The sequence below is a fragment of the Bacteroides faecalis genome (genome assembly GCF_003865075.1).
Taxonomy (GTDB): domain Bacteria; phylum Bacteroidota; class Bacteroidia; order Bacteroidales; family Bacteroidaceae; genus Bacteroides; species Bacteroides faecalis.
This window is the reverse complement of the sequence record NZ_BHWB01000001.1, coordinates 1-115,343: the sequence shown is the minus strand read 5'-3', so window position 1 is coordinate 115,343 and position 115,343 is coordinate 1. Positions and strand designations below refer to the sequence as shown.

General features: G+C 37.9%; 95 protein-coding genes, 1 tRNA gene and 7 pseudogenes (1 of these 103 running past the window's edge). 47 read left to right on the top strand and 56 right to left on the bottom strand.

All coding sequences use genetic code 11. From position 1 onward, the window contains the following. On the bottom strand, positions 1–780 hold the 5' portion of the coding sequence (locus EJF25_RS00500) for a Cof-type HAD-IIB family hydrolase (RefSeq protein ID WP_125039575.1). Its footprint begins 27 nt before the window's first position; the window shows 780 of its 807 coding nt (coding positions 1–780); the start codon lies at positions 778–780; the stop codon falls past the left edge of the window. A gap of 87 nt (positions 781–867) precedes the next feature. Next, positions 868–3,902, bottom strand: a pseudogene (locus tag EJF25_RS26285) (DEAD/DEAH box helicase). Positions 3,903–3,954: 52 nt separating this feature from the next. Here EJF25_RS26285 and mnmA point away from each other — a divergent pair. Beyond that, positions 3,955–5,070: a tRNA 2-thiouridine(34) synthase MnmA gene (gene mnmA, locus EJF25_RS00490; protein WP_125039574.1), complete on the top strand. Its 1,116-nt coding sequence runs from the start codon at positions 3,955–3,957 to the stop codon at positions 5,068–5,070. Between the two features lie 554 nt (positions 5,071–5,624). Here the strand turns inward: mnmA and EJF25_RS00485 are convergent. Beyond that, positions 5,625–7,136: a GH3 auxin-responsive promoter family protein gene (locus tag EJF25_RS00485; RefSeq protein WP_125039573.1), complete on the bottom strand. Its 1,512-nt coding sequence runs from the start codon at positions 7,134–7,136 to the stop codon at positions 5,625–5,627. Positions 7,137–7,271: 135 nt separating this feature from the next. Between EJF25_RS00485 and EJF25_RS00480 the strand changes: the two genes are divergently transcribed. Continuing rightward, the gene (locus tag EJF25_RS00480) at positions 7,272–8,282 is read left to right on the top strand and encodes an ATP-dependent 6-phosphofructokinase (protein WP_125039572.1); all 1,011 of its coding nucleotides are present in this window, start codon (positions 7,272–7,274) and stop codon (positions 8,280–8,282) included. Here EJF25_RS00480 and rnc read toward each other — a convergent pair. The 3 genes from rnc to EJF25_RS00465 are packed head-to-tail and all read right to left on the bottom strand — an operon-like array spanning position 8,224 to position 10,725. Then, positions 8,224–9,204: a ribonuclease III gene (gene rnc / locus EJF25_RS00475; RefSeq protein WP_200832843.1), complete on the bottom strand. Its 981-nt coding sequence runs from the start codon at positions 9,202–9,204 to the stop codon at positions 8,224–8,226. The genes EJF25_RS00480 and rnc overlap by 59 nt on opposite strands. A 3-nt stretch (positions 9,205–9,207) precedes the next feature. Beyond that, entirely contained in the window at positions 9,208–10,470 is a 1,263-nt protein-coding gene (fabF, locus tag EJF25_RS00470; RefSeq protein WP_025074669.1) for a beta-ketoacyl-ACP synthase II, read from the bottom strand. A gap of 18 nt (positions 10,471–10,488) precedes the next feature. Continuing rightward, the gene (locus EJF25_RS00465; protein WP_025074670.1) at positions 10,489–10,725 is read right to left on the bottom strand and encodes an acyl carrier protein; all 237 of its coding nucleotides are present in this window, start codon (positions 10,723–10,725) and stop codon (positions 10,489–10,491) included. A gap of 149 nt (positions 10,726–10,874) precedes the next feature. Between EJF25_RS00465 and purN the strand changes: the two genes are divergently transcribed. Further along, positions 10,875–11,462 (top strand): phosphoribosylglycinamide formyltransferase, encoded by a 588-nt coding sequence (purN, locus tag EJF25_RS00460; RefSeq protein WP_125039570.1) that lies wholly within the window; start codon positions 10,875–10,877, stop codon positions 11,460–11,462. A 121-nt stretch (positions 11,463–11,583) separates the two neighbouring features. Here the strand turns inward: purN and pdxB are convergent, their stop codons facing one another. Beyond that, positions 11,584–12,630, bottom strand: a complete 1,047-nt coding sequence (pdxB, locus tag EJF25_RS00455) for a 4-phosphoerythronate dehydrogenase PdxB (protein WP_125039569.1) — start codon at positions 12,628–12,630, stop codon at positions 11,584–11,586. A 117-nt stretch (positions 12,631–12,747) separates the two neighbouring features. Here pdxB and EJF25_RS00450 point away from each other — a divergent pair, with 117 nt between their 5' ends. The 4 genes from EJF25_RS00450 to EJF25_RS00435 are packed head-to-tail and all read left to right on the top strand — an operon-like array spanning position 12,748 to position 16,353. Continuing rightward, positions 12,748–13,353, top strand: a complete 606-nt coding sequence (locus EJF25_RS00450; RefSeq protein WP_125039568.1) for a DUF4254 domain-containing protein — start codon at positions 12,748–12,750, stop codon at positions 13,351–13,353. A 3-nt stretch (positions 13,354–13,356) separates the two neighbouring features. Next, on the top strand, positions 13,357–14,388 hold the full coding sequence (locus EJF25_RS00445; RefSeq protein ID WP_125039567.1) for a glycosyltransferase family 9 protein: 1,032 nt from the start codon (positions 13,357–13,359) through the stop codon (positions 14,386–14,388). A 28-nt stretch (positions 14,389–14,416) separates the two neighbouring features. After that, complete coding sequence (locus tag EJF25_RS00440) at positions 14,417–15,397, top strand: glycosyl transferase family 90 (protein WP_125039566.1); 981 nt, start codon at positions 14,417–14,419, stop codon at positions 15,395–15,397. Between the two features lie 44 nt (positions 15,398–15,441). Then, complete coding sequence (locus tag EJF25_RS00435; protein ID WP_125039565.1) at positions 15,442–16,353, top strand: lipopolysaccharide kinase InaA family protein; 912 nt, start codon at positions 15,442–15,444, stop codon at positions 16,351–16,353. Positions 16,354–16,362: 9 nt separating this feature from the next. Here the strand turns inward: EJF25_RS00435 and EJF25_RS00430 are convergent, their stop codons facing one another. The 6 genes and pseudogenes from EJF25_RS00430 to EJF25_RS00405 all read right to left on the bottom strand — a co-directional run bounded on the left by EJF25_RS00430 (position 16,363) and on the right by EJF25_RS00405 (position 21,702). Beyond that, positions 16,363–17,106 carry a glycosyltransferase family 25 protein gene (locus EJF25_RS00430; protein WP_125039564.1) on the bottom strand — a complete coding sequence of 248 codons (744 nt, stop codon included), beginning with the start codon at positions 17,104–17,106 and terminating at the stop codon, positions 16,363–16,365. Further along, positions 17,103–18,239: a glycosyltransferase family 4 protein gene (locus EJF25_RS00425; protein ID WP_125039563.1), complete on the bottom strand. Its 1,137-nt coding sequence runs from the start codon at positions 18,237–18,239 to the stop codon at positions 17,103–17,105. The genes EJF25_RS00430 and EJF25_RS00425 overlap by 4 nt, the downstream gene beginning before the upstream one ends. Positions 18,240–18,280: 41 nt before the next feature. Then, a complete protein-coding gene (locus tag EJF25_RS00420; protein ID WP_125039562.1) occupies positions 18,281–19,093 on the bottom strand; it encodes a LicD family protein in 813 nt (270 codons plus the stop codon). 20 nt (positions 19,094–19,113) lie between these two features. Next, positions 19,114–19,845 (bottom strand): phosphocholine cytidylyltransferase family protein, encoded by a 732-nt coding sequence (locus EJF25_RS00415; RefSeq protein ID WP_125039561.1) that lies wholly within the window; start codon positions 19,843–19,845, stop codon positions 19,114–19,116. Next, positions 19,842–20,891, bottom strand: coding sequence for a pyridoxal phosphate-dependent aminotransferase (locus EJF25_RS00410; protein WP_125039560.1), 1,050 nt, complete (start codon positions 20,889–20,891; stop codon positions 19,842–19,844). The genes EJF25_RS00415 and EJF25_RS00410 overlap by 4 nt, the downstream gene beginning before the upstream one ends. A 2-nt stretch (positions 20,892–20,893) precedes the next feature. After that, positions 20,894–21,702, bottom strand: a pseudogene (locus EJF25_RS00405) (glycosyltransferase family 2 protein). Positions 21,703–21,896: 194 nt separating this feature from the next. Here EJF25_RS00405 and EJF25_RS00400 point away from each other — a divergent pair. Beyond that, complete coding sequence (locus EJF25_RS00400; RefSeq protein ID WP_125039559.1) at positions 21,897–22,880, top strand: glycosyltransferase; 984 nt, start codon at positions 21,897–21,899, stop codon at positions 22,878–22,880. Here the strand turns inward: EJF25_RS00400 and EJF25_RS00395 are convergent. Further along, positions 22,875–23,687 (bottom strand): glycosyltransferase family 2 protein, encoded by an 813-nt coding sequence (locus tag EJF25_RS00395; protein WP_125039558.1) that lies wholly within the window; start codon positions 23,685–23,687, stop codon positions 22,875–22,877. The genes EJF25_RS00400 and EJF25_RS00395 overlap by 6 nt on opposite strands. 1,073 nt (positions 23,688–24,760) lie before the next feature. On the opposite strand from EJF25_RS00395, the gene EJF25_RS00390 reads away from it, so the two are divergent. The 5 genes from EJF25_RS00390 (at position 24,761) to EJF25_RS00375 (ending at position 27,880) form a co-directional block, all read left to right on the top strand. Beyond that, on the top strand, positions 24,761–25,006 hold the full coding sequence (locus EJF25_RS00390; protein ID WP_125039557.1) for a hypothetical protein: 246 nt from the start codon (positions 24,761–24,763) through the stop codon (positions 25,004–25,006). Between the two features lie 72 nt (positions 25,007–25,078). Then, a complete protein-coding gene (locus tag EJF25_RS24760) occupies positions 25,079–25,474 on the top strand; it encodes a hypothetical protein (protein ID WP_125039556.1) in 396 nt (131 codons plus the stop codon). Next, a complete protein-coding gene (locus EJF25_RS24755; RefSeq protein ID WP_160119350.1) occupies positions 25,471–25,626 on the top strand; it encodes a hypothetical protein in 156 nt (51 codons plus the stop codon). The genes EJF25_RS24760 and EJF25_RS24755 overlap by 4 nt, the downstream gene beginning before the upstream one ends. 155 nt (positions 25,627–25,781) lie before the next feature. Continuing rightward, a complete protein-coding gene (locus EJF25_RS00380) occupies positions 25,782–26,039 on the top strand; it encodes a hypothetical protein (protein ID WP_125039555.1) in 258 nt (85 codons plus the stop codon). 758 nt (positions 26,040–26,797) lie between these two features. Then, positions 26,798–27,880, top strand: coding sequence for a glycosyltransferase WbsX family protein (locus EJF25_RS00375; RefSeq protein ID WP_025074684.1), 1,083 nt, complete (start codon positions 26,798–26,800; stop codon positions 27,878–27,880). 17 nt (positions 27,881–27,897) lie between these two features. On the opposite strand, the gene EJF25_RS00370 is transcribed toward EJF25_RS00375, so the two are convergent. After that, a complete protein-coding gene (locus EJF25_RS00370) occupies positions 27,898–30,234 on the bottom strand; it encodes a glycosyltransferase (protein ID WP_125039554.1) in 2,337 nt (778 codons plus the stop codon). A 193-nt stretch (positions 30,235–30,427) separates the two neighbouring features. On the opposite strand from EJF25_RS00370, the gene EJF25_RS00365 reads away from it, so the two are divergent. Further along, on the top strand, positions 30,428–31,408 hold the full coding sequence (locus tag EJF25_RS00365) for a glycosyltransferase family 2 protein (protein ID WP_125039553.1): 981 nt from the start codon (positions 30,428–30,430) through the stop codon (positions 31,406–31,408). Between the two features lie 128 nt (positions 31,409–31,536). On the opposite strand, the gene EJF25_RS00360 is transcribed toward EJF25_RS00365, so the two are convergent. From EJF25_RS00360 to EJF25_RS00340, 5 genes are read right to left on the bottom strand one after another with little or no spacing between them, the layout of a single operon-like run. After that, positions 31,537–32,490 (bottom strand): glycosyltransferase, encoded by a 954-nt coding sequence (locus EJF25_RS00360; RefSeq protein WP_125039552.1) that lies wholly within the window; start codon positions 32,488–32,490, stop codon positions 31,537–31,539. Continuing rightward, on the bottom strand, positions 32,490–33,485 hold the full coding sequence (locus EJF25_RS00355) for an NAD-dependent epimerase/dehydratase family protein (RefSeq protein ID WP_125039551.1): 996 nt from the start codon (positions 33,483–33,485) through the stop codon (positions 32,490–32,492). Before EJF25_RS00355 ends, EJF25_RS00360 begins: the two co-directional genes overlap by 1 nt. Before the next feature lie 13 nt (positions 33,486–33,498). After that, positions 33,499–34,446 (bottom strand): hypothetical protein, encoded by a 948-nt coding sequence (locus EJF25_RS00350; RefSeq protein WP_125039550.1) that lies wholly within the window; start codon positions 34,444–34,446, stop codon positions 33,499–33,501. After that, on the bottom strand, positions 34,443–35,135 hold the full coding sequence (locus EJF25_RS00345) for a WbqC family protein (RefSeq protein WP_125039549.1): 693 nt from the start codon (positions 35,133–35,135) through the stop codon (positions 34,443–34,445). Before EJF25_RS00345 ends, EJF25_RS00350 begins: the two co-directional genes overlap by 4 nt. Positions 35,136–35,140: 5 nt before the next feature. Next, a complete protein-coding gene (locus tag EJF25_RS00340) occupies positions 35,141–36,253 on the bottom strand; it encodes a DegT/DnrJ/EryC1/StrS family aminotransferase (protein WP_125039548.1) in 1,113 nt (370 codons plus the stop codon). A 169-nt stretch (positions 36,254–36,422) separates the two neighbouring features. On the opposite strand from EJF25_RS00340, the gene EJF25_RS00335 reads away from it, so the two are divergent. From EJF25_RS00335 to EJF25_RS00325, 3 genes are all read left to right on the top strand, one after another. After that, on the top strand, positions 36,423–37,301 hold the full coding sequence (locus EJF25_RS00335) for a beta-1,6-N-acetylglucosaminyltransferase (protein ID WP_125039547.1): 879 nt from the start codon (positions 36,423–36,425) through the stop codon (positions 37,299–37,301). A 65-nt stretch (positions 37,302–37,366) separates the two neighbouring features. Beyond that, positions 37,367–38,065, top strand: a complete 699-nt coding sequence (locus EJF25_RS00330; RefSeq protein ID WP_125039546.1) for an acyltransferase family protein — start codon at positions 37,367–37,369, stop codon at positions 38,063–38,065. Positions 38,066–38,775: 710 nt separating this feature from the next. Continuing rightward, on the top strand, positions 38,776–40,611 hold the full coding sequence (locus tag EJF25_RS00325) for an ABC transporter ATP-binding protein (RefSeq protein WP_125039545.1): 1,836 nt from the start codon (positions 38,776–38,778) through the stop codon (positions 40,609–40,611). Positions 40,612–40,614: 3 nt separating this feature from the next. Here EJF25_RS00325 and EJF25_RS00320 read toward each other — a convergent pair whose 3' ends face one another. Continuing rightward, the gene (locus EJF25_RS00320; protein ID WP_125039544.1) at positions 40,615–41,250 is read right to left on the bottom strand and encodes a ribonuclease H1 domain-containing protein; all 636 of its coding nucleotides are present in this window, start codon (positions 41,248–41,250) and stop codon (positions 40,615–40,617) included. A 143-nt stretch (positions 41,251–41,393) separates the two neighbouring features. Between EJF25_RS00320 and EJF25_RS00315 the strand changes: the two genes are divergently transcribed. The 9 genes from EJF25_RS00315 to EJF25_RS00275 all read left to right on the top strand — a co-directional run bounded on the left by EJF25_RS00315 (position 41,394) and on the right by EJF25_RS00275 (position 52,864). Beyond that, the gene (locus EJF25_RS00315) at positions 41,394–41,996 is read left to right on the top strand and encodes a nitroreductase family protein (protein ID WP_125039898.1); all 603 of its coding nucleotides are present in this window, start codon (positions 41,394–41,396) and stop codon (positions 41,994–41,996) included. A gap of 1,050 nt (positions 41,997–43,046) precedes the next feature. Further along, a complete protein-coding gene (locus EJF25_RS00310) occupies positions 43,047–43,574 on the top strand; it encodes a shikimate kinase (RefSeq protein WP_125039543.1) in 528 nt (175 codons plus the stop codon). 156 nt (positions 43,575–43,730) lie between these two features. After that, the gene (locus EJF25_RS00305; protein WP_125039542.1) at positions 43,731–46,226 is read left to right on the top strand and encodes a tetratricopeptide repeat protein; all 2,496 of its coding nucleotides are present in this window, start codon (positions 43,731–43,733) and stop codon (positions 46,224–46,226) included. An 8-nt stretch (positions 46,227–46,234) separates the two neighbouring features. Then, positions 46,235–48,001 carry an HSP90 family protein gene (locus tag EJF25_RS00300; RefSeq protein ID WP_125039541.1) on the top strand — a complete coding sequence of 589 codons (1,767 nt, stop codon included), beginning with the start codon at positions 46,235–46,237 and terminating at the stop codon, positions 47,999–48,001. 7 nt (positions 48,002–48,008) lie between these two features. Continuing rightward, positions 48,009–49,079, top strand: a complete 1,071-nt coding sequence (locus tag EJF25_RS00295) for a hypothetical protein (RefSeq protein ID WP_125039540.1) — start codon at positions 48,009–48,011, stop codon at positions 49,077–49,079. A gap of 70 nt (positions 49,080–49,149) precedes the next feature. Then, the gene (speA, locus tag EJF25_RS00290; protein ID WP_125039539.1) at positions 49,150–51,042 is read left to right on the top strand and encodes a biosynthetic arginine decarboxylase; all 1,893 of its coding nucleotides are present in this window, start codon (positions 49,150–49,152) and stop codon (positions 51,040–51,042) included. 12 nt (positions 51,043–51,054) lie between these two features. Further along, positions 51,055–51,828, top strand: a complete 774-nt coding sequence (gene argB, locus EJF25_RS00285) for an acetylglutamate kinase (RefSeq protein WP_125039538.1) — start codon at positions 51,055–51,057, stop codon at positions 51,826–51,828. Between the two features lie 60 nt (positions 51,829–51,888). After that, on the top strand, positions 51,889–52,398 hold the full coding sequence (locus tag EJF25_RS00280) for a GFO_1088 family ECF-type sigma factor (protein WP_125039537.1): 510 nt from the start codon (positions 51,889–51,891) through the stop codon (positions 52,396–52,398). Further along, positions 52,388–52,864 carry a PG0215 family putative anti-sigma factor gene (locus EJF25_RS00275; protein WP_125039536.1) on the top strand — a complete coding sequence of 159 codons (477 nt, stop codon included), beginning with the start codon at positions 52,388–52,390 and terminating at the stop codon, positions 52,862–52,864. Before EJF25_RS00280 ends, EJF25_RS00275 begins: the two co-directional genes overlap by 11 nt. Before the next feature lie 163 nt (positions 52,865–53,027). Here the strand turns inward: EJF25_RS00275 and EJF25_RS00270 are convergent, their stop codons facing one another. After that, positions 53,028–53,813 carry a head GIN domain-containing protein gene (locus EJF25_RS00270; protein ID WP_125039535.1) on the bottom strand — a complete coding sequence of 262 codons (786 nt, stop codon included), beginning with the start codon at positions 53,811–53,813 and terminating at the stop codon, positions 53,028–53,030. 255 nt (positions 53,814–54,068) lie between these two features. Here EJF25_RS00270 and EJF25_RS00265 point away from each other — a divergent pair, with 255 nt between their 5' ends. Further along, complete coding sequence (locus tag EJF25_RS00265; RefSeq protein ID WP_125039534.1) at positions 54,069–55,508, top strand: tetratricopeptide repeat protein; 1,440 nt, start codon at positions 54,069–54,071, stop codon at positions 55,506–55,508. Between the two features lie 239 nt (positions 55,509–55,747). On the opposite strand, the gene EJF25_RS00260 is transcribed toward EJF25_RS00265, so the two are convergent. The 3 genes from EJF25_RS00260 to EJF25_RS00250 form a co-directional block, all read right to left on the bottom strand. Then, positions 55,748–56,512 carry a DNA topoisomerase IV subunit B family protein gene (locus tag EJF25_RS00260; RefSeq protein ID WP_125039533.1) on the bottom strand — a complete coding sequence of 255 codons (765 nt, stop codon included), beginning with the start codon at positions 56,510–56,512 and terminating at the stop codon, positions 55,748–55,750. Continuing rightward, on the bottom strand, positions 56,466–56,885 hold the full coding sequence (locus tag EJF25_RS00255) for a hypothetical protein (RefSeq protein WP_125039532.1): 420 nt from the start codon (positions 56,883–56,885) through the stop codon (positions 56,466–56,468). The genes EJF25_RS00260 and EJF25_RS00255 overlap by 47 nt, the downstream gene beginning before the upstream one ends. Positions 56,886–57,058: 173 nt before the next feature. Continuing rightward, the gene (locus EJF25_RS00250) at positions 57,059–57,697 is read right to left on the bottom strand and encodes an HU family DNA-binding protein (RefSeq protein WP_125039531.1); all 639 of its coding nucleotides are present in this window, start codon (positions 57,695–57,697) and stop codon (positions 57,059–57,061) included. A 351-nt stretch (positions 57,698–58,048) separates the two neighbouring features. On the opposite strand from EJF25_RS00250, the pseudogene EJF25_RS00245 reads away from it, so the two are divergent. The 5 genes and pseudogenes from EJF25_RS00245 to EJF25_RS25265 all read left to right on the top strand — a co-directional run. Continuing rightward, positions 58,049–58,973: pseudogene (locus EJF25_RS00245) on the top strand (DUF3874 domain-containing protein); the annotation flags it as partial. A gap of 466 nt (positions 58,974–59,439) precedes the next feature. Beyond that, positions 59,440–59,703: pseudogene (gene rhuM, locus EJF25_RS00240) on the top strand (RhuM family protein); the annotation flags it as partial. A gap of 110 nt (positions 59,704–59,813) precedes the next feature. Continuing rightward, a complete protein-coding gene (locus EJF25_RS00235) occupies positions 59,814–60,512 on the top strand; it encodes a YgjP family zinc-dependent metalloprotease (protein ID WP_125039897.1) in 699 nt (232 codons plus the stop codon). 150 nt (positions 60,513–60,662) lie between these two features. After that, entirely contained in the window at positions 60,663–60,905 is a 243-nt protein-coding gene (locus EJF25_RS25270) for a nucleotidyltransferase domain-containing protein (protein ID WP_235016658.1), read from the top strand. A 131-nt stretch (positions 60,906–61,036) separates the two neighbouring features. Beyond that, entirely contained in the window at positions 61,037–61,228 is a 192-nt protein-coding gene (locus EJF25_RS25265) for a hypothetical protein (RefSeq protein ID WP_235016657.1), read from the top strand. Positions 61,229–61,479: 251 nt separating this feature from the next. On the opposite strand, the gene EJF25_RS00225 is transcribed toward EJF25_RS25265, so the two are convergent. Further along, entirely contained in the window at positions 61,480–61,875 is a 396-nt protein-coding gene (locus EJF25_RS00225; RefSeq protein ID WP_125039530.1) for a hypothetical protein, read from the bottom strand. A 172-nt stretch (positions 61,876–62,047) separates the two neighbouring features. Here EJF25_RS00225 and rimP point away from each other — a divergent pair, with 172 nt between their 5' ends. The 8 genes from rimP (at position 62,048) to EJF25_RS00185 (ending at position 72,452) form a co-directional block, all read left to right on the top strand. Beyond that, entirely contained in the window at positions 62,048–62,515 is a 468-nt protein-coding gene (rimP, locus tag EJF25_RS00220) for a ribosome assembly cofactor RimP (protein WP_125039529.1), read from the top strand. A gap of 2 nt (positions 62,516–62,517) precedes the next feature. Then, entirely contained in the window at positions 62,518–63,789 is a 1,272-nt protein-coding gene (gene nusA / locus EJF25_RS00215; protein WP_125039528.1) for a transcription termination factor NusA, read from the top strand. A gap of 58 nt (positions 63,790–63,847) precedes the next feature. Continuing rightward, positions 63,848–66,898: a translation initiation factor IF-2 gene (gene infB, locus EJF25_RS00210; RefSeq protein ID WP_125039527.1), complete on the top strand. Its 3,051-nt coding sequence runs from the start codon at positions 63,848–63,850 to the stop codon at positions 66,896–66,898. 174 nt (positions 66,899–67,072) lie between these two features. Next, positions 67,073–67,600: a CvpA family protein gene (locus EJF25_RS00205; RefSeq protein ID WP_125039526.1), complete on the top strand. Its 528-nt coding sequence runs from the start codon at positions 67,073–67,075 to the stop codon at positions 67,598–67,600. Further along, complete coding sequence (gene sufB, locus EJF25_RS00200; RefSeq protein WP_125039525.1) at positions 67,581–69,083, top strand: Fe-S cluster assembly protein SufB; 1,503 nt, start codon at positions 67,581–67,583, stop codon at positions 69,081–69,083. Before EJF25_RS00205 ends, sufB begins: the two co-directional genes overlap by 20 nt. A gap of 20 nt (positions 69,084–69,103) precedes the next feature. After that, complete coding sequence (gene sufC / locus EJF25_RS00195) at positions 69,104–69,856, top strand: Fe-S cluster assembly ATPase SufC (protein WP_125039524.1); 753 nt, start codon at positions 69,104–69,106, stop codon at positions 69,854–69,856. Positions 69,857–69,858: 2 nt separating this feature from the next. Further along, positions 69,859–71,202 carry a Fe-S cluster assembly protein SufD gene (sufD, locus tag EJF25_RS00190; protein ID WP_125039896.1) on the top strand — a complete coding sequence of 448 codons (1,344 nt, stop codon included), beginning with the start codon at positions 69,859–69,861 and terminating at the stop codon, positions 71,200–71,202. Positions 71,203–71,240: 38 nt separating this feature from the next. Further along, positions 71,241–72,452, top strand: coding sequence for a cysteine desulfurase (locus EJF25_RS00185; protein WP_125039523.1), 1,212 nt, complete (start codon positions 71,241–71,243; stop codon positions 72,450–72,452). A gap of 211 nt (positions 72,453–72,663) precedes the next feature. Here the strand turns inward: EJF25_RS00185 and EJF25_RS00180 are convergent, their stop codons facing one another. From EJF25_RS00180 to EJF25_RS00170, 3 genes are all read right to left on the bottom strand, one after another. Further along, positions 72,664–73,638, bottom strand: coding sequence for a DUF3828 domain-containing protein (locus EJF25_RS00180; protein ID WP_125039522.1), 975 nt, complete (start codon positions 73,636–73,638; stop codon positions 72,664–72,666). 60 nt (positions 73,639–73,698) lie between these two features. Continuing rightward, positions 73,699–75,888, bottom strand: coding sequence for an alpha-galactosidase (locus EJF25_RS00175; RefSeq protein ID WP_125039521.1), 2,190 nt, complete (start codon positions 75,886–75,888; stop codon positions 73,699–73,701). A gap of 141 nt (positions 75,889–76,029) precedes the next feature. Further along, on the bottom strand, positions 76,030–78,000 hold the full coding sequence (locus EJF25_RS00170; RefSeq protein ID WP_235016656.1) for a discoidin/SUN/FTP domain-containing protein: 1,971 nt from the start codon (positions 77,998–78,000) through the stop codon (positions 76,030–76,032). A 648-nt stretch (positions 78,001–78,648) separates the two neighbouring features. Between EJF25_RS00170 and EJF25_RS00165 the strand changes: the two genes are divergently transcribed. The 3 genes and pseudogenes from EJF25_RS00165 to EJF25_RS00155 form a co-directional block, all read left to right on the top strand. Then, positions 78,649–80,853 (top strand): sodium-translocating pyrophosphatase, encoded by a 2,205-nt coding sequence (locus EJF25_RS00165; protein ID WP_125039520.1) that lies wholly within the window; start codon positions 78,649–78,651, stop codon positions 80,851–80,853. Positions 80,854–81,313: 460 nt separating this feature from the next. Continuing rightward, on the top strand, positions 81,314–81,916 hold the full coding sequence (rnhB, locus tag EJF25_RS00160; protein WP_125039519.1) for a ribonuclease HII: 603 nt from the start codon (positions 81,314–81,316) through the stop codon (positions 81,914–81,916). Between the two features lie 172 nt (positions 81,917–82,088). Beyond that, positions 82,089–82,397: pseudogene (locus EJF25_RS00155) on the top strand (DUF5723 family protein); the annotation flags it as partial. Positions 82,398–82,411: 14 nt separating this feature from the next. Here EJF25_RS00155 and EJF25_RS00150 read toward each other — a convergent pair. Next, positions 82,412–83,320, bottom strand: coding sequence for an IS1595-like element ISBbi1 family transposase (locus EJF25_RS00150; protein ID WP_005807145.1), 909 nt, complete (start codon positions 83,318–83,320; stop codon positions 82,412–82,414). Between the two features lie 59 nt (positions 83,321–83,379). Here EJF25_RS00150 and EJF25_RS00145 point away from each other — a divergent pair. Then, positions 83,380–84,615 (top strand): annotated as a pseudogene (locus tag EJF25_RS00145) (DUF5723 family protein); the annotation flags it as partial. Positions 84,616–84,783: 168 nt separating this feature from the next. Here the strand turns inward: EJF25_RS00145 and EJF25_RS00140 are convergent. Further along, positions 84,784–85,713 (bottom strand): magnesium transporter CorA family protein, encoded by a 930-nt coding sequence (locus EJF25_RS00140; protein ID WP_125039518.1) that lies wholly within the window; start codon positions 85,711–85,713, stop codon positions 84,784–84,786. A gap of 268 nt (positions 85,714–85,981) precedes the next feature. Continuing rightward, positions 85,982–88,432: pseudogene (locus EJF25_RS00135) on the bottom strand (TlpA family protein disulfide reductase). 161 nt (positions 88,433–88,593) lie between these two features. On the opposite strand from EJF25_RS00135, the gene gpmI reads away from it, so the two are divergent. Then, complete coding sequence (gene gpmI, locus EJF25_RS00130; protein ID WP_125039517.1) at positions 88,594–90,108, top strand: 2,3-bisphosphoglycerate-independent phosphoglycerate mutase; 1,515 nt, start codon at positions 88,594–88,596, stop codon at positions 90,106–90,108. A 79-nt stretch (positions 90,109–90,187) separates the two neighbouring features. Here gpmI and EJF25_RS00125 read toward each other — a convergent pair whose 3' ends face one another. Beyond that, complete coding sequence (locus EJF25_RS00125; protein ID WP_441381682.1) at positions 90,188–90,697, bottom strand: NADase-type glycan-binding domain-containing protein; 510 nt, start codon at positions 90,695–90,697, stop codon at positions 90,188–90,190. Between the two features lie 259 nt (positions 90,698–90,956). On the opposite strand from EJF25_RS00125, the gene EJF25_RS00120 reads away from it, so the two are divergent. Next, complete coding sequence (locus EJF25_RS00120; protein ID WP_125039515.1) at positions 90,957–91,538, top strand: DUF3109 family protein; 582 nt, start codon at positions 90,957–90,959, stop codon at positions 91,536–91,538. A gap of 593 nt (positions 91,539–92,131) precedes the next feature. On the opposite strand, the gene EJF25_RS24750 is transcribed toward EJF25_RS00120, so the two are convergent. From EJF25_RS24750 to EJF25_RS26415, 12 genes are all read right to left on the bottom strand, one after another. Beyond that, complete coding sequence (locus EJF25_RS24750) at positions 92,132–92,296, bottom strand: pepsin/retropepsin-like aspartic protease family protein (protein WP_160119348.1); 165 nt, start codon at positions 92,294–92,296, stop codon at positions 92,132–92,134. 145 nt (positions 92,297–92,441) lie between these two features. Continuing rightward, positions 92,442–92,582, bottom strand: a complete 141-nt coding sequence (locus EJF25_RS25260; protein WP_235016655.1) for a hypothetical protein — start codon at positions 92,580–92,582, stop codon at positions 92,442–92,444. Positions 92,583–93,207: 625 nt separating this feature from the next. Then, a complete protein-coding gene (gene gyrB / locus EJF25_RS00110; RefSeq protein ID WP_125039513.1) occupies positions 93,208–95,166 on the bottom strand; it encodes a DNA topoisomerase (ATP-hydrolyzing) subunit B in 1,959 nt (652 codons plus the stop codon). 199 nt (positions 95,167–95,365) lie between these two features. Then, positions 95,366–95,620, bottom strand: coding sequence for a 30S ribosomal protein S20 (rpsT, locus tag EJF25_RS00105; RefSeq protein WP_077152561.1), 255 nt, complete (start codon positions 95,618–95,620; stop codon positions 95,366–95,368). Between the two features lie 41 nt (positions 95,621–95,661). Then, positions 95,662–95,733: transfer RNA gene (locus EJF25_RS00100), tRNA-Glu, on the bottom strand. A gap of 300 nt (positions 95,734–96,033) precedes the next feature. Next, positions 96,034–96,234 carry a WG repeat-containing protein gene (locus tag EJF25_RS26420; protein WP_160119347.1) on the bottom strand — a complete coding sequence of 67 codons (201 nt, stop codon included), beginning with the start codon at positions 96,232–96,234 and terminating at the stop codon, positions 96,034–96,036. Beyond that, positions 96,219–96,791: a hypothetical protein gene (locus EJF25_RS00090; RefSeq protein ID WP_125039512.1), complete on the bottom strand. Its 573-nt coding sequence runs from the start codon at positions 96,789–96,791 to the stop codon at positions 96,219–96,221. The genes EJF25_RS26420 and EJF25_RS00090 overlap by 16 nt, the downstream gene beginning before the upstream one ends. A gap of 216 nt (positions 96,792–97,007) precedes the next feature. Then, positions 97,008–98,399 (bottom strand): hypothetical protein, encoded by a 1,392-nt coding sequence (locus EJF25_RS00085; RefSeq protein ID WP_125039511.1) that lies wholly within the window; start codon positions 98,397–98,399, stop codon positions 97,008–97,010. Then, positions 98,320–99,027 carry a hypothetical protein gene (locus EJF25_RS00080; RefSeq protein ID WP_125039510.1) on the bottom strand — a complete coding sequence of 236 codons (708 nt, stop codon included), beginning with the start codon at positions 99,025–99,027 and terminating at the stop codon, positions 98,320–98,322. The genes EJF25_RS00085 and EJF25_RS00080 overlap by 80 nt, the downstream gene beginning before the upstream one ends. A gap of 95 nt (positions 99,028–99,122) precedes the next feature. After that, positions 99,123–99,374 carry a P-loop NTPase family protein gene (locus tag EJF25_RS00075; protein ID WP_125039509.1) on the bottom strand — a complete coding sequence of 84 codons (252 nt, stop codon included), beginning with the start codon at positions 99,372–99,374 and terminating at the stop codon, positions 99,123–99,125. A gap of 72 nt (positions 99,375–99,446) precedes the next feature. Next, on the bottom strand, positions 99,447–99,725 hold the full coding sequence (locus tag EJF25_RS00070; RefSeq protein ID WP_125039508.1) for a hypothetical protein: 279 nt from the start codon (positions 99,723–99,725) through the stop codon (positions 99,447–99,449). 113 nt (positions 99,726–99,838) lie between these two features. Continuing rightward, positions 99,839–100,069 carry a DUF4062 domain-containing protein gene (locus tag EJF25_RS26415; RefSeq protein ID WP_370685682.1) on the bottom strand — a complete coding sequence of 77 codons (231 nt, stop codon included), beginning with the start codon at positions 100,067–100,069 and terminating at the stop codon, positions 99,839–99,841. Positions 100,070–100,305: 236 nt separating this feature from the next. Here EJF25_RS26415 and recO point away from each other — a divergent pair, with 236 nt between their 5' ends. Beyond that, positions 100,306–101,034 (top strand): DNA repair protein RecO, encoded by a 729-nt coding sequence (gene recO, locus EJF25_RS00060; RefSeq protein ID WP_125039506.1) that lies wholly within the window; start codon positions 100,306–100,308, stop codon positions 101,032–101,034. A gap of 123 nt (positions 101,035–101,157) precedes the next feature. Here recO and EJF25_RS00055 read toward each other — a convergent pair whose 3' ends face one another. From EJF25_RS00055 to EJF25_RS00005, 11 genes are all read right to left on the bottom strand, one after another. Beyond that, positions 101,158–101,607: a GatB/YqeY domain-containing protein gene (locus tag EJF25_RS00055; RefSeq protein WP_125039505.1), complete on the bottom strand. Its 450-nt coding sequence runs from the start codon at positions 101,605–101,607 to the stop codon at positions 101,158–101,160. Positions 101,608–101,628: 21 nt separating this feature from the next. Next, positions 101,629–102,939, bottom strand: coding sequence for a cell division protein FtsZ (gene ftsZ / locus EJF25_RS00050; protein ID WP_125039504.1), 1,311 nt, complete (start codon positions 102,937–102,939; stop codon positions 101,629–101,631). 18 nt (positions 102,940–102,957) lie between these two features. Next, positions 102,958–104,415 carry a cell division protein FtsA gene (gene ftsA / locus EJF25_RS00045; RefSeq protein ID WP_125039503.1) on the bottom strand — a complete coding sequence of 486 codons (1,458 nt, stop codon included), beginning with the start codon at positions 104,413–104,415 and terminating at the stop codon, positions 102,958–102,960. A 16-nt stretch (positions 104,416–104,431) separates the two neighbouring features. Beyond that, the gene (locus EJF25_RS00040) at positions 104,432–105,169 is read right to left on the bottom strand and encodes a cell division protein FtsQ/DivIB (RefSeq protein ID WP_125039502.1); all 738 of its coding nucleotides are present in this window, start codon (positions 105,167–105,169) and stop codon (positions 104,432–104,434) included. A gap of 11 nt (positions 105,170–105,180) precedes the next feature. Next, the gene (murC, locus tag EJF25_RS00035; RefSeq protein WP_125039501.1) at positions 105,181–106,569 is read right to left on the bottom strand and encodes a UDP-N-acetylmuramate--L-alanine ligase; all 1,389 of its coding nucleotides are present in this window, start codon (positions 106,567–106,569) and stop codon (positions 105,181–105,183) included. A gap of 37 nt (positions 106,570–106,606) precedes the next feature. Then, a complete protein-coding gene (gene murG / locus EJF25_RS00030; protein ID WP_125039500.1) occupies positions 106,607–107,725 on the bottom strand; it encodes an undecaprenyldiphospho-muramoylpentapeptide beta-N-acetylglucosaminyltransferase in 1,119 nt (372 codons plus the stop codon). 56 nt (positions 107,726–107,781) lie between these two features. After that, positions 107,782–109,101, bottom strand: a complete 1,320-nt coding sequence (locus EJF25_RS00025) for an FtsW/RodA/SpoVE family cell cycle protein (protein WP_125039499.1) — start codon at positions 109,099–109,101, stop codon at positions 107,782–107,784. Between the two features lie 36 nt (positions 109,102–109,137). After that, positions 109,138–110,535, bottom strand: coding sequence for a UDP-N-acetylmuramoyl-L-alanine--D-glutamate ligase (gene murD / locus EJF25_RS00020; RefSeq protein WP_235016654.1), 1,398 nt, complete (start codon positions 110,533–110,535; stop codon positions 109,138–109,140). 125 nt (positions 110,536–110,660) lie between these two features. Next, positions 110,661–111,929, bottom strand: coding sequence for a phospho-N-acetylmuramoyl-pentapeptide-transferase (gene mraY, locus EJF25_RS00015; RefSeq protein ID WP_125039498.1), 1,269 nt, complete (start codon positions 111,927–111,929; stop codon positions 110,661–110,663). Positions 111,930–111,995: 66 nt separating this feature from the next. Continuing rightward, entirely contained in the window at positions 111,996–113,444 is a 1,449-nt protein-coding gene (locus EJF25_RS00010; protein WP_125039892.1) for a UDP-N-acetylmuramoyl-L-alanyl-D-glutamate--2,6-diaminopimelate ligase, read from the bottom strand. Positions 113,445–113,473: 29 nt separating this feature from the next. Then, positions 113,474–115,343: PASTA domain-containing penicillin-binding protein (locus EJF25_RS00005; protein ID WP_125039497.1), on the bottom strand; the 1,870-nt coding region annotated here is incomplete at its 5' end.

The following is a 115,343-nucleotide window of genomic DNA, read 5'->3' as shown; positions in this document are numbered from 1 at the left end:
GGCTACTCCGTCTTCTTCATTGGTCAGGGTGATGTAATTGGCTACTTTTTTCACCGGTTCTTGTGCATTACCCATTGCAATGCCTAGTCCTGCAAACTTTATCATGGAAAGGTCATTATATCCATCGCCTATTGCTATAACTTCCTCCTGCTTAATTCCTGTTTCCTCCAATAATACAGCAAGAGACAATGCTTTATCGATACCTTGCGGCACTAATTCGAGGAAATAGGGTTCTGACCGGAAAACATTGATTTTTCCTTGTAGCCGGATGCACAACTCCGACTCTAGAGGAATTAGTTTGTCTGCATCTCCAACAATCAGGCATTTGGCTACGGGAAGGGTGATATCCGTAAGGAAATCATTTGTTTCGCGTATAGCCATTTTATTGAGGAAAGCTTCTTTTTGTACGTACGTATCTTGGGAGTTTTCGGTTACGATTTCTGCACCATCATACGTCAATATGCTGAGATGATGAGTACGGGCACATTTATAAAGCACTGGAACGATCTCGTTCGGCAACACATTTTCGTATATCATTTCTTTGGTTTCCCAGTTAATAATTTCTCCGCCGTTGTAGGATAAGATAAATCCTCCGTATTCGTCCATGCGTAGTTCATTCGCCAATGGCACAATGCCATAAGTCGGTCGTCCCGAAGCCAAGACAAGCCGGATACCTTGTTGTTGGATGCGTATCAATGTTTCCCGATTACGAGGAGTAATTTCTTTTTGGGAATTGGTGAGCGTTCCGTCAAGGTCAAGCACGATAAGTTTGTATTTCATGTAGTGTTATTTTGGGTGCAAAGATAAAGTAAAAAAGTATTGTTGCAAGGTTGTGTATAGAAAGTTACCTGTTCTAACTTAAAATAATTAATCCAGTAAATCTGCCCATTGTTCATTAGTAAATACAGGTAATGTATCACTGTCTGCAATAAATGTTTCTGCTAGTTTTCGTTTCTTATCTTGCAGGTGGAGAATCTTTTCTTCGATACTGTTTTGAGTGATGAAACGGTATGCAATTACTTGTTTGTCCTGACCAATGCGATGGGCGCGGGCAATGGCTTGTGCTTCGGCAGCGGGGTTCCACCAAGGGTCAATGATAAATACATAGTCTGCTTGGGTAAGATTAAGTCCAACTCCACCGGCTTTCAAGGAGATGAGAAACGCTTGTACATCCTTTTGGTCAGTGAAATGGGCAATTTCAGAAGGACGGTTATTGGTGGAGCCTGTCAATAGGGCATATTTCCAGTTCCGTTCTTGGAAAGCTTCGGCTATGATTTCCAGATGTCTGACAAAGGAAGAGAAAATCAGTACTTTATGTCCTTCACTTTGCAAGGTGTCGAAGGTTTCTATGATCTGTTCCATTTTTCCCGATATTCCGGTGAAATCGGGAAAAACGAGCTGAGGATGGCAAGATAACTGGCGGAGGCGCAAGATTCCGTTCAGTATACTAAAGGAGTGTAATCTGTCTTGATGTTGAGGTTGCTGCAACAATATGTTACGCAAACTATTTTTTTCTTGCTCGTAATAATTATGTTGCTCTTCAGTCATATCACAGAAGATGGTTTCTTCTGTTAGAGGCGGAAGTTCGGGAGCCACTTCTTTTTTACTTCTTCTTAGGATAAAGGGTGAAGTCAATTGTTGTAATCGCCCTTCTAATCGTGTGTTTCCTTGACGGATTGGAGTAATAAATTGTTTTTGAAAAACGTTCTCTTCTCCTAATAAATCCGGTTGGAGGAAACGGAATTGCGCCCATAAATCTTTGAGTGAGTTTTCGATAGGAGTACCGGTAAGGACTAGCCGATGTTTGCTTTGCAACTGTATGGTCGCCCGGAATGTAAGCGAATCACTGTTTTTAATATTCTGGCTTTCATCAAGCACAATATATTCAAAACAGTAAGAACGGAGTGTTTCTATGTTGTTTCGCATCATTCCATACGTTGTAAATATCAGGTGAAAACGACCGAAAAATCTTTCCGGATGTTCTTTAGGGATGACTGTTGTACTGTTGTATTCAGTCATTGAAAGCGTGGTGAAGCGTTTCGCTTCCCTGTGCCAGTTGTGAAGTAAAGAGGTCGGTACAACAATGAGAGTTGCCGGCTTTCGGGGCGCCTGTTTCTTTTTCGGCCGAGGATCGGTTACGACTATATTCTTTTCTCTTATTTCGCGTACATCCGGTAGCAATTCATTTTCGCTATCGAAGCCGAATAAAGAGAATTGTCCTGTTGGATCACTCGTAGGTTGCTGTTTCTCAATAGATGTGGATGAGATAGTGGCTATTTCCTGATGAGTTGTATCCGAAGTCAGTGGCTTATAAATATATTGTAATAAAGTTAGAGTCTGGAGCGTTTTACCGAGTCCCATGTCATCTGCAAGACATCCTCCGAATCCTTGTTCGTTGAGTTGTACCATCCACGAAAACCCTTTTTGCTGGTAAGGACGTAGCTGCGCTTTGAGACCTTCCGGCACCTGAATGTCTTTGATTTGAATTTTATTAGGAAACCTTTTTAATCCATTTTCGTCTAAGGCAGACTGTACAGCACCGATGAATGTATGCTTTAATCGTATTCCTTTTTCTGTTTGATCACCCATTTCCAACAGATTGCCATATTTGCTGAACCATTCGTCAGGTAAAAGAAACATCTGTCCGTTAGGTAGTAAAAATTCTTTTCTTTCTTCAAGAATGTGTTTGCGGAAACGTGAAAAAGGGATTCGCATTGTACCGATGACCACAGTGATATTTAATTCGAACCAATCCGGACCGTCGTCGCAATTTTGCTCAATTTGGATTTCATCCAGACAATAATGAGCATTCTTTTTATTACTGGTTAATAGGAAAGAATGTTTCAACATCTCTCTGTTTTGATGAATCCATTCAGTGATTGTTTTTTCGGGTCTATCGGGTGATAGCTTGAAATGGACATCACTGATTTGTTGCAATCCAGCTTGGGTTAGTAGCCGCATTGCTCTCTTCTCGGAAGCACTATGCCGTTGAAAAAAGGCGATTTCACCGGATTCTTTACGGTAAACGATTTTCTTCATTTCATGGGCAAAATCAGGATTAAATGATTGATTGCCGTAATGGAAACCGAGTTTTAGTAATTGTTCATCGTAGACTGTATCTTCCAAAGTGAGCACTGCCTTACAGTTACGTTTTTCTTCAATAATATTCAGGCCATGTGTGGTGATATCGTGATAACGTGCTATTGGTATTACAATATTATCAATATACTTTTCAATCTGCGATATATCTGCACTAATTGATTTCTTTTTGTAAAAGGTAAAATCCGCGTGCTTTCAATATGAGGGAAAAAGTATAGTTCCATACCTAATAGTAAACTCGAGGGTGAGGAAGTCAGCACAATAACAGGTTTTTGCTCAGTTAAAGAGAAAGATTGTCCTTCATAAAAACATTGCAATTCATATCGGAAAGTCTTTTCGTCAATATGGAAAGTGAAACGGTTTTCGACATCATGTGGGTGAACATGGTAAGCATGGTGGGCATATAATATTTTACTTCCGGGTGGCTTTTGATAAAAAGGAAGATTGCCTTTCTTGATTAGTTCCAGTATTTCCAGGAGTTTCTTTTCGATGAATGGGCGAATATTGTTCTTGAATCGATCCGTATCTTCGGACAACTTATGAAGGAAACGTGATACTGTTTCTTCTCGCGAGTAAACACTCATTAGGTACTTTTCCGTATAATGTGATGCGATGTCAATTGCCTCTCGTTCGGCATCGGACATACGGGAAACTGCTTCAGGAGAAGCATGGAATGCTTGTTCTATCAGGCACACTGTTTCATCGTCTTGCTTTTCCGCGATGTACGGTATCAATAACGCACCGAGTACGGGATGTTCTGTTAAGACGATAATAACTTGTCCGATAGTTGTTCTCTGTTTCATTCTCTTTAGGCTTGAATCAACAAAGATACGGGAAAATACTTAATTTTGCAGCATGATGGAGGAAAACAAACGTGTGTTGTTAGGTATGAGTGGCGGAACAGATAGTTCTGTCGCTGCAATGCGACTGCTGGAAGCCGGATATGAGGTGACTGGTGTGACCTTTCGTTTTTATGAATTAAATGATTCTACCGAATATTTGGAGGATGCTCATGGTTTAGCGGAACGCTTGGGAATACAACATATCACTTATGACGTGCGAGAGATATTCCACAAGCAAATTATTGAATATTTTGTTCAGGAATATATGTTGGGGCATACACCTGTCCCCTGTACATTATGTAACAATCTGCTGAAATGGCCACTACTTGCTAAAATTGCCGATGAAATGGGAATTTTTCATATTGCTACCGGACATTATGTTCGTAAGGTTAAGAAGGAAGATACCTATTATATAACTTATGCTGCCGACTCGGATAAAGATCAAACTTTCTTTTTATGGGGATTGAAACAAGATATCCTTCAGAGAATGTTATTGCCTATGGGAGATATTACTAAGGTTGAGGCAAGGGCTTTTGCAGTTGAACATGGATTCCGGAAAGTGGCGATGAAAAGGGACAGTATAGGTGTTTGTTTTTGCCCGATGGATTATAGGAGTTTCTTAAAAGAATGCTTAAGAAGAGATGGCAGTCAATCGCAGGTTAGAAATGATCTGGATAGAAATGATCATTCCCAGTTTCAAAGATTAAAACGTGGAAAATTTATCGATGAAAAGGGGAATTTTATTGCATGGCACGAAGGTTATCCTTTTTATACGATTGGACAACGTAGGGGATTGGGAATTCATCTAAATCGTCCCGTCTTTGTGAAAGAGATTTTTCCGGAAACGAATGAAGTTGTTCTTTCATCTCTTCAGACTTTGGAAAAAACAGAAATATTTTTAAAGGATTGGAATATCGTAAATGAGGAACGTTTGTTGAATAACCCTGATGTTATTGTGAAAATACGATATCGTAAACAAGAAAACCATTGTACGGTAACCATTACTTCTGATAATTTATTGTATATACATCTTCACGAACCACTAGCAGCTGTTGCACCCGGACAAGCTGCTGCATTCTATAAAGATGGATTGTTATTGGGAGGAGGAATAATTGTATCTTCTCGCTGATGCTACTATAAAGTTTGTTTTTATAAAATTTATCTGCAACCTACACAAATGTACTTATATATTGTTGATATACAATGCACTAATGGTGTGCAAGATACTGTTGCAGATGTGTGCAAGATCTTTTATCTTGCACTATAATATATTGTTCAGATTCTAGTTATCCGGTTAAAGTTAATAATGCTAATATCCTGTGTGTCACTTATTAAACTTCTGGCTCATTGCTATTAATACTCTACGTGATAGCCATTAATACTCTATATGATAACTATTAGTACTTTTACATAATAGCGATTAATACACAATATCCGATTAATAATAACCACTTTGTTTCAGCCTATGAAACTAAAAGTTTCAAGCGCTTGAAACCATTGGTTTCCTTATATGAAACTAAAAGTTTCACTATATGAAACACATAGTTCCAATAGTTGAAACACTTAGTTTCGAGGCTTGAAACTGAAAGTATCATCTATTGGAACTTACTTTAACTGTGAATATTATTAGTGGCTTGTCTTAATAAGCACAATGGCTCTTTTGATATATCTTGTTATTAGTTGCTATTCGTTGTTAAGAAGTAACATTTGCTCGATATATTCTCGTGTATTACTTAATCGGGGCACTTTATGCTGTCCACCCAACTTCCCTTTTTGTGCCAACCAATCATGAAACAGCCCCGGACGAGCCGTGATTACCTCTAAAGGTTGTAAAGCAATATCTTTCCAGCGTTTTGCCTCATAGTCAGAGTTTACTTCTTTCAGTGTGGTATCCAAAACAGCAGCGAATTTTTCTACCGAGTCCGGCATTTTAGCAAATTCAATCAACCATTGATGACGACATTTAGCATTCTCATCCATAAAAACGGGTGCTGCTGAATATTCGCTTACTTGGGCTCCTGTTGCAGCACAAGCCTTAGCTAACCCTTTTTCAGCATTATCAACGATCAATTCTTCTCCAAAAGCATTGATAAAATGTTTAGTCCGTCCTGTGATGATAAATTTATATGGATTCTTGCTGGTAAACTTCACTGTATCACCAATCATATATCGCCATAAACCACAGGAAGTAGAAATAACCAATGCATAATTTCTGTTGAGTTCTACCTCTTCTAGACAATATATACGTGGGTTTTCCTTATCGACGTCTTCCAGTGGAATAAACTCATAGAAAATTCCGTAATCAATCATCAATAACATAGCCGGATCGGAAAGATCGTTCTGTGTACCGAAATACCCTTCAGAAGCATTATAAGTCTCTACATAGTGCATTTTTGGTGAGTGAATGACTTGCTTGTATTGTTCGCGATAAGGTGTAAAAGATACTCCACCGTGGAAGAATACCTCCAAGTTAGGCCATACCTCTTCTAATGTTTGCTTTCCTGTTTTTTCAAGAATACGTTTAATGAGTACCAGCATCCATGAAGGTACACCCGATAAATTGGTCACATTTACCGGAATCGTACTATTGGCAATCGCTTCAATCTTTGTCTCCCATTCGCTCATCAATGCAATTTTCTTGCTGGGAACACGAATAAAGTTAATCAGCGGATTAACGTTTTGAATAAGAATGGCAGAAAGGTCGCCCACTAAACTATGATTGGAACTCAGGTTCGTACTGTGACTACCTCCTAAAATCAATCCCTTTCCTGAGAAAAATTGACTATTCGGATTGATACGAAAATAAAGTGCAGCAGCATCTTTCCCTCCCCTGTAGTGAATATCCTCCAACGCCTCCTGGCTGACAGGAAGAAATTTACTTTTATCATTTGTTGTACCGGATGATTTGGCAAACCAACGGATTTCCGAAGGCCAAAGCAGGTTTTGCTCTCCTGCGCGTAAACGTTCTACATACGGTTTGATTTCTTCGTAAGTCTGTATTGGAATACGCTTTCTGAAATCTTCATAATTGCGGATAGAGGAATAATCATATTTCTTTCCCCATTCTGTTTGAGCAGCCTGAGTTATCAAACGGTTCAGCACCCGGTGCTGTATATCGCTAGCTTGAGTAGCGTAAAGATCTATTTGTTTTAAACGGGAATCGAAAATCTTACTTATGATTTTTGTAATATTCATTTCTGCTTTAGCATATAATGTTTAGTCGTGCAAAAGTAACCTTATTTATCTTTTTTTTCTATCTTTACGACGGAAATAATCGTTAAAATTAACGTGTTTCATATAATTCCCGAATTTTTGACTAATAAAACGACAATGAGAATTGGAATCCTGACTTCTGGAGGAGACTGTCCCGGTATAAATGCTACGATTCGTGGCGTTTGCAAAACAGCGATTAATTATTATGGAATGGAAGTAATAGGTATTCATAGTGGTTTCCAAGGGCTCCTAACAAAAGATGTGGAGTCTTTTACAGATAAGTCGTTGTCCGGACTGCTCAATCTCGGCGGAACAATGCTGGGCACTTCCCGTGAAAAGCCTTTTAAGAAAGGGGGAGTCGTTTCGGATGTTGATAAACCCGGACTTATTTTACATAATATTCAGGAGATGGGCTTGGACTGCGTTGTTTGTATCGGAGGAAATGGAACTCAGAAAACAGCTGCTAAATTTGCCGCTCTGGGCGTAAATATCGTATCTGTGCCCAAAACAATAGACAACGATATTTGGGGAACGGATATTTCTTTTGGATTCGATTCGGCAGTAAGCATTGCTACCGATGCAATCGACCGTCTGCATTCTACCGCAAGTTCGCATAAAAGAGTGATGGTAATCGAGGTGATGGGGCATAAAGCCGGATGGATTGCTTTATATTCGGGCATGGCAGGTGGCGGTGATGTGATCCTTGTTCCTGAAATTCCTTATAATATTAAAGCCATCGGAAACACCATTCTGGAAAGATTGAAAAAAGGAAAGCCTTATTCTATTGTTGTGGTGGCGGAAGGTATTCGGACGGACGGACGCAAACGTGCTGCTGAGTTTATCGCTCAGGAAATAGAATATGAGACAGGTATCGAAACTCGTGAAACTGTACTTGGATATATCCAGCGGGGTGGTTCGCCTACTCCTTTTGACCGTAACCTTTCTACCCGGATGGGAGGTCATGCTACGGAGCTTATTGCTAACGGGCAATTTGGGCGTATGGTGTCTTTACAGGGGAATGATATTTCGTCCATCCCTCTTGAGGAAGTGGCGGGTAAACTGAAATTAGTTACTGAGGATCACGATCTGGTGATTCAGGGGCGTCGTATGGGGATTTGCTTTGGATAGGCTCTTCCAAAGCTTCTGCTGTCGTTTCGGCAGAGGAAACTACTTCGGTAGTAACTTCATTGGCATCCAATGGGGGGTCGTTCTCTTCCGGTAGCTTATCTTCTAACTCAGTAGATTCTGTTTCCGGTATCACTTCTACTTGTGCCGACATAATACGTTGTGTTTTAGCTTCATTGACGGACACTAAGAATGCTGTGTTTTTTACCTTTTTAACAGCCATTTGTGCAGCATTCTGCTGAGATTCTTTTTTCGAATATCCTGTTCCTGTTCCTGCAGGAAGTCCTTCAATGCGTATCTCAGTCTGGAAAACAGGGTTGCAGTCGTGATCGAGGAACTGTTCTATCAACTCAAACGAAACCTCCATTTTGTTTTTCTGGCTCCATTCGATGAGCTTCGATTTGAAATTTACTTCTTTGCGTGAGATACTATCCAGATCAATGTATCGGTTGATAATCCGTTGTTCCATAAACTGTTTGCAACGTTCATATCCCTGATCCAAGTAAATGGCACCGATAAATGCTTCAAAAGCATTACCGTACATATAACTGTTGTGTGAAGAAGAGCGGGTAGAATATTTGATAAGTTTATCCAGGCCGATTTCTACGGCAAGTTTGTTCAAAGTCTCCCGTTGTACGATTTTAGAACGTGTATTTGTGAGAAATCCTTCTCTTTTTCCTTCGAAACGTTTATAGACAATATCTCCCACGATGGCGTCGAGGATGGCGTCACCTAAAAACTCCAATCGTTCGTTATTCAAAGGTCGCCCTTTTTCCGAACGGAGAGAAGTTGACTTGTGCAAGAGTGCTTGTTCGTAGATATGGATATTACGTGGATAAAATCCAAGTATCCGGTAAAAACAAAAATAAGACTCTCTATTCTTACGAAACAAGAGTCTTATCTTATCTATTTTGTTACGTAACACGATTTACTCTGCGTATTTCTTGAAGATAACACATGCATTGTGACCGCCGAATCCGAATGTATTGGACAAGGCAACATTAACTTCGCGCTTCTGAGCTTTGTTGAACGTGAAATTAAGGTCATAATCGATGTTTTCGTCGTTGTCACCTTCTTCGTGGTTGATAGTCGGAGGAACGATACCGTTCTTGATAGCAAGGATGCTTGCAATAGATTCTACCGCACCGGCAGCACCCAGCAAGTGACCTGTCATAGACTTCGTAGAACTGATGTTCAGTTCATAGGCATGATCACCGAACACTTCTTTAATAGCTTTTGCTTCAGAAATATCACCCACCGGAGTAGATGTTCCATGTACATTAATGTAGTCTACTTCTTTTGGGTCCATTTCTGCATCTTCCAACGCATTTCTCATTACTAGTTTGGCACCCAGACCTTCAGGATGAGAAGCTGTCAGGTGATGAGCATCAGCAGACATACCTACACCGGCAATTTCTGCATAGATCTTTGCACCACGAGCTTTAGCGTGTTCCAGTTCTTCCAGGATCAAGCAACCACCACCTTCGCCCATTACGAAACCATCGCGGCTTGCACTGAACGGACGTGAAGCTTTCGTTGCATCGTCATTACGAGTTGATAGAGCGTGCATAGCGTTGAAACCACCTACACCGGCAGGGAAGATAGCCGCTTCGGAACCACCGGATACAATTACGTTTGCTTTTCCCAGACGAATCAGGTTGAAAGCATCGGCAATGGCATTGGTAGAAGTTGCACATGCTGAACAAGTCGCATAATTAGGACCATGGAAGCCATACATGATAGAAATTTGTCCGGCTGCAATATCCGAGATCATCTTAGGGATGAAGAACGGATTGAATTTCGGACCCATTTCCTGACGAGTGTAGTAGTTGCCTACTTCTTCTTCAAATGTATGTATACCACCGATACCGGCGCCAAAAATAACACCGATTCTGTTTAGGTCTTCTTTTTCTGTGTCAAGACCGGAATCTTCAACAGCTTCTTTGGCAACAGCAATGGCATACTGCGTATACAGGTCCATCTTTCTTGCCTCTTTGCGGTCGATATATTTCGTCACCTCGAAGTTTTTTACTTCGCATGCAAATTGAGTCTTGAACAGCGACGCATCAAAATGAGTAATAGGTCCTGCTCCACTAACCCCGTTCACAAGGTTTTCCCAGAACTCGGAAACGTTATTGCCAACGGGAGTAATGGCGCCAAGACCTGTTACTACCACTCTTTTTAATTCCATATTGATGAAATCGGATGATTACTTAGCGTGTTCTTCGATATAAGATACAGCATCACCTACAGTACCAATTTTTTCAGCTTGGTCATCAGGAATAGAGATACCGAATTCTTTTTCGAATTCCATGATAAGTTCTACAGTGTCAAGAGAATCTGCTCCCAGATCGTTAGTAAAGCTTGCTTCGTTAGTAACTTCGGACTCTTCTACGCCTAATTTATCAACGATAATCCCTTTTACTCTTGATGCAATTTCAGACATAACTTTAAGTTTTTAATTAATAATTAGTTTTATTTCTTTAAATTTGCGGTGCAAAGGAATGAATATTTATCGTTTTGCGCAAATATTTGATTAAATAAATGCAGGGTTTTGCACATTTTTCACTGTTTTGTGCATAGAAATCGTGAGTTATGAGGAAAAATATCGCTATTTTCGCTTCCGGTTCCGGCACAAATGCTGAGAATATAATCCGGTATTTCCAAAAAAATGATTCCATTCGGGTATCACTTGTACTTTCCAATAAAAGTGATGCTTATGTTTTGGAGCGTGCATATCGTTTAGGAGTATCTTGTAGTGTGTTTACCAAGGAAGATTGGATAGCCGGAGATGAGATTCTGGCTGTATTGCAAGAAGCGCATATTGATTTTATAGTGCTCGCCGGTTTCCTTGTTCGCGTGCCTGACTTGCTTTTGCATGCTTATCCCAATAAAATTATAAATATACATCCTGCTCTTCTGCCTAAGTTTGGCGGAAAGGGAATGTATGGTGATCGTGTTCATGAAGCAGTGGTAGCAGCGGCTGAAAAGGAAACTGGTATTACTATACATTATATTAATGAACATTATGATGAGGGGAGTATTATTTTTCAAGCTACTTGTCCTGTGCTGCCGGATGACTCTCCCGAAAGTGTGGCAAAGAAAGTGCACGTATTGGAATATGAGCATTTTCCTCTTGTGATAGAAGATTTAGTGTTGAAGTCGGTGACTGCTTTGGAATAATATTAATTAAAGGAAGAAACTGTGGCGTTTGATCCTTCATTGGATGGAATTTTTTCCTTTTAAATCAAAAGAATATTCTTTGATGTGGAATATTTCGGTGTTTGATATTGAATGAGGCTGTCTAAGCGTTAATGAGAATCTTATAAGCTTTTTCTTCTCTTCTTAAAGGATAATCACCTCGCAAAGTCTCAAATTGTTCCGGTTGCTTTTTTAATCGTTGGCTGTCTTCAATCGGATTATAGATTTGAAGTAAGGCGTCCTCATGAGTCTTTGCGTATATGTTCGGAGTAATAGGTGTCGGCGGAGTGATCTCATAATCGGCTTCGATGTGGAAGAACCTGCATATTGAATCTAGGGACATCTTTGTCGCATTTGCTTTTCCATCGGCCGAATAGCCTGCAATATGTGGGGTACCTATTAATACTTTATCTAATAATTCCCGGTTAATTTCCGGTTCATGTTCCCATACGTCAATGACTGCATCCGAAATAGAATGATCTTTCAGTGCTTTCAATAGCGCACTCGTCTCTATAACTTCCCCACGGGACGTATTTATGATAACAGGTTTCCGTTTCAGCAAACGAAAAAATGAATCATCAGCCAAATGAAATGTTTTATACTTACCTTCTTTATATAAAGGTACATGGAAAGTGATAATATCAGATTCCTCAGCGATTTTTTGTAGAGAAGTAAAAGAGGTGCTTTCTTCTTTTTCGTCCCTTGGCAGATCATTGAGCAGGACCCGCATACCGAAATCTTGTGCTACTTTGGCTACTTTATTTCCTACATTTCCTACTCCTACGATCCCGATAGTCAGGTCGCTTAGCCTTTTATGCTGGTAAGATTGTACGATCAGGAGAGCCGATTGTATATATTGTGCTACTGAAGCAGAATTACATCCCGGTGCATTGGTCCATTCAATACCCGCCTGTTTACAAAATGTGGTATCGATATGGTCGAATCCAATTGTTGCTGTTGCGATAAATTTAACCTGACTACCTTCTAGCAACTCTCGGTTGCAATGCGTGCGGGTACGAATGATAAGAGCATCAGCGTCTCTTACAAGCTCCGGAGTGAAGTCTTTTCCCGGTATGTAAATCACTTTGTCTGCAATTTTCTCAACAGCTTCTTTTATATAAGGAATCTTGTTGTCTACAATAATTTTCATATACAATTTCGCTTTTAGTTAAGCAAAGGTAGGAAATAAAAAAGTAAAAAACGGTTGCTCGTCTGAAAAATATTACATAGCTTTGCCCTATTATATACCTATTAGTATCTTAAGATTATGACATTTAGTAACCTTTGCAATGATATTTTCTGGAAATCGACTAACGATTATCATGTAACAGATAGTGTGGATGCTCCGATGAACAATCCTTACGAATTGAAGTCTATCGAATATTATCTATATTTGAAGAACTGGATTGATGCGGTGCAATGGCATTTTGAAGATATTATTCGTGATCCTCAAATTGATCCGGTAGAAGCTTTGGCACTGAAACGGAGGATTGATAAATCTAATCAGGATCGTACCGATTTGGTAGAGTTGATAGATAGCTATTTCTTGGACAAATATAAAGGTGTAACACCACTGGAGAATGCCACAATCAACACAGAAAGTCCTGCGTGGGCAATCGACCGTCTCTCTATTCTTGCATTGAAAATTTATCACATGCAACAGGAAGTGGAGCGTACTGACACTACGGAAGAGCATCGTGCTCAATGTCGTACTAAATTAAATATTCTTCTTGAACAGAAGAAAGATCTTTCTTCTGCTATCGACCAGTTGCTGGGAGATATTGAGGGAGGAAGAAAATATATGAAAGTATATAAACAGATGAAGATGTATAACGACCCGGCATTGAACCCGGTGCTTTATGCTAAGAAATAACGAATGGCGCATATTCTGATTATCCGTTTTTCTGCTCTTGGTGATGTTGCAATGACCATTCCGGTGATTCATTCGTTAGCCACACAGTACCCACAACACAAAATAACTGTGTTGAGTCGTGCGGTATGGCAACCTCTTTTTGAAGGATTACCGTCGAATGTCAGTTTTGTTGGTGCCGATTTGACCGGTAAACATAAAGGAATATGGGGATTAAATTCGCTTTATTCTCAATTGAAAAGGTTACATATTGATTATGTGGCGGATTTTCATCATGTATTACGTTCCAAGTATTTGTGTTTAAGATTTCGGTTGGCTAATATTCCTGTTGCTTCTATTAGGAAGGGGAGGACAGGAAAGAAAAAATTAGTTCGCCGTCATCATAAAGTTTTGGAGAATCAAAAGAGTTCTTTCCGTCGGTATGCTGATGTATTGGAAGAATTAGGCTTTCCGGTATTGTTGAATTTCTCTTCTATCTATGGAGAGGGAAAGGGCGATTTCTCGGAAATTGAACCGGTTACAGGACCAAAAGGAAATCAGAAATGGATTGGAATTGCTCCTTTTGCCAAACATCGTGGAAAGATCTATCCGATTGAGTTGCAGGAACAGGTTGTAGCCTACTTTGCAGCCAATCCGGATGTTCAGGTTTTCTTGTTTGGAGGTGGTAGAAGTGAACAGGAAATTTTTGATTCATGGACGGCCAAATATCCTTCTGTAGTTTCTATGATCGGTAAACTGAATATGCGTACGGAATTGAATCTGATGAGTCATCTGGACGTAATGCTTTCAATGGATTCGGCTAATATGCATTTGGCTTCGTTGGTAAACATCCCAGTTGTTTCTGTCTGGGGAGCTACTCATCCGTATGCCGGATTTATGGGTTGGAAACAGCTTCCTGTCAATACGGTGCAGCTTGATTTGTCTTGTCGCCCTTGTTCTGTATATGGTCAGAAACCATGCTGGCGAGGTGATTATGCTTGTCTGAGGGAGATAAAACCGGAACAAGTGATTGCTAAGATTGAAGGAATCATTCACTAGAAAAAATACCCCCAATATATTGGATGAGATGAAGAATAAACTTTTATATAAATTGCGTAGTGGAAAGAATCCCAAAATCATTTATTATTCGGTAAATGCTTGGAGACTTGTGATGCCAAAACTTCTGTTTCGGATGCGTTTGTATAGGAGACTCGCTTCTTTATCCTGTAGGGAAGACAAAGAATATATCGAGAAACGTGTAGATTATTATAATAAACTGTCAGGTATTGTTCAATTACCTTTATCTGCCCCTCATCTTGCAGAGCATAAAATGGGTGGTCAGAAAGTTTATTTCTTCGATACCTATCAATACACCCGTTGGTTTCCGGATTCGTATCGATGGGGCTTTTGTCCGGGAGATGTAACTCACGTTCCTGAATATCCTTCTATTGTGAAGAGTCGTCCATTGACCGAGAACAATGAGAATTCAGTTGTGATGAAGTTAGATAAAGTCCGTCATTTTATATTTGTAAATGATAAGAAACCATTTACAGCTAAGAAAGATAAACTTATTTTTCGTGGAAAAGTGAAAGGCAAAGCATCACGTAGAGCCTTTATGGAGATGTATTTCCATCATCCAATGTGCGATTTGGGAGATGTAAGTAAGAATACGACGGATCCTCAAGAATGGCAAACTGAGAAAAAAACGATCAGAGAACATTTGGACTATAAATTCATCTTAGCGCTTGAAGGAAATGATGTAGCCAGTAACCTGAAATGGATCATGTCTTCTAATTCGATTGCTGTTATGCCACGTCCCACTTGTGAGACATGGTTTATGGAAGGTACGTTGATTCCGGATTACCATTATATTGAAATAAAACCGGATTTCTCGGATTTAGAATTACGTTTATGTTATTATATTGAACATATTGATGAAGCACAACAAATAATAAAGCATGCTAACGAATATGTTTCACAATTTAAGGATAAAAGTCGAGAAGATTTGATATCTTTGTTGGTGCTAAATAAATATTTTAAGGCAACAGGACAAAAGCTTGCAAGGTGAAAGGAAGATTGAAAAAAACAATATATTTGAGTTAAATGAGAAATATGAGAACAACTATTAATCCGAAATACGAATACCTTCAGGAACAAATCGAACATATTCCCGAGCTTTTTGAGAAAAGAGGCGAGGTGATATATGAAGCTCGTAATGTCTTGAGGAGAGCATTTATCGGTGATGTAGAAGTAGTTGTTAAGAGCTTTATGCGGCCTCATATCATCAATCGTGTTGCTTATTCTTTTTTTCGTAAGTCAAAAGCGGTTCGTTCTTATATTTATTCTACAGAAATTATAAATCATGGGTTTTGTAGTCCTGAACCGGTTGCTGTGATTGAACAGTACCACTTGGGACTTCTGACTAATAGTTATTATATTTGTCGGTATGATGATGGCGAGACAGTACGTAGTTTGATGAGTGGTACTGTTGCCGGTAATGAAGAAAAGTTAAAGGCTTTCGCCCGTTATACTGTCGATTTGCATCGCGCCGGGATTCTTCATTTAGATTATTCTCCCGGCAACATTTTGATACATTCATCTGAAGAGGGTTATTCCTTTTCATTAGTCGATGTGAATAGAATGTGCCTGGTGTCACAGGTAGATTGTGAAACTGTTGCTGAGAATTTGCGTCGTCTATGTAACTCCCGTGAAGTATTGAACTATATTGTAGGTGAATATGCTTCTATTCTTGGTTGGGATGTGAAGAAAATGCAAGAACGTGCCACTTGGTACAGTGACCGATTCTTTGCCGATTTTACATTCCGTCGTGCTGTAAAGAAGATTCATGGGCGACATATTCCGAGTATAATTTTATATTTTAAGACTTTCCGTAGATTGCGTAAATTATTAGGAGAGTCATCTCCTTTATCTCGTTGGTTATATAAAAAAGAGAAGCAAATGTATCACACTTACTTCTCTCAATATGACTATCGTCATGTCTTTTCTCCCGAATATGCTGATTGATACGGGTTATTATCTTAGAAAATAAAGCAGTTGTTTATAAGTTAATTTAAACTTCCAAGAAGCCCATATACAGAATTCTTTTTTGGAAGAAATAGATGAATGAAACTTTCCCGTAAAACTTCCTTGAGATGCAATAGTAGGCTGACACCAGTAATATGGGAAATTATCCTCCTTAATCAATAAGGAATGTAACAAATCAATAGGTCTTTCGCATTTATGCTTTGCTACATAATTCATTATCTGTTCTGCTGCACCACGACTGATATAGTATGCTCCAGTCATTCTATCTTTATCTCCTTTGTACAAATATTGTCCTTTGACTCTCTGGCTTCTGGGTATAAATCTTAGTCTGCTGTTCTCGAAAGAAATAAAAATATCTTTGATTGGCATATTTTCGAATTCTCTCATGCATTGATTGAATATTGTAGTGAATTTCTTATCTAAGATACAGTCGTCTTCCAATATTAAAGCTCCTTTCAGGTTGTTCTTTAGAATATATTCGTATGCAAGAAAGTGTTTATAGCAACATGAAGTCTTGGCTGTACCCCCATACATGTTTTCTTTTCCTTCATTCTTAAAGTATTTCTGCAGAACTTCCGGTGTAATATCTTTGATATCCCCATCCAAAATATACTCAAAGGGAATATGCAATTCACCCAACATCTTTTCAATGTGTTTGGCTCTTTCTTCATAACCTTGTTTTACGTGTAAAACAAGAACTTTTTCGGTAATAACGGAAGGTTGATTTGTCATAGCTTACACGTTTTTTCGTAAATGTTCATAATTAATTTCGCTTGTTCTTGGTCAGAAAATCGTTTCACAAATTGCTTTCCATTTTCCACCATTTTCTGCCTGAGGCTGTTATCATTTAATATTCTATTAAATGCAACTCCAATTTCTTCTACACTATTCGGATTTATATAGAGAGAATCCGGTCCTCCTGCTTCTTCCAGACAAGATCCTTTAGCTGCTACTACCGGTGTACCGGAATGTAATGCTTCTATAATTGGTATCCCAAAACCTTCAAAATAAGAAGGATAAGTGAATATTTCAGCACATTGATAGAAAACTGGCAGATCGCTGAATGGTATATTACTAAAGATATGTACTCTTTTCGTTAAATGATGATCATTCACAAACTGTTCTATCTTTTTTGTATATGGAGTACGCTTCCCTACAATTACGAGATGAATGTCTTTAGATAATTGCAGTAATGCTTGTACTGCTAATAAAGAGTTCTTACGATCTTCAATACTTCCTACATTTAGTATGAATCGTGCCGGCAATTGGTATTTATTACGTATCTCTTTTTTGATTTCTTCGCAGACTGTTTGTTCAAATATAGGATCGCAACCTTGGTATACTACTTCTATTTTAGAAGCAGGTATTTGAAAATAGTCTATAATGTCCCTTTTGGTACATTCGCTGATTGCGATAATACGGTCGGCGTTTTCGCAAGCTTTGCGAAATTTGTAGGTATATATCTTTCTGTCTATAAAATGATAATACTGAGGAAATCTTAGAAAAATTAAATCATGTATAGTAACAATGCTTTTTATAGGGCTTTTATGAATATTCAAAGGAAGTTCATTGCTGAGTCCATGAAATAAATTAATCTCTTCTTCTTCCAATTGTCTTGTTATTCCTTTGATACGCCAGATAGAACTTAGTTTCTTCCAGAAGGTTCCTTTGGGGTAAATGATGCTTAGCTGGCGGAATTGTTCGGTCAGTTTTTCTAGTCTTTTATTATCCCGCTTTTTCGGTGCATATAAAAGATAACTGTTTTCCGGATAGAAACGACAAAGAATTTCCGCAATATAGCGGCTGTAATTACCTAATCCGGTATAATTTTGTACTGCACGTTTTCCGTCAAAGCCAATTTTCATCTTATTTGTTGTCTCTTAGTATTGTCACTTAACTTATATATTTAGACATGAAATTCACGATAAGGTTTATTCAAGTCCAAATAATGAAAATTATGTTGTCTTTGTCCACTTTGTTTGGGAATAGTCATATAATCCCCGTATTTTTGTGTCAGATAGGTGTCATATTCTTGTACTCCCCATACTTCTTCTTCCTCGAAAGATATGGGAGTAGGATCCCCCAGAATCTCTTTGGACATGATACCTTTCATGCCATCGTCATAATCACAGACTAGAGCACTTTGGTCGAAGTCATATCGGGTCATTACTTTTTTTATAGATTCCTGCAGACCTGTTGGGGTAAACAGTTTTCTACACAATAAAGGTACCCATGAACTTGGTCCTTTGCCATGCTTGTATGGATCACGATGGATGAGGTATAATGCACGTTTATAGAATTCGTATTTTGCAAAATGTATTCTTTGTTGGAAATGACTTTCTGGTACTCCATCCAAAGGAAAAACATCCAGATAGATACCTCCCAGATATTTAAGGTGCATCCGTTCTATCAAAGTAGTATTGGCATCTTGAATCTTAGCAAAAGGCAACGGATATTCTTTATCATTTTCTGCGCACACTGCTTCGTATGGTTCAGGTAACCATTTATGGGAATTTGCCATTAACAGATCATAATCAGCCCGAGGCATCCCGATGTCCAAGTCATCGTCCCATGGGATAAATCCCTTGTGGCGAACGGCTCCCAACATAGTTCCTGCCATGATATAATAGCGCAAATGGTGTTCTTTACATACCTTGTCGATAGCAAGTAATATCTTTAAGATACGGAGTTGTAAAGGACGTATGTCATAAGTTGCCATGAGAGTCTTTCATTTTTAAGTTAGTATAGTTCGGCAGGAATTGATTTCTTTGCTTGTTCGAAATCTTCTATTGTGTCCAATTCTGCCGAGAAGAACTGGGTGGTATCCAATACATAAAAACAGTATCCTTGTGGGATCAGTCTTTCAAAAGCACGTTCATAGAAAATATTATCCAATCCCTCTTTTTCAATCATAACTTCAAGTTCACGGAATAAAGCTTCGGTGTATAATGCCGATATCTTTTCTATACCAATAGATTCGCCTATTGCATCTGTAATGGAACATACTTTGCTTATCTCTTTCACCTTTTGCTCGCTATCTACAATCACTTTTATTTCTTCTGCACTTAACTCGTGACAGTTGAGTGCTAAAATATCTTCTTTATCAGATTTAAGCAAGTTGGTAACAATCTGTGAATCGAAAATAATATCGCTGTCTAGTAAAAGGATATTCTCTTTATCCACATAAGGTCGGGTGAGCCACAACGAATAAATATTATTCGTTGATGCATATTGCTCATTGTAGATAAAGGTTATTTTTTGTTGCGGATAGTGCGTCTCTAGGAAATTTACAATTTGTTGCTGTCTATATCCGGTGACGACAACGAATTCATTAAAACCATTTTGAATCAATGCATCAAATGCCCGTTCCAATAAGCATCTTTCTCCTATCTTTAGAAGGCATTTAGGGGTTGTATCAGTCAGTGGACGTAAGCGTGAAGCTATCCCTGCGGCTAGTATAACAGCTTTCATTTAGAGGCAATTTTTTTAATTGTATCAATAACTATCCGGTTTTGTTCCGGGCGACCAAATGTGATTCTCAGATGTGTATTAATATCCGGTTCATTCATGAATTTCACTTTATAGCTCTGTTCGCTGAACGCTGCTTGTAGAGCCTCTTTTAGTTCTATAGGATATTTGATTAGGATGAAATTGGCGACAGACTTATACACTTTAAATCCTGGAAGTACACCAATTTCATTTTCATATTTGGTGCGATCTTCATTCATTAATTTGGCAATATTCCGGTAATGTGCATCAGATTTTAATGCGGCAATGGCTATGTCTTCCGATATCCGATTGTATCCCAAATATTTATTACTGTATTTGCTAAACCGGCTTAGTTCCTTGCTCATGAATCCGAATCCCATCCTCAGTCCCGGCAATCCATAGAATTTGGATAAAGTTCTTGAAATAATCATGTTAGGATATTTGTCGATTAAAGTCTTTATATAGGAGGTATCGGTTGAGACAAATGAAGCATATGCTTCATCAATCAGGACTGTAGTAGTAGAGGGTACGTGTGCCAATAATTCATCCAGTTCATCGGGAGTAAGCCCATTGCCTGTCGGATTGTTGGGAGAAGCCAAAAGTAATATCTTTGGATGTTCCTTTTGTATCATCTCTTTTAATGTTGCGAAATCATATTTAAATGTATTCCCTTCCTCGTAAAGCGGATATTGTAGCGTACGTCCATTCACTTCGTCGGCGATAGATTTATAATACCACCAAGAAAACTTAGGGATGAGCATTGTCTTATTGCCAACTTCTTCTGTGAGAAAATAATGGACTGCTTGTTTTAATATATCTTCTCCTCCATATCCTAACAAAACTTGTGTTTCATCAATATCATATAGTTCTGACAGGTAAACTGAAAGTATACTTTTTTTCCCTTCATCATAAATCCGGGTATAAAAACATAACTTATTTATATCGAAATTTTTTAATGCTTCTACTACTTCTTTTGATGGTTCGTAATTAAATTCATTCCGATCTAGAAAATTCAAATCCTTTTTCATATTTAGTTTTGTATGATTCCTTTGTCACACCAAGTTGATTTCTTGGCTTTTGTCTCATTCATAATATTACGGTTATTATTGAGATTGTCCGTCCCGTGTAATTCGTGATGGAGGTGGAACACGATTCCTGCAAATTTGATTGTACGTTTGCGTACTCCACTGTTGATGAGCCGACATACCAGTTCGTGGTCTTCACTTCCCCAGCCGGTAATCTCTTCATTATATCCGTTAATTCTCAGCAAGTCTTCTCTCCAAAAAGCCATATTACATCCTCTGGAGTAAGAGATGTCCGATTGCCTGTAGCGTTGCAACAGAGAGCTTAGCCAAGGTAGATGTATTCCGTTGATTGTATTCTTCGTGCCTTTGTCATGGATTGAAATAATATAGTTTTTCTCAGCTAACATTTTTTTGTCAGAGCCTCCTTGATAAGTACTCGACTGCCGGTCACGAAACTACCTTTTTGTGCAAAACGGATGTGGTCTTTCACAAAATCTTTGTGTAAAACAATGTCTCCGTCTATTTGTATGATATACTCTTTGGATGCTTTCGCTATCGCTCTATTGCGGATGGATGCTAATCTGAATCCTAAATCTTCATGCCAGACATGAATGATAGGAACTACGGAAGAAACAGCCAATTGATGAATTAGTTTTCTTGTGTCTTCCTTTGAACCATCATCGGCAATGATAATTTCATCAGGAAGAAAAGATTGACGTAGCACGCTCTTAACGCATAACTCTAATGCGTCGCTTCTATTATAAGTTGATATAATTAGCGATGTCGTTATATTGCTCACCGTCGGTTTATTCATAAATTAATTACTAAGTTAGTTAAATAGCTAAGGGGGTTATCTTAAAATCCTACAAATGTAGGTATTTTATTTGGTTGTAACAAGTGTAAAAGGCTTTTTTGCTAAATAATAGGGAGTTAGCATTCTTTCTAAAAATAATATCTTTATCTTTGTCTATAATTTTATAATAATACAAACTAATCATACGTTTTGTAATGGAAAATCGTCAAGTGGAGGTTAGCGTGATCATTCCTAATTATAATTATGCTCGTTTTTTGCGGCAACGCATTGAGTCGGTACTATCTCAGACATATACAAATTTTGAGATCATATTATTAGATGATGCGTCGACGGATGATAGTGTTTCCATCTTAAATGATTATAGGGATAATAAGCATATAAGCCATATCGAGATAAATGCCCAAAATACTGGAAGCCCCTTTATTCAATGGGAAAAAGGAATTCGGCTGGCTCGTGGTAAATATATCTGGATAGCTGAAAGTGATGATGCTGCCGAACCCATATTCTTGGAAAAGGCCGTTGCGGCATTAAATCAATATCCTGAAGCTTCTTTTTGCTTTATAGGTGCGCATTGTATAAACGAATTCGGAAATCTTATCTGTAAAGATTTTGATAGATGGACTTCCAAGCAGTTGCGTCATTCTTCGGGGATGGCAGTATTTGAGGGAGCGGATTATATTGAGCATAATCTTTATTGGCGCAATTATATTTATAATGCAAGTGGAGCTGTTTTCCAGAAATCATGTTTTGAACAGATAAAAGGAAGTCCTTGTTTTACTATGCGCTATTGTGGCGATTGGCTTTTTTGGATTGAGATGGCTCGTCAAGGGATGGTCATAGAAATCTATGATAAGCTGAACTTTTTTCGTATTCATTCGAGTAGTACCATAGCGAATGCAAATGTGTTGGGACAAGGTGTGAAGGAAGCAATGCAAATAGTAAGCGTAACGGAGAAACAGCTTCCATTGATGCCAAAATGTAAGAGAAGAATAATACATGGCTCTTTTTATAAAGAAATAAAAAGAATGCGTGTTCCTGCGAATATACGTGAAGAACTGTTAGCCAGTTATCGGGAATTGTTACAAGGAAGTCGATTGGATTACTATATTGAACGGTTTTATAAATTAATGGCTCCTTGTTTGCCTGGATTGCTGACACGTACTCGCGACAGATTATGAAGGAGTGGTCTTGTTTTTAATACCTTCGTTTGTCCAAGTCGTTTTCTCTTGTATTATTTTTTGTAAGATTATGCAGTGTGATGGTTCTTGTGTGCGTGGTAACTGTTTGTGATAAATATGGTAAGCAATGGCTGAGAATTTTATAATCTTTTTGTTAATACCGTTATTCACAAGCCGCCAACTTAATTCTTCATCTTCGTGTCCCCATCCTTGTAACAGACTATTGTATCCATTTACAGCTAAAAGATCTTTTTTCCAAAAAGACATATTACATCCTTTTACTTTTTTGCCTGATTGTTCTTTACGAGTGCATAAGGAAGCGATAGGCAGAGGGAGTCGTAATGCATTCGGCAATTGTTTGGCAATGAGCTTTATTTTATGATTAAAGGATATTTTCTTTTTAGCAAGAATATCGGTACTCATGGAGGCACTTAAATTAGCACGTGTTCCTCTGATAAAGCATCCTTTTTCCGTAGCATTCAAATGATCCTCTATGAAATGCTTGTCCACTATGATATCTCCATCAATCTGAATAATATAGTCATATCTTGCCTTTTGAATGGCTTTGTTTAGAACGATTGCCTTACGGAATCCATTGTCTTCATGCCACATATGGAATACTGGAATAGAGGTCTGCGAGGCAAATTTTTGAATTACAGCTTCTGTTCTTTTATCAGAACCGTCATCGGCAATGATAATTTCAGATGGTAATATCGTTTGATGCGAGATACTATGCAAGCTAAGTTCTAGTGCTTCAGGCCAATTGTAAGTGGAAATAATAAATGATATAGCGATTCCTTTATTCATTGTTTAGATGCTGTTTGAAGTATATTCTTTCGATACAATATTCGTGATTTTTTTGGATTTGTGCAAATTCTGTATAAGGTTTTTCTTTTTTTATAATTATCCGTATTTACTAAGCGCTTGTTCAAATTTGATTTAAATAACTGATTAATAAGTTTCTGGATTGTTTCATTCAAGATATCCTGTCTGATAATACTAACGGATTTACTCTGTATTTCATTGTGCATGACTATTCTTTTTAGTATTTCACTCTAGGTTTTGGCACTACAAGAGGCCAACACTGTAATATTCCAATGTAAAGAAGATACTTGTGTAAATAAAATTGTATATTTGTTAATATTATTGGGGGGATGTCTTGAACAGTATCAAGTTTCGCTCAAGTCTTCGTCACTCTCACCAACATTTTTCCATCCAAGATGGAAATTGTCTTAAAGCAAGATGTATTTCCTCATGAATTAACTAAATTAATTGAGAATTGCATGCAGATGTCGAGAAATCCTCCTAAAGTGAAGAAAAACTGCAATTGGTACATATATCAGATTTCTGAGTACATGACAAAATATGAAATATATTTTATCGGAATTTTTAGTAAAGATTTAATAACTGGTTAGAAATCTTTTCGAGTCCATGTTTGAATATATATTTTTGCTTTTATATCATTTTTAGTATTCTTATTGGTGCTATTTAGTGGGTGCTTTTATATTTCTGGCACAGATGGTCCATGTGAATGCTATAATTTTAATAACCAATATTCTATCCGAGTCAGATGTGTATCTTCAGTTTGAACCTTATATAACGTTAAAATCATGGGTGACAATAAACCTTATACGATAAAAATATTTTTATGAAAAATATATTCAACTTATTAAATTAATCACTGTATTTGTAGTATATCTTAAAATTAGTTCTCTGAGAAAAGATTAATCTTTTAGAAAAATAGACTAATTTCTAAAGTCTTACATGAAAAAGGAATGGATAAATATATAATAATCAAATAGCTTTATATTTTATCATGTGTTTATTTGTTTTTAGAAAAATGTATTTTCTATTGAATAATTTTAATAATTTGAAGAATTATGAGAACTACGTTGTTATTCTTAAGTGTGTTATTCTTTATTTCATGTAATGATGAAGAATATGTGGAAGAGTTTGTAGAGGCCAATTTGTCTTCTGATGTGCTACGAATTTGTGCTGGTGGCGACGGACGCTATGATGTATTAGGAATGAGTTATGATGCTACAGAATCGAATTTAAGTGATGTGGCTGTGCGGCTTCCTGTGATTGATATGAACAAAGTTGACATGTTTGTTGGCTTTTGGTAGTAGTGGCAGATTCTACTATGGGGCTAATGCTGAGGAGTATATGAAGGATATTGTTGAAAAACAGGAGTGTCTTTGAGCACAGATGATACATCTGGTGTAAATCTAGAGAAGAAGAACTTTTTATTTGGTGGAACTTTATCAATGAATAGGAGTTTCACTTCGAAATTTTCTTATTCTTCAATGTATTCATTTGCTAGTCATGATCAAGTGTTTCGTATAAAATATTTTCGATTTAATTATGCTATACAGGAATTAAGGAAATTGTTGTTATATACTTTCGTGGGCGGTTTAGGCAATTATACTCCAGATCAATTTGTGGAAGTTTATGGAACTCATTTGCTTTGTGATATATCAATCGGAGAGCGATTGAATTTGATATATCGTTCTTTGATTTATACAGAAAGTTCTTCTACAATGAAACAGGTGGTTGTAAAATCGGGTTTTATGGAACATTTACTAAAATTTTGAAGTTTGGTGTATCTGCTGATAAAGATGTAACGGTAACGGAGACTAATACGAAGCAAAATGAAGATTGGACACTTTTTGTCGAGTCTTCTGGTGGACAAGCTATTTATTCTGTTTATTCTCCAAGTACTGGAACTCCTCCTATATTGATTTAGGTGCTTGGTAAAATTCGATAACAACAAGGAATTCAGCTCTCGTTGATATTGCTTGGGATAAAGCGATACCGCTTAATGAATTAATCACAGACCCAATAAAAAAAGAACAAATAAAACAAGCTACATTAAGGAATATTGAAAAAAGAAAGCAGGATGTGTTTCCTATTGCTCCTGTATTTCGAAGTGTTAATAGAATAGATCATTATTATTCTCAAGCGTATAGCCCTATTTATGGTGGTGATCATAATTGGAAATATGAAGGAGCGGCTTTTGTTATTTATAATGTACAGGTTCTAGGTACTGTTCCTTTTTATGACTATTGGAATGGGGAGGATCATTATTATGAGACAGGATATCATCCAGGAGGTATAGAGGGTGATAAATACTACGGTCAAGTATTAGGATATGTATAGGCTGAACCAGTTGCGAACTCTATTCCTTTATATCGAGCTTGGAATGGTATAGATCATCTTTATACAGTTGCATTTAGTCCTACTTATGGCGGTGGTCAATGGAAATATGAAGGAATAGCATGTTACGTTCTCCCTTTGTCTAATTAATTAGGATAAAAGTGTTTTTATGTAAATATAGAATTTAAAGAAGCTATTATATTTAATGAGTGAGACTTAAAAAAATGGTGATAAGTATACTGTTACATATAATCAATGGGTATAATATAATAATGGCGCTTTTGGTATAATTGCTTTTCTTAATACAGTAGTTTTTAAATATTTTATCAATATTTATATACAGTAATCGATACAAATTTAAAGTCTTCCTTTCGTAGAATTTTAGTTCTATTTGGTACCAAAGTCTTCCGCATCACTCGAGAAACTCTCCCACATCACTAGGGTAATTCTTCCATATTTTTTAATACTTCTAGTACATCTTTTACAAGTATTAATTTTTAATATATGCTATGCGCAATTAATATTGTGGATTCTTGATATTTACGTGTTTAACCACTATGGTAAGATACAGATATTATCAATTAAATTTGTTTTAGCATTTAAATCTCTATTATCATTTAATCTCTTGGATATTTTATTTTAATCAGAAAGTGAGATGATGTGACATATAAAATAAAAAAAAATGCTTATTTTTACATCCAATACATTTGAAACGATAGTTTAGGATAAGATAATAATTTGAATTGTAATTGTTCAATAATATGATTAACAAAAGAGTCATAGCATTTTATTTGCCACAGTATCATCCATTTTCAGAAAATAATGAATGGTGGGGAAAAGGATTTACGGAATGGAGAAATGTTGTTAAGGCTAAACCTCTTTATCGAGGACACTATCAACCACATTTGCCCGCGGACTTAGGTTTTTATGATTTACGAGTTCCTGAGGTTCGTGAGCAGCAAGCAGAAATGGCAAAAACATATGGAATTAGTGGATTCTGTTATTATCATTACTGGTTCAATGGACATCAGTTAATGCAAAGACCTTTAAAGGAAGTCCTATCTTCAGGTAAGCCCGATTTTCCATTTATGCTTTGTTGGGCTAATGAAAATTGGACTCGTGCATGGGACGGAGGAAGTCGGAATGTTTTGATTGCTCAAAATTATTCAAAAGAAGATGATCGGGCGCATATTCGTTATTTATTGAGTAATGTGTTTAATGATTCTCGTTATATTAAGGTAGATGGCAAACCTGTTTTTTTAATCTATCGCTCGATGCTTTTTCCAAATATGAAAGAGACTATAAAGATTTGGAGGGAGGAGGCTATTCATAGTGGCATTGAATTGTATTTGTGTCGTGTTGAAACGGTCGACTGTTATGGAGAAGAGTATTTACGGGATGGATTTGATGCTGCTATAGAGTTTCAACCTTTTACCCACCAGTTGGATGCTTTTCAGAAGAAGAGTAATCCGTTGCGAAAGTTTGCTTATAATTTGAATCGTCATCTGTTTAATCGGTGCAAGAAGAGGATAGTAGACTACTCAGAATATGTAAATTATGTATCTAAAATACCATTCCCAGATTATAAAATGTATCCTGGAGTAACTCCTATGTGGGACAATACTTCTCGGAGGAAAAAAAAGATGTTTATTATGGATGGGAGCACTCCAGAAAAGTACGGTGAATGGCTTCATTCGGTAGTAGATAAATTTGTTCCTTTCAGTAAAGATGAGAATTTTATTTTTATTAATGCATGGAATGAATGGGCGGAAGGGAATCATCTAGAGCCTGATTTAAAATGGGGATTAAAGTATCTAGAAGAAACTCGAAAGGCTTTGAGATGAATTTTTTTTAAAGTCTTTTATTTCCATATCCAGCGGCAAGGATTTATGTATAAAAATCGATACCATATGAATTTTAAAAGAATTTTATTTCGCCATTTACTGTCAGTATAAGTATTACGATAATCTTTCACTTCTTTAAAAGCTTGTTTAAGAGAAATAGGATTTTTAATATTGTTCTTTACAAGTTTATATTCTTTCTCTTCCATCATCTGTTTTATTTTTAACGGATGGAGTTCTCTACTTTTTTTGTAAAATTCTAATTTTGATTGTATTTCATTTGGATCAAGATGTGAAATGGGAAATCTACTTATTAATTTATTGTATAAATCTGCATATTCATTTGCCATGTCTTTGGTGGACTTCATTCCCTTCAAATAGTGCTTGATATTTTCAATTTTCTTTTTATATTCTTCTGAATAGTCAGATTTGATAGCTCGAATGAGTTTAAAAATATCTTTTGACGTGCTGTTTATTGGTAAGATCCATCCGGCATCAATGGCTTTTACTCGTTCTGCAATTGCTCCTAAATCAAATGTAATTACAGGAATTTCAGAAATTAGGCTCTCTGATAGGGTGTATGAGTATGTCTCGGGCCACATAGACATTAAACAGATTAATTTAATATCATTTTCTAATAATAAGTTAGGTAGATCTTTTTGCATATAAGGACCATGAAAGATATAATTTCGTGTGCTAATATTATATCTTTTATTTCCAGCCATTCCAAAAAGATGAATTGTTATATCTGATTTTTGTGCTTCCGAAATAACTCCTTCCAAATATTTCAATCCTTTCTCCTCTGAGATTCCGCCAATGAAAGCGATATTGAATCTCTTCTGAATCTTTTTATTGGAGTAATTATAGTTCTTTTTTTTATCTATTTTATCATATCCATGTCCAATAACGTCTATTTCTATATCTTTGTATATATTCAGGATTATTTCCTTAGTACTAAAAGAAGGGACGATAATCTTTTGGGCTATTTGAAGACTTTTGTAGAATTCTTTTCTCCATAATGGAATGAAATTGACATTTTGTCTGAAATTCTGTGAAATGCATGAACTACATCCTTTGGAATTAGTATAATCACATAAAAAAGTCTCTTTATTGAATAACTTTATAGAAGGACATAATGAGTAGAAATCATGTAACGTATATATAATAGGGATATTTTTCTCTTCCGCTACCTGAAAGATATCTAAATACATATTTCTCAGATGGTGGATATGTATCAAGTCTATCCTTAAAACTGATAAAAGTTTTTCAATATCTTTTTTGAAAGCGTCATTGTAAAGGTTTAATGTCGTATATGGAGCATATGTTTGTGATAATATGTTCGTTATCTTGTCGGATGAGAAGTAAGAGCTTACATAATATTTGAATTCATCAATAGAATAATAGACTATATGGAAATTGAATTCATCTCGCATATTTTCTATCAGGTCATATATGTGCAATGTTGTACCACCAATATTTTTTTCTTTTATTGTTTTGAATTCATGTATAATAATCAATATATTCTTTTTAGAATACAGTTCAACTCCATAACGAACATTCTGTTGTATTTCTAAAATCGGATTTTGTTGTACGAAAGATTCTGTGTTCGCGAAGCACGAAGGATATTTTTCTTTTAATATTTGTAGGTGGGAATTTATTAATTCGTTTTTTTCTTGTGAGAATGACTGACTCCCTTTGTGGTAAATATAGGTATTGTCGCATAGCAAGTGTCTGTATCCACCTTGTAAGCATCGATAAGAAAAGTCATTTTCTTCACCATAGCCTTTCCCAAATGTTTTTTCATCGAAAAAACCAATATCGTCTATTGCTTCGCGCTTAATGTACATACAGAATCCATGTGCTGTAGGAATTTCCGGAAACAAGTTCATACTACATTTTTCAACGATTTCAGCATATTCATCTACAGTTATATTGGGAGGCAATACGTTTTCTGATAAGAAATCAGGTACAGATGCTAAAGTTGCATTGTTGGACAATGGGGTAACTGTTGCTACTGCTGATTTGCTATATGCACAATTCTGTATTTTAAGAAGCCAATTTTTTGTAACTTCTGTGTCGCTATTTAATAAAATAACATCATGTTGTGAATATTGCATACCAATATTCACCGTGCCGACAAAACCTCGATTCTCTTTGTTATCTATTAATTTGATATTTAGAGCTTTATTGTTTTCTATAAAAGAATTCAATAAAGGCAAGATTCTTTCGTCCGTGCTTTTGTCATTGATAAGCAATAAGGTATGTTTGGTAAGATCTGTATATTCTACCACCGTTTCAATACATTTCTTGACAAAATCAAACGCATTATAAATAGGTACTACAATATCGACATCCATAGTTAAGATATATTTAAAGTGAAGTCTTACTACATTTAGAGTGAGCATAACGAGACAAAGGTATGAAGAAAAAATAGAAGTGCCAAAGATTGATATAAATCTAATGGATTTTCTTATCTTTGTCATTAACTTTTTAGCTTTCTGTGAATTATAGGCTCTGTTTTGTTAAGTATTATATAACTCATTATTGAAGATGGAAGATGTTAAAAGTCAATATAGTGTAAGTGTTATTATTCCAGTCCATAATACAGCTCCATATCTGAAACGTTGTGTAGAATCAGTGCGTAATCAACTTTTGAAAGATATTGAGATTATTCTGGTTGATAATAAGTCGGAAGATGCATCGCCTGCTATGTGCGATGAATATGCTAGGATAGATTCTCGCATAAAGGTGCTTCACCTTTCAGAAGCTGGGCTTTCTATCGCTAGAAATGCAGGTATTAAAGTTGCAACGGCCCCATATGTAGGCTTTGTAGATAGTGATGACTATATTGATGAAAGGATGTATCAGGATTTACTATATGGCATGGAAACTTATCATGCAGATGTGTCCTATTGTAATTTTTGTTATGAGTATGAAGATGGACGAATAGAGCATATTTATCCAAATTCAGGGAATATAGTTGAACGTATTTCGAAAGAAGTTGTAGAAGATATTATATCTGAGAAGATTAGTAGCTCTTCATGCACGAAACTGTTTAAAAAGGATTTATTTGACTATTTATTATTTCCTGAGGGAGTTTTTTGGGAGGATCATGCTATGATATATCAATTGATAGCACAGTGTAATAAAGTGGTATGGATTGATCGAGATTATTATTTTTATCTCCAAAGGGAAGGAAGTATTTGTCATACTGTTGATAAGGTTAAGCAATATCATTTTTTTTTAGCTGAATATCCAAGATTGGCATTCATAAAGAAAAATGATTTGTTTGTAGGAGAAGAAAGAGCAAGAGTTGTTCGTCAGATTGTACAAACTTGTTTTTGTCGTTTTACTGATTTTATGAAAGACGCCAAACTGATTAAGGATAAGGAAGAAATTAAGGATATGCGAACTAAAATGAAACTGTGGCTTGATTTCTCTTCTGATGAAATAGATCGATGGGTCTATAGGCGTGTAAGGAAGATCACATATATGTGGTTGATTTACTATTGGAAGCACTACCGTAAATGATATATAGCCGTTTTTGAATGTGAATATTCCGGTAAAGCATAAAATGCTATAGCCTTCCTGCTAGGAATTGCTATAGCATTTTTTATTTTGTTTCCTCTTTAAAAGCTCTAATTTGGAGAGAGGGTATATCAATTAAATAGAGTTCGTATTTTAAATTTGATATATCTAATAGGGAATAAGCGCACTTTTTTCCGCATACGGTCTGTTACATAATTAAGATCTATGATTTTTGCGTAATGTCTAGCTTTCTTATAATTCCCTTTACGTATGTAGGTGTCGTAATAATGATAATAGGACGCATTTACCGCTTCCCAATATTCTTTTGATGGAACTATATCAAATTTTTTAATATAAAATGTCGTTATATCAATAACAGACAAAGCGAATCTTTCCCGTTTCTGTAAGTCTTGTGAATGACTGGCGGATTCAGGTAAATCCCGATATACAGTGGTAGCTTCCGGGAAAAATTTTATTTTATAATGATATGCTATCCATAGCCACATCGGGTAATCTCCCATTAACCAATTATGTTTCTCTGGTTTAATATCATTTGTATATTCCATCAGGACGTTTGTACGTATACAGGTTGTTAAGGTTGGGATACGATTGATAATTAGTAAGTCATTGAAATCATTAAACTCACGACCAATTAAATTATCCTCCATTTTGCATTTACTTTGGTTGTACACATTACTACGGGTATAGACCATGGCATACTCAGGATGATTCTCTAAGAAATCTATTTGCTTTTGAAGTTTGAGAGGATCAATCCAATAGTCGTCTCCTTCACATAATGCTATATATTTTCCTTTGGCTTTCGGATAGCAGAAAGAGGCGAGTATTGTTCTAATTCCTTTTGAATATTGATTCTTTTTTTGTAAAATAGGTTTGATGATGTCAGGATAAATGGCTACGTATTCACGAATGATTTCTTGTGTTTTATCTGTAGATGCATCATCATGAACTAATACTTCAAAATGAAAGTTGGTTTTCTGTATCATAAAACCATCTAAACACTGCCTGATAAAATTCTCATGGTTGTATGTCAGGCAACAAATTGTGACTGTAATTGAGTTGTCCATTAAGCTAATCTTAGTTCTGCAAAACGATTAATCTCCATTTCTTGCTTATAGTCTTCAAATAATTTATGGCAATTGTACAGAGGTACATAACCTAATTCCTCTTTGGCATTACTAATATCCATTAAAAAACCACCTCCACATATTTTGTCGGGTCGGTAAATAACCGGAGAAGGATGAGAACTAGGAGAAAAGACATCAATAATAGTGAAAATTTGTTCTTCTATTGTGATAGGTATTCCTGTACCTACATTGTAAAATCCTGTTTCCTGTTGGACTTCAACTGCTTTACATAACATTTGGCTAAAATCATAAACATGCACCATGTCTTTTGCGTAATGTGGGTCCCCCCATATTTCTAATGGTTCTCCATTTTGAGCTTTTTCTATCATTTGGTATATAGGTCGTTTTGTCTTTATTCCGTTAGGATAATAGTATGGATAAGGACTATAATTATATATGGTTGGAAGTCGGAATATGAATTTTTTCAAACCAAATTCCTGATAATAGTGCTTTAATAATTCTAGCATGGTATTTTTAGCTATAACATAAATGGCATGGTCGCCTGTATAGCTAAAATTAGGAGTAAGATCTGGTTTGAGAATAACATCATGTGGGTATAAAGAGACGTCAAAAACTGTTTGTGTATAGAGAATACGGTCTACATGATTTTTACGACAATATTCCAATACATTAAATCCCCCTGTTATTATAGAGTCTATATACTTTTTAGGTTCATAAGTGTTCATATAAGAGGGTATTTGAGCAGACAAAAGCATCACTGCGAATACATTCTCTGTCGGTAATTGCTCAAAATCAGAGGCTTTTGTCAAATCAATGGAATAATACTCAATACCACGTTTGGTGAAGAAATCCGTTTTGCGACGACCGGAAGCAATTACTTCATACTCATCCTTATTAAAATATTCTAGTGCATATTTCAATAAATAAGAACCTACATTTCCAGTAGCGCCAAAAATAATTATTTTCTTTTTCATAACAGTAAGTTTATTATTCCAATATATGGTCAATTATATAATTCATTTCTTTTTCTTTGTATCGTTGGTCAATAGGGATAGGGTAGAGCCTTTCTGTGAACTCAGTCTCAATATCTTGTGCAGTAGTCCATTCAAAGACGCATTGCCAGTATTTAGGGATAAAAATCTTCTGAGATATCAGACTATGTCTAAGATTCACTTTATCATTCCAAAAAGGGTATACCATTGGGACATCATCTGTGTCGGAAATGTTGAATTTTATTTTATTCAAGTTGTTCAAATGATGAGATAATATCATATAATTTTCTCGTCTTCTTTGAATTATTTGCTGATAATCTAAAGCCTTTAATATGTGCTCACTAAGGATAGACATACTATGTATTTCCATATTAGAGAAAGCACACTCGCTTTCTCTATAATCATTATAATACATTTCGGCAGTATGAACTAGTCTTCCTACTAAGTGTTTTGTGTGTAAATTCGGGGCATACGGTGGGAATTTCTTGTCTAATGGATAATCTGTATATAGATATGCTCCGTCTGGTACTCCAAAAAATTTGCGTGCTGAATAAAAAGTGTCGGTATGCTTTACAGGAGAGGAAAAAAAGGCTTGGGCATTATCTACAATCAGATTTTTGTATTGTTTGGATAATGATAGGATAGTATTTTGCTTTAATCCAAAATAATTTGTATATAAAAGAGCTTCATCTTTATCCAAGACTTTATCAAATATAGGTTCCAACATTTCATTGATATGATAGAAATTATATTCAACACCTAATTTTTTTATAGGCTCTAATAATACATCGCAGGTATAATATGGAATATTTACTTTTTTGTATTTTCTTGCAAGCAGTATATATTCCAAGCATTGGCGAGCTGTACTTAGCTTTATAGCATTTTTATGATAATGCTCACCTTCCCGAAACTCCAGTTCGAAATATCCTCCTATAGGTTTCATCTTAGAACAAATGAATCAAGTAATAGATTAACGTTTTGTTTTGAATTATTCATCAAAACATCAATGATTGACAGTCCTGGAACAAAGTTCGTGTTATGCATTTGGGCATACGGTTGTATTATTGTTTCGATGAAACTTAAAGTGATGTTATGTTCTTTGAATTCTTTTTTACTATATAACTCTTGTCCTCCAATGGCATTATAGTAAGTGTCTGCTCCTAATATATTGCAAATATTCAATACTTTGTCTTTTCCCTTTAACGTGTTATCTTTTTGTATGTTTGATGACATAATGATTTCCGTATCTATTGATAAATAACCAAGTATCTCGCGAAAGCTATTAGCTATAAAAAGTGGCAATTGTTTGTTGGGAAATGATATTATTTTTTCCATTAATGCCATTGTTTCTTCAAAATTGCTTGATTTAGAATAGTTCATATGGAGCGTTTTCATTAATTTTTTAAAATCATCTCCAATTTCTATTTCATTAAATAACTTATTAGGACTCGCACCTTTTAATACGATAGTGAACATTTGCTTTTCACCATTTATTAATAGATTATTTCGGCTGACCCATCCCCCTTTTATATAATTAACATCATCGTATACCACATATTTATCAACTGATTTTATTAATTGAAAGTAACCAATGTAAGGCATAAAGTAAGGTTGCATGATTCCTACGGTCATATTTTTTACTTTTTAATGATTACAGATATAATTTTTTCTATATTTTCTGGTGTTAATGCATGATGCATCGGCAAACAAATAACTTTATTAGCCATTTGAGTGGCGATAGGTAAGTTTTCCGGTCGTGCCGATTCTAGTCCTCTATAAGTAGAAAATGTACTGATGAGAGGATAGAAGTATCGTCTTCCCCATACATTTTGCTCTTTCATTTTAAAATAAAGTTCATCTCGTGTCATCCCGTATTTTTCTTCATCTACGAAAATTGGAAAGTAGGAATAGTTATGGCGTACATTGGGCATATCATCGAAGAAAGTTATACCAGTTGTGTCTTGTAATGCTGCGCGGTATTTGATAGCGACTCGACGACGAGCTTCAATAGCCTGATCGACTGATTTTAGGTTGAGTAAACCGAATGCAGCACGTACTTCGTCCATCTTACTATTAATTCCCGGAGCGACAACTTCTGTTTCACTGGCAAAGCCAAAGTTTTTCAAATAATCAATACGTTTCTTCGTTTGTTCGTCATGTACGATCAATGCTCCTCCTTCTAAAGTACTATAGACTTTAGTCGCATGGAAACTTAAAGTCGACATATCTCCTGCCTTTAATATACTTTCCCCATTAACTTCAACACCAAAGGCGTGGGCTGCGTCATAAATAACTTTTAAACCATATTTATCTGCTATTTTTTGAATTTTTTCTGTATCACATGGCTTTCCATATACATGCACAGGCATAATAGCTGTTGTCCGTGGAGTGATGGCTGCTTCTATTTTTTCCGGGTTAAGGTTACAGGTATTGGGATCTATATCTACAAAAACAGGTTTGATGCCGTTCCACCAAAGAGAATGAGTCGTTGCAACGAAACTAAAAGGAGTAGTAATCACTTCACCAGTTATACGCATCGCTTGTAAAGCTGTGATTAGAGGTAAGGTTCCGTTGGTAAATAAACAAAGATAAGGTACTTTTAGATAAGTAGCCAATTCCTTTTCAAGCTTTTTATGGAAACTACCGTTATTGGTTAGTATTTTACTTTCCCAGATTTCTTTTAAGGATGATGTGAAGTCATCTAAAGATGGTAATAAAGGGGAAGTTACATATATGGGTTTATCATTCATCTTTTATCTTTATTTATTTTATTCTTTAAGATGTAATGGACAAAGATAAATAGATTATGAAAGCTATCAAAACATATTATGTAACTTTAGTAACTAATTTTTTCTTATGATTGGCTGATTGTGTATCTTTGTACAGTTTAATTTTATCATTAATCTCAAAAATAAGGTCATGCGACATGCTTTTTTACTGATTGCTCACAATGAATTTCAATTGTTGAAGGTACTGCTTTCTATGCTTGATGATAAAAGAAATGATATTTTTTTGCATATCGATAAAAAAGTGGATATAGAGTCACTAGATAAGGATTTATTTATACTGAAGCATGCCCGTTTCTTTTTATTGGAACATCGCCTTGATGTCAGATGGGGAGATATTAGTGTAGTAAAGGTTGAAATGTTAATGTTTGAAACGGCCAGAATGAAAGGTCCCTATGATTATTATCATTTATTGTCAGGAGTAGATTTACCCATAAAATCTCAGGATTATATTCATGATTTTTTTGAAAAGAATAAGGGGCATGAGTTTGTTGCTTACTCTCAAGGGGAGGCCAATCTGAAGGATCTTGAATGGAAAATGTCCAACTATCATTTATTTACTAGATATTATAAGATACCTCCTCGTTTTTTTTGTAAAGAAATAGAACGCTTTCGACAAAAGTTTTTAAATTTGCAGAGGAAGTATCATTACTGTCGTCCTTATGAAATCGAATTTAAAAAGGGTTCGAACTGGGTTAGTATATCTAATGATTTGGTGACAATTTTGCTGGAAAAAAAGAAATTTATTTTAAAGCGTTTTAAATATGTTTGTTGTGGTGATGAGATTTTTCTTCATTCCATTTTGTGGAATTCTCCCTTACGGGATAAGATATACAGAGTGAATCGCGATGCCGGTAATGGGATTCGTGCGATAGACTGGAATAGAGGAGATCCTTATGTCTGGAGAATGGAAGACTTACCATCGTTACTAGAATCGGAAGATTTATTTGCTAGAAAATTTAGTTCTAATGATATGGAGATTGTGATGAAAATAAAAGAACTGTTTTCTTGAATATTACTTTATGAGTTTTCAGAGAATGAGAAGCCGTTAATAAATTATATGAATTTAGAAATAAAATGAGGACAGAGCAATTTCAAGGGCTTAAATTGCTATTTGTATTATCAATTGTTTTTATGCATGCCGGAATGCCAATTCTGGGTGAGGGGGCAGATTTATGTTCTTTCTTTTTTGTAATTTCCGGCTTCTTCTATAAAGGAGAAACTCGCGTGAGATATCGAGATTATATGTGTAACAAGATTTCTTCCATGTTGCCTTTACAGTGGTTGTCTGTCATACTTGCTGTCATCGTTCTTCATTTGTCTGTAAACTGGGATATAATACCCCATTTGTTATTATTGCAATCGTATATACCGGAAAAAGGCTTTGAGTTCTTTAATTATAATGGCGTTGCTTGGTTCTTATCTTCTTTGATGTTTTGTTATGCTTTAAGTCCGGTTGTCTATAAGGTGATATTGAAAATAAAAGATAAAAAGCTCTTTTTAATATTATTGTTTTTTATTATTTGGGCTTTGTGTGAATTTGTTAGTGGAGGGTATGCTACCTGGTTCATATATGTTTCACCTGTTTTTAGATTATTGGAGTATAGTATAGGTGTCACATTGAGACAGATTGCAAATAATAGTAATAGGATTTTTGTGAAGAATATATATGCTAATATTATTATAATTTGTGTTTATCTTTTATTCTTAAGATATCGTGTGTTTGGAAATACTTCGGCTATTTTACATTCGCTTTTATTTTTTATTTCTACCTGAATGTTGAAACTTGTTTAACCAGACTTTTCTCGTTGAAAGCTATTGTTTTTTTAGCTAAGTACTGTATTTATATTTATATGCTTCATTGTATCTTTTTGTCTTTATATTCTGATTGCGGGATATTGAAAATACCTTTGGCAATACTCAGTGCTTTGTGTCTTGGAATGGTTTATGAGTATATATATAATAAGGTGCGTTGTCGGTAAAAGGCATTAGCTGTACTTCGTAAGTTTGTTCTAACATTCCTTCACTGACTGTACTTGTTCACAAACTTATCGTAAATCGACTTTCTATCACTTTGTTCAGAAGCAATGACAGAGATTGGTCATGAACTGAATTGAAATGATCTATCTGAAGTCTCCGGATAATGATGTGATAAATGCCTTTATGTAGGGAACATAGAATAAACTGAAAAATCCAACTATATACAGGAAATGTGTAGGTGTGACTATTCAGAGCCTTTTGGTTGAAAATCAGATGCTTTGCTTTTCTGAACACACAACTTCTGAGAGCTATATCCATCTATACTAAATGATTTGGTGAAGATGTATTCGGAATACTATCGGATGGCAACATTTCTCGGCTACAAGAACAAATAGTATTTTTAATCCCTCTTTTTCAATAATTGATATTAATAATTGTGGGAAACTTTCATCTATTAAGTGGTTTTTGTTGTATCTTTGCGGCCTTAACTCATTTAATTATTAATAATGAAGGAATTTCTACAATTAATGCGACGCTTCTTGTGGCCCTATAAAAGGTTCATTGGATGGGCTGTCGTGCTGAACATCTTGTCTGCTGTCTTTAATGTGTTCTCATTTTCTTTGTTGATTCCAATCTTGAATATCTTATTCAAAACTGAAGAAAATCCAGAAGTCTATCACTATATGGAGTGGGGAACGGACAAGTTTGACGTAGTATTGAAAAATAACTTTTATTATTATGTAACGGATATGATTCAGGCTGGAGGACCTGGGCAAGTGTTGTTATTGTTAGGAATTGGACTAACAGTGATGACATTGTTGAAAACAGCCTGTTATTTTGCATCATCGGCAGTAATGATTCCGTTGCGTACAGGTGTAGTTCGTGATATTCGTATCACAGTTTATGCCAAAGTAATGCGTCTTCCGTTAAGCTTCTTTTCTGAAGAAAGAAAGGGAGATATCATTGCTCGTATGAGCGGTGACGTCGGTGAGGTAGAGAACTCTATTACCAGTTCATTGGATATGCTGTTGAAGAACCCCATCATGATTCTTATTTATTTCACTACACTGATTATATTAAGTTGGCAACTGACTCTCTTCACGATATTGGTATTGCCCGGAATGGGATGGCTGATGGGTAAAGTGGGTAGGAAACTGAAACGCCAGTCATTGGAAGCGCAATCGAAATGGAGTGATTCGATGTCTCAATTGGAGGAAACTTTAGGTGGTTTGCGTATAATCAAAGCATTTATTGCAGAAGATCGTATGATTGATCGTTTTACGAAATGCAGTAACGAACTTCGTGATGCATCTAACAGAGTGGCTATGCGTCAAGTATTGGCACATCCGTTGAGTGAGTTTTTGGGGACGATTTTAATTGTGGCTGTACTGTGGTTCGGTGGATCGTTGATCTTATCTGAAGGCTCTACATTGAGTGCTTCTAAGTTTATCTATTACATGGTAATCTTATATAGCGTTATCAATCCGTTGAAAGATTTTGCTAAAGCCGGATATAATATTCCAAAGGGGTTAGCCTCAATGGAACGTGTGGACAAGATACTAAAAGCTGAGAATAATATCAAAGAGATCGCTAATCCTAAACCCTTGAAAGGATTGAATGATAGAATTGAATTTAAAGATATTTCGTTTAGCTATGATGGTAAGAGGGAGGTCCTGAAACACGTTAATTTAACGGTACCCAAGGGACAGACGATTGCGTTGGTTGGACAATCCGGTTCCGGAAAGTCTACATTGGTAGATCTGTTACCCCGTTACCATGACGTGCAAGAAGGAACGATTACTATTGACGGTACAAATATTAAAGATGTTCGTATTGCAGATTTGCGTACTTTGATTGGCAATGTGAATCAAGAGGCCATTTTGTTTAACGATACCTTCTTTAATAACATCGCTTTCGGTGTTGAAAATGCAACTATGGAGCAAGTGATAGAAGCAGCCAAGATTGCGAATGCGCATGATTTCATTATGGAGAAACCGGACGGATACAATACGAATATCGGTGATCGTGGTGGAAAATTATCCGGTGGTCAGCGTCAGCGTATTAGTATTGCTCGTGCTATCTTAAAGAATCCTCCTATTTTGATTCTGGATGAAGCGACTTCGGCTTTAGATACAGAATCCGAACGTTTGGTGCAGGAGGCGTTAGAGCGTTTAATGAAAACACGTACTACGATTGCAATTGCTCACCGTTTGTCTACAATCAAAAATGCAGATGAAATTTGTGTGCTCTATGAAGGGGAGATTGTAGAGCGTGGTAAACATGAAGAGTTGATTGAATTAGACGGTTATTATAAGAGACTGCATGATATGCAGCAACTATAAATTTTATTTTCGGCCAAAGTCTGCGGGAATTTCTCCCCATTCTTTGGTCTCCCATTTCATAATACGGGTAGTGTAAGTGTTTTCTTTAAGCCACTTTTCTGCCCGTTCTATCAATAGGAACAATTGTTCAGTTTCTTCTGTTCGGGGAAGTTTGGTTTTACATTTCTTCTGTCGTACCCAACTGATAGCATTTACGCTATCACTATAAATTGGCATATCAAATCCTTTTTGTTTCAATAAAGCCAGACCGTGTACGATTGCTAGAAATTCACCTATATTATTAGTTCCTTTCATTGGGCCAAAGTGAAAAATTTCCTGTCTGCTTGCTATGTGTACTCCACGATATTCCATAGGACCGGGATTACCACTGCAAGCTGCATCAACAGCCAAGCTATTATCGATAACTGCAGCAGGTAAAATCTCTGAATTTTTCTTTTCGTTTTCAGATTTTTTCTTGGCATTCTTTCCGATATAAACGTATGGCGATGTTGCTATGGCATGTTCTGCCTCTTCTCGGGTATCAAATGACTTGAATTTTGCACCATCATACCCTTTTATTTGAAGCTGGCATTCTGTCCAGGATGTATAAATCCCGGGTGTAACGCCCTCCCATACTACATAGAATTTCTGCTTACCCATAGATAATAATTGATCAATTCCACACATTATTTCTGCGAAGGTACAAATATATTCTAAAATCGAACAAGTTGTAGAAGATACTTGTTATAAAAAGACAATAGTTTATGAATATCAGAATAAACCATATAAAGAAAGGAGCCATAATGGAAAGAACTTTTAGCGAAGCTCTGAAACATCGTCGGACTTACTATTCAATTAGTAACCACTCACCTATTTTAGATCAAGAAATAGAGTGTATCGTTAATACAGCAGTGCGAAATGTACCATCTGCTTTTAATTCTCAGACTACCCGCGTAGTACTATTGTTAGGCGAGTCGCATAAGAAATTATGGCAAATAGTAAAAGATACATTGAAGAAGATTGTACCGGAAGAAGCTTTTGTGAAAACGGAAGAGAAAATAGACCATTCGTTTGCTTGCGGATATGGTACAGTACTTTTCTTTGAAGATCAACTTATCGTAAAAGAATTACAGAAGGCTTTTCCTGCTTATCAGGATAAATTCCCGGAATGGTCATTGCAGACTTCGGGGATGCATCAATTTGTTATTTGGACCATGCTTGAAGATGCTGGTTTGGGAGCATCCTTGCAACATTATAATCCGTTAATTGATGATGAAGTGCGTCGTACCTGGCATTTACCTGAACATTGGCATTTGATTGCAGAAATGCCATTCGGAACTCCTGTTCAAGGACCGGGTGAAAAGGAATACTTGCCATTGGAGGACCGGGTAAAGATTTTCAGATAAATATCTAGGAAATTGAGGTATTAAATGCTAGGAGGGTAATCTGTTATCATTTCGCTTTATCATTCTTCGCTTCGTTCTGAATAACAGATAAGCTTGATTTATAATATAGCATAATATCAATTAATTATAGTGTAGTACTTATCTTTATAATTTCAGTTAAATAGATATTGCGTGTATAATTGCGTAATCTCCTATATATAAAAGGCAATAAACCGTTTGCTTAGTTGTTTTGAAGCTTCAGTTAATGTCTTTTTGAAAAGATAAGGTCTCGTTTTACGTACATGCTTCCATGGCTCCACGTACGTGATCCTTTGGGTTCCCGTACATCATCCGAATGGTTCACGTACGTGAAACGAGAATATGTACCTTGCAAAAGACGGTAGTCGAGCCTTGTCTGTATGTTAAAGTCAGCAATATTTGTTCTACTCCATGCCTTCGGTTGGGGTAACATTTCTACTAATTTATAAAAAACAAGTAATGTAATGGTTGCACATTATGGTTTTATTAGAAAATCCGATGAGAATGGAGTGTCAAACTCTAAACTTGACATCTTTTAATTTGTATCTTATGATTCGGGAGATTATTATAGAATTATGTGTTTATATGCTGACTATTAGATTACTAACCGATTAGATAGCAAGATAAAAGTGATAATAGAGATGTCCTGAACTTTTGTTGTCACTCTATTGTCACCTATCTATTGTCACCAACCTGTTATTGATTATCAGAGGTTTAATGCCGGAAAGTGACAAGTGACAATAAATAACCACTTTATTTTCTTTAGAAATAGATTATTCATGAATCTGATGATCCATTTGCCAACGTTCGGGCTGTCATCTACGTATGTTCTCTGACTTGTTGGGGACGCTCAGATCGTCCGCTTTGAGCAGTATGGCGCGGCAACGCTATATATCACTATATATTGAATAATGAAAATAGCGAAAAGTGAGGTATAGCAAGGTCAAATCTTGTATCTCAGTTGAGAATTATTCGTTATTCATTATCCATTATCCATTAAATGATTAATTTTGTGAGCAAAATTAGTCATTTATGGTTCGTATATTCCTGACCGGCTATATGGGTGCCGGTAAAACAACCTTAGGCAAAGCATTTGCCCGTAAGCTCAATATGCCATTTATTGATTTGGATTGGTATATTGAAGAACGTTTTCATAAAACCGTAGGAGAGTTGTTCATAGAACGTGGCGAAGCTGGTTTCAGGGAATTAGAAAGAAATATGCTTCATGAGGTAGCCGAGTTTGAGAACGTCGTTATCTCTACAGGTGGAGGCGCTCCTTGTTTTTTTGATAACATGGAGTTCATGAATCAAACAGGAAAGACTGTTTTTCTGGATGTTCATCCGGATATTCTTTTCCGTCGTTTGCGCATTGCGAAGCAACAACGTCCTATTCTTCAAGGAAAACAGGATGATGAACTGAAATCGTTTATTGTTCAGGCACTCGAAAAACGGGCCCCATTTTATACACAAGCTCAGTATATTTTCAATGCTGAAGAATTGGAAGATCGTCACCAAATAGAAACTTCAGTGAAACGTTTGCGGGAATTGTTGGGATTATAGACTATAAAGAGATAACTAAGAACTATTTGGGGTTGTCCATTTCCTTTTTGGGTTCTCTTTTTTGTTCATTCAGTCAATATTAGTAAATTGCACTCGCAACACGACTTCATTGCTCGTTGCATGTTATTACTAACAAAGTGAGATAAAATTATAATTATGCGAACTTTACAAGAGAGATTCGAGGAACTATCCGATCGGATAAAAACATCCGGGAAACCTGCGGCAGCGTGGTTTCCTAAATATACCACTACTTCTTTGTTGAATGCTGAAAATTGGTGGGAAGCACTTGCCGTATGTGAATATGCGCTAGATACCAAGGAAGATGAGAAACTGACTGAACGTTTTTTTGAACTTATATTCAGTGCATTCGATTGTAATGTAGAAGTTGATTTGAATGAGGAAGAATATGCTTTCTGGTGGGGGAAAGTGATGCAGGTGTGTGATCGGGTAGCAGAGTTTAGCGGAGCGGGATGGTCGCAGAAAGGTGCTCAGTATTCCGAAGCTCGTTATGGGGTACGTGATATGAAATATCTCTTCCCATATTATGAGAAAGCAGCCGCAATGGGTTGGGCGGAAGCGGAGGCTACCGTTGCTTATTGGCTTTATATGGGATTTTATTGCGACCAAGATCAGAAAGAGGGAGAACGTCGTTTTGCTGCTCTTTCTTCTCCCGAGGCTATCTATTGGGGAAAATATTATCGTGCTTTTATAGAAGAATTTACCGGAAATAAAGAAAAGGCTTTGACTATGCGTCGGGAGTTGCTCGGCGAACTTCCGGAAGGACATCGTTTGCGTGCGCATATATATGCTGCTTTGGGCGATATGCTTGATCGGGAAGAAGGGAATGTGGCAGAAGAAGCTGCTTACTTCGAGAAGTCTTTGGAAATAGTTCCTAATTTATATTCACTTAAAAATTTAGCAACCCTTTATTTCCACTATCCAGAGCTTGGTAAGCCGAAAGAATTAGCTTTTGAATTGTGGGAGAAAGCCTGGCATGCAGGTGTATGGTCTGCGGCTAACTTCCTGGGTTTTAACTATCAGGAAGAGGAGTGGCTGGATATGCCTAAAGCTATTGAGTGGCTGGAAAAAGGGATGCTTTATGGTGAGTCTTATAGCGCATATGAGTTAGCCTTGATTTACCTTTATAATAATGACTATAAGAACGTTGAACGTGGATTAATGTGCATGGAACGTTGTGTGGAGGATAATTATATTGAGGGTTACGAAGAGCTTGCTAATGTTTATTTCAAAGGAGAATTGGTAGAACAAGATATTACTCGTACCAGTCAATTATTGGAAAAAGCAGTGACTTTGGGTTCCGGAAATGCTGCATATCGGCTTGGCTGGATGTATGAACATGGTTTCTTGTCCGAAGAGCCGGATTATGTGAAAGCGATGGCTAGTTATGAAAAGGCAGCCTCATTGGGAAATGCGGACGGATATTGTCGTGCGGCACTTTATTTAGCTAATGGTTATGCCGGTGTAAAAGATGCAGAGAAGTCTAAGAAGTATTATGAGAAAGCAGCTGAAATGGGGGCTTGTTTTGCATTGGTAGAACTTGCTTTTTTATATGAGAACGGTGACGGAGTAGAGAAAGATTATAAAAAAGCTTTTGAACTCCTTCATAAAGCAGCTCAGGATGAATATCCTTATGCAATGTATCGAATCGGTCTTTATCTGGAAAAAGGGATTATCAGTGAACCCCAGTTGGAGGAAGCCTTCAATTGGTATCAGAAAGCTGTAGAAGCAGAAGATGTGGACGCTATTTTTGCTTTGGGACGTTGCTATAAAAATGGTTTCGGTACTGAAGAAAATATGGATAAAGCGTTTGAATGGTTTGCCAAAGGAGCAGAAAGAGAAGAACCTCGTTGTCTTACAGAGTTAGGGATGGCTTATGAAAATGGTAATGGCGTGGAAGAGAATCCTAACAAGGCGGTAGAATATATACAGCAAGCAGCTGATATGGACTATGGTTACGCCCAATTTAAGATGGGAGATTATTTTCTCTTTGGTTACGGGCCATGTCTGGAAGATAATAAACAAGCAGTGGAATGGTATGAAAAAGCTATTGCTAATGAAATACCTTTGGCTATGATTCGTATGGGTGAATATTATTTGTATGACTACGATAAGCTGAATGAATCTGAAAAAGCTTTTGGCTATTTCAAAAAAGCTGCTGAATATAAATGGTATAGTGAAGGGATCGGTATCTGTTATGAGATGGGGATCGGGGTAGAAGATAATGAGACAGAAGCTTTTAAGTATTATACACTCGCTGCAAACAATGGTAATGTTACGAGTATGTATCGTACTGGACTTTGTTATTACAATGGAGTAGGCGTAAAACAGAATTATACAGAAGCTTATCGTTGTTTTAACGATGCGGTTGGAAATGAAAATATACCTGCAACTTATTATTTGGGTAAGATGATGATGTATGGTGAGGGATGTACTCCTGATCCTGATACAGCTATTCAATGGCTGCAAAAAGCAGCAGAAAATGGCAGTGATAAAGCACAATTTGAATTGGGTAATGCCTATCTGATGGGAAATGGTGTGGAAGAAAATGATGAGATTGCGATGGAGTGGTTTGAAAAAGCTGCAGAGAACGGTAATGAGAAAGCGCTGAAAATCACAGGAAGAAGAAAATAACGAAAAGAATGGAGAAGGAAGGAAATAATCTGTTTCAGGTCAATCTTAAAGGAATGATTGCTCTGTTATCGGAACATATTTATAGTAATCCAAATACATTTGTCCGCGAACTGCTACAAAATTGTGTGGATGCTATCAAGGTTTTACATAATATCGACGAGAATTATAATGGTCGTATTGATGTATTTCTCAATGAAGACGGAACTACCGTATTTCAAGATAATGGTATCGGGTTAAAAGAAGAAGAGGTTTATCGTTTCCTTACTGTGATTGGTGAAAGCTCGAAGCGGGATACACCTGATTCAGACGATTTTATCGGGAGATTTGGCATTGGTCTGCTATCTTGTTTTGTTGTAACAAACGAAATTAAAGTAGAGAGCCGATCGGCTATGGGCGGACAACCTGTCTGTTGGTGTGGTAAGGTAGACGGTACATATCAGATGACTTTTCCTGATGAAGAATTAGCCATAGGATCACGCGTCATTTTGCATCCTAAAAATGAATGGACTCACCTCTTTGCTTATGAAAGTTTTAAGAAGATATTGACTAATTATGGCGAAATATTGCCTTATCCTATTTATCTGCATTATCAGGGAGAGGAAGAATTGATAAACACGCCATGTCCGATATGGTTGAATCCGGAAGCAACCCGTAAAGAACTGCTTGATCATGGTGCAAAAGTCTTTCATTCATCTGCTTTAGATGTGTTTCGTATACATACTGAAAGCGGAAAAGTGAATGGAGTATTATATGTCTTACCTTTCCGAACTCAGTTTTCCGTACGCAATTCTCATAAGGTATATTTAAAGCGAATGTTGTTGAGCGAAGACGACTGTAATCTTCTCCCATCATGGGCATTCTTCATTCGTTGTCTAGTTAATGCAGATGGTCTATTGTCTACAGCTTCACGAGAATCTTTTGTGAGCAATGACTTATTGAAAGATGCGCGGAAAGAAATTGGAATAGCTATTAAAGACTATTTGCGTGGGTTGATTCAAAATGACCGTCCTATGTTTAATAAGATGTTGGAAGTTCATCATTTCCATATTAAGGCAATTGCTTCGGAAGATAATGAAATGCTTCGTTTGTTTATGGATTATCTTCCTTTTGAGACGAATAGGGGAATGCGTAGCTTTGGAAATATCCGTTCGGTAAATAATGTGATCTGCTATACACGAAATCTGGAAGATTTTCGGCAGGTGCGACGAATAGCAGGAGCACAAGGATGGTTAGTTGTAAATGCAGCTTATACTTTTGATGAAACTTTGCTGAAAAAGTATGTTCGTCTAAATCCGGAGTTAACATTGGATGAGATTTCTCCTTCTCGTTTATTGGAACAGTTTGGTGAGGTAACACCGAATAAAGAATATCGGTTATTCGAAGCTAAGGCAAATGAATTGTTGAAACGTTTTGGTTGTATCTGTTGCTTGAAACATTTCACTCCCGTAGATACTCCGGTTATATTTGTTGCCGAAGAGAAAGAAAGTACAACTAAATCTGTCAACAACCCTCTGATGGCTGTCTTAGGCATTGTTAATTCGGGAAAACAGCTTCCACCGACTTTGACCTTTAATGCTGATAATGAGATGGTGCAGACATTATTGAAAATACAGGATGATAATAAGTTGTTCCGGCATGTAGTACATATATTATATGTGCAATCGCTCCTTCAAGGTAAATATACAGTGAACAGTGAGGAAATGGAACTTTTCAACCATTCGCTATGTGAGCTGATGACTGCCAAAATGAATGATTTTATAAACTTTTTGAATTAAACGACCGATGAGATATACACTTGAAATACAGAAATTACTATTGCAGACCCAAAGCCAAAATCTGCATCCGCGTGAAAAAGCAAGTCTGCTAAAGGAAGCCATTCGGATTGCCGATGAGAATGAAGATGTGGCATGGGCAGTAGAAATGCGTTTGGATTTGATTTACGAGTTGAATCTCCTTTCTGCTGATGCCGAAGAGATTGCTGTTTTTTCCAAGATATTGGATGATTATGAAAGTCATAAAGATCAGATAAATGAGGATGATCTGCTTTGGAAATATAAATGGATCTGGGCTTGTACATTTGACTTGCCGGATATCCCTATGGAGCAGATAAAAGCAGTTGGAGAAGATTATAAGACTCGCATTCAAAGAAATGGCTATTCATTACGGAGTTATTATCACCGATGGTCAGTGGAATATACCAGAATGCGTCAATACGATCTGGCTAAAGAATATATAGATAAAATGTTGGCAGAAAAGATCGATGATCAGTCCTGTGAGGCTTGTGAATTGAACTTTATGTTGGACTACTATCTCGAGACGGGACAGTTTGACGAGGCTTATAACCGGGCGCAGCCATTGATAAGCAAACAGACATCCTGTTATGAAGCCAATTTACGCGCATACCTGAAACTAGCATATTATGCACAAAAAGCAGTAAAGCCAGAGATAGCTGCCGATATGTGCATGCGTGCCGAAGAAGGATTGGCAGGTCGTGAGAAAGATGAATATATGTTACTTTACCTGGGTTTATTTATTGCTTATTACTTCATGATAAATTCCCAGAGGGGGTGGGAATACGCCGAACGTTGTATTGGTTGGAGTTTGCATACCAATCAATTGAAGAAATATCGGTTTTCGTGTGATATGGTAGAAGCCTTAAAATACGAATCTCGCCCGCAAGTTAGCTTGAATCTACCAGAAGAGTTTCCGTTGTATTGCCCGGAAGGGGTGTATGATGTGAAAGAATTGAGTGATTATTTTTATGGTCAGGCTGAGGATTTAGCACTCCGGTATGATGCCCGTAATGCAAACAATGGATATATGGACCGATTGAAAGAAATAATATCCAATTAATTGGCAACCTGTAGATAAATCTGTATTTTTGTCAACTAATTATTTACTAAAAACACTGAATAACAGAAAAATGAGAAAGTGGCGTATTGAAGATTCTGAAGAACTCTACAACATTACAGGTTGGGGTACTTCGTACTTTAGTATTAATGACAATGGTCATGTCGTTGTTACACCGCGTAAAGATGGAGTGGCTGTCGATCTGAAAGAATTGGTCGATGAACTGCAATTGCGTGATGTAACTACCCCTATGCTGGTGCGTTTTCCGGATATTCTGGACAACCGTATTGAAAAGATGTCTTCCTGTTTTAAACAAGCAGCAGAAGAATACGGTTATAAAGCCGAGAACTTTATTATCTATCCGATTAAAGTAAACCAGATGCGCCCGGTGGTAGAGGAAATCATTAGTCACGGTAAGAAATTCAATCTCGGATTGGAAGCTGGTTCTAAGCCGGAGTTGCATGCTGTGATTGCCGTCAATACGGATTCTGACTCATTGATTGTTTGCAACGGTTATAAAGACGAGAGCTATATTGAGCTAGCTTTACTTGCTCAGAAGATGGGAAAACGAATCTTCTTGGTGGTAGAGAAAATGAATGAATTAAAGTTGATTGCCAAGATGGCGAAGCAGCTGAATGTTCAGCCCAACATAGGTATTCGTATTAAACTGGCTTCTTCCGGCAGTGGAAAATGGGAAGAATCCGGTGGAGATGCAAGCAAATTTGGCTTAACTTCCAGTGAGCTTCTTGAAGCACTCGACTATATGGAAAGTAAAGGGTTGAAAGATTGTCTTAAACTGATTCATTTCCATATTGGCAGCCAGATCACTAAGATTCGTCGTATCAAAACGGCTTTGCGCGAAGCATCTCAATTCTATGTACAACTTCATGCAATGGGCTTTAAGGTCGAATTTGTAGATATTGGCGGTGGACTTGGAGTTGATTATGACGGTACTCGTTCTTCTGATAACGGTGGTAGTGTAAATTATTCCATTCAGGAATATGTGAATGACTCTATTTCTACTTTGGTAGATGTCAGCGATAAAAATGGTATTCCACATCCGAATATAATTACCGAGAGTGGACGTGCATTGACTGCTCATCACTCTGTGCTTATCTTTGAGGTGCTGGAAACTGCTACTTTACCTGAATGGGACGATGAAGAAGTGATTGCTGAGGATGCTCATGAATTGGTGCAAGAATTGTATAGCATTTGGGATACGTTGAATCAAAATAAAATGTTGGAAGCATGGCATGATGCTCAGCAAATTCGTGAGGAAGCACTTGACTTGTTCAGTCATGGAATTGTGGATCTAAAAACACGTGCGCAGATTGAACGCTTGTATTGGTCTATTACACGAGAGATCAATCAAATTGCCGAAGGTTTGAAACATGCACCCGATGAATTTCGTGGATTATCTAAACTGTTGGCTGATAAATATTTCTGTAACTTCTCTTTGTTTCAGTCACTTCCTGACTCTTGGGCAATTGATCAGATATTCCCGATCATGCCAATTCAGCGGTTAGATGAGAAACCGGATCGCTCGGCTACATTGCAAGATATAACTTGTGACTCTGACGGTAAGATCGCTAATTTTATTTCTACCCGGAATGTGGCGCATTATATGCCGGTTCATAGCCTGAAGAAGTCGGAGCCCTATTATGTTGCTGTCTTTTTAGTCGGAGCTTATCAGGAGATTTTGGGCGATATGCATAATTTGTTTGGTGATACGAATGCAGTGCATGTTTCTGTGAATGAAAAGGGATATAATATCGAACAGATAATTGATGGAGAAACCGTAGCAGAAGTCTTGGACTATGTGCAATATAATCCGAAGAAGTTGGTTCGTACTCTTGAAACATGGGTTACAAAATCAGTAAAAGAAGGACGAATTTCTTTGGAAGAGGGAAAAGAGTTCCTTTCTAATTATCGTTCGGGACTTTATGGTTATACTTATTTGGAATAGGAATAATAGAAAATGAGAGAAAAACTAACAATCATTAAAGTGGGTGGCAAAATCGTAGAAGAGGAAGCCACCCTTCGTCAGTTGTTAGACGATTTTGCTGGCGTTGATGGTCACAAAGTATTGGTTCATGGTGGAGGACGTTCGGCTACGAAGATAGCCACTCTGCTGGGAATTGAGAGTAAAATGGTAAATGGCCGCCGAATCACAGATGAGGAAACACTCAAAGTGGTGACAATGGTATATGGCGGATTGGTAAATAAGAATATTGTAGCAGGTCTGCAAGCTCGTGGGATCAATGCTCTTGGACTGACCGGAGCAGATATGAACGTGATCCGTTCGGTGAAACGTCCTGTAAAGGATGTTGATTACGGCTTTGTGGGGGATGTTGAGAAGGTAGATGCGTCTTTATTATCAGATTTAATTCATAAGGGTGTAGTTCCTGTGATGGCACCACTGACGCACGATGGACAAGGTAATATGTTGAATACTAACGCAGATACGATTGCCGGAGAGACAGCTAAGGCTTTATCAACTTTGTTTGATGTGACATTGGTTTATTGTTTTGAGAAAAAAGGAGTGCTGCGTGACGAGAATGATGATGATAGTGTGATTTCACAGATTACTCGTGCAGAATTTGAACAATACGTTGCTGATGAAGTTATCCAAGGTGGCATGATTCCTAAGTTAGAGAACTCTTTTGAGGCAATTAATGCAGGGGTGTCAGAGGTGATAATCACCTTAGCATCAGCGATTAGTGAAAACGGAGGAACCAGGATCAAAAAATAATTCCAAAAAAGTAGTGGGCGACTGTAACTTTTCGAATCCTAGCCCGTCATTATTATAGAGATGCAAGAAATCAGCTTCCGAAACGATATTTTGCCGTTGAAGGATAAACTCTTTCGATTGGCTCTCAGAATAACTCTGGATAGGGCAGAAGCCGAAGATATCGTTCAGGACACCATGATAAGAGTGTGGAGTAAGCGTGAGGAGTGGTCTCAGTTTGAATCGGTTGAAGCCTACTGCCTGATAGTGGCAAAGAACTTGGCGATAGATCGCAGTCAAAAGAGAGAAGCTCAGAATGTAGGACTCACCCCGGAGATGGAGGAAGAACCTGATGCAAGCGGTCCGTACGATCAGTTGGTTCATGATGAGAAAATGAATATTATAAATCGACTGGTAAACGAACTTCCCGAGAAACAGCGGCTTATCATGCAACTGAGGGATATTGAAGGTAAAAGCTATAAGAAAATTGCAATCTTACTGAATCTGACAGAAGAACAGGTAAAAGTAAACCTTTTCAGAGCCAGACAAAAGGTAAAACAAAGATATTTAGAAATTGACGAATATGGATTATAAGAATATAGAACAGCTTTTAGAGCGATATTGGCAATGCGAAACTTCCTTAGAGGAAGAATCTCAATTGCGTGACTTCTTCTTAAAAGGAGAGGTACCTGCTCATTTGCTTCGCTATAAGAACTTGTTTGTTTATCAGCAGGTTCAGCAGGAAGAAGGGCTGGGTGAAGACTTTGATGCACGTATTCTGTCACAAGTGGAAACTCCGGTAGTGAAGGCTAAACGCTTGACGTTGCTTGGCCGTTTTGTTCCACTATTTAAGGCTGCTGCTGTGGTTGCAATCATTCTTTCGTTAGGAAATGTGGCACAGCATTCATTCTCCGGTGATGACGGTAGAGTGTTGGCAACGGATACCATTGGTAAACAAGTAACTGCTCCTTCGGTCGCATTGTCAAATGATGCGAAAGCAGATCAGGCGTTGGCTGATAGCCTTGCCAAGATCAATAAGGTGAAAGTTATGCAAGAATAGACATTTTCATTTGCTTTAACATATAATATAGTTAGTATGCTTAATTAAAACAAAAAACGAAAGCGAAACTGTGAAGTTTTCAATTCTCTCAAATTTTTATAATAAAACTAACTAAATAAATGGGCTACCGCGTGATGCAGTAGCCCTTTTAAGTTTCCTGTTCTTAGTCGAGTTTATGTAACTTTTTCTGGGGACCGTTTACTTCTTGTGGGTTACCTTTGTAAGAAAGGCTACCTCCACCGGTAAACTGTGCGGATAGTTTTTCGCTTACGTGGCAACTGATATCTCCGGAGCCTGTGACACTTGATGATACATCCTTCGCTTGTAGTTCTAAAGCGTTTATATTTCCTGAACCAACAATCCTGAAGTCTGCATTATCAGTTTTACCACTAAATAGTATGTTTCCTGAACCGGTAATATGAGCGGAACATATTTGACTTTGAATCTGTTGAAACCTGATATTACCGGACCCATTAATGTAGATTGCCGTCTTCTGACAGACTATTTTCTGTCCTTGTATATTTCCGGAACCATTGATGTTTACTTCTACATTCTTTTTTGTTTGTATGCCATTGGTAAGCTGTATATTTCCCGAACCATTGATTCCCATACTATTCAGTTCAGGAGAAGAAACTCTGATTTCTAATGTTCCTCTATCTCTTATATTAATGTTATTGGGATACTTTATAAATAGCGTGTTTTTATCGACATAGATTTTTAGTATTGAGATTATATTGTCAGAACCGTAAATTTCGAAATGGGTATTTGCGTCTTGTTGATAGATAATATCTGCACTCCCCGACAGCGTAATTGCGTTGAATGGGCTGATTTCTATATCTTTTGTTATGTAGTTGCCGCTACCAGTTATGTATTGACCTTGTGAACAGGAGATTGATATGAATACTAGAAACATACCGGTTAATACTGTTGTTAATGTACTTACTTTCATAATAATGATTTTGATGTTATATTATTAAGACGGTTCATGCTTCAATAAAGTTGCATTTCAGATAAAGTTTTTTAGATGGAAAATAGTTGGTTTATAGTAATTAATAAGGGATATATCATGATAAATACAAAGATAAATGCTTTGGTCTTTTCATAGAATATATGACCTTTGTCTTTGTGTTTTTATTGAAATATATTTGTTGAACTTATAAGAATAAAGTATATTTGCAATATAATATATAAAGCTTTGAAAAACATGACAGACAAACATTTCTTCAGCATTCATGCCATAAGGCACTACTTTACTTCCTCTATTATTTTGATATTTTTATTATCTAATTCTTATAATGTATATGCTGCATATCCATCTGTTAATATTGTTTTGCAAGATGATGTTGAAGCTTTGAAACAAAAAGCGGAACAAGGAGATGTGCAAGCACAGTATAATATGGGAATGCTTTACGAGCAAGGTAAGGGTGTTCCGAAATCGTATACAGAAGCTGCAAAGTGGTTGAAGAAAGCAGCGGATAATGGCTTTGTTCAAGCGCAGTTACGTTTAGCTTATTACTATGAGGTAGGTGCTTTTACGGATATGAATTATGTAGAAGCTGCCCGTTACTATAACCTTGCTGCCCAACAGGGAAATGCTCAAGCAATGAATACCCTTGGACGATATTATATGGATGGTTTGGGTGTGAAGAAAGATCTGAATAAAGCCAAAGATTTATTTGAAGGAGCTTTGAAGGGAGGTAACCGCGAGGCAGAAAACAATCTGAAGAAATTGCAACAGTTGTTACCAGCCGATGCTGTGAAAACATCTACAGACACCAGAGTGGCTTCCAAAGAGAAGAATACAGAGGTTGCGAGTCATGTTGCCAAGAAGAAAGACATGAAATCAGCTGTAGAAAGTAAGCAATCTGTACAAGATATTGGTACTCCTATGGGAATAGTAGATGAAGATGACTTGTCTGCAGCAGGGATAGAAATATTGGATACTTCCGATCAATATAATGGGATACCTTATCCCAAAGGTATGTTGAAATCGATTTTTATGAAATCTCTTGATGAGAAAGGGAAAATTGGAGGAGAGGTATTTTGGGGTGGTGTCATCCTACTTATTCTTTCACTCTGGGGATCTCGGTATATGATGAATAAATCTGGATTTTCTTTTCGTGGAGTAACTATAATTGTAGGTTCTTTCTTATTTGCCGGAACTATGAGAGGCTTTTTTGCCCGATATAACTTTTTCGGGGATTGGTTTGATTGGGTGATGATTGTTCTATTGATTGTTGGCGTTTATAAATGTATTACAGGGAGCGAAGGACTTAATAAACTTTGGGCTATACTGGCTTCTCTGATTCTAGGATTTGTAATTTACCATACTGCTATGATTACATTCTTTATTTCAGGTTGGTTCTTGGGAGGTATTTGTATGGCGTTTGTTACGGGTTTGTTTATGCATGGTGTGTTGAAAATAGAATTGAGTTCGAGAGGTAGCAGTGGTGGAGGTACTACATTTGTGGATTCTTCATCAGAAAAAAAATGTAATTATGATACTATGAAGTGTAGATATTATGGAAAAGGACAATATAATACTTTAGCCTGTAATTCTCCTGTATATAGTTATGGAAAAGAAGAATGTCCATTTAATGGCTATGGTTGTGGGCAATGCCAATATTATAAGGATAGTGTGTGATTGGTTATACAAACATGCTTTCAGATCGGGATTTAGTTACAAAATCCGAATTTTATTTAGTTGGATATTTCAAATACCAATATTTAATTATCTTATCCTATCTGTTATACAGAATGTAGCTAAGTCTCCATTCTTTACATATGCAGGGAGGAGAGATTTTTTTACTTCGTTCTGAATGACAAATACTATCATGCAATCAATTAGTAGTGATGGTATACTTATTAGTACACATATACAGTTTATAGTTGTTTTTTCATTAATATATCTTTGAGTCTCTTTGTACTTTCAGGATTGGCATTAAGATATTTCGGCAGTTCTGTTTCGATAAATTTACTCACGAAATCCTCTACAGTGATTGTTTGAGCTTTATCCAACCATTTCGAACTAAGAGTTCGTCTTTGGCTGATATTATAAAGTGGATCATTAATCTTTATCCATAAGGCTCCTACTAAATTTCCCGGGAATCTTTCCTCGTGCATATAGAATTCTTTGGGATTATGCTCATCAGCCGGTTGTAACATTAGACCATAGTAGTTCTCTATATTTAAAGAAAGTCCATAGTAATTGTTTAGTGTAGTAACAGTTGAAGTAATAAAAGATTTTGTTTCAGGGCTGTAATACCCATTCCATGCGTTATTAAAGGAAGTGTATTGATTTTTCACTTTACCATTCAGGTTTCTTGCAGCATTGATAGCTAAGTCTATTCCTTTACCGCTGATATGAATTGTAGGTAATAACAAGTCATCAAATTTCCACTCAATAAAATCTTTCATTCCATGAGGTGAGAGAATTTCTGTGCCGTTATATATAAATTTAATTTCAGGATTAACGGTTGAATATCTTTTGATGTATTCATTGATAAACTCATTTCTGAAATAAAAATCCTTATCAAATATTAACTCGTCTGGAGTAAACCTTACAGAGATAACGTCTTTTGTTGGTTCTGCTTTTATTGTTTCATCGCTGTTTATAGATCCTCTTTTGTATACAAGCCGATGAATCATTGAGGATTCGTCGGTTTGAAATTTCCAATATATATTCGCTAGACAAAGCCGCTATTGCCGAAATCATATAACCGCTACTGTAAAACGATTGTAACTTTTCACTTTGTGGAAAAAAGGAATCAGGACATTCTGCCAGTTTACAATCAATATATATGTTTTTGTCCGTACTATTAATATGAACGATCTTTTCTATTGGTGTATTTTCTAAAACAGATTCAAGAGCATACGTGAATAAGGTGTATAAGCCATCATATTCACATGAACCGTCACCACGCTTTCCGATGTACATTCCGGGACGTTTTCTGATGTGCTCCACAAATGTTTTAGCTTCTAATCCATGTCTGTCTAGTGGGTTGGTATAATAGTCTATCATATATTTTTGTAATTTGCTTTTTTATAATTCTTATATGCTGCTCACATTTGATTTCCGTAACAAAAATACCTTTATCTACTCTTCACCTTCTTCACCGAAATATAAAGTGTTGTATATCTATTGCTTCCGGTGAAAAAGAAGATAAAATGTTTCTTTTTACTCATTCACATCCTTCACCTTGTGGGATGTTCTGCGTCTCTCGATACTCCATAATAACCCGGTGCCGGCATATACATCGGTTGATTCCGCAATCCGACATTTATCAGTTTGCCTTCTTTACGTAATCGGACCAGGTGTGTTTTAGCAGTGGTACGTGCCAAATTGCAGATTTTCTGGAAGTCACGACGAGTCATCATTGTATGTTCGGCAAAATACTCTTTTAATCGGATATCTATCTCAACCTCTGATATCTTTTCAGAATGTCGGACGTACTTAGACTGGTTAGCATGTGCACCGGCAAGATTGCCTTTCAATTCGTTGTCTGGTCGGAAGCGGATGGTTTTGAGGGTTACTTTGTTGGTCTTGTGAGGTGTATTACGCGTCACTTTTTCTGTGGCTGCCAATGTAGGGTAAAAGTAACCGATTCCTTCAAGATGAATCGCTTTTCCGTCGCGTAATTCTTCGCCGAAAAGTTGTGCAAGGGTATCAAGGGCACTCTTTACATCTCCAACAGTCAGTGAACTACGTTCATGGATTCTTCGGCATAATGTAGCAGTTTCCACCTTGCCGTTCATAAAGATGCGTGGGTGTAATGTAGCTTCCTCTTCCGAAGAAGCGTTTGGATTCTCATACCAATCGAATAAAATAGCCATCGTTATCCTTTAAATTAATCGTATTGTTTATTTATAGACAACGGGAATCGGCTGATAAGACAACTATAATCGGCTAATTAGACGACTAGAGTCAGCTGATTAGACAATTACAGTTGGCTATTATTATAATTGCCTCAAATATACGATAAAATATTGATTTTATCATCATGAGAAAGGCTTTTTATCTTTACCGATAAAAACAAGAAAAATCTTTGTTAAATGCTTGCAAACCCCATATCCTGTATTATATCTTCGTCATATCAATCGATTGAAAAGACAAAGATTTATTCAATAAAAAAAGAGATATGAAGACATTAATTACCTTTGGCACAAGCACCATTAACTCACTCGCCTGTTTTTCTGACCAGGCAAGTGAAGGATTTTTTGAGGAGCCATTACGACTTTCGCTATAATCTGTTAACAGAAGAAACTGAATTCCGGCGGTTTAGTCAGAGAGATTCCTCTTTCTTACCCATAGGAAAACGGGAGTTAAACACTTTTTGTATGGAAGCACATCAGGAAGGTGTCAATTGTTGGGATAAGGACCTGCAAAAGTATATTTACTCCACTGAGGTAGAAAGTTATCACCCATTCCGGCTATATATGGACGAATTACCTATTTGGGATGGACATGGAACAAGCAAATTTATTAGTACAGAGCAAGGATGTCATAAGTCTACCTTGGTGGAAATGGGTTTACTCAATATGGATGAGTTCGATAAATACGGTCCGCAGAAGATGCCATTACTTAAAAACTTGATGCAAATGTCCCGTCTCAATATTTGCAAAGCTTATCAAAAGAATTTCCGGTCATTGCCTCGTATAGCTTCATTCATAGGCACGAGTAATCGGACTGATCTGCTTTGTGATTCTACAGGTAGCCAGCGTTTTATCTGTGTTGATGTGGAACATGATATCGACTGCACCGATATTGAGTACTCACAAATTTCTGCCCAACTGAAATCTGAACTACAGGCTGGTGTCCGGCATTGGTTGAGTAAAGACGAGGAACGTGATCTGCAACGACATAATGCTGCATATTATCATGTAAATCCTGTAGAAGATATTCTGCGCAGTTTGTATGCTCCTGCCATTTGATGATGCGGAATGTCTGTCTCTTTCTGCTGCTACTATTTATAAACAACTGCAAAAAGAGTTTCCTGTTGCTTTGCGTAGCTGTACTTCTTCCAACTATCACAATTATTAGTAGCTGTTAGGAATCACTCATCGTCACACAAAACAGGGGAATGTTTATCTGGTGAAGAAGGTGAAGTAGGCTGAAAAGTGAAAAAGAATCATGGGTTCACCGCAACTTCCTGAATAAAAGAGAGTTGCTTCTCGGTGAAGAGGATGAATGAAAGAGCTGTTTATAGTATTCTTTTTTAAGAATGGAGACTTTAGAGAGCTTTTTTATCAATCTCCGTCTTTTATTTGTTATATTTAATGCCGTAAATATTGCAAAATACAGGTAAAGGAACCTCTTAAGATTGCAGTATAGCTGTGGATCTATTTATCTAGTAATAAAGACGTGACAATGGGGATACATATAATGGAGATGATACAAGGGGCTTTCTCTAAACCAACCAATAACTCTGGACTATATATTCACCCAGATTATTGCGGAATATATAAAGAATCTTGGCTATGATGGAATACGATTGATTCAACAGCTCATATATAGAAAAGAAATAAAGATAATGAATGAAGAGAACAAGATAATACTGTATTAAGACGATAACGAAATAATTCGTGTATCGGTGCGCTTTGCTGATGAGGATTTATGGCTGACACTGGCACAGATATATGATACAACAAAACAGAATATCAACCGACATATAGAGAATATCTTAAGCGATGGTGAGTTGGATATTAAACGAACTGTAAAGGAATTCTTGACAGTTTGCCAAGAAGGTAATCGTCGGGTACAGCATAGTATCGTACACTATAATCTTGATATGGTGATTGCCTTAGGATATCGTGCTCAGTCGCAAATGGCTACACGCTTCCTATATAATGCTTCCTCCTTCTAGATACCAGCTAGTTACTTTATTTTGTCCAATTCTGCCGTTTTTACGCGAGTTCTTTCTATTTTTGCATCATTGTTCAGAGATTTATGATGGAGACGATTATAGAAGATGATGAATTGGGTATCTTGGTGATACGTGCTAATCCACGTGCCAGAAGCTTGGTATTCCGTACAAAAAGTGATGCTATTTATGTGTCGGTTCCTCCCGGTACGGCAATAAAGGAAGTCAAACGTGCCATTGAAGATTTACGTAGCAAGTTGCAGGTTTCTCGCCAAAAGTTGATGCGTCCGTTAATAGACTTAAATTATCGTATCGATGCCGAGTTTTTCAAACTCTCTTTGGTTACTGGTGAGAAGGAACAGTTTATGGCTAATTCTAAATTAGGGTATATGCAGATTGTTTGTCCTCCACAAGCAGTCTTTGCAGATGAAGGGTTACAAGATTGGTTGCGCAAAGTGATTGAAGAATCATTAAGAAAAAACGCGAAAGTAATCCTTCCTCACCGTCTGGAATATTTATCTAAACAAAACGGCTTGTTTTATAATAGTGTGAAGATAAACTCAAGCCAAGGACGATGGGGAAGTTGCTCGGTACGAAAGGATATTAATCTGTCATACTATCTGGTCTTATTGCCTTCTCATTTGATTGACTATGTGCTTTTGCATGAATTGTGCCATACACGTGAAATGAATCATAGCGAACGTTTCTGGGGATTGCTGAATCGATTCACTAATGGTAATGCAACGGCTTTGCGGAATGAACTTAGGGGATATCGGACATGTATATAAACATTGAAATATAAGTATCATACAGGCCATTCATCGGAGTGAAACTACAGGAAGAACAAAATAAAGAGGTAAAAAAGATAGAAATAAAGTATATCTTAATAAATGCCCAATATTTGTATTGATTTTGTGATCAAATAGATATAAGAACGTATGAAGTGGTCAATAAAGCATTTACCAAAACGGACTCAGGAGGAGATAAACACCCTACGGGAGCTTATCAAGCACCATGTGTCGTGGTGCGATATGATTATATTATATGGTAGTTATGCACGTGGAGGTTATGTTTTATGGGATGAGAGAGTTGAGTTTGGCGTACATACCTCATACCAGAGTGACTTAGATATTATGGTGGTCATTTCAGAGCCAAACGTAAAGCAGGTAGAAGACAGCTGAGAGATAAAGTTACGTCCAAATATCATAATACTTTTGCTTATCGTCGTTATGCTTCTCCCCAATTCATTGTAGAGTATGCTGATACACTTAATAAAGTCCTCGAGCGTAGTTAGTGTTTCTTTACGGATATAGTGAAAGAGGGAATTAAGATATATGACAACAAAGAGTTTAAATTGGCTAAACCTCGTGAATTGTCGTTCAAAGAGATTAAAAAGTTTGCTATTGATGAGTTTGAAACACACTATTCGCGTGGAAATGAATATTTAGATGCTGGGTACTATTTTAATAATAAGGAACAATATATAGGAGGCTCGTTACAATAAAGATTTTGTTGTAAACAAGGAAGAATATGCCTATATGCTTGAACGAATCGAAATACTCAAAGAGATATCATTTCGTATTTGTACCGAAAAAATAGCCTCTTATGATGAGTTAATCGTACAGGAAGAAGCTTAACTAAAACAAAATAAGGAAAGGGACTCTTCGTTATGAGCTCTTTTGAATGATAAAATAATATACTTTTCTGAGTTTTAATACACACACATGTATTGATCGTGTGAATCCATTCTTATTTTTATTTAGCTAATTGTTTAATTCCATCCTCCTCTTTTTCAAATCGATAACTACCTCCATTCTCACTAAGATCGAATATTGAAACCAATTCTGTCTGATTGTCTACAATCATCAAAGCACTTTGTTCGGCAAAACGGCCCACTTCAACTGTATAAGGCTCGTCCGTTATTGCTTTGCATGAAATCAAACTATCATTGATAAGCAAAGAAATGGAATCGCCAGCAAATCCTTTCACTAGGCTGATTGAATAAGTTTCAATGAAGTGTCGTTCACTCTCTTTCTTTTGTTGGAGTCTCATACTCATATAAATGAAGATAACAACGACAAAGATGACAGCAAAAGCCAAGATTCCGTTGCCTACCATGAATTGCTTATTAGTGTTTAAATGATGTGCCATAACTACTGTTTTTTATAATTGCGGCGTAAAGATACGAAGTTCGTATAGTTAATTCATACTTTTTTTCTTTAATGTTTTGTAGTCGAACATATTATTTATATCTTTGCAACCGAAAACGGATGAAAGGTGGAGGGGCAATTAAGCTCCTTTTTTTGTTCTTAATAGCGAATAAATGATAGAAAAGAAAACTGTTTGTCAGATTGTTGATGAGTGGCTGAAGGGGAAAGATTACTTTTTGGTAGAGGTAACTGTGAGCCCTGATGACAAGATCGTGGTCGAGATCGACCATGCAGAAGGCGTTTGGATTGAAGATTGCGTAGAGCTTAGCCGCTTTATCGAATCGAAACTGAACCGTGAAGAGGAAGATTATGAACTGGAAGTAGGTTCAGCCGGTATCGGACAACCTTTTAAAGTTCTGCAACAGTATTACATTCACATCGGACAAGAAGTGGAAGTAATGACGAAAGACGGACGTAAGCTCGCCGGCATACTGAAAGATGCCGATGAAGAGAAATTTACGGTAGCCGTACAGAAGAAAGTAAAACTGGAAGGAACGAAACGTCCGAAACTGGTAGAAGAGGATGAAACCTTCACTTATGAGCAAATAAAATATACTAAATACTTAATTAGTTTTAAATAGTTATGGCCAAAAAAGAAGAAACAATCAGCTTGATTGATACATTTTCGGAATTTAAAGAACTGAAGAATATTGATAGAACCACTATGGTCAGCGTCCTTGAAGAGTCGTTCCGTAGTGTGATCGCGAAAATGTTTGGCACCGATGAGAATTACGATGTGATCGTGAACCCTGACAAAGGGGACTTTGAGATATGGCGTAATCGTGAAGTTGTGGCCGATGAAGACCTGACAAACCCAAATATGCAGATTTCTCTGACTGAAGCACAGAAAATTGATGCTTCTTACGAAGTGGGTGAAGAGGTAACTGACGAAGTTATCTTTGCAAAGTTTGGCCGTCGTGCTATCCTGAATCTCCGCCAGACACTGGCTTCTAAGATTCTGGAGCTAGAGAAAGACAGTATTTATAACAAATATATTGATAAGGTTGGTACTATCATCAATGCAGAAGTATATCAGATCTGGAAAAAAGAAATGCTGCTTCTCGACGATGAAGGAAACGAACTGCTACTGCCTAAAACTGAACAGATCCCGAGTGATTTCTATCGTAAAGGAGAAACAGCCCGTGCAGTAGTTGCCCGCGTAGACAACAAGAACAATAATCCGAAGATTATCTTGTCACGTACTTCTCCCGTTTTCTTGCAACGCCTGTTTGAAATGGAAGTACCCGAAATCAATGATGGTTTGATTACTATCAAGAAGATTGCCCGCATTCCAGGTGAACGTGCCAAGATCGCGGTAGAATCTTACGATGACAGAATCGACCCCGTAGGAGCCTGCGTAGGTGTAAAGGGTAGTCGTATTCATGGCATTGTTCGTGAGCTTCGCAATGAAAATATCGATGTAATTAACTATACTTCGAATATTTCGTTGTTTATTCAGCGTGCTTTGAGCCCGGCAAAAATTTCTTCTATCCGACTGAATGAGGAAGAGAAGAAAGCAGAAGTATTCCTTAAGCCGGAAGAGGTATCGTTGGCTATTGGTAAAGGCGGTTTGAATATCAAACTGGCCAGTATGTTAACTGAGTACACTATCGATGTGTTCCGTGAGTTGGATGAAAATGTGCAGGATGAAGATATCTATCTGGATGAGTTTAGAGATGAAATCGACGGATGGGTTATTGATGCAATTAAAGCGATCGGTATTGATACGGCGAAGGCTGTATTGAGTGCACCTCGCGAAATGTTGATTGAAAAAACGGACTTGGAAGAAGAGACGGTGGACGAGGTAATACGCATTTTGAAATCGGAGTTTGAAGAAGAACCAGTGCAAGAGTAATTTTATGAATTATTCCAATTGAGAATTCTTCGCTCCATTTATTCATTAAATTTATAATATGACGATAAGGTTAAATAAAGTTACAAGAGATTTGAATGTAGGAATCGCGACGGTAGTTGAGTTCTTACAGAAAAAAGGGTATACCGTTGAGGCTAATCCTAATACAAAAATTAGCGAGGAGCAATACGCTATACTCGTGAAGGAGTTTAGTACAGATAAGAACCTTAGACTTGAATCGGAGCGTTTCATTCAGGAACGTCAGAATAAGGATCGTAATAAGGCGTCGGTATCGATTGATGGCTTTGAGAAGCGGCAAGAGAAACCGAAGTCGGAAGATGTGATCAAGACAGTCGTACCTGAGGATGCACGTCCGAAGTTTAAACCTGTCGGAAAAATTGATTTAAATAATTTAAGCGGTCGGAAAGTAGAAAAAGAACCGGAAAAGAAGGTTGAACCTAAGAAAGTGGAACCTAAAGTGGTAGAGCAGCCTGTAGTGAAGCCTGAAGTAAAAAAGGAAGAACCGAAGGTAGAAGTTATACCAACTCCCGTTGAACCGGTGGTTGTACCAGAACCTGTAGTGGAAATAAAACCGGCAGAAGTTGAAGAGAAGAAAGTTGTGGAAGAAGTGAAAAAAGAAGAGCCGAAGGTTGAAGTTGTACCTGTGAAGGCGGAAGAACGTAAAGAAGAAAAAGCGGTTGAAGTAGCTCCGGTGAAAGAAGAGCAAGCTGAAACAGAAGCTCCGAAAGAAGATGAAGTCTTCAAGATTCGCCAACCGGAACTGGGTGCGAAGATCAATGTAATCGGTCAGATTGACTTGGCAGCATTAAATCAGTCTACTCGTCCTAAGAAGAAATCAAAGGAAGAAAAACGTCGCGAACGGGAAGAGAAAGAAAAGATCCGTCAGGATCAGAAGAAGTTGATGAAGGAAGCTATCATCAAGGAAATTCGTAAAGATGATAATAAAACACAACCGAAAGGGGGTGGAGGTTCAAAAGATAATGCAGAGAACTCAGCAAATAAGAAGAAACGGAATCGTATCAACAAGGAAAAGGTTGATGTTAATAACGTAGCTACTTCTAACTTTGCAAGTCCGCGGCCAAATACTCAGGGTGGCAGAGGAAATAATGGAGGTAATGCAAATGCCCAAGGTAATAACAAGAAGAATAATAATAAAGAACGCTTCAAGAAGCCGGTCATCAAGCAGGAGGTTAGCGAAGAAGATGTAGCAAAACAAGTAAAAGAAACACTGGCTCGTCTGACAACCAAAGGTAAGAATAAGACCGCTAAGTACCGTAAAGAAAAACGTGAAATGGTATCCAACCGTATGCAAGAGTTGGAGGATCAGGAAATGGCAGAAAGCAAGGTATTGAAGCTGACCGAATTCGTTACTGCTAATGAGTTGGCAACGATGATGGACATTTCTGTGAATCAGGTTATTGCTACTTGTATGAGTATTGGTATGATGGTTTCTATAAACCAACGTCTGGACGCAGAAACTATTAACCTTGTAGCAGAAGAGTTTGGGTTCAAGACTGAATACATCAGTGCAGAAGTTGCACAAGCTGTTGTAGAAGAAGAAGATGCACCGGAAGATTTGTTACCACGTGCTCCGATTGTAACAGTGATGGGACACGTAGATCATGGTAAGACTTCATTGCTTGACTATATTCGTAAAGCGAATGTAATTGCCGGTGAAGCCGGAGGTATTACACAGCATATCGGTGCATATAATGTGAAATTAGAAGACGGACGCCGTATCACATTCCTGGATACTCCGGGTCACGAGGCATTTACCGCAATGCGTGCCCGTGGTGCGAAAGTAACGGATATTGCAATCATCATTGTAGCTGCTGACGATAATGTGATGCCACAAACAAAAGAGGCAATTAACCATGCGATGGCTGCAGGCGTACCTATTGTATTTGCAATCAATAAGGTTGATAAACCTACTGCAAATCCGGATAAGATTAAAGAAGAACTGGCTGCTATGAACTACCTTGTTGAAGAATGGGGAGGTAAATACCAGTCTCAAGACATCTCAGCCAAGAAAGGTATGGGTGTGGAAGACCTAATGGAGAAAGTCTTGCTGGAAGCTGAAATGCTTGATTTGAAGGCAAACCCGAACCGTAATGCTACAGGGTCTATCATCGAATCTTCATTGGATAAGGGACGTGGCTATGTAGCTACAGTATTGGTATCCAACGGTACATTGAAAGTTGGTGATATCGTATTGGCAGGAACTAGCTACGGTCGTGTGAAGGCAATGTTCAACGAGCGTAATCAGCGTATTAAAGAGGCAGGACCTTCTGAACCGGCATTGATTTTGGGATTAAACGGTGCTCCTGCGGCTGGTGATACATTCCATGTAGTCAATACTGACCAGGAAGCTCGTGAAATTACGAATAAACGTGAACAATTGGCACGTGAACAAGGCTTGCGTACACAGAAGATTCTTACTCTGGATGAGTTGGGCCGTCGTATTGCTCTGGGTAACTTCCAGGAATTGAATATCATCGTTAAGGGTGACGTGGATGGTTCAGTGGAAGCATTGAGCGATTCATTGATTAAACTATCTACCGAACAGATTCAGGTAAATGTAATCCATAAGGGTGTGGGAGCAATCTCCGAATCGGATGTATCATTGGCTGCTGCTTCGGACGCGATTATTGTCGGATTCCAGGTACGTCCTTCAGGTGCTGCAGCTAAGATGGCTGAACAGGAAGGTGTTGATATCCGTAAGTATTCTGTCATCTACGATGCAATCGAAGAAGTGAAGTCGGCTATGGAAGGTATGTTAGCTCCGGAATTGAGAGAACAGATAACCGCTACAATCGAAATCCGCGAGGTGTTCAATATTACGAAAGTGGGATTGGTTGCCGGTGCGATGGTGAAGACCGGAAAAGTGAAGAGAAGCGACAAGGCTCGTTTGATTCGCGATGGTATTGTTATCTTTACCGGAAATATCAATGCGCTGAAACGTTTCAAAGACGATGTGAAAGAAGTAGGTACAAACTTCGAATGTGGTATTAGTCTGGTGAACTGCAATGACATGAAAGTGGGTGATATGATCGAAACATTTGAAGAAATAGAAGTGAAACAGACATTGTAAGAATGTTATAAGTGAATGTTATGATATAACAGACGCTGTGATAAAATAAAAAAGGTGGTAATGTGGTACTGTTTGTAGGACACCACCTTACCACCTTATTACTTTATCATCTGTTATCATTCCATTGTTTCCATACTTATCATTTTTCACTTTTAACCTATAACTTTTATAAATGTGACAACAATTGATGTTATTATCCTTATTATAATAGGTGCTGGTGTAGTGGCTGGCTTTATGAAAGGCTTTATTCGCCAGTTGGCTTCTATCCTAGGATTGATTGTTGGTTTGCTGGCTGCTAAAGCTTTGTATACAACGTTGGCGGAAAAGTTCTGTCCTGCACTGACAGACTCGATGACAGTAGCACAGGTGTTGGCTTTTATAATGATATGGATTGCGGTTCCATTGATATTTACATTGGTAGCAACTTTGCTGACCAAGGCAATGGAAGCAATATCATTAGGTTGGCTGAACCGTTGGTTAGGAAGCGGCTTGGGGGCAATAAAGTTTCTGTTGCTGACAAGTTTGGTGATCTGTGTGATAGAGTTTATCGATAGCGATAATAAGTTAATTAGTGCAACAAAAAAGAGAGAATCGTTGTTATATTATCCAATGGAAACGTTTGCAGGAATCTTTTTTCCTGCTGCTAAGAATATGACGCAACAATATATATTAGAGAATAAAGATGCAACAAGAATCCAATAAGAAGAACCCCAAAGAAAAGGACGAACTCGAGAAAAATAAAACCGATAATGAGTTTGTTCGTAAGTTTGCGGAAGAAAAGTACAAATATGGTTTCACCACAGAGGTGCATACGGACATTATTGAGCGTGGACTCAATGAGGATGTGGTTCGTCTGATTTCATCAAAAAAGAATGAACCGGAGTGGTTGCTGGAATTCCGGCTGAAAGCCTATAAGCATTGGCTGACATTGGAGATGCCTACATGGGCACATCTCCGTATTCCTGAAATTGATTATCAGGCTATATCTTATTATGCTGATCCGACAAAGAAAAAAGACGGACCGAAAAGTATGGACGAGGTGGATCCTGAACTGATAAAGACATTCAATAAGCTTGGAATTCCTTTGGAAGAACAGATGGCGTTGAGTGGAATGGCAGTGGATGCTGTGATGGACTCCGTTTCCGTAAAGACTACATTTAAGGAAACCCTGATGGAAAAAGGAATTATCTTCTGTTCTTTTAGTGAGGCTGTACGCGAACACCCCGATTTGGTAAAGAAATACCTTGGTTCGGTAGTTGGCTATCGGGATAATTTCTTTGCGGCATTAAATTCTGCCGTATTCTCAGACGGATCGTTTGTTTATATTCCCAAAGGGGTTCGTTGCCCAATGGAACTTTCTACTTATTTCCGTATCAATGCTGCTAATACCGGACAGTTTGAACGTACACTGATTGTGGCGGATGATGATTCGTATGTTTCTTATCTGGAGGGCTGTACAGCACCGATGAGAGATGAGAATCAATTGCATGCTGCCATTGTCGAAATTGTGGTGCACGATCGTGCCGAAGTGAAGTATAGTACTGTTCAGAACTGGTATCCGGGAGATGCACAAGGTAAGGGCGGTGTTTATAACTTTGTGACTAAACGCGGAAATTGTAAAGGAGTGGACAGTAAATTATCCTGGACACAAGTGGAAACAGGTTCGGCAATCACTTGGAAATATCCTTCTTGTATTCTGACGGGTGATAATTCGACTGCAGAATTCTATTCTGTAGCAGTGACGAATAACTATCAACAGGCTGATACCGGTACGAAGATGATTCATTTAGGTAAGAATACCCGTAGTACAATAGTAAGTAAGGGGATCTCTGCGGGACGGAGTGAGAACTCTTACCGTGGCTTGGTTCGGGTAGCGGAAAAAGCTGATAATGCCCGTAATTATAGTCAGTGCGACTCTTTATTATTGGGCGATAAGTGTGGAGCGCATACATTCCCGTATATGGATATTCATAATGAAACTGCTGTGGTAGAGCATGAAGCTACCACCAGCAAAATTAGTGAAGACCAGATATTCTATTGCAATCAACGCGGTATCCCGACAGAAGATGCGATAGGCCTGATTGTAAACGGATATGCGAAAGAAGTATTGAATAAGCTTCCGATGGAGTTTGCGGTAGAAGCACAGAAGTTGCTTACTATTTCCTTAGAAGGAAGTGTAGGGTAAATGAGTTAATTTTAAAGATTATGTTAGAGATAAAAGACCTGCATGCCAGCATTAATGGCAAAGAGATATTGAAAGGCATTAACTTGACGGTAAGACCGGGCGAGATACATGCAATTATGGGACCGAATGGTTCAGGTAAAAGTACTCTTTCTTCCGTTCTGGTAGGAAATCCCGCTTTTGAGGTGACGAAAGGTTCTATTACTTTTGATGGTAAAAATTTGCTGGAGTTGAGCCCGGAAGACCGTAGCCACGAAGGTATTTTCCTTAGTTTCCAATATCCGGTAGAGATTCCGGGGGTAAGCATGGTAAACTTTATGCGTGCGGCTGTGAATGAACAGCGTAAATATAAAGGGCTGCCTGCATTGACTGCCAGCGAGTTTCTGAAACTGATGCGTGAGAAACGTGCTGTGGTGGAATTGGATAATAAATTGGCTAACCGTTCTGTGAATGAAGGTTTTTCGGGTGGAGAAAAGAAACGGAATGAGATATTCCAGATGGCAATGTTGGAACCGCGTTTGAGTATTCTTGATGAAACAGATTCCGGATTGGATATTGATGCTCTTCGTATTGTAGCAGAAGGGGTTAATAAACTGAAGACTCCCGAAACTAGTACTATCGTCATTACCCACTATCAACGTTTACTTGATTATATCAAGCCGGATATTATCCATGTGCTTTATAAAGGTCGTATCGTAAAAACCGCCGGACCGGAACTTGCACTGGAATTGGAAGATAAGGGGTATGATTGGATTAAGAAAGAATTAGGAGAATAATGATGAATGCTGAACAACAATACATAGATCTATTCTCACAAACGGAAGCGATGATCTGCAAACATAGCGCTGAAGTGCTCAATGCACTTCGTGCTGAGGCTTTTGCAGACTTTGAGCGACTCGGATTTCCGAACCGTAAGATAGAGAAGTATAAATATACAGATGTAAGCAAGTATTTTGAACCGGATTTCGGGTTGAACCTAAATCGCTTGTCTATTCCGGTGAATCCGTATGAAGTGTTTAAGTGCGATGTGCCTAACATGAGTACTGCTTTGTATTTTGTGGTGAACGACGCGTTCTATAATAAGGCTCTTCCTAAAATAAATTTGCCTGAAGGTGTGATATTCGGTAGCTTGAAAGAAGTTGCAGAACAACAGCCTGATCTGATCAGGAAATATTATGGTAAGTTGGCAGATACTTCCAAAGATGGTGTAACAGCATTCAATACTACTTTTGCCCAAGATGGTGCTATTCTCTATGTGCCTAAGAATGTAGTGGTGAAGAAGCCTATCCAACTCGTAAATATCCTTCGTGCTGATGTGAACTTTATGGTAAATCGCCGGGTACTAATTATCTTGGAAGAGGGTGCACAAGCTCGTTTATTGATCTGTGACCATGCGATGGATAATGTAAACTTCCTGGCAACTCAGGTGATTGAGGTGTTTGCCGGAGAAAATTCGGTATTTGATATGTATGAGTTGGAAGAGACACATACAAGTACAGTTCGTATTAGCAATTTATATGTAAAGCAAGAGGCAAATAGTAATGTTTTGCTGAATGGGATGACTCTTCATAACGGAACGACCCGTAATACAACTGAAGTCGTATTGGCTGGTGAAGGTGCCGAAATCAATCTTTGTGGTATGGCAATCGCTGATAAGAATCAACATGTGGATAATAATACGTCTATCGATCATGCTGTACCTAATTGTACCAGCAATGAACTATTTAAATATGTATTGGATGATCAGGCGGTCGGTGCTTTTGCTGGATTGGTACTAGTACGTCCAGATGCTCAGCATACAAATTCACAGCAAACCAACCGTAACTTATGTGCTACTCGCGATGCACGTATGTACACTCAGCCGCAACTTGAAATTTATGCAGATGATGTAAAGTGTTCACATGGTGCGACGGTAGGACAGTTGGACGAGAATGCTTTATTCTATATGCGTACACGTGGAATTGCTGAGAAAGAAGCGCGGTTGTTATTAATGTTTGCATTTGTCAATGAAGTCATTGATACGATTCGCTTGGATGCACTTAAAGATCGTTTACATCTGTTAGTTGAGAAACGTTTCCGGGGTGAACTGAATAAGTGTCAGGGCTGTGCGATCTGTAAATAGAGTTTATACGGAACACTAATCTTTAATAATTGAAATTCATGGATGTTCAGAAGATACGCGAAGACTTTCCGATATTGAGTCGTACAGTTTATGGTAAGCCGTTGGTTTACTTAGATAATGCTGCGACTACTCAGAAGCCTCGCTTGGTGATTGACTCGTTAGTGGATGAATATTATTCCGTTAATGCTAATGTACATCGCGGTGTGCATTATTTATCCCAACAGGCTACGGAATTACATGAATCTTCTCGCGAAACTGTACGCCAATTTATTAATGCGCATAGTACCAATGAGGTCATTTTTACGCGGGGAACGACGGAAAGTATTAACTTGTTAGTCTCCAGTTTTGGTGACGAGTTTATGCAAGAAGGAGATGAAGTGATTCTCTCGGTGATGGAACATCATAGTAATATTGTACCTTGGCAGTTATTGGCTGCCCGCAAGGGAATTGCTATTAAAGTAATTCCAATGAATGATAAAGGCGAATTATTGCTGGATGAATATGAAAAGTTATTCTCTGAGCGTACTAAGATTGTCAGTGTAATGCAAGTATCAAATGTACTTGGCACTGTAAATCCGGTGAAGGAGATGATTAAGATAGCACATGAACATGGTGTACCATTCTTGGTGGACGCTGCTCAGTCTATTCCTCATATGAAGGTAGACGTACAGGAACTGGATGCAGATTTTCTTGTGTTCTCTGGTCATAAAATCTATGGTCCGACAGGAGTGGGAGTACTCTATGGGAAAGAGGAATGGTTGGACCGTTTGCCGCCATATCAAGGAGGAGGAGAGATGATTCAGCATGTCTCCTTTGAAAAGACGACCTTCAATGAACTTCCTTTTAAGTTTGAAGCTGGTACTCCGGATTATATCGGCACTACCGGATTGGCGAAAGCACTTGACTATGTAAATGGTATCGGTATCGAGCAGATTGCGGCTCATGAGCATGAATTGACTACGTATGCTCTGAAACGATTGAAAGAGATTCCTGATATGCGTATTTTTGGTGAAGCTGCTGATAGAGGAGCTGTTATTTCATTCCTTGTAGGTGATATTCACCATTTCGATCTAGGGACTCTATTGGATCGTTTGGGGATTGCTGTTCGTACAGGACACCATTGCGCACAACCGTTGATGCAACGTCTTGGTATTGAAGGAACAGTCCGGGCTTCTTTTGCTTTATATAACACAAAAAATGAAATAGATGTGTTAGTGGCTGGAATTGATAGAGTCCGTCGAATGTTTTGAGGAACATTTATAGGAGGAGGTCATACGAATTCTTTAGATGCACTATAGTACAAATTCATTGTTTATGGATTGATGGAGTAAATCCTATAAAAATGGCATGAGAAATGAAACACCGAGATTCATTTACACATGCCATTTTCTTATTTTTCGAGCATTTGCTGAATATCCTCTTTTAACTATATATTATTTATAACATGGATAATGATGGCTTTTACAGAAAATACTTGCTGTCCTCATTTTGTATGTCGTTAATATAGTACTTTCCGTCCTTCTTGATAACTTCAACCGTCACTTCTCTCATCTCCGCATATTGGGGAGTTTTATAACCGACACGATAGGTATTTGCTTTATCCAAAGGCCTCACCTTGAGAGATGAACGCCACAGATATTCAAAATCAAAACCTCTTATTAACAGATCATATTCTTTGTATCCGTCTAATCTGTTAGATTCTTCTGCCTTGTTAAACAGCTCCTGGGCTTTGGAAGTGAGATTTTCTGTACGTAAGGCAGCCAATTCTTGTTGTAAGTTGGGAATCAGGCAACCGTACTTGGCTGTGTAAAGTTCATAGAAACTCTTTACGAAAGCGAAAGGTTCGCTATGGTCCACGGTCGGAAAGGTGCTCGCATGACACCACAGGCTGTCACCGTACATCTGGCCTTCGTATTGTGGCGTGATGTAGGCTATCAGGCACCGGTCGTTCTCCTTGACCACCTTCACAGGAATATTATATTGCTGCTCATACTCTCCACCTTTTCCAAAAGTGTATTTCACCATGTACCAGTCGTTTCCCAACTCCTTTATCTTTAGTGTCTCACATGAGTCCTCCGGTACATCCTGAGCGCGAATAACAGCATTTATATCTGTATTAGCACCCATTCTCCAGATTTTATTCTGCATTGCTTCTGTCATGTACTCAGTGTGCAGTTTAAGTATCTGTTCACGTCTTGATGAAGGAGAGAGGTAACCGCTATAAAACTTCTTCAACATTGCGACCGCTTTTGAGTTTGCAATAGGGGTGTCGATAGTTTCTTTTTCTTGCAGTTTTATGTTGTTTTCACTGCTAGACTCGTTTAATGCCACCTCTTTTTGTGATGAATCGGTGATGTTCTTTTTGCTCTTTTCTCCCCCGTATGAGATGACAGATAATGTGATTATCAGTAAGAAGAATATTTTTACTCTAACCATGCTGTTTGAATTTTAGTTATAAAATCTGAGAATTGTATAGTTGTTTGCATTTCCATTGCTTTATTCCGCAGTCAGTTCAATGACACGACTATGAGTCTGGTTCGTGGTAAACGCATTAATTCCCACTTTCATCAGATAATCACCGGAATAAGTCTTTTCATTGGCTACCAAATTTGAATTCTTGTTTGGCATTAGATTGATTTCCTTTACCTTATACATCTTTTTTGCATCCAATCCTTGAAGTCTTACAGGGAATAACTTTTCGCCGAAGCGTGGATGGATATCGTATGTATATAATACAGCTTTTGAAGCATCAGGAGCGGCATACATTATAGCCATATGATTTCCGTCATATGGAGAAACAAGTCTGTATTGATCACCATCTAAGATTACCGATTTCAAACGTTTCCAGTTAGCTACTGCATTTTGGCAATAAGCCAGTTCGTCGGCATTTAACTCTTTCAAACCAAGGTCGAAGCCAAGCTTACACATACTTGCCACATCGGTACGGAACTTAACACTGGTATTTTTATTCCAACTGGTTACGTGTGCACACATTGCTTTAGACGGGAAAATTTGTGAGAATCCCCATTGGATGAAGATACGTTCTACAGGATCAGTATTATCACTGCACCAGAACTCTGTGAAATATTTCAGAGCTTCATAATCACAACGTGCACCACCACCGGAGCAGAGCATCATTGGTACATTGGGATATTTGTCTTTGATACGATTCAGTACATTATATATACCCCGCACGTGATTGATATAAAGCTGGGCCTGTTTGTCTTTCAGATAGGGAGAGTAAACATTGGTAATCGGAGAGTTACAGTCCCATTTGAAGAATGCTACTTCCGGGTTTTCTGTCAGAATATTATCTACAACACCGAATACAAAGTCTTGTACTTTTGGATTACTAAGGTCAAGTACTAATTGGTTACGGTAATAATAAGTTTCACGATTTGGAAGATGTATTGCCCAATCAGGATGTTTCTCGAATAAATCACTTCTAGGGTTTACCATTTCCGGTTCAATCCAGATACCGAATCTTACTCCGGCTTCTTTGGCGGATTTTACAAGAGCAGGAATACCACCGGGCAGTTTTGATTTCATGACTTCCCAATCACCAAGTCCAGCATGATCATCATTACGAGGATGTTTGTTGCCAAACCAGCCGTCATCAAGTAAGAACATATCTACACCAAGATGTTTAGCTTCTTTCATTAGTTCCCCAAGTAGCTCTTCGTTAAAGTTGAAGTAAGTGTTTTCCCAGTTATTCAGCAGAGTGAGGCGATCACCCTGACCATCTTTCAGTTGGTAATTACGCGCCCAAGCATGAAGATTACGGCTAGCTTCTCCTGTACCATTGTTGCTGAAAGTGAATATGAATTCCGGTGTAGAGAAAACTTCGTTAGCTTTCAATTCATAGTAGGAAGCATAGGGGTTGATGGCAGGAATAACACGCAGATTGCCTACATTATCTACTTCAAAAGTGAATTGGAAGTTTCCGGTCCAGCCAAGAGTACCCAACATTACACGCCCTTGTTGCTCTTGTACCGGTTGGTCCAGGCCAAGTTCGAAGAAAGGATGTGTGTGCATCGCAGCTCGGCTTCCCAGTTTGGTATCAATCACTTTTTTCCCAAACATTAGAGGCTGTGTACTCATTCTAGCTTCTTTTGCCCAATCGCTACTGAACTCAGTCAGATAATAATTGGTGTTGGAAAAATAAAGCATGGTCGAAGCATAACGCCATAGATTGATAGGTTTCTTTTCGCTATGTTTGATTTCACTCCAAGTCTTTATAACATTTTCTTTCGGATAAGCGATGTAATGTAGTGTTACTTCCACCGGATACTGGTCGTCTTTTAGATTAATCACTGTTTCTGTTCCCCCCTTTACTTCTTTCTGCTCGGCAGAAACATAACGGAATATTGTACTTGGATTTCCGTCGTAATGGGTAATTGCTACAGCCGGTTCGAAGTAATCTTCAGCGCCAGAACCTGGATATACTTCCCAACCGCGAGTAGATACACTACCGTCCGAACCACCTTTTACGGCATAAGAGAAGTTGTTGATATCCTGTTCGTTCAATAACTTATCTCCAAGATAAGATTGATACAGACGTCCGTTGGGTGCAACTTGTAAGATTAAGTCTGTGTTGTTCGTGGAAATACGGAGGATTTTCTTTTCTTGAGCATTTATCTGTGCTAACATAGATAAAGCCATCAATAATACAAATAATTTCTTCATGTGTTTTTAATAATAAATTGGGCTAGTTTGCAAATAGATTAAGCGAATCGCAAAGATAATGATTATATTTATTATGTCTGAATAACTTTAGGATTTAAGTTTGTACCGGGCTCTCTGGCAAATGGGTTTAAAAAGTTGCCATTACCACCAGACCTGTTTCCCATTCTCATACGTAAATATACGCTCTTCTTCTCCTTTTGTCAGATCTCTCAGCCAATAGAGACCACCTGTGGGGACGTTTTTATATTCTAGCGTTACCGTATTAGCTTTCTGTTTTCCAAGTGAGTTCCAATGTCCGTTGCCCCAATAAAACAATTCATAGGTGTCTCCTATGTCGATTGTATTTCCATCACCGCGGGCTGTGAAAAGAATCTTTTCAATATCTACAGGTTTTCCAAAATCCATACCTACCCATGCTCCGTTAGATGTCGGCGCATCGAAGGAAGTCAATAGGTTATGGTCGAATACTTTCGTTTTATTGTAATTCTCATTATTATTCCAAGCACCATCTGTACCTATTATTTCCCCTTCGATAAACGAATGGTTTTCTCTTTCTACAAAGTATATCTCTGCTATGTTACAATTGCAGTATTCTTCAGGCTGGTAGTATCGCCAATACCTATACTTCCCGCAAGAATCAGGAATATTGGCTTCCATACCTATCGTCCCCCATTGCTTAATTTTATGAACGATCTTGGCATTCTTGAAATCTGGATTATCTGCAACTTGAAATTCACCGTTGTACACTCTTTCCGCTCCTTCATTCAGATGTGGAAAAACAGGGTATTTTCTATGTAACACCAATGTCTGCCGTTTCAGTGTGTCCGGAATCAATTTTTTCATTTCTCCTTTGTAAGTCAATACAAAAGGATCGGCTATTGCTAATTGCCATTCATTCTCTTCATAATATACAGGTAAGTACACAATGTTTTTCCCCATATTCTTGAAGTGTACTTTGCCATGTTTTATTCGGGCAAAATCAATTGGCGTCCATGTATGGTTATTGAAGACTGAGAGATAAGCAAATTTCCCATTCTTTCCATTTACTTCTAGTTCCACATCCACGCAGTCTGTGTATTCCGGTGTAACATCTTTGATGAAAGGTGTGGAGAAAGTGTAGGGAATGTATTTTTCCGTTGCTTGTAATTCTTCTAATTCTGAATTTGCTGCATATGTTCTTCTGAATGCTTTTGCCATATGTTCATCCAGTTTGTGTGGATCGCCCGGATTGGTGTCTGCACCGCCGAATGACAAATTCTTCCCGTTGTTGTTCAATAGTACATTCCATGTATGTCCCATAGAGCGGAAAGGCCATTGAGGAGTAAAATCGGAAAAAACAGGTATTCCGTTACTTCTGAAAACGGCAGTTGCAATCTCCGTATAATCGTCGCACATACCGAAAGGAAGTTTCACTCTTGTGGACATCCGGTAGACTGGTGTCATTCTTGAAGGTACCAAAACCGGATGAAGACTATTTTTCAAATTGGCGTTCACTTGAATAGCGGCCCGTAGAGCTGAATTCTTGTACAGATCACAATACTCCAGATTCTCTAACTTTTGATTGTAAGTAGTTTTTAGATATTCTTTCCAGTTATCTAAACTTTGAAGGTCTTCTGTTTTATATGGAAGCAGACATTCGCAAAACTGTTCAAAATTTAAATGTTTACTCCAAGGCCCTTCTTGCCATTGGGCAAAAGCTGTATCAATGTTAGCTATTAAATACTCAGATGTGATTATTTCTATATCCGGTACAGTATCCTCTTTAATAATCGTACAAAATCTATCTGATATTTTTTCCAAAGAATATTTTATTTCATCAACGTTATGGTTCCTCATTACATTGAGTGTAGAATCTATTGCATCGTAGTATTTGACGATTGAACTATCTGCCAGAGAGTAATGCCCGGGCATGTTACGGATTAAAAACTTGGCAGCTTCCAGTTTTAGTGAATCATACTGATAGTGTTCTAAAACTTTCTCTAATTCCGGGCGATTACTTTTGGCAAGACTCAAAGCTTTTTCTATCCGGACATCGTGGTTCTGACAACCATATAATAAGAGAGTGACAGCGATAATATAACAGCTGATTTTTATTTTATTGTTTATTGACATATTTGTTGTATTTATAAAGTTCGGTCCTTTAAGATTTTTGTTTTAAAGAATTTAGTACAGCATCGATTCACCACAAGTGTTTGTAAATAGTAGTTTTCTCTGTTTCCCTTTCTTTAATTATAAAGATTAAATATACATTGGAGGATATTACATTACCCTTACCTACCAATAAACAGCGGCAAGTTAAAGAAAATCTTTTAGAAGACCAAAAATAAATGTGCAAACATTCATGTTGTTATATATTATTGAATATATTCTATCTTTGTGGGGATTGAATAGAGTGGCTTTATAATGATTATATTTAGCTTATTTACATTACTGTAGTTTGCTGATTTGGATTTATGAGACAAGAAAAATGTACGAATATAAATAAATTTATTAATTGTTGCTACTGATAACAGATATTAAGAAGTAATTGCGACTTTTTTCATCGGGTGAGATATGCCAGCACAAAGTAATTTCGATAGTTCATTATTCCCGAAAACAGATGAAAGGAATATCCAGATAGTTATCTGACGATAGATAATAGTATAATTATTCTAATCATATACTTCTATGACTGCCTTTGATATATTAGTTTCAATTAATTTGTTTATTTCATCAGAAATCTATACTTTTAGAGTCATAAACCCTTTAAAAATTAATTCTATGGATAACATTCTTTTTTGGCTGGTTCCAGCCGCTTCTGTGTTAGCCCTCTGTTTTGCTTATTATTTCCATAAGCAGATGATGAAAGAGAGTGAAGGTACTCCTCAAATGATAAGGATAGCTGCTGCCGTTCGTAAAGGTGCGATGTCATATCTGAAACAGCAGTATAAAATTGTAGGTTTTGTGTTTTTGGGATTGGTTGTTTTGTTTTCTATTATGGCGTATGGATTTAATGTCCAGAATAGTTGGGTGCCAATAGCATTTCTAACAGGTGGTTTCTTTTCGGGTCTTTCCGGTTTTCTGGGAATGAAAACTGCAACATACGCTTCCGCACGAACTGCAAATGCTGCCCGTAACTCGCTGAATGCCGGACTGAGAATTGCTTTCCGTAGTGGTGCAGTGATGGGTTTGGTAGTCGTTGGCCTTGGATTACTCGATATTTCTTTCTGGTATCTGCTCTTGAATGAGGTAATTCCTGCCGATGCTTTGACACCAACTCATAAACTCTGCATAATCACTACTACAATGCTTACTTTCGGAATGGGAGCTTCTACACAGGCGCTCTTTGCTCGTGTAGGTGGTGGTATTTATACGAAAGCTGCCGATGTAGGTGCTGACTTGGTTGGTAAAGTGGAAGCAGGTATTCCCGAAGATGATCCTCGAAATCCTGCAACAATTGCCGATAACGTAGGTGATAATGTAGGTGATGTTGCGGGTATGGGCGCTGATTTGTACGAATCATATTGCGGATCTATCTTGGCAACGGCTGCATTGGGTGCTGCGGCTTTCATCCATTCCGATGATACTGCCATGCAGTTTAAAGCGGTGATAGCTCCGATGTTGATAGCAGCTGTCGGCATTATCCTATCGATTATTGGTATTTTCTCTGTACGGACAAAAGAGAATGCAACAATGAAAGATCTTCTTGGCTCTTTGGCGTGGGGAACGAATCTTAGTTCAGTGCTCATTGTGATTGCAACTTTCTTTATCTTATGGCTTTTGCAATTGGATAACTGGATGTGGATTTCGGGTGCAGTGGTCGTTGGCTTGCTAGTTGGAGTTATTATCGGTCGTTCTACGGAGTATTATACTTCCCAATCTTATCGTCCTACTCAACGATTGAGCGAGAGTGGCAAGACCGGACCTGCTACCGTAATTATTTCCGGCATTGGCTTAGGAATGATTTCTACGGCTATTCCTGTTATAGCTGTAGTTATCGGCATTATCGCTTCCTATCTGTTGGCTGCCAATGGAGATTTTGAGAATGTTGGAATGGGACTGTATGGAATCGGTATTGCTGCCGTTGGTATGCTTTCTACACTTGGTATCACCTTGGCAACGGATGCTTACGGACCGATAGCTGATAATGCAGGTGGTAATGCTGAAATGTCTGGTCTGGGTGCTGAAGTTCGTAAGCGTACTGACGCACTTGATTCCCTGGGGAATACGACTGCAGCTACCGGAAAAGGATTCGCTATCGGTTCTGCTGCTCTTACGGGCTTGGCACTTCTGGCATCCTATATTGAAGAGATTCGTATCGGACTCACAAGATTGGGAAATACAAACTTGGTTTTCGCAGATGGAGATTCGGTAAGCACAGCTAATGCTACATTTATAGACTTTATGAGCTATTATGAAGTGAATCTGATGAATCCCAAAGTCCTTTCGGGTATGTTTATCGGTTCGATGATGGCTTTCCTATTCTGCGGATTGACAATGAATGCAGTGGGAAGGGCGGCAGGACATATGGTAGATGAAGTCCGCCGTCAGTTCCGTGAAATAAAGGGAATTCTTACCGGAGAGACAGAACCTGACTATGAACGTTGCGTGGCTATCTCAACAAAAGGTGCACAGCGGGAGATGGTAGTCCCTTCATTGATTGCTATAGTTGCTCCTATCTTAACAGGATTCATTTTGGGTGTACCGGGTGTTCTTGGATTGTTGATAGGTGGTCTGAGTAGTGGATTTGTACTAGCCATCTTTATGGCAAATGCCGGAGGTGCATGGGATAATGCGAAGAAATATGTAGAAGAAGGAAACTTAGGAGGGAAAGGCGGTGAAGTGCATAAGGCAACAGTGGTTGGCGATACAGTTGGAGATCCATTTAAAGATACTTCAGGGCCGAGTTTGAATATATTGATCAAGCTTATGAGTATGGTTGCTATCGTAATGGCTGGTCTGACGGTGGCGTGGAGTCTATTTTAATAGGTAGCACTGATTGAGTTTCATTTAAATCTATCTTTTTACTTATAAAAAATATACATCCTTATCAACCTATCACCATATTTCTAAAAGTCTTTATTTGTAGACTTTGAAATGGTGATAGGTTATTTCGTATAAAACATTAATAGATATCTTTCTGAGTATTAATAGAAAACTTTCTGGTTCCTAAATGAAAACTTGCTTTTGATTAAGAGAATTCTATAAATGCAAGTTCTGTTTTTATAATTGAAACTTCTAATTATAGATTATAATTAGGCAAAACAACTTTACTATAAAGACATAATAGGTTTACAATAGGAAGATAACATTTTTTCTATTAATACATATCATCATAAGTAGCGGTCTTCTATTTTATAAATGAAGATAAATTATTCTTTTAAGAAAGATTGCCGTTAAGATTCCCACTTTTTCAATATCTTTGATACCATAAAAGAAATGTGCAATGTTATTACCTTATTTAAATAAAGAACTGATAGAGGCAGGATGCGATGAGGCTGGTCGTGGTTGCTTGGCTGGATCTGTTTATGCCGCTGCCGTAATACTTCCAAAAGACTTTGAGAATGAATTATTGAACGACTCGAAACAACTGACTGAAAAGCAACGGTATGCACTTCGTACGGTGATAGAAAAGGAAGCTGTTGCTTGGGCAGTGGGAGTAGTTACACCTGAAGAGATAGATGAAATAAATATCTTGCGAGCTTCTTTTTTAGCTATGCATCGTGCTATTGATCAATTGTCAATCCGTCCCCAACATTTATTAGTTGACGGAAACCGTTTCAATAAATATCCGGATATCCCACATACCACTGTAGTGAAAGGGGATGGAAAATATCTTTCGATTGCTGCAGCTTCTATTCTGGCAAAAACATATAGAGATGATTATATGAATGATCTTCACGAAAAATACCCTTATTATGATTGGGACCACAATAAAGGTTACCCAACAAAGAAACATCGAGCAGCTATCGCCGAACGTGGTACGACCCCTTACCATCGGATGACCTTCAATCTCCTTGGCGATGGTCAGTTAAGTTTAAAATTCTAGAGATGAATGTAGAAATATATTCTACATATTTTTGCAATTAATGTACGATTATGTCTTAAAAATGGGCCTTTAAATCCTTTTTGCGCTAAAAAAATGTTGTTTAGTGCTTTTATTTGTTATCGAAATGCTATATATTTGCAAACAGTAACAAGAATAAAAAAAGATTTAAATCATGACATCAAACAAACTACTTTTCTGTGTGAGACTCGTTGGAGTATTTATAATTATGCTGATTGGCGCTTTGCCTGTAAATGCACAGTTTTTACGCACTTCTTATTTTATGGAAGGTACACATTATCGCCAACAACTGAATCCGGCATTGGCACCGACTAAAGGATATTTTAATCTCCCTATTATCGGTGCGATGAATGCAACTGTAAGTTCTACATCTTTAGGTTATCAAGACATCATTGATATTATTGATGACGGGGATGACTTTTACACTAATCCGGATTTTTTGGGACGTTTGAAAAATAATAATATCTGATTATCCGTTTATGCACCTGTTATATTCGCAATTACTAGTCTGTCAAAGAGTTTGTCTCCAAAATACCGTCTGTTTAATTTGTAAATAAACTCGTTGAGATACAACTGTAAGTATTTCCTTTTGATTTTATGGTAGTTGCCCAGCAATGTCCGTTTTGCATTACTGATTGCGATATGCACCCATTTGAGTGTTTCCTTGGTGGTTTTGGCGTCTGATTTCTCGGTGACGTGCAATTCCACCAGATCGGAGATGTCAACGTAAGAAGTGCTTTTGTCCGAAAATACGATGGCATCATCCTCCATGCAGTCCCTGACCACGCCGTTGATTCCTTCACTTTGATGGCTATCCAGTACCCTGGCCTTGAAATAACGCACATGCTTCTCCTTTTTGCCCGTTTCGATATCTTCCAACGGGGTGCTTTCGGCCATCACCGCAACGTTCTGCTTTCCCTCGGCTCCCCGGCCACGTGTACCCTTGCCTCGCTCGATTTCCTTACTGGCCACCGAAAAGTAACCCTCATCCAGTTCTATCATCCCTTCCAGTGTATACCTTGCATCCCGGTTGCCCATCGCCCTGCGGAGTTTGTGTACCATCGCCCATACCGGTTCGTAACGCTTCAATCCTAATTGCTTCTGGAGTTCGTTGGTGGAGAATCCCTTTTTTGTGCAACTCATCAGGAACATCGTTTTGTACCACACCAGAAACGGCAGCTTGGAGCTCTCCATGATCGTACCGCTGCGCAACGAGGTGCGGAAACGGCAACCTTTGCATTCATAACTCCATTTACCCTGTAACCAATAATGGGAAGTGCCCCCGCATCGCTTGCAGACAACCCCTTCCTTATCACGCTGCTCCTTGAAATGCAAACGACAATCTTCCTCCGAACCGAAATGAGCCGTAAAACTGAATATGTTCATAATCCCTGCTTTTTGAGCGCTAATATACTAAAAATATTAGGTGTGTTTGCGGAGAATCAGATAATAATAAATTGAATGTGAACTTTAGTACAGAGATTCTTTCTGCCGGATGGTATAGTGGCAAGAACTTTTGGTCGTTCAATGTAGGGCTTCGTACAGATATTGGTGCGAATCTTACAAAGTCTATGTTTTCTTTTCTGAATGAAATAGAGACGTTTGAGGATAAATGGAGAAACAGTGCTTATGATATTAGTGGTCAGCAATTGAACATTCAAGCTTACACTGAGGTTGGATTGGGACTTTCACGTCAGATTAATAGCCGTCTGACAGTTGGTGGAAGGGTAAAAGCATTGCTGGGTATTGGTAATATGGATTTGAAACTAAGTAGGGTGGCAATGAGTGCTAATTTGCCGACAGATCAACGTATTAATCAATTGCAAGATGTTGATTATTTGATGAGTAACTATAATACTCAGGAAAAGATCCAGCAACTGAAAAATGAGTTTGATGCTTATCATGCAAATCTGACTGTAGGTGCTACTCTGGAGAGTTCTTTCAAAGGATTGAATTTGGTCGAAGAAGAGGGACAAGATTATATCAGTGATTTTGAGTTTGAAAGCAAAGATTTGGGAATCGCAGGTTATGGTTTCGGCATTGATTTGGGAGCTTCTTATAAGATTTGGGATAATCTGACTGTGTCAGCTTCTATTCTTGATTTAGGTTTTATTTCTTGGTCGAAGAATGCTACGAAGATAGCTTCCGCTAACTCGTCGGGTATTGACATAAAAGGTAGTACATATACGAAAATGATTGATGCAAATGATCCGACTACTATCTTAGGTGCTGTTAATCAATTGCAAAGTGATGCGGATGGTTATATGGATCGTGTGACAAGCGGTGATGTGCTTGACTATGAGATGTTGCAACTTAGAACGGAAGATGCGCAGAAGTCTCGTAAATCTCGTTTGGCATCTACTCTTGTATTGGGAGCTGAGTATGGATTCTTTGATAATAAACTGGGACTGGGTGTATTGTCTACCACTCGTTTTGTACAGCCTGATGCACTTACAGAAGTCACCCTTTCTGCAAATTATCGTCCGAAGAGTTGGTTTAATGTAGCGCTAAGTTATTCAGCTATCCAATCGGCTGGTAAATCATTTGGACTTGGTCTGAAACTAGGTCCATTGTTTGTCGGAACTGACTATATGTTCTTAGGAAAGAACTCTAATGCTGTAAATGGATTTGTTGGAATATCCATTCCATTAGGCGGAAAGAAATTCAATAAAGAAGGATAAATATAATTTCTCTCTCTTAAACATTCTCTTTTTAATATTCTCTATTGAGGAAAAACGTATAATTTTGCAGCCTGTCATCAAAAGTCTTGTTAAAGAAACTCTGATGACAGGCTGTTATCTTTTTGATAACTTAGCAATGATTCTTTTTAGTGAATGAAGAGTCTGACTCTAAAACCATTTAATTTTCCGGAAGATCACGAATGATAATGCCGACAACATAACTGAACAAAGGATAATGAGAGCAAATGCATGTGGCGTATTTTCAAGATGAATATCCACATTCATACCATAGAAACTGGCTATTAATGTAGGAAGCATCAGGGTAATAGATATGCTGGTCATTCGCTTCATGATAGCATTCACATTGTTGGATATGATGGAAGCAAATGCATCCATAGTGCCGGTAAGAATGTCGCTATAAATATTCACTGTATTAAGTGCCTGCTTCAGTTCGATAATCACGTCTTCGACCAAGTCTTTATCCAGATAATTAGTGTCTTGAAAAATACTTTGTAGTTTTCCGATCATTACTTCGTTGCCACGAATAGAGGTATTGAAGTAAACTAATGTTTTCTGTAACCTCATTAAACGTAGAAGGTCTTCATTACGTATACTTCTCTCCAATTCCTTTTCTGCGGCTGTGATATCCAGGTTGATTTGTTTCAGATATTTCAGAAACCATACGGAAGAGGAATAAATAAGGCGGAGAATCAAGTCAAGTTTGTTGCGCACTTCGATACCTTTTCTACGAGTGTGTTCGATAAAGTCTGGCAGTAAGTCTGTATTATAATAGCAGACGGATACGATAATCTCATCATTGGTAATAATGCCGATAGGCACTGTACTGAAGGGAAGATTTCCATTTAATTTGTCCTGTACCGGAATACGGAGAATGGTTAGTAACCAGTTACCTTCTGTTTCGGTACGTGGACGCTCATCTGTATCGGCGATGTCGGTCAGGAATGATTCGGGAACTTTCAGGGTTTGAGTCAGAAACTCAAAGTCATCATTGTCCGGGCATACTACATTTACCCAGCTGTTGGGGAGCCATTGTGCCTTTTCCACAAAGCCGGCTTCACAATAAAGATATTTTCTCATCTTATTGCCTCCTTTCGTTTGTTTACACGAGCAGAGGCATTAGCGTTCAATGACTCTGTCGCTTTAATTAATACTAATTGTGCACGTTCGTGGGTTTGAATCGTCCATATTCTATCATTTTATTTTAAAGCGATGCAAAAGTACGGAAAACATTTAAGAGTTTCGACTTTGCACCGCTTTTTTAGGATTTGTTTTTATTTACTCTTTTCCATTTCTATCTCTTCGAAACTTTAGAAGATCACTTGTGAAGATAGAGTCTATTTATTGGTTATTCTTCTTTAGGTATTCCGAAACGATTTTCTAAATAATTCTGAATGGTATAGCTATGTTGATTATCTCGGGAAATACTTCCGTCCTTTTCAACCAGCTCATAATGTGGGATACCATTGAAGTGGAATAATTCGCGCAAGTAGTTATATTCTGTATCGGTGACATAATAACTTGCTTCTCCTTTCAGGTTCTTCTCCACATACTCTTCGTAAGCTTTTCTTGGAGACTCTTTTGCACCTGTAATGTAGATGAACTGAAATTCTGGATGATTTTTATATATCTTACGTAAGTTAGCAGTAGCCTCAATTCCTCTTCGACATGGTCCACAGCTAGTAGCCCAAAAATCAACAAATAATACTTTGTTCGGGTGATTTTTAATAATGTTGCGGAATATATCAGCTGCCTTTCCGTCAGGTAATTGATAGGATTTTTCCTCTTTCTCCGGATGAGTGCTTTCCAATATCCGTTCTGCTTCCATAGCTAGATAAGGAAGAGTGAGTTGCTTTTTGAATTCATCTATGTATTGGTTGGCTATTTACTTGGTACTTATAGATTGTAGGCTGTAGCGTAGTGCACGTATTTTGGCTACTTGCCAAAGTAACGGATTGGGTTCTTTGTACAATGAAGCGAGTATGGAATCTTTCCTATGTAGTTCCTCCAGTTGGTCTTCTACTTTTGATTTATCTCTGTCTTCCTGAGATTCTTCAATTTGTTCCTGTAACGTAAAATATTCGTCAATAAGTCCTTTTTCATCTTCGTACAATTTTCCTAGTTTTTTATTTTCTTCTTCTATTTCTTTTAATGATATAGTTACTTTTTTCCCAGCTAATGACTCATGTCGCTTTCTGATCGTTTCTTGGTCGGCATTTAACTTAACTCCTTTTTCTTTGAGGAAAGACAGAATCGGTTTCTTGGGATAGGTGGATGTTATATAGTTCCCTTGAGGAGTTGTAGAACCGTATGTCTCTCTGAAAGGGTCCATATACTCAAACCGGTTAATGAATATGCTACAATCTGAAGATTCTATTAGTGCTGTTATATCATTGAGCGGCATGTCATTCAGGAAACTAAAATAAGTATTATCTGCTTGAACTTTTAAAGCTTTATTAGTAGTATCTTCTTTAGCATAATAATCTCTATTTAATAGGAATTCATAAAGGACAGTTCCTGTTGTCAATTTTACTTTGTTTTCTATTTGGCGTACTGCTTTCTTTGAAGGTTGATAAATCTGGATCAATGAATCGGCTATATGTTCCCATTGAGAAATAAAAGGCTGAATATGCTCTTTATATTGGTTGGGAGTCAGTTCTTTTTGTGATTTATACATGTCTTCGTAATTATAAGAAATCAAAGAATTACAATCTTTTGCCAGATATGATAAAGAGGCTGACGGACCCATGTAAGCAGTGTTTTTAATTGGGAAATTACGGTCGCGCGCACGACTACGTGCCAGTAGATCTTCCCAATCGATATACATGGTAAGCGTCTGACCGGGTTCAATATAGAAGGGTAGCCAGTTATTACCGATTGTTATGGATTGCGATATAGGATGGTGAATGATAAACTTACATTCGAAACTTCCGTCAGGATGAATTTGTACTACTGTCGGATAATCTTTACGGTTGATTTTATTGGAGAAATAAATAAGTCCTGTTTCGAATCCTAAGCGAGAGTCATATCCATTAATATATCCCTGCAAATAAGTAGTATCTGTATGGAAGAAATCGCTGTACCCTGTATCGGCTGCTATTGTTCGGATAGGTCTTAATTGTCTGGTATATATACCTTCGCCTGTTCCATTTACTTGTATTTGGCAACTTCCGTCTTTTTGCGGACTGATCAAAAGAGTACTTGTATTTCCGTCTTTTTTATCCTTTACTACCATTTCTATCCGTTTTCCTTTTTTACGGATACTTTGATTGACGTAGATACGGTTATTCATAATGGTAAGAGAATCATATATACCATATTCCCAAGCGTTAGAAGAATCTGTTTTATACCAATTTCCTTTAATGCTTTCTAAAGGAGAAGTCTTTTTCTTCTTTGGTGGAACCAAGTTGATGTCATAAGTATTTCCTTCTGAGGAACTCGGGTCGAGGTAATGTATGATTTGTGTTTCTTTAGGTAACGGATCAAAGATTAGTACATAATCCATTTCTCCGGAAGCGGGCATATAAACTTCTTTTTTTAGCTCGATACCTTCTGCACCTTTAAAGAAAAACCTCTTGCCGGTTACTGCGTCTTCCAGATAATTGTCTCCATCTTCTCTAATCCACCAATGGGGGCGGAAGATAGCATGTATATATAGACGAGTGCTTTCAGAGGTTCGTTCAATACGCGTGATGTTGGATCTACTTCCGGTACGGGCTTTGAAGGAAGGATTATCAATTGTTTGTGCAGGTAGCATTCCTGATAACAATAATAGAAGGTATAACAAAGTCATTTTCATAATATTGATTTATTTAGTGGCAATTTTACAAAGAAAGGAAAATATTGATAGATTAGTACTTTTGCATCTTGTAACTTAACATAGATTAAACGTTTGTATAATTAACTTTTTTGTACCTTTGCACCCGAAAATCAGAGTGATAATTTAAATATTAAAATAGTATGAGCAAGAAAGCCCTTTTAATGATCCTCGATGGTTGGGGATTAGGCGACCAAAAGAAAGACGACGTAATCTTCAACACTCCCACTCCTTACTGGGATTATCTAATGAATAATTATCCTCATTCTCAACTTCAGGCAAGCGGTGAAAATGTTGGCCTGCCCGATGGACAGATGGGTAACTCGGAAGTAGGTCATTTGAATATTGGTGCCGGACGTGTGGTTTATCAGGATTTGGTGAAAATCAATCGTGCATGTGCTGACGGTAGTATTTTGAAGAATCCGGAAATCGTTTCTGCTTTTTCTTATGCAAAAGAAAACGGAAAGAACATACACTTCATGGGGTTGACTTCTAACGGTGGAGTACATAGCTCAATGGTTCACTTATTCAAACTTTGCGATATCGCTAAAGAATATAATATCGAAAATACTTTCATTCATTGTTTCATGGACGGTCGTGATACCGATCCGAAGAGTGGTAAAGGCTTTATTGAAGAACTTTCTGCACATTGTGAAAAGTCTGCTGGTAAAGTTGCTTCTATCATTGGTCGTTACTATGCAATGGATCGCGACAAACGTTGGGAACGTGTGAAAGAAGCGTATGACTTGTTGGTAAACGGTCAAGGTAGGAAAGTAACTGATATGGTTCAAGCTATGCAAGAATCTTATGATGAGGGTGTTACTGACGAATTTATCAAGCCGATTGTAAATGCTAATTGTGATGGTACAATCAAAGAAGGTGATGTAGTAATCTTCTTCAACTACCGTAACGATCGTGCAAAAGAATTGACAGTTGTATTGACTCAACAGGATATGCCGGAAGTAGGTATGCACACTATTCCGGGTTTGCAATATTATTGTATGACTCCGTATGACGCTTCTTTTAAGGGTGTTCATATCTTGTTTGATAAGGAAAATGTAGCGAATACATTGGGCGAATATCTATCTTCAAAGGGATTGAGCCAGTTGCACATTGCGGAAACAGAAAAGTATGCGCACGTTACATTCTTCTTCAATGGTGGCCGCGAAACTCCATTCGAAAAAGAAGATCGTATCCTTGTTCCGTCTCCGAAAGTTGCTACTTATGATTTGAAGCCGGAAATGAGTGCTTATGAAGTGAAAGATAAATTGGTAGCTGCCATTAATGAAAACAAATATGATTTCATCGTAGTAAATTTTGCTAATGGTGATATGGTGGGGCATACTGGAATTTATGAGGCAATTGAAAAAGCAGTTGTTGCTGTAGATGCTTGTGTGAAGGACGTAATTGAAGCTGCTAAGGCACAAGGTTATGAAGCAATTATCATTGCCGACCATGGTAATGCTGATCGTGCTTTGAACGAAGATGGCACTCCGAACACTGCTCACTCTCTGAATCCTGTTCCTTGTGTTTATGTAACAGAAAATAAGGCTGCGAAAGTAGAAAACGGTCGTCTGGCTGATGTTGCGCCAACTATCTTGAAGATAATGGGTCTGGAGATGCCAGCTGATATGAATGGTGATGTATTGATTAAATAATATCTCAATAGATAATAGCTAAAGGCTGTCTTACGTGTAGCGGAGACAGCCTTTATTTTTTAATGATGATCAAAATCTTTTAATAGTGATCAATTCCGTCAAAGTATATCTCAGAAATAGCTGTGTCATCGTATTTCTCTCCTGGATAAACTTCTGCTAATTCGAATTTGAGTACTCTATCTGACATTTTACTTAGTTCCTTATGATCTGTGCGATTTCCATGTCCTATTGGCTTTACACTAAATATCTGTTCTTGTTTGCTATCTTTTAGATTAAGTATTGCATATGGCTGTCCGTTTACATACATCTTGAGCTTTTTGACACGTGAGTTTTCTCGCCATCCTTTGTCCGATTTGGTGTATCTGTTGATAACAATAACATTGGTAATATGTGGGTTTTCGGGAGGAAAACGGTAAACAAGATATTTTCCAACTCCATATCCTGGAATTCCTTCAATCCAAGCTGTCCGATAACTGAGGTCATGAGCATTTTCAGCCCGGTAAGATATTCCATGTTGAGGTTTCAATTCAGAAGAGGTTGACAGTTCTCCCAGTCTGCAAGCGCAATAGAAACTATATCTTACTCCGATAATATCCCAGTAGTTCTCTTTTCCATCAACAAACTCTTCACTTTTGAGTTCTTGAAGAAATTTCTTCTCTCCTTCACTACTTAGGTCGATAGTTTCTCCTAATTTGGGAGATAGTTCTTTCCAGTTTTGTCAGCAGTTAGAGGAGACAATAGCGCTCTCATAAGCAAAGGTTTTTGAAGTTTAATAAATACAAATATAGGATTTTAAAAAACTCTTTTGCTACTTTTTCTTATTTTTGCACGTTCAATTAAAAGATGATATGATTCAGATAGATAATGTAGTAGTGAGCTTGGATGTACTCCGTGATAAATTTCTTTGTAATTTGGATGCTTGTAAAGGCGAATGTTGCATTGAAGGAGATGCTGGTGCGCCAGTAGAATTGGATGAAGTGGAAAAGTTAGAGGAGGTATTGCCTATAATTTGGGATGAACTGGCTCCTGAAGCACGTGCGATGATTGAAAAACAGGGAATCGTTTATACGGATGAGGAAGGGGATCTGGTAACCTCTATCGTTAATGGTAAAGACTGTGTTTTTACTTGTTATAATGATAAAGGTTATTGCTACTGTGCTATCGAGAAGGCTTATCGTGAAGGAAAAACAGATTTCTATAAACCGATATCTTGCCATCTTTATCCTATTCGGATTGGTGATTACGGTCCATATAAAGCTGTTAATTATCATCGTTGGGATGTGTGTAAAGCAGCTGTCTTGTTAGGAAAAAAAGAGAATGTGGCTATCTATCAGTTTTTAAAGGAACCTTTGATCCGTAAATTTGGAGCAGAGTGGTATCAAGAACTGGAAATAGCTGTAGAAGAACTGAAGAAACAGCATCTGATTTAACTATCAGTTTGTTTCTTGGGAGTGCTTCTCACATACATGTCTTTTATATTTATTAAGATACTTTCGTGTGAATAGAATAAATCCATTCCGAACCAGTCGTCTTCGTCCATTACTGCGTTGGGAACATCATTATCTGTATATACCAAAATCTCGGGGATACATACTTTAAGTGAATCAATAGAAATGCAGAAATTCGGTAGCTTATATATCCTTTTTCATTATACCTCCAAATCCTACGATTCTTACTGTATCCTGTTTGCTCTATTAGATTCTGATGTTCTTTAAAATATTTTCCGATTAAAGAACTTTCGGTAAGCTCCACAGTTAAAATGCATCGATAAATTTTCGCTCCCATTCGTTACCTCTATTGTCCATAAGTGTTCATTATTGAATCTTAAGTTAGAATGTCCGAATGGGTTGGGGGTAGTTTTTTGAGGTGTTTTTATTTGTAGAGCATCAAGATTAATATTGATTTCTTCTAATCGGACTAGCAAATTAGCTCCTATAAGGCTTTTTAGACTAATCATAAAGGAGTCTGCTGTATTATTTGTTTTCATATTCAGTACTAACTAGGAAGGGTACTTTGTGAATTGTTATTTCACTAATACTAATGTGTCGGCTATTGCTAGTTGTCCGTAACCTATTTTTAGTCCACTAACACTTATACTGTCTCTAATGATTCGCACGTTACATTCTTTCGCCATTTCAGGGCTAACTACACTATGTCCGGCTCCAGTATCCACATTAATTGGGGGCATTTAGGTGAATCGCTTTTTGTGCATATTTCCCTACGCTATAGACTGTGATAGGAATGATCACATTTTTATTCGGGCGTTGGACTTGCAGGATCTCTCCTTCGTTAGCCAAAACTTGGTATGATTTTAGCATATCAGTATATTCCAACTACATGTTTTCGTCTAAATGGCCTTCCAATTGTTTCATAATATCAGATAGTACGGTTGTCGCTGCCTTATTTTGTCCCATTCGAGCATAGCAGGAATGTATGAAATGATCATAACTCAATTGGCTACTGTAATCTAGCATTTGTCCATGTTTATTCATCATGTTGCTCAATTCCTCAAGTGCATCCGGTTCATTAAAGTAATAGTTAAGGAGATTGCTCGCAAAATCATGAATAAAGGGAGGCAAGGAGTCTTTATAAATACCATATTCTTGCTGTAATTCGAGCCTTTTAGCTTGATCGGCTTCCTATTTTCTCATCAGCTTGTTGGGCATGAAGAAGTATTATTATATTTAATAGCAGTACTATAATAAATAATACTTTTCTCATTTGCGTGAATGATTATGCTTGATTTTATATTGAATTACTAATAAAAATATCATAGCTATGATGAGACATGTCGGTGTTATCCAAACTTTCGGATGAATAATAATGAGGAAAATGCAGGTTGCTATGATACAGGATGCCAAGACGATTAGGAAGAGTCTTATTTTTTTTAATAATGGATTGGTCGTTTTCATTGGCGTTATCGTTTGTTGGCGTCTAATATAGTGAATCGGATTGGAAAAATCTTTAAACATTAGATGTTATTAAGGAAAAGTCGGCTAAAAATGAAAGAAAAACGCCAGTACAAAGGATTTTCCTTTATTTACCGGCGTTTCTTCGTTGTAAGATGTGAGGTTGGTTTATAAAAACGTATTATCTGAATTATGCATCGATATTTGCATACGTTGCATTTTCTTCTATAAATTCGCGGCGTGGTCCTACGTCTTCACCCATCAGCATAGAGAAAACATAGTCGGCTTCTGCAGCATTATCTATATTTACTTGTTTCAGCATACGGTTTTCCGGATCCATGGTTGTCTCCCATAATTGTTGAGCATTCATCTCACCCAAACCTTTGTATCGCTGTGTGTGGATTGCATTCTCTGAACCACCACCATAGGTGTCGATGAATTTTTGGCGTTGTGAGTCTGTCCAACAATATTCTTCTACTTTACCTTTTTTGCAAAGATAGAGCGGGGGAGTAGCAATATAAAGATAGCCATTCTGAATGATTTGAGGCATATAACGGAAGAAGAACGTCATGATTAGTGTGTCGATGTGAGAACCATCGACGTCGGCATCGGTCATGATGATAATCTTGTGATAGCGTAGCTTGTCGATATTGGCAGCTTTGCTATCGTCCTCTGTACCGATTGTAACACCTAAAGCTGTATATATGTTACGAATTTCATCGCTTTCCAAAGCTTTGTGGTACATCGCTTTTTCCACATTAAGGATTTTACCACGTAGTGGAAGGATAGCTTGGAACATACGGTTGCGTCCTTGTTTAGCAGTACCACCTGCCGAATCACCCTCGACAAGGAATAACTCACATTTTGAAGGATCCTTGTCCGAACAGTCAGCAAGTTTACCAGGCAAACCACCTCCGGACATTGGAGACTTGCGCTGTACCATCTCGCGTGCTTTTCTTGCAGCATGGCGTGCAGTAGCTGCCAGAATCACTTTGTCTACAATCGTTTTGGCTTCCTTTGGATGTTCTTCCAGATAGTAAGCTAGAACTTCGCCTACAGCTTGGTCTACTGCTCCCATTACTTCGTTGTTTCCCAACTTAGTTTTGGTCTGTCCTTCAAACTGTGGTTCAGCTACTTTTACAGAAATAACAGCAGTCAGTCCTTCGCGGAAGTCATCTCCTGAGATCTCGACTTTTACTTTTTCCAACATTTTGCTATCCTCTGCATATTTTTTCAATGTACGGGTCAGCGCACGACGGAAACCCGCAAGATGTGTACCACCTTCAATGGTATTGATATTATTGACATAGGAATGTACATTTTCCGAAAATCCGGTATTGTACATGATTGCTACCTCAATAGGAATTCCCTGCTTCTCTGAATTCAGATAGATAACATCATTGATCAAATGTTCACGTGAGGATTCGATAAAACGTACGAATTCTCTCAAGCCTTCTTCCGAATGGAAATTTTCACTCTTGAAGTTGCCGTCTTCATTCACTACCCGGCGGTCGGTCAAAGAAATGCGAAGACCTGCATTCAAGTAAGCTAATTCACGCAAACGGGCTGCAAGAATCTTATAGTCATATACTGTTTCAGTAAAGATAGTATCGTCCGGCCAGAATTGCTGACGAGTACCTGTAATCTCGGAAATGCCGACTTCCTTCACAGAATAAAGCGGTTTACCAATTTCGTATTCCTGCTGATAGATTTTCCCATTACGGAATACTTGTGTAGTCATGTGCGTAGACAGTGCGTTCACACAAGACATACCTACACCATGCAACCCCCCGGATACTTTATACGAACCTTTGTCGAATTTACCTCCAGCGTGCAACACAGTCATGGCTACTTCCAATGCCGACTTTTTCTCTTTTTCATGATAATCGACTGGGATACCACGTCCGTTGTCCTGAACTGTGATTGAATTATCTTCATTGATAGTTACTTCAATGTGGTCGCAATAGCCGGCCAATGCTTCGTCAATAGAGTTGTCAACGATTTCGTATACCAAATGATGAAGACCCTTGACGCTGATGTCACCAATGTACATCGCAGGGCGTTTTCTTACTGCTTCGAGACCTTCCAATACTTGGATACTATCCGCAGAATATGACCCGTTATTGGGAGTGATTTGTTCTTCGCTCATAATTACCTTTCTAAGTTATAATAACAGAGCAAATATAGTGAAAAATGTCGATTTGGCGAAGAATGAAAGGTGAAAAATAAAGAATATGTGTGGATTCTCTTTTTGTGAGATAGTCTTGATCTTGAATGTCTTAAAATACAAAAGGCCGAACTTAAAAGTTCAGCCTGAGTGCTATTATAGAATTATTTAATTTCTATTATTAAGCGAGCTTATTGATATAAAGAGCCAGCTTAGATTTCAGATTATTAGCCTTGTTTTTGTGAATAACATTTGTCTTGGCTAATTTATCCAACATCTTTGTAATGCCTGGATACATTGCAACTGCTTCTGCTTTATCTGTAGTTGCACGAAGTTTTCTAACAGCGTTTCTCATGGTTTTACCATAATATCTGTTGTGAAGTCTTCTAGTCTCTTCTTGTCTGATTCTTTTCAGCGATGATTTGTGATTTGCCATCTCGACTAATCTATTTTTTAGTTCTTTATTCTTTTAACTTGTAGCCCGTGGGGGAGTCGAACCCCCCTTTCAAGAATGAAAATCTTGCGTCCTAACCGATAGACGAACGGGCCATCCTATTGTTGCATTTCTGCAGTTTGCTTTCTCGAAGCAGAGGTTGTTTCTCGATTGCGGATGCAAAGGTATGAACTTTTTTGAAACTGACAAATAATTAATAGATTTTTTTTTGATATTATGTTGCTATTTTGTTTGTTGTATAGCTATGTCTATTGAAAATCAGGGTAATATCAGTTTTTACTCTTATATTATATATTTCTCTCATTCGAAAAATATATAATAATAGATTGTACTCCTACCTTATTATATTATAACTTGTCTAAGTTAGAAGTCTTCTATCCATTGTCCTTCTTTATTTATATAGAACATTTTTTTTGATAGACTAATGCTTTTCCGTTATAAAATGAGGTAGCGTCATCATAAGTCATTGGAATAATAATCTTCCCTGTTTGGTCTATAAAACCAAATTGAAGTCCTTTGAATCCATAATATGCATTAGAATCACCGGAGCAAATCCAGGCTAGTCCTTCATGGAAATTGCCTACATCATTGTACAACTCTTGGTTAAGAATCTTTTGTTGTTCTTATTAATAAAATTCCATCTCGAATTATTCCAAATTCTATTTTGGGTAGTTTTAATAGCTACTGCTCTCATATTCTCGTGCATAGGCCGAATGTGTTGATAACGTGTCAGCTTTTTATCTTTGATAGATTTAATTTGGCTGATTTGGATTAGCTCAGCCCATTTTATTTTTAGAATTTTTGCCTTCTCTGTTTCTTTTGCACATTCATAATCATCGAGAAGATATTTATAGACTTGTGAAGCATAATATAAATCATTATTGGCTTGATTGTGAGAATAATATGCATACTCTTTAAAATGCCTATATGTTAGTTCAAATAACTTTTTCTGGAGATCAAAGCTTTCTTTGACGAGTTGATGATTTTCATACCAATGTATTAGGCGAATAAAGGGAATCTTTACTTGTTCATGATCTATATGATGTAGAAAACTCGGATAGATCTTTTGGCATATGATTTCGAGTAAGTTTCTACATTCTTGATGGTAACCCAACTTTTCATATTGGCTACTTAAATCTATTGAATCTTTCATTTTATCCTTGTTCACTACATAGTTATCAGCTATATAAAGTGACTTCTTGATGAGTAATGATGATAATAAGTTTAAGGTAGCCAATCCCTTTTGATCTTTTTTGTCATAGAAATATAGGGATGCAAGGTATATAAAGTGTTTATAGAAATTATGTAATATTTCTGGATCGATAAAGAGTTCGGTATCATCCCAATCAAATGATGCGATACATTCTTCCTAATATTTTTCCGTTTTACAAATTTCTTTAGATACATCGGAGATCTCTTCCTCTTTGAAAGATTCCTTATCACTTTCTATTTCGTTGGCATCATTAATTTCTATATCATCTATATTAAAATCTTCATCTTCTCCTTTATATTCTTCAATAGTGAATTTGGCTTCATACTTTTCTTGTATTATTAGGTTTTCAATCTGATTCCTTGTTTCTGGTATATTCATTTGGGTGGATGAACTCTTGAGAATATCGAGAAAACTAATATTTCCCATTCTATAACTATTATCTATAATGAAATTGATGAGAGGGGTCGGATTGTATTGTTTTTCTTCAAAGAATGCTACATAGTGTTTTAATGTTTTCAATATACATTTTGCAAAATCATCTGTTTTTCGTAATTCTTTTGTTAGATAGTCTTTCCAAAGCATTATTTTTTCTTGGAACTTTTGAGAATAGTCAATTTTCTGTTTATTAGTCATTAGTTCATATCGGACAAACGGGCGTATGTATTGATTAAATAAATTGAATCTTATAGAAATAGGTGTGTATTGATTGATTTCCTGATGGTCATAAAACCATAATAATTCTTGGAAGAATTGATTGAACATGTTGTTATAATCTTCTTTGTTTTGTTGCATATAAAGAATATGAATATAATTATTCCAACAATAGAAATAGGTACATTCAAAATTCGCATTGAGAAAGGTCGCTTGGTATTTTATTCTATTGATGGAAAAAATACCAGATGCTTCTTCAAGAATTCTTTTGCATTCAAGTGATTGATTGATACTGGCATAATATTCTGAATCCATTTCGCATAAAACGAAATAATTCCTCAATATGCTATCATTTCCTTCAATTAATTTTTCTTTAGGATATAAACTTAATCCCATATCAATAAGTTGGCGGGCTTGGGTGTATTGTCTGCTTTCTGAATTTCTTCTACCATCGTAAATCAAATTTTTTATGATATAAGCCAACCATTCGTTGGCTTCTTCTTTTGTATAATGAGTTATGAATTGTTCTATAAAGGCAAATGTGTCCTCAGGGTACTCTACTAATAACCAATTATTTATTATATCTTCAATGTAATCATATTCGTATCTTTGATAAATGAAATAATAGAATTGTTCGAATTCTTTATTCATTATACACTGATAAATCAATTCTTTAAGTGAATCTTTATTTTCTTCTGTTTTTTCTAATAAATAATCAAATAGCTTTTGCTGTATGTTGCGAATATATTCAGGGTCGGATTGCAACATGCTTTCCCGTAACTTATTATGTGAGAAGTTCCAGCTCTTGTAAAAGTTATTATTGATAAAGTGTCTCATCCAGCATTGAAGGTTTGCAAATTCCAGAGCATTCCAACGAGTGCCCAGCAAACATTCCATATCTTTCTCGTTGATGCCAAATCGTGATAAAGCGGATAAGACTTAGTATCTCCTGAGATAGATCTTTATTGAAGTAATGATAAGTTAATTGCAGTAATTGCTGGAATAATCCATTGACATCTGTTGGGAACCCTTTTATTGTTTTTAGCAAGAAAGCTTCAATCTTTTCATCTTCCTGTTCCAACTGTTCCCGATGTATCGCTTTAAAATCTTCTTCACCAAGCTCTAACAGAATGGATAGACACATTTGTAACCATAAAGGAGAGGAATACGAAGGAATTTCTTTCTCGTCTTTTAAAGCTAATAATTCTTCTACTAACAGTTCGGGGAATTGTTTATTGTTCTTCTTCATAACTTCTGTGATGACCATTCGTGCCTCTTGTTCTGTTGGAGAATCTATATTCATTACTTTGAATTTCATCTTTTGTACTAAGACTGGAGGAATTACTTCCGGAAGTGATGTACAAAAACAAGGAATATTATCCGGAAGAAGATGGAATCTGTTTAAAATGTGTGATGGTAGAAAACTATCTAATGAATCAATCAATATTATAGGTTGGTAACCTTTCATTTGAAGACGTACAATTAGCTGAGTAAAATACTGAGAGTTTCCCTTTTTATGGGGCATGCCTAAAACCGATTGTATGTTATTGCACCATCTTTCAAGCGTTTCCTCTATTGAAATAGAAGAGGGAGTGATGCCTGCTGAGTGTGATAAAATAACTAGTTTTTTTCTTCCTTTAATGCTTCTAGATGACGGCATAGCATACTAAACACTGCACTTTTTCCACAACCGGAAAATCCTGTCAGAATGTATCCTTTTGTTTCATTCAAAATGTCCGATGCCGAAGCTTTATGTAATAAGAATTTTTCTAATTTTTCAATCAGTTTTTGTCGTCCTTTGAAATATTTTGTTTTATCAATGATAAACGATTCCAGTGTATTTTCTTCTTGCCAAAGTGGGGAAAAAGTCATTTGATAATCAGCATCATCTATTTCTTCTTTTATTTCTCTTAGTAATGCATTATAAAGTCTATCACCGAATTCTCAAGTTGGGAGAATGTTTCCTTCTCTACATCCCAATTTACTGTATACCTCAAACAAATTGTTTTCATAATTATTAGCTATACAAGTATCTTTGATTCTTTGTTTAAGCGTTTTAAGTTTTGTTGCCTTAATCTTTTGTTGTGGGGAAGAAGAGCATTCATCTCGTAGAAGTGCTAACTTATTTTTGGGAATATTTTTGTAGGAATTTTCGGAACGGAAAAAGAATAAACTGTGTGGTAATACTTGTGAATTGCCAATGGCTCCGAATACAATTTCCATTTCGGTTACACTTTTTCCACTCGTTTCTCCAAGGAGAGACTTCTCTTCTGGCTTTAGTGTGTTTAGAATAGATGTCCAACGACTGTTGTCTGGAATCCAACCATATCTGTCGCCTATATTAATCTGATGAAAAATGGACGTGTATTTCGTATAGCATTTAAGCAGACGTGGAGAACGGTTGCTTCGCGTTGGTTCTCTTCAACGCTTCGGGTATCTACTCCCCAGCGTAAATCGGTTATTTGAAGGATGATGTTAGTGCGAGCTAATTCATGTTCTAATCTGGGCAAAACAAATTTTCGTATATAATCACGTTCCGCTTGCATATCGTTGAAAGTGCTACTTATAAAGATGGTAATGACTTTTTCGCTTTTCAGATTGTTCTTTTAATATAAATAAAGATGAAATGATAATATTTCTCTTGTTTCATTGATTAACTTTGGCAAGTTACATAAAAATATGAGATTATTTATTGAATATTATCTAATCCTACATAAACCGGACAAATTTTATTAGAGAATAAGGGCAACCAAAATTTTAATATTAACTTTGCTCACATGGTTTTATTTATAACAATGAGCTTATGCTGCAAAAAACAAGAGGAATAGTTCTACACACGCTTAAATACAATGATACTTCTATTATTGTAGATATATATACTGAGTTATCTGGAAGAGCTTCCTTTTTAGTGGCAGTGCCACGTTCGCGTAAAGCAGCGGTCAAGTCTGTATTATTCCAGCCACTGGCTTTTATTGAGTTTGAGGCTGATTATCGTCCGAATGCCACACTTTATCGTATTAAAGAAGCAAAATCTTTCTATCCTTTTTCCTCTATTCCATATGATCCGTATAAATCCTCGATGGCTCTTTTTTTGGCTGAATTTCTTTATCGTGCAGTACGGGAAGAAGCAGAGAACCGCCCGTTGTTTGCCTATTTGGAACATTCGGTTATATGGTTGGATGAGTGTAGAGATGGCTTTGCCAATTTCCATTTAGTATTTTTGATGCGTCTTTCCCGTTTTCTGGGGCTTTACCCAAATCTCGAAGATTATCATATGGGCGATTATTTCGATTTGTTGAATGCTTGTTTTATTTCTACGCGTCCTCAGTTACATTCTTTTTATATTAATCCGGAAGAAGCAGGACGGCTCCGTCAGCTGATGCGTATGAACTATGATACGATGCATCTTTTTGGTATGAACCGTACAGAGCGTATCCGTTGCCTGACAATCATAAATGATTATTATCGCTTACATCTATCGGATTTTCCGGCATTGAAATCTTTGGAAGTATTGAAGGAACTTTTTGATTAATTAGACGTGAAGAGGTATTTATTCCCGGATAGCCGGAACAGAATTTTGCAGAAATCAAAAAGGGCTATCCGAAAAATGCGGACAGCCCCATATTTTGAATGGAGAAATGCGTTTGGAGAAACTTTATCCCAGCAGTTCTTTTACCTTTGCAGAGATGGCACGACCTTCAGCGAGTCCTGCAAGTCTCTTGGAGGCAACGCCCATGACTTTACCCATATCCTTTCCATTAGTAGCACCTACTTCTGCAATGATTTCTTTCAATGCAGCTTCCAGTTCTTCGGTAGACATTTGTTTAGGTAAATAAGTTTCCATAACTGCTACTTGTGCCAATTCTACATCAGCTAAATCTTGGCGTCCTTGTCCAATGTAGATCTCAGCAGCATCTTTTCCCTGTTTTACCAGTTTCTGGATAATCTTCAAAGCTGCGTCATCTGTCAAAGTATCATTGGCTCCCGGAGCTGTTTTTGCTTCTAAGAAGTACTTCTTTATGTTTCTCAGAGTTTCTAAGGCTACTTTATCTTTCGCCCTCATTGCGTTTTTTATGTCTTCGCTGACTTTTTCAAATAAATCCATATCTTTATATAATCTAAATTACTAGAAAGTAATAACTCCGTCACTATCAGTAGCCTCTTCTGTTGCTACTTCCTCTTCGAGAGCGGCTTTTGTTTTAATTTTGGTAAGAGTTGTCTTATCCCGTTGGTAAGTAGGAGAGTCTTCCACCATAGCAATGATGTCATCATTATCTAAATCTTCGATGTTAAAGAGATAGATATGACGGCGTTTACGGAGACTCTTGCTACCAATACCATTGGCACTTTCTCCATATGCTTTGCGGATACGTTCTTTGTTCTTTTCTTTTTCTTCCTCCAGCATTAATTGACGTTCTTCTTCTTCCTGGCTTCGAGCTTCGTGCAGACTATCCATACCCGGCACATCTTCTACGCCGAATCCCGTTGCCAATACGGTGATCTTTACCTTGCCTTCCAGTGAGTTGTCCATGGCGACACCCCAGATCACTTCCACTCCTTCGCGGAATTTACTCATGAATTCATGCACTTCGTTCATTTCCTCCATCATCAACTCGGATGTTGAGCAGAAAGACACATTCAGCATTACCTTTTTAGCATTGAAGATATCATTGTTGTTCAACAATGGAGAGTGCAGTGCATCATCAATAGCTTTCGTTACGCGATTTTCTCCTTCTCCGAATCCTGTACTCATGATAGCAACTCCACCATCTTTCAGGATTGTTTTTACGTCAGCAAAGTCCAAATTGACTGTACCGCGCATGGTGATAATTTCGGCAATACTCTTAGCAGCAATAGACAAAGTATCATCAGCCTTACCAAATGCATTCATAAAGGTAAGGTCCGCATATATTTCACGTAGACGTTCGTTATTGATGACCAGCAATGCATCTACATGCTGAGCGATACGTTCTACACCATCCAACGCCTGAATAATCTTCTTTTCTCCTTCGAAGATGAATGGAATAGTAACAATACCTACCGTCAGAATATCCATTTCTTTGGCGATACGGGCAATAACCGGAGCTGCACCGGTTCCGGTACCTCCTCCCATTCCGGCTGTGATAAATACCATTTTGGTACCATCATTCAACAGAGTTTTTATATCATCAATACTTTCTTCAGCGGCATCTCGTGCCCGTTCGGGACGGTTGCCGGCACCAAGTCCTTGTGTAATGCTACGGCCCAATTGCAGTTTTACCGGAACAGGTGATTCCGCCAAAGCTTGGTTGTCCGTATTGCAAAGAACGAACGTTACGTCATGTATACCTTCCCGGTACATATGGTTTACAGCGTTACCGCCACCGCCACCTACACCGATTACTTTTATGATTTTCGGCGAGTCGGTCGGGAAATCAAATTGTACTATCTCGTCCATATCTTATTGAATTTTGAATTATTTCATATCATCATCAGAGAAGATTTCCTTTGTCAGCGAATCAATCTTTCGCTGGATCCAACTTGGACCGGCTTCCCGTTTCCGTTTTTCCTTTTCTTCTTTCTCCTTCAGTTTGCGAAGTCTCTCCTTTTCTTTAGCAGCCTCTTTAGCAGCTTGTTTGGCTTCTCTTTCTTCTTCGTCTTTCTTGATTCTTGCTAATCGGGCTTGCTCTTGCAGTTCTTTGTCGTCTTCGAACATATCCACTGTCTGGTGAATTTCCGGTTCTGCTTTAGGAGTAACAACTGGAGCTTTATAAGTAGTCTCCGTTAAACAACAGTTCTGATTACCTTCAAAGAGAAGGCCGAAGACTGTATTCAGAGAACTGTCTTTTTTTAGCATATTGTTAGAAGCATGAACTGTATTACGAGGCAATTTAGCTAATCGTATTTTTTCTATTTTGCTGCGTCTGCGTAACATTTCATCCAGATTCTTCAGGTTAGCTGCTCCACCGGTCATGATAATGCCAGCCAGCAACTTATCTTCATAGCTCGAAAGCTGGATTTGATTCCATACATTGGCTATGATTTCCTCGGCACGTGCTTCGATAATGTTATTAAGTTTACCCAGCTCAATCGTGCGGCTTTCGTCATCCAGTTTGCAGGTAGCGGGTTCTTCGTTTTCGTCTTCTTCGTATAACGCATCTCCGTATGCTTTCTTCAGACGTTCTGCTTCTTCTTCCTCCATTTGCAGGGTGCAGATATCGCGTGTGATGCTGTTTCCTCCCAATGGAAGAACAGTCAGGAAACGAAGAATATTATTTTTATAAATTGAGATGGTAGTTGTATCAGCTCCGAAGTCGATCAATGCACATCCCGAACGGCGCTCGCTTTCTGTCAATACGGCATTCGCTGTAACCAATGGTGCAATCAGTTGATCGGCAATCTCGATTTTTGCTTGTTGGAAACAATGTTCCAGGTTTTTGCGTACAGAAGAACGGGCTACTATATTAAGGAAACGACCCTCAATATGGGTTCCTACTAAGCCAATCGGATTGGCTTGTAAGTTATTACCTACTTTATATTCTTGTGGCGCTACGTCCAATATATCCATATCAACCACCGGAATAGCGATATTCTCGTCACCGATAGCGTTTACAAGTTCTTCCGATATGATGGCTTCCTCTTCCAGGTCGCGACTCACTACATTACGGACTGTGCGGAGCGATTGTCCACCAATGCCTACATATACTTTGGCGATTGAGTTATTCAATTCACCTTCCAGTCTGTTTATGATAGAAGTCAGGCTTTGTGCGGTTTTGTCAAGGTTAAAGATGACTCCCTTACGGATAAACGTTGAAGAGTCTTCTTGAGCATATGCCAAAATCTGCATGCTTCCGTCACTGTTCTTTTTTCCGGCCACACCGGTTATCTTCGATGAACCGAGTTCAATCGCGGCGATAAATTCTGTTGTTGCCATATCTTTTTATTTGTTATTATTCTCGTTTTGTACAAATAATCTGGTTACTAAACTCTAGATTGATGCGTGAATACTTGTTCCAGCCTACCTGATTAAGTCCTTTCTCATAAAATATCTTTAGGCGTGAAAGCTTATTCTCAAAATTCTCCAGTTTTCCGAGATAGACAAGGTGATCTCCTACACGTGGCACCAGTTCGACAGTGCGGTCGGACAACACATTGATTTGTTCTATCTGGGCATCCCAGAACTTATTGTTTTGCAAAAATACACCAAACTTATATAAATCCTTCATTGCGAACGACTTTTCTACATTTCCGGTGACAATTGCCCGGTGAGCGACACATTTCGCTTCCTGTGGCATGATGGTTCCTTTATTATCGAGATAGTAATTTTCACCATTGCTACTCATAACACGAAGGATAGGAATGCGTTGCGCTACTTCGACACAAACCTTTCCGCTAGGTGTCTTATAGCATTCTGCTTCTGCAATGAGCGGATGTTTACTTAGTTCGCGTTCCAACGATTTAGTGGAGATGCGTTCCAGCTTTTTCCCGATGGGATATATACCTTTGTTTTGAAGGACACCTTTCAATTCGTCTTTGGTGATAAAGCCTGCATAAGCGGTATCCTTGATCACTAACTCCACATCCCGGCAAGTCTGATCGGCAGGCTTACGGTTGAAGGCAGTTATAGCTATACCGAGGTAGGCTATAAGCACCAGCATGACAATGAACAGAAGGATTCTCTTTACCATAATTTTATTCATTAAGAATGAAGAACTTTCATTTCCAATAGTTTCTTTATTTCGGGAACATAGTTGTCAATGTCTCCGGCGCCTAAGGTAATCAATACTTCAATGTTTTTATCTTTCAGAATGTTCAGTATTTCTTCCTTTTTACACATACTTTTTTCGATACCCGGGCGGAGATTGTCATAAATCAACTTGCTGGTAACACCTGGAATAGGTGTTTCACGAGCTGGATAGATGTCTATCAAAATGACTTCGTCCAGTAAGGAAAGGCTGTCTGCAAAGTCCTTGTAGAAGTCGCGAGTACGGGTATAAAGATGTGGCTGGAAGATCGCTGTGATCTTCTTATCTTTATAAAGTTCGTGGATAGACTGTACGCTTTGCTTGATTTCAGCAGGATGATGAGCGTAGTCGCTTAGGAATGCGATCTTGTCGTTCTTTATTTTAAAGTCAAAACGACGGTCTACGCCATGGAAACTTGCCATTCCTTGTTTAATCTCTTTGTCAGTTGCTCCGTTCAAGTGGGCGAGTGCCATCGCGGCTACTCCGTTTTCGATATTGATACTAACGGGAACTCCAAGCTGGATATCGTTGATTCGCGTATCAGGAGCGACAAAGTCGATGAAGATTTCTCCGTTTCCGATGCGAATGTTTTCAGCATGGAAGTCTCCTTCGTTGCGTGAATATGTATATACATGAACCCCTGCTTGTACTTTAGGTTGCAAAGCGATTCCTTTACGGATAATCAATGCACCTCCTGGTTGAATCAGGGTTGTATAGTGTTCAAAACTCTCCAAATAAGCTTCCTCTGTTCCGTAAATATCCAAATGGTCAGGATCGGTTGCTGTGATGACTGACATATAAGGAGATAACCAATGGAATGAACGGTCGAACTCATCTGCTTCGATTACTGTGTAGGGGCTTTTCTGGGAAAGCAACAGATTAGTTCCGTAATTCTTTGAGATACCTCCGAGGAAAGCGGTACATTCTATATGTGATTGATATAGCAGGTGTGCAGCCATAGTAGAAGTAGTTGTTTTACCATGTGTACCTGCTATGCATAATCCTTTACTCGAACGGGTGATTGTTCCTAATACCTGTGCACGTTTTTGTATCTCAAATCCATTATTACGGAAATACTCCATTTCTTTGTGTTCGTGAGGAACAGCAGGAGTTAATACTACCAATGTTGTTTCTTTGTCTTTGCAACTTTCCGGAATCAGATGAACGTTTTCTTCATAATGTATTTGTGCACCTTCAATTATAAGATTCTCAGTCAATGGAGTAGGGGTACGGTCATATCCGGCTACGATTTTTCCTTTGGAAAGAAAATAACGTACGAGTGCGCTCATGCCGATACCTCCGGCACCTACGAAATAGACTGATTTTATGGATTCAATATTCATTGTTTTCACTGTTTTATTTTATGATATCAGGTATGGATTACAGAGATTCTTCTGCTAGCTTTATCACTTCCTGTGCAATGATTCTTGCAGAATCAGGCAAAGCCAGTTTGGAGATATTTTCACTCAACTCTTTTAATTTACGATCATCGCTCACAGTTGCTAAAGCTATATCCAGCAACGTATTTTCTGCTTCGCTATCTTTTACATAGATTGCAGCCTGCTTGTTTACAAGAGCCAGTGCATTTTTAGTTTGATGATCCTCTGCAACATTGGGGGAAGGAACTAAGACAACAGGCTTGTTCAATAGGCAAAATTCAGAAATAGAGCCGGCTCCTGCACGTGAAATGACCAAATCGGCAGCAGCATATGCAGCAGCCATGTCCTTGATGAAATCGGTTACAAATAAATTTGGCTGTTCTTCTGTAGCCTTTATGGCTTCCATGACTTGCGAATGATAGAACTTTCCGGTTTGCCAGATAAATTGTACATCACTATTAGCCTTGATTACAGATAATCCGGCTATCAATGAATTATTAATAGTACGAGCTCCTAAACTACCTCCTAAAATTAATACTGTCTTCTTACCGGATTGCAGATGAAATGAACGGAGTGCTTCGTCTTTGGAAGGCATATCCTTTGTCAGATTCTGGCGAACCGGATTTCCTGTCATAATGATTTTATCGGCAGGGAAAAACTTCTCCATTCCTTCATACGCTACACATATCTTTCTGGCTTTCTGTGCCAATAACTTATTAGTTACCCCTGCATAAGAGTTCTGTTCCTGGATTAAAGTAGGAACTCCCATCATCCCCGCTGTCTTTAATGTAGGACCGCTGGCATAACCTCCTACACCTACCGCTACTTGCGGACGGAAGTTTTTGATGATACGACGTGCTTTCCATTGACTACGTACCAACTTCATGAGTACAGCTACATTTTTCCATAAATGTTTGCGATCGAATCCAGCGATTGGAAGCCCGATTATCTTATAACCTGCATCGGGAACCCGTTGCATTTCCATTCGTCCTTCGGCACCTACAAAAAGTATTTTTGCATCCGGACGTAATTCGATTATTGCGTTGGCAATGGATACAGCCGGGAAAATATGACCTCCCGTTCCTCCACCACTGATAATAATTCTAAGTTCTTTTTCCATACTAATCCTTTCTTCTTTCCTGTTCATCCTTCATCGTTTCTTTTATTGCTGATCTATCAGCTTTTATGACTGTCCTGTTCATCTTCGAATTTAGCATCGCTATTCAGAATCTGTGCAGTCGGTTCGGCAGCTGTCTGTGCTTCCGAATCAGAGGTACCAGCTGCTATTTGCATCTGAATCTGCGCATCGTGTGCTTTTTGTTCTTCCAAATGGGCAGTATATCGGCTGACGCTTAATATCATTCCGATATAAGCGCAATTAATTAATGTACTTGTACCTCCTTTACTTATCAGGGGTAGAGGTTGTCCTGTCACAGGAAACAAACCGACAGCAACCATCATATTTAATATCGCTTGTGATACTAGCAATAAGGCAATTCCCATTACAAGAAAGGCAGGAAAAGTCCGTTCACATTTTTGTGCGATTCTTCCTGCACGCATTAACAGACAGAGATATAAGAATACGACAAATGCTCCTCCTATCAGTCCCATCTCTTCGATAACAATGGCAAAGATAAAGTCAGAGAATGCTTGGCTAAGGAAGTCGCGTTGAATCGAGTTTCCCGGTCCTTTACCGACTACATGACTTGTTGCAATAGCGATGCGTGCATGTGCGATCTGTGCATCTTTGTCAATATCAAATTTTGCAGCAGGTACCTCTTCTTTGTCAAAGAAACCTTTGATACGGTTTTGCCAGGTTTCCAGACGATGGAGTCCGGGAGTATTGTGCAATGTTTTTGCAGGAATAGCAATCACTGTTCCTACGCCAAGCCCTACTACGAGTATAAGTCCTCCCATCAACATTAGTAATTTTTTGGAGGATACTCTCCCGATGAACATCATCATGAATACCACTCCGAACAATAGCATAGCTGTTGAAAGGTTTTCCGGTGCGATCAATATAAGCACCAGTCCGGTGATAATCATGATATATTTAAAGGCTTTCGGATTGGCTCCTTCATCATCCTGTTTCTTGGACAAAATGAATGAGACGGCAATGATAACCGCCATTTTTGCCAACTCTGAAGGCTGGAATTGTAGTCCCATGAAAGTCATCCAACGAGCAGCTCCATTGACACGGTCTCCTGTAATGATACCCATCAGCGTGACAAATGCCAATAAGATCAGGGAAAGCGGGTATAGGAAAACAGGAAATACCTGGAACCATTTATAAGGCACATTGTGTAGAAATACCACTACTACAGCGCCTACCATCAGAATGATAGAGTGTTGTGTAATAGGTCCCCAATGGTCACCGCTTTTATAGGTTAGCGTTGAAGCTGCCGAAAACACCTCGATAATCGAGATGAGGCAGAGACAGAGGAAGATAATCCAGATTACCTTGTCACCTTTGAATATGTTCTTTAATAAATCCATCTTTTTAATTGAGAATTAAAAATTAAAAATAGGTAATTAAAGGGCGAGGACGTACTTCTTAAATTGATCGCCGCGATCTTCGTAACTCTTAAAGAGGTCGAATGAAGCGCAACAAGGACTTAATAATACGGTTTCGCCTTTTTGAGCTAGTTTGTAGGCAGCTTCTACTGCATCTTTCATTCCCGTTTGTACGTCAGCCACTGGAAGACCAAAACGGTCGAAGAAATCATGCAACTTTTCGTTATGAAGTCCTAGGTATACCAATGCCGAGCATTTTTCACGTACCAAGTCTTCTATCTCGGTGTAATCATTGCCTTTGTCTTTTCCACCGAGAATCAATACCACTTTGGTAGTCATGCTTTGCAAGGCGTACCAGCAGGAATTGACATTTGTTGCTTTAGAGTCATTGATGAAATCGATTCCACGTACACGTGCTACTTTTTCCAAACGGTGTTCCACTCCTTTGAAATCGGAAAGTGCTTTCCGAATATTCTCTTTAGTGATACCGGCTAAGTTGGCAGAGATTCCTGCTGCTAAAGAGTTATATAAGTTATGTTGTCCGGTCAGAGCCAATTCTTCTTGTTCCATGTTGAAGGTGATCGGTTCTGTTATCTTTACTTCCTTGTCCTCTACGTATGCGATAGCTCCTTCTTCTTTTACAGCTGCAAAAGGGTACAAGTGAGCCTTTAAACCATGTTTCGCAAGCTCCCGTTTGATAATGGGGTCGTCATTCCAGAAGATGAATGCATCGTCTGGCGTCTGATTCTGAGTGATACGGAATTTTGCATCAATGTAATTCTGCATACAATGGTCGTAACGGTCCAGATGATCAGGTGTAATATTCATTAATACGGCGATGTTCGCACGAAAATTATACATGTTATCCAGCTGGAATGAACTCAATTCGATGATGTAATAATCATGATGATCTTCAGCAACCTGCAAAGCAAGACTTTTTCCGATATTACCGGCTAACCCTACGTTTACTCCTGCACTTTTGAAAATATGGTAGATCAGGGAAGTAGTTGTAGTCTTTCCGTTAGATCCTGTGATACAAATCATCTTTGCATCTGTATAACGTCCGGCAAATTCTATTTCGGAGATCACTGGCGTACCTTGAGCTTTCAATTTCAAGATGATAGGCGCATCATTCGGTATGCCGGGACTTTTAATCACCTCGTCAGCATTCAGAATAAGTTCTTCTGTGTGGTGTCCTTCTTCCCAGGCAATTTGATGGCTGTCCAGCAGTTCCTTATAATTGTCTTTAATAGCGGACATATCCGAAACAAATGTATCGAATCCCTTGGTCTTGGTAAGAACGGCTGCACCAGCTCCGCTTTCACCAGCTCCTAGAATTACAATTCTCGACTTCTTTTCAGCTCTTTCCGAAGAAGAGGAAGCAAAGTTAACTTTGCTACTGTTTTCTGTATTCATATATATAGGATAAAAGAGTATTGGTTATAGTAACTGAATACTCAGTCTTGCTGCAAGTTTTGGTTTGTATTAGTAACAGGTATGAGTACTTGCGGCTTATACCTCATACTTGCTACTTTTATATGTTATCTAATCTTCAATGTTATGATAGTGATCGCTGCCAATACGATGGTTACAATCCAGAAACGAACGGTAATCTTTGATTCATGGAACAACTGTTCCGGTTTGGTAAACATCACTGTACATCCGGGTTCTACCAGACTCATGGAAGTACGGAAATGATCATGAATCGGTGCACGTTTGAACAATCGTTGCTTTACTCCTTTCCGTTTTCCTATCTTGTAGTAGAAACGTTGCAGGATCACTGACAGATTCTCTACCAGGAATACACCACATAGGATTGGAATCAGTAATTCTTTATGAATAATGATAGCAAATACGGCAATGATTCCCCCAATAGTCAAACTACCTGTGTCTCCCATAAAAACTTGTGCAGGGTAGGCATTGTACCATAAAAAACCAATTAATGCACCAATGAAGGCACAAATAAAGATTACTAGTTCTTCCGATCCCGGAATATACATGATATTCAAATAACCGGCAAATTCAATATGGGATGATACATAGGCTAAAATACCTAACGTGATACCAATAATCGCGGAATTTCCTGCTGCCATTCCATCCATTCCGTCATTTAGATTGGCCCCGTTTGATACAGCGGTAACAACAAAGATTGTGATGATGACAAACAATACCCATCCGGCTGCTTGTGCATGGTCACCCATAAAGGCAACGATATCTGCATAATCGAGGTTGTTGCTTTTAAAGAAAGGAATAGTGGTTTGAGTCGATTTTAGGTCATTGGTTCCATGTATTACTTCCATTTCTTGTCCAGGCTTATGTACTTCGATGTTTTCCCGGATTACCACATCCGGACTCAAGTATAATGTGAGTCCTACAATTAATCCTAAACCTACTTGGCCGATAATTTTAAACTTTCCATGTAGACCTTCTTTGTCTTTTTTGAATATCTTGATATAATCATCTGCAAATCCGAGTGATCCCAACCATACGGTAGTAATCAACATTAATATCATATATATATTGTGTAGTTTACCTAATAACAGACATGGGATAAGAATAGCTACGATAATGATGACACCTCCCATACTCGGTACACCTACTTTATTGACACCGAACGGGTCAATTTTTGCATCGCGTTGGGTCTCTGTAATCTGCTTTTTCTTAAGTAGATTAATGAATCTGTCTCCCCAGATACTTGAAATAAGTAATGCAAGGATGACTGCCATCAAAGCTCGGAATGAGGTGTATCCAAACATTCCTGCTCCGGGAAAATTAAGCTTATGTAGCCATTCAAACAGATAGTATAACATAATATTTATCAGTTTATCAATGTGTCATTATGCCTGTTCTTTACGAATTATCGGCAGAATGATTCATTATTTAAAAATCTCTTTCAATACCTCTTTATCATCGAAATGATGTTTTACTCCTTTTATCTCCTGATAATTCTCGTGCCCTTTTCCGGCAACCAGGATTACATCTCCTTTCTCTGCAAACATACAGGCTGTACGAATTGCCTCTTTACGGTCTGCGATACTAAGGGTTTTCTTTAAATCATCTGTATCTAGTCCGGCAAGCATATCATTGATGATGTCTTGTGGTTCTTCAAAACGCGGGTTATCGGATGTGATAATAACTCGGTCGCTGGCTTTGGCTGCTTCTTTGGCCATGATGGGGCGTTTGCCTTTATCACGGTTACCACCAGCGCCTACCACAGTAATCACTTTTCCCTTACCTTCAAGAACTCCATGAATTGCATTCAATACATTGATAAGTGCATCCGGAGTATGTGCATAGTCTACGATTGCAGTAAATCCTTTCGGAGAACGAACTGCATCGAAACGTCCGGTTACCGGGTGCAAAGTACTGAGAGCCAATAATACATCTTCTTCTTTCTTTCCTAATAATACCGCAGCTCCAAATACAGCTAAAAGATTGGAAGCATTGAATTTGCCTATGAATTGAACAGCTAACTCGTGGTTATTAAAATCGAGCAGCATTCCTTCGAAATGTGATTCGAGTACCCGTCCTTTGAAGTCACTGAGGCTTCTTAATGAATAGGTATATACTTTGGAACGTGTATTCTGTGTCATCACTAATCCGTTCTTATCGTCCAGATTAGTCAGACTAAAGGCATTTTGGGGTAATTCATCAAAGAACTTCTTTTTGGCTTTCAGATAATTTTCCACTGTTTTATGATAATCCAAGTGGTCGCGAGTCAGATTGGTGAAAATACCTCCTGCAAATTTTAATCCGCTAATGCGTTTTTGTGCAATAGAATGTGAACTGACTTCCATGAAAGCATATTTGCATCCTGCATCTGCCATTCGTCCTAACAACTGATTTAGTGTAATAGGATCAGGGGTAGTATGCTCAGTTGGAACAGGTTCATCATTAATATAATTACATACAGTAGAGATTAGTCCAACTTTATATCCGAAGTAACGGAATGTATCATATAATAAGGTGGCAATCGTAGTCTTCCCATTTGTTCCGGTGACACCTACCAGTTCCAATTTGGAGGTTGGATTCCCATAAAAAGTTGTGGCAATCTTTCCTACTGCATCTTCACTGTCTTTCACCTGGATATATGTAATTCCTGCTTTTGGCTCTTCCGGCATATCTTCACAAAGGATTGCTACCGCTCCTTTTTCGATAGCAGTAGGTATATAGGTATGACCGTCGGTCTGTGTACCACGCATAGCCATGAATAAATGTCCTTTTTCCACCAGACGGGAGTCAATGTTGATCCCGGTGATTTCAATTTCTGAATCTCCGGATATCTGTATTGGTTGTATTGCTTTCAGTAACTCCTTTAATAACATAACTTTATTTGGTTCTTCTTTTTTCATTTTTAATTCCTCATTTCCAATGTAATTGTCTGCCCTTTTTTCGCTACGGTTCCGTTTGCTATAGATTGGCTTCTTACTTTACCGACACCCACCAGACGAACCTTCAGTCCTTTGCTTTCAAGTAGGTAGACCGCATCTTTTGCTCCCATGCCGATAACGCTGGGTACAAAATTCTGCATATTACTCCGGCTTTCCAAAACCACAGCTTTGGGTGCTGCATGACTACTTCCCCATACTTCCTTACCAGAAGAAGAGATTTCACCTTGTGTTTTGATATTCAACTCGTCCAAAACCCGTTTTGCAGATCGCATTTCTCCTGCTTTGACGTTGGGGATTACGACACTGTTTGTATCAATCGCACTTGTAAGCGGCAGTCGCAGGTCTTTAGCATAAACTCTTTCTGCTATTTTGCTGAATACGCTACCTGCCATTAAACCTCCCGAAGCTGGTAGCCCAGGTTTTTGTATGGAAACAATCATACTATATTTCGGTGTTTCCGAAGGAAAATATCCGCAAAAACTAACCAGGTAATTTGTTATTCCGGTTTTGTATCCTGCTGTTCCTTGAGAAATTTGAGCTGTTCCGGTCTTTCCCGATACATGGAATTGCTTGCTGCCAGCTGGTTTAGCAAGTCCTTCACTGACTACTTTTCGCAAAATCTCTTGGATTTGCGCTAATGTTTTATCCGAACAAATTTTAGGATTAATGACTTCTGTGGGGAACTCTTGTACTATTTCTCCATCTTTCATGGCTGCTTTTACAAACTTCGGGCGTATAGATACGCCATCATTGGCAATCGCATTATAGAAAGTCAAGATATTTATAGGCGGTACCTGTGTCTCATAACCGATACTCATCCATGGTAAAGTGGTTTTTGAAAAATAACGTTCTTTCGGTCCACGAATATTTGGCTTTCCTTCTCCGGAAATTTGTAAATGAAGAGTCTGGTCGATGCTCATTCGTTTTAATCCATCAACAAATTTTTGTGGATTTTTGTTATAAAAGTTGTCGATAATGCTAGATGTCCCAACATTGGAAGACACTCCTAAAATCTCTGTGACAGTTAGCTTTCCGTATCCTCCGCGATGCCAGTTATGGTCTTTCATAACACGTCCATGCATGGGCTTTTGTCCATTACCGGTATCGACAATGTAGTCAGGAGTGATATAGCCATCTTCTAATGCTACCATGATGGAAGCTGTTTTGAAGGTAGATCCTGGTTCTAACATATCACTTATAGCGTTGTTACGCATTTCATAATATTCACCATCTTTTCCTTTCATCATATTGACGATAGCTTTTACTTCTCCAGTAGCAACCTCCATTAAAACAACAACACCTACACTGGCATTTATTTCTTTCAGTTTGTCTACTAGTGCTTTTTCACAGATATCCTGCATACCTACATCAATGGTAGTAATCAAGTCACAGCCATCTACTGGAGGAATATCTACAATATTCAGATATTTATTCATCACTTTCTGGCGATGAGTCAATCCGTCGCGTCCTTTCAGGATAGTGTCGTAAGCAAGTTCGATTCCATTTTTAGCTCCTTGTGCAGTATCGGCAAAGACATCACCTAAAGTACGTGCAGCCAATGAACCGAATGGTTTTTTGCGTTGGTTGAATGCCAGTCCTTTGAATCCGCCTTTGTAGGGATTCAAACGAAAGACGGGCAAACGTTTCACCTCTTTATATTGTATATATGAAATACGCTTCGGATAGATCAGGTAATTACGACTTTTTGCCTGACGTCCTTTTTTGAGATGCGCTTTAAATTCTGCTGCACTTTTATCCGGAAATATTTGGTGGAGTCCTTTACAGATAGAATCCATGTTTACTTTGAGAATAGAATCACGACGTGCCTGATCT

What these genes read in the sequence shown, in the direction of transcription:
- EJF25_RS00430 (WP_125039564.1), bottom strand. Translation starts at nt 17,106, where the DNA reads ATGACAAATCAACCTTCCGTTATTACCGAAAAAGTTCTTGTTTTACAC.
- EJF25_RS00235 (WP_125039897.1), top strand. Translation starts at nt 59,814, where the DNA reads ATGGAGACGATTATAGAAGATGATGAATTGGGTATCTTGGTGATACGT.
- EJF25_RS00165 (WP_125039520.1), top strand. Translation starts at nt 78,649, where the DNA reads ATGGATAACATTCTTTTTTGGCTGGTTCCAGCCGCTTCTGTGTTAGCC.
- EJF25_RS00435 (WP_125039565.1), top strand. Translation starts at nt 15,442, where the DNA reads ATGAGAACAACTATTAATCCGAAATACGAATACCTTCAGGAACAAATC.
- EJF25_RS00425 (WP_125039563.1), bottom strand. Translation starts at nt 18,239, where the DNA reads ATGAAAATTGGCTTTGACGGAAAACGTGCAGTACAAAATTATACCGGA.
- EJF25_RS00410 (WP_125039560.1), bottom strand. Translation starts at nt 20,891, where the DNA reads ATGAAAAAGGATTTGAATTTTCTAGATCGGAATGAATTTAATTACGAA.
- EJF25_RS00400 (WP_125039559.1), top strand. Translation starts at nt 21,897, where the DNA reads ATGGAAAATCGTCAAGTGGAGGTTAGCGTGATCATTCCTAATTATAAT.
- EJF25_RS00140 (WP_125039518.1), bottom strand. Translation starts at nt 85,713, where the DNA reads ATGAGAAAATATCTTTATTGTGAAGCCGGCTTTGTGGAAAAGGCACAA.
- EJF25_RS00280 (WP_125039537.1), top strand. Translation starts at nt 51,889, where the DNA reads ATGCAAGAAATCAGCTTCCGAAACGATATTTTGCCGTTGAAGGATAAA.
- EJF25_RS00150 (WP_005807145.1), bottom strand. Translation starts at nt 83,320, where the DNA reads ATGAACATATTCAGTTTTACGGCTCATTTCGGTTCGGAGGAAGATTGT.
- EJF25_RS00260 (WP_125039533.1), bottom strand. Translation starts at nt 56,512, where the DNA reads ATGATTCATCGGCTTGTATACAAAAGAGGATCTATAAACAGCGATGAA.
- infB (WP_125039527.1), top strand. Translation starts at nt 63,848, where the DNA reads ATGACGATAAGGTTAAATAAAGTTACAAGAGATTTGAATGTAGGAATC.
- EJF25_RS00225 (WP_125039530.1), bottom strand. Translation starts at nt 61,875, where the DNA reads ATGGCACATCATTTAAACACTAATAAGCAATTCATGGTAGGCAACGGA.
- sufB (WP_125039525.1), top strand. Translation starts at nt 67,581, where the DNA reads ATGCAACAAGAATCCAATAAGAAGAACCCCAAAGAAAAGGACGAACTC.
- EJF25_RS00360 (WP_125039552.1), bottom strand. Translation starts at nt 32,490, where the DNA reads ATGGACAACTCAATTACAGTCACAATTTGTTGCCTGACATACAACCAT.
- EJF25_RS00300 (WP_125039541.1), top strand. Translation starts at nt 46,235, where the DNA reads ATGGAGAAGGAAGGAAATAATCTGTTTCAGGTCAATCTTAAAGGAATG.
- EJF25_RS00375 (WP_025074684.1), top strand. Translation starts at nt 26,798, where the DNA reads ATGATTAACAAAAGAGTCATAGCATTTTATTTGCCACAGTATCATCCA.
- EJF25_RS00265 (WP_125039534.1), top strand. Translation starts at nt 54,069, where the DNA reads ATGACAGACAAACATTTCTTCAGCATTCATGCCATAAGGCACTACTTT.
- EJF25_RS00390 (WP_125039557.1), top strand. Translation starts at nt 24,761, where the DNA reads ATGAGAACTACGTTGTTATTCTTAAGTGTGTTATTCTTTATTTCATGT.
- EJF25_RS00175 (WP_125039521.1), bottom strand. Translation starts at nt 75,888, where the DNA reads ATGAAGAAATTATTTGTATTATTGATGGCTTTATCTATGTTAGCACAG.
- rimP (WP_125039529.1), top strand. Translation starts at nt 62,048, where the DNA reads ATGATAGAAAAGAAAACTGTTTGTCAGATTGTTGATGAGTGGCTGAAG.
- mraY (WP_125039498.1), bottom strand. Translation starts at nt 111,929, where the DNA reads ATGTTATACTATCTGTTTGAATGGCTACATAAGCTTAATTTTCCCGGA.
- EJF25_RS00485 (WP_125039573.1), bottom strand. Translation starts at nt 7,136, where the DNA reads ATGAATATTACAAAAATCATAAGTAAGATTTTCGATTCCCGTTTAAAA.
- EJF25_RS00440 (WP_125039566.1), top strand. Translation starts at nt 14,417, where the DNA reads ATGAAGAATAAACTTTTATATAAATTGCGTAGTGGAAAGAATCCCAAA.
- EJF25_RS00070 (WP_125039508.1), bottom strand. Translation starts at nt 99,725, where the DNA reads ATGGAAATTGTATTCGGAGCCATTGGCAATTCACAAGTATTACCACAC.
- EJF25_RS00345 (WP_125039549.1), bottom strand. Translation starts at nt 35,135, where the DNA reads ATGACCGTAGGAATCATGCAACCTTACTTTATGCCTTACATTGGTTAC.
- EJF25_RS25260 (WP_235016655.1), bottom strand. Translation starts at nt 92,582, where the DNA reads ATGCTAGATTACAGTAGCCAATTGAGTTATGATCATTTCATACATTCC.
- gpmI (WP_125039517.1), top strand. Translation starts at nt 88,594, where the DNA reads ATGAGCAAGAAAGCCCTTTTAATGATCCTCGATGGTTGGGGATTAGGC.
- EJF25_RS00395 (WP_125039558.1), bottom strand. Translation starts at nt 23,687, where the DNA reads ATGAATAAAGGAATCGCTATATCATTTATTATTTCCACTTACAATTGG.
- EJF25_RS00180 (WP_125039522.1), bottom strand. Translation starts at nt 73,638, where the DNA reads ATGGTTAGAGTAAAAATATTCTTCTTACTGATAATCACATTATCTGTC.
- EJF25_RS00010 (WP_125039892.1), bottom strand. Translation starts at nt 113,444, where the DNA reads ATGTTATTAAAGGAGTTACTGAAAGCAATACAACCAATACAGATATCC.
- argB (WP_125039538.1), top strand. Translation starts at nt 51,055, where the DNA reads ATGAGAGAAAAACTAACAATCATTAAAGTGGGTGGCAAAATCGTAGAA.
- EJF25_RS00480 (WP_125039572.1), top strand. Translation starts at nt 7,272, where the DNA reads ATGAGAATTGGAATCCTGACTTCTGGAGGAGACTGTCCCGGTATAAAT.
- speA (WP_125039539.1), top strand. Translation starts at nt 49,150, where the DNA reads ATGAGAAAGTGGCGTATTGAAGATTCTGAAGAACTCTACAACATTACA.
- EJF25_RS24750 (WP_160119348.1), bottom strand. Translation starts at nt 92,296, where the DNA reads ATGCCCCCAATTAATGTGGATACTGGAGCCGGACATAGTGTAGTTAGC.
- ftsZ (WP_125039504.1), bottom strand. Translation starts at nt 102,939, where the DNA reads ATGGACGAGATAGTACAATTTGATTTCCCGACCGACTCGCCGAAAATC.
- nusA (WP_125039528.1), top strand. Translation starts at nt 62,518, where the DNA reads ATGGCCAAAAAAGAAGAAACAATCAGCTTGATTGATACATTTTCGGAA.
- sufC (WP_125039524.1), top strand. Translation starts at nt 69,104, where the DNA reads ATGTTAGAGATAAAAGACCTGCATGCCAGCATTAATGGCAAAGAGATA.
- EJF25_RS00370 (WP_125039554.1), bottom strand. Translation starts at nt 30,234, where the DNA reads ATGGATGTCGATATTGTAGTACCTATTTATAATGCGTTTGATTTTGTC.
- EJF25_RS00255 (WP_125039532.1), bottom strand. Translation starts at nt 56,885, where the DNA reads ATGATAGACTATTATACCAACCCACTAGACAGACATGGATTAGAAGCT.
- EJF25_RS00445 (WP_125039567.1), top strand. Translation starts at nt 13,357, where the DNA reads ATGGCGCATATTCTGATTATCCGTTTTTCTGCTCTTGGTGATGTTGCA.
- rnhB (WP_125039519.1), top strand. Translation starts at nt 81,314, where the DNA reads ATGTTATTACCTTATTTAAATAAAGAACTGATAGAGGCAGGATGCGAT.
- EJF25_RS25270 (WP_235016658.1), top strand. Translation starts at nt 60,663, where the DNA reads ATGAAGTGGTCAATAAAGCATTTACCAAAACGGACTCAGGAGGAGATA.
- pdxB (WP_125039569.1), bottom strand. Translation starts at nt 12,630, where the DNA reads ATGAAAATTATTGTAGACAACAAGATTCCTTATATAAAAGAAGCTGTT.
- EJF25_RS00310 (WP_125039543.1), top strand. Translation starts at nt 43,047, where the DNA reads ATGGTTCGTATATTCCTGACCGGCTATATGGGTGCCGGTAAAACAACC.
- EJF25_RS00330 (WP_125039546.1), top strand. Translation starts at nt 37,367, where the DNA reads ATGAGGACAGAGCAATTTCAAGGGCTTAAATTGCTATTTGTATTATCA.
- EJF25_RS00055 (WP_125039505.1), bottom strand. Translation starts at nt 101,607, where the DNA reads ATGGATTTATTTGAAAAAGTCAGCGAAGACATAAAAAACGCAATGAGG.
- EJF25_RS00295 (WP_125039540.1), top strand. Translation starts at nt 48,009, where the DNA reads ATGAGATATACACTTGAAATACAGAAATTACTATTGCAGACCCAAAGC.
- EJF25_RS00350 (WP_125039550.1), bottom strand. Translation starts at nt 34,446, where the DNA reads ATGAAACCTATAGGAGGATATTTCGAACTGGAGTTTCGGGAAGGTGAG.
- EJF25_RS00320 (WP_125039544.1), bottom strand. Translation starts at nt 41,250, where the DNA reads ATGGGTAAGCAGAAATTCTATGTAGTATGGGAGGGCGTTACACCCGGG.
- EJF25_RS00465 (WP_025074670.1), bottom strand. Translation starts at nt 10,725, where the DNA reads ATGTCTGAAATTGCATCAAGAGTAAAAGGGATTATCGTTGATAAATTA.
- gyrB (WP_125039513.1), bottom strand. Translation starts at nt 95,166, where the DNA reads ATGAGCGAAGAACAAATCACTCCCAATAACGGGTCATATTCTGCGGAT.
- EJF25_RS00365 (WP_125039553.1), top strand. Translation starts at nt 30,428, where the DNA reads ATGGAAGATGTTAAAAGTCAATATAGTGTAAGTGTTATTATTCCAGTC.
- EJF25_RS00170 (WP_235016656.1), bottom strand. Translation starts at nt 78,000, where the DNA reads ATGTCAATAAACAATAAAATAAAAATCAGCTGTTATATTATCGCTGTC.
- EJF25_RS00450 (WP_125039568.1), top strand. Translation starts at nt 12,748, where the DNA reads ATGACATTTAGTAACCTTTGCAATGATATTTTCTGGAAATCGACTAAC.
- EJF25_RS00040 (WP_125039502.1), bottom strand. Translation starts at nt 105,169, where the DNA reads ATGGTAAAGAGAATCCTTCTGTTCATTGTCATGCTGGTGCTTATAGCC.
- EJF25_RS00025 (WP_125039499.1), bottom strand. Translation starts at nt 109,101, where the DNA reads ATGGATTTATTAAAGAACATATTCAAAGGTGACAAGGTAATCTGGATT.
- ftsA (WP_125039503.1), bottom strand. Translation starts at nt 104,415, where the DNA reads ATGGCAACAACAGAATTTATCGCCGCGATTGAACTCGGTTCATCGAAG.
- EJF25_RS00080 (WP_125039510.1), bottom strand. Translation starts at nt 99,027, where the DNA reads ATGCCCCATAAAAAGGGAAACTCTCAGTATTTTACTCAGCTAATTGTA.
- EJF25_RS00270 (WP_125039535.1), bottom strand. Translation starts at nt 53,813, where the DNA reads ATGAAAGTAAGTACATTAACAACAGTATTAACCGGTATGTTTCTAGTA.
- murD (WP_235016654.1), bottom strand. Translation starts at nt 110,535, where the DNA reads ATGAATACAGAAAACAGTAGCAAAGTTAACTTTGCTTCCTCTTCTTCG.
- EJF25_RS00335 (WP_125039547.1), top strand. Translation starts at nt 36,423, where the DNA reads ATGCGACATGCTTTTTTACTGATTGCTCACAATGAATTTCAATTGTTG.
- mnmA (WP_125039574.1), top strand. Translation starts at nt 3,955, where the DNA reads ATGATGGAGGAAAACAAACGTGTGTTGTTAGGTATGAGTGGCGGAACA.
- EJF25_RS00415 (WP_125039561.1), bottom strand. Translation starts at nt 19,845, where the DNA reads ATGAAAGCTGTTATACTAGCCGCAGGGATAGCTTCACGCTTACGTCCA.
- EJF25_RS00325 (WP_125039545.1), top strand. Translation starts at nt 38,776, where the DNA reads ATGAAGGAATTTCTACAATTAATGCGACGCTTCTTGTGGCCCTATAAA.
- fabF (WP_025074669.1), bottom strand. Translation starts at nt 10,470, where the DNA reads ATGGAATTAAAAAGAGTGGTAGTAACAGGTCTTGGCGCCATTACTCCC.
- EJF25_RS00340 (WP_125039548.1), bottom strand. Translation starts at nt 36,253, where the DNA reads ATGAATGATAAACCCATATATGTAACTTCCCCTTTATTACCATCTTTA.
- EJF25_RS00185 (WP_125039523.1), top strand. Translation starts at nt 71,241, where the DNA reads ATGGATGTTCAGAAGATACGCGAAGACTTTCCGATATTGAGTCGTACA.
- sufD (WP_125039896.1), top strand. Translation starts at nt 69,859, where the DNA reads ATGAATGCTGAACAACAATACATAGATCTATTCTCACAAACGGAAGCG.
- EJF25_RS00355 (WP_125039551.1), bottom strand. Translation starts at nt 33,485, where the DNA reads ATGAAAAAGAAAATAATTATTTTTGGCGCTACTGGAAATGTAGGTTCT.
- EJF25_RS00250 (WP_125039531.1), bottom strand. Translation starts at nt 57,697, where the DNA reads ATGGCTATTTTATTCGATTGGTATGAGAATCCAAACGCTTCTTCGGAA.
- EJF25_RS00275 (WP_125039536.1), top strand. Translation starts at nt 52,388, where the DNA reads ATGGATTATAAGAATATAGAACAGCTTTTAGAGCGATATTGGCAATGC.
- EJF25_RS00420 (WP_125039562.1), bottom strand. Translation starts at nt 19,093, where the DNA reads ATGGCAACTTATGACATACGTCCTTTACAACTCCGTATCTTAAAGATA.
- recO (WP_125039506.1), top strand. Translation starts at nt 100,306, where the DNA reads ATGCTGCAAAAAACAAGAGGAATAGTTCTACACACGCTTAAATACAAT.
- murG (WP_125039500.1), bottom strand. Translation starts at nt 107,725, where the DNA reads ATGGAAAAAGAACTTAGAATTATTATCAGTGGTGGAGGAACGGGAGGT.
- rpsT (WP_077152561.1), bottom strand. Translation starts at nt 95,620, where the DNA reads ATGGCAAATCACAAATCATCGCTGAAAAGAATCAGACAAGAAGAGACT.
- EJF25_RS00120 (WP_125039515.1), top strand. Translation starts at nt 90,957, where the DNA reads ATGATTCAGATAGATAATGTAGTAGTGAGCTTGGATGTACTCCGTGAT.
- purN (WP_125039570.1), top strand. Translation starts at nt 10,875, where the DNA reads ATGAGGAAAAATATCGCTATTTTCGCTTCCGGTTCCGGCACAAATGCT.
- murC (WP_125039501.1), bottom strand. Translation starts at nt 106,569, where the DNA reads ATGAATATTGAATCCATAAAATCAGTCTATTTCGTAGGTGCCGGAGGT.
- EJF25_RS00090 (WP_125039512.1), bottom strand. Translation starts at nt 96,791, where the DNA reads ATGAAAGATTCAATAGATTTAAGTAGCCAATATGAAAAGTTGGGTTAC.
- EJF25_RS00075 (WP_125039509.1), bottom strand. Translation starts at nt 99,374, where the DNA reads ATGACTTTTTCCCCACTTTGGCAAGAAGAAAATACACTGGAATCGTTT.
- EJF25_RS00085 (WP_125039511.1), bottom strand. Translation starts at nt 98,399, where the DNA reads ATGGAATGTTTGCTGGGCACTCGTTGGAATGCTCTGGAATTTGCAAAC.
- EJF25_RS00315 (WP_125039898.1), top strand. Translation starts at nt 41,394, where the DNA reads ATGGAAAGAACTTTTAGCGAAGCTCTGAAACATCGTCGGACTTACTAT.
- EJF25_RS00305 (WP_125039542.1), top strand. Translation starts at nt 43,731, where the DNA reads ATGCGAACTTTACAAGAGAGATTCGAGGAACTATCCGATCGGATAAAA.